This window comes from Pseudomonas hunanensis, from assembly GCF_013393325.1.
Lineage (GTDB): Bacteria > Pseudomonadota > Gammaproteobacteria > Pseudomonadales > Pseudomonadaceae > Aquipseudomonas > Aquipseudomonas putida_P.
In genome coordinates, this window is sequence record NZ_QJRC01000088.1 from 57,672 (window position 1) to 169,813 (window position 112,142).

General features: G+C 63.1%; 105 protein-coding genes and 2 pseudogenes (2 of these 107 cut by a window edge). 53 read left to right on the top strand and 54 right to left on the bottom strand.

Annotation, left to right across the window (positions count from 1 at the left end; genetic code table 11):
- From DM807_RS13475 to DM807_RS13500, 6 genes are all read left to right on the top strand, one after another.
- On the top strand, window positions 1-1,520 hold the 3' portion of the coding sequence (locus tag DM807_RS13475; protein ID WP_179027458.1) for an ABC transporter permease subunit. Its footprint begins 769 nt before the window's first position; only the last 1,520 of its 2,289 coding nucleotides appear in the window; its start codon lies beyond the left edge, outside the window; its stop codon occupies window positions 1,518-1,520.
- Window positions 1,521-1,591: 71 nt separating this feature from the next.
- Window positions 1,592-3,208, top strand: coding sequence for a phosphate ABC transporter permease PstA (gene pstA / locus DM807_RS13480; protein ID WP_179027473.1), 1,617 nt, complete (start codon window positions 1,592-1,594; stop codon window positions 3,206-3,208).
- Between the two features lie 72 nt (window positions 3,209-3,280).
- Window positions 3,281-4,114: a phosphate ABC transporter ATP-binding protein PstB gene (gene pstB, locus DM807_RS13485; protein ID WP_012274853.1), complete on the top strand. Its 834-nt coding sequence runs from the start codon at window positions 3,281-3,283 to the stop codon at window positions 4,112-4,114.
- A gap of 63 nt (window positions 4,115-4,177) precedes the next feature.
- The gene (gene phoU / locus DM807_RS13490; RefSeq protein WP_012274852.1) at window positions 4,178-4,948 is read left to right on the top strand and encodes a phosphate signaling complex protein PhoU; all 771 of its coding nucleotides are present in this window, start codon (window positions 4,178-4,180) and stop codon (window positions 4,946-4,948) included.
- 153 nt (window positions 4,949-5,101) lie between these two features.
- Window positions 5,102-5,992, top strand: a complete 891-nt coding sequence (locus DM807_RS13495) for a response regulator (protein ID WP_012274851.1) — start codon at window positions 5,102-5,104, stop codon at window positions 5,990-5,992.
- Between the two features lie 114 nt (window positions 5,993-6,106).
- On the top strand, window positions 6,107-7,003 hold the full coding sequence (locus DM807_RS13500; protein WP_012274850.1) for a peptidoglycan DD-metalloendopeptidase family protein: 897 nt from the start codon (window positions 6,107-6,109) through the stop codon (window positions 7,001-7,003).
- A 33-nt stretch (window positions 7,004-7,036) separates the two neighbouring features.
- Here DM807_RS13500 and DM807_RS13505 read toward each other — a convergent pair whose 3' ends face one another.
- The 3 genes from DM807_RS13505 to phoB all read right to left on the bottom strand — a co-directional run bounded on the left by DM807_RS13505 (window position 7,037) and on the right by phoB (window position 10,650).
- Window positions 7,037-8,377: a hemolysin family protein gene (locus tag DM807_RS13505; protein ID WP_012274849.1), complete on the bottom strand. Its 1,341-nt coding sequence runs from the start codon at window positions 8,375-8,377 to the stop codon at window positions 7,037-7,039.
- A 227-nt stretch (window positions 8,378-8,604) separates the two neighbouring features.
- Complete coding sequence (gene phoR, locus DM807_RS13510) at window positions 8,605-9,912, bottom strand: phosphate regulon sensor histidine kinase PhoR (RefSeq protein ID WP_012274848.1); 1,308 nt, start codon at window positions 9,910-9,912, stop codon at window positions 8,605-8,607.
- Between the two features lie 48 nt (window positions 9,913-9,960).
- Window positions 9,961-10,650: a phosphate regulon transcriptional regulator PhoB gene (phoB, locus tag DM807_RS13515; RefSeq protein WP_003253341.1), complete on the bottom strand. Its 690-nt coding sequence runs from the start codon at window positions 10,648-10,650 to the stop codon at window positions 9,961-9,963.
- A gap of 172 nt (window positions 10,651-10,822) precedes the next feature.
- Between phoB and DM807_RS13520 the strand changes: the two genes are divergently transcribed.
- Window positions 10,823-11,191 carry a COG4315 family predicted lipoprotein gene (locus DM807_RS13520; RefSeq protein WP_060493970.1) on the top strand — a complete coding sequence of 123 codons (369 nt, stop codon included), beginning with the start codon at window positions 10,823-10,825 and terminating at the stop codon, window positions 11,189-11,191.
- Window positions 11,192-11,224: 33 nt separating this feature from the next.
- On the opposite strand, the gene ubiA is transcribed toward DM807_RS13520, so the two are convergent.
- Window positions 11,225-12,115 carry a 4-hydroxybenzoate octaprenyltransferase gene (gene ubiA / locus DM807_RS13525; protein ID WP_012274846.1) on the bottom strand — a complete coding sequence of 297 codons (891 nt, stop codon included), beginning with the start codon at window positions 12,113-12,115 and terminating at the stop codon, window positions 11,225-11,227.
- A complete protein-coding gene (locus tag DM807_RS13530) occupies window positions 12,115-12,672 on the bottom strand; it encodes a chorismate--pyruvate lyase family protein (RefSeq protein ID WP_012274845.1) in 558 nt (185 codons plus the stop codon). Before DM807_RS13530 ends, ubiA begins: the two co-directional genes overlap by 1 nt.
- 173 nt (window positions 12,673-12,845) lie before the next feature.
- Here DM807_RS13530 and DM807_RS13535 point away from each other — a divergent pair, with 173 nt between their 5' ends.
- From DM807_RS13535 to DM807_RS13550, 4 genes are all read left to right on the top strand, one after another.
- Window positions 12,846-13,013, top strand: coding sequence for a rubredoxin (locus DM807_RS13535; RefSeq protein ID WP_003253349.1), 168 nt, complete (start codon window positions 12,846-12,848; stop codon window positions 13,011-13,013).
- A 16-nt stretch (window positions 13,014-13,029) separates the two neighbouring features.
- The gene (locus tag DM807_RS13540; RefSeq protein ID WP_179027459.1) at window positions 13,030-14,178 is read left to right on the top strand and encodes an NAD(P)/FAD-dependent oxidoreductase; all 1,149 of its coding nucleotides are present in this window, start codon (window positions 13,030-13,032) and stop codon (window positions 14,176-14,178) included.
- 187 nt (window positions 14,179-14,365) lie between these two features.
- Window positions 14,366-14,671 (top strand): HU family DNA-binding protein, encoded by a 306-nt coding sequence (locus DM807_RS13545; RefSeq protein ID WP_012274843.1) that lies wholly within the window; start codon window positions 14,366-14,368, stop codon window positions 14,669-14,671.
- A gap of 147 nt (window positions 14,672-14,818) precedes the next feature.
- Window positions 14,819-15,193 (top strand): SCP2 sterol-binding domain-containing protein, encoded by a 375-nt coding sequence (locus DM807_RS13550; protein WP_012274842.1) that lies wholly within the window; start codon window positions 14,819-14,821, stop codon window positions 15,191-15,193.
- A 33-nt stretch (window positions 15,194-15,226) separates the two neighbouring features.
- Here the strand turns inward: DM807_RS13550 and DM807_RS13555 are convergent, their stop codons facing one another.
- From DM807_RS13555 to exbB, 6 genes are all read right to left on the bottom strand, one after another.
- Window positions 15,227-16,630, bottom strand: coding sequence for an aminoacyl-tRNA deacylase and HDOD domain-containing protein (locus tag DM807_RS13555; RefSeq protein ID WP_179027460.1), 1,404 nt, complete (start codon window positions 16,628-16,630; stop codon window positions 15,227-15,229).
- A 78-nt stretch (window positions 16,631-16,708) separates the two neighbouring features.
- Window positions 16,709-18,787, bottom strand: a complete 2,079-nt coding sequence (recG, locus tag DM807_RS13560; protein WP_012274840.1) for an ATP-dependent DNA helicase RecG — start codon at window positions 18,785-18,787, stop codon at window positions 16,709-16,711.
- 3 nt (window positions 18,788-18,790) lie between these two features.
- On the bottom strand, window positions 18,791-19,717 hold the full coding sequence (locus tag DM807_RS13565; RefSeq protein ID WP_012274839.1) for a hydrogen peroxide-inducible genes activator: 927 nt from the start codon (window positions 19,715-19,717) through the stop codon (window positions 18,791-18,793).
- 94 nt (window positions 19,718-19,811) lie between these two features.
- Complete coding sequence (locus tag DM807_RS13570; RefSeq protein ID WP_012274838.1) at window positions 19,812-20,543, bottom strand: energy transducer TonB; 732 nt, start codon at window positions 20,541-20,543, stop codon at window positions 19,812-19,814.
- A complete protein-coding gene (gene exbD / locus DM807_RS13575) occupies window positions 20,540-20,968 on the bottom strand; it encodes a TonB system transport protein ExbD (protein ID WP_012274837.1) in 429 nt (142 codons plus the stop codon). Before exbD ends, DM807_RS13570 begins: the two co-directional genes overlap by 4 nt.
- A 3-nt stretch (window positions 20,969-20,971) precedes the next feature.
- Window positions 20,972-21,952: a tonB-system energizer ExbB gene (exbB, locus tag DM807_RS13580; RefSeq protein WP_012274836.1), complete on the bottom strand. Its 981-nt coding sequence runs from the start codon at window positions 21,950-21,952 to the stop codon at window positions 20,972-20,974.
- Window positions 21,953-22,142: 190 nt separating this feature from the next.
- On the opposite strand from exbB, the gene DM807_RS13585 reads away from it, so the two are divergent.
- Complete coding sequence (locus tag DM807_RS13585; protein WP_012274835.1) at window positions 22,143-23,012, top strand: SDR family oxidoreductase; 870 nt, start codon at window positions 22,143-22,145, stop codon at window positions 23,010-23,012.
- A gap of 141 nt (window positions 23,013-23,153) precedes the next feature.
- Here the strand turns inward: DM807_RS13585 and DM807_RS13590 are convergent, their stop codons facing one another.
- From DM807_RS13590 to DM807_RS13610, 5 genes are all read right to left on the bottom strand, one after another.
- A complete protein-coding gene (locus DM807_RS13590; RefSeq protein WP_041166619.1) occupies window positions 23,154-23,885 on the bottom strand; it encodes a hypothetical protein in 732 nt (243 codons plus the stop codon).
- A 59-nt stretch (window positions 23,886-23,944) separates the two neighbouring features.
- The gene (locus DM807_RS13595; RefSeq protein WP_012274833.1) at window positions 23,945-24,325 is read right to left on the bottom strand and encodes a RidA family protein; all 381 of its coding nucleotides are present in this window, start codon (window positions 24,323-24,325) and stop codon (window positions 23,945-23,947) included.
- 23 nt (window positions 24,326-24,348) lie between these two features.
- Window positions 24,349-26,457: a bifunctional GTP diphosphokinase/guanosine-3',5'-bis pyrophosphate 3'-pyrophosphohydrolase gene (gene spoT / locus DM807_RS13600; protein ID WP_019471052.1), complete on the bottom strand. Its 2,109-nt coding sequence runs from the start codon at window positions 26,455-26,457 to the stop codon at window positions 24,349-24,351.
- Window positions 26,458-26,516: 59 nt separating this feature from the next.
- The gene (gene rpoZ, locus DM807_RS13605) at window positions 26,517-26,780 is read right to left on the bottom strand and encodes a DNA-directed RNA polymerase subunit omega (RefSeq protein ID WP_003253383.1); all 264 of its coding nucleotides are present in this window, start codon (window positions 26,778-26,780) and stop codon (window positions 26,517-26,519) included.
- A gap of 240 nt (window positions 26,781-27,020) precedes the next feature.
- A complete protein-coding gene (locus DM807_RS13610) occupies window positions 27,021-27,893 on the bottom strand; it encodes a LysR family transcriptional regulator (protein WP_012274831.1) in 873 nt (290 codons plus the stop codon).
- A gap of 205 nt (window positions 27,894-28,098) precedes the next feature.
- Here DM807_RS13610 and DM807_RS13615 point away from each other — a divergent pair, with 205 nt between their 5' ends.
- The 3 genes from DM807_RS13615 (at window position 28,099) to DM807_RS13625 (ending at window position 31,914) form a co-directional block, all read left to right on the top strand.
- Entirely contained in the window at window positions 28,099-29,481 is a 1,383-nt protein-coding gene (locus DM807_RS13615; RefSeq protein WP_012274830.1) for a glutamine synthetase family protein, read from the top strand.
- A 4-nt stretch (window positions 29,482-29,485) separates the two neighbouring features.
- On the top strand, window positions 29,486-30,253 hold the full coding sequence (locus DM807_RS13620; protein WP_012274829.1) for a gamma-glutamyl-gamma-aminobutyrate hydrolase family protein: 768 nt from the start codon (window positions 29,486-29,488) through the stop codon (window positions 30,251-30,253).
- Window positions 30,254-30,372: 119 nt separating this feature from the next.
- Window positions 30,373-31,914, top strand: a complete 1,542-nt coding sequence (locus DM807_RS13625) for an APC family permease (RefSeq protein WP_012274828.1) — start codon at window positions 30,373-30,375, stop codon at window positions 31,912-31,914.
- Window positions 31,915-32,029: 115 nt separating this feature from the next.
- On the opposite strand, the gene gmk is transcribed toward DM807_RS13625, so the two are convergent.
- Both gmk and DM807_RS13635 read right to left on the bottom strand, forming a co-directional pair.
- Window positions 32,030-32,650, bottom strand: a complete 621-nt coding sequence (gmk, locus tag DM807_RS13630) for a guanylate kinase (RefSeq protein WP_012274827.1) — start codon at window positions 32,648-32,650, stop codon at window positions 32,030-32,032.
- 13 nt (window positions 32,651-32,663) lie between these two features.
- Window positions 32,664-33,527, bottom strand: a complete 864-nt coding sequence (locus DM807_RS13635; RefSeq protein WP_012274826.1) for a YicC/YloC family endoribonuclease — start codon at window positions 33,525-33,527, stop codon at window positions 32,664-32,666.
- Window positions 33,528-33,755: 228 nt separating this feature from the next.
- Here DM807_RS13635 and rph point away from each other — a divergent pair, with 228 nt between their 5' ends.
- Window positions 33,756-34,478: a ribonuclease PH gene (rph, locus tag DM807_RS13640; RefSeq protein WP_012274825.1), complete on the top strand. Its 723-nt coding sequence runs from the start codon at window positions 33,756-33,758 to the stop codon at window positions 34,476-34,478.
- A gap of 61 nt (window positions 34,479-34,539) precedes the next feature.
- Here rph and DM807_RS13645 read toward each other — a convergent pair whose 3' ends face one another.
- On the bottom strand, window positions 34,540-35,319 hold the full coding sequence (locus DM807_RS13645; protein ID WP_003253401.1) for an exodeoxyribonuclease III: 780 nt from the start codon (window positions 35,317-35,319) through the stop codon (window positions 34,540-34,542).
- A gap of 80 nt (window positions 35,320-35,399) precedes the next feature.
- On the opposite strand from DM807_RS13645, the gene pyrE reads away from it, so the two are divergent.
- Complete coding sequence (gene pyrE, locus DM807_RS13650) at window positions 35,400-36,041, top strand: orotate phosphoribosyltransferase (RefSeq protein WP_003253405.1); 642 nt, start codon at window positions 35,400-35,402, stop codon at window positions 36,039-36,041.
- A gap of 79 nt (window positions 36,042-36,120) precedes the next feature.
- Here pyrE and argB read toward each other — a convergent pair whose 3' ends face one another.
- From argB to coaBC, 4 genes and pseudogenes are all read right to left on the bottom strand, one after another.
- A complete protein-coding gene (gene argB / locus DM807_RS13655) occupies window positions 36,121-37,026 on the bottom strand; it encodes an acetylglutamate kinase (protein WP_004575216.1) in 906 nt (301 codons plus the stop codon).
- Window positions 37,027-37,056: 30 nt separating this feature from the next.
- Window positions 37,057-38,424 (bottom strand): annotated as a pseudogene (locus DM807_RS13660) (phosphomannomutase/phosphoglucomutase); the annotation flags it as partial.
- A gap of 144 nt (window positions 38,425-38,568) precedes the next feature.
- Window positions 38,569-39,024 carry a dUTP diphosphatase gene (gene dut, locus DM807_RS13665; RefSeq protein ID WP_016712700.1) on the bottom strand — a complete coding sequence of 152 codons (456 nt, stop codon included), beginning with the start codon at window positions 39,022-39,024 and terminating at the stop codon, window positions 38,569-38,571.
- Between the two features lie 5 nt (window positions 39,025-39,029).
- Window positions 39,030-40,241: a bifunctional phosphopantothenoylcysteine decarboxylase/phosphopantothenate--cysteine ligase CoaBC gene (gene coaBC / locus DM807_RS13670; RefSeq protein WP_012274821.1), complete on the bottom strand. Its 1,212-nt coding sequence runs from the start codon at window positions 40,239-40,241 to the stop codon at window positions 39,030-39,032.
- Between the two features lie 128 nt (window positions 40,242-40,369).
- On the opposite strand from coaBC, the gene radC reads away from it, so the two are divergent.
- Window positions 40,370-41,050, top strand: a complete 681-nt coding sequence (gene radC, locus DM807_RS13675; protein ID WP_179027461.1) for a RadC family protein — start codon at window positions 40,370-40,372, stop codon at window positions 41,048-41,050.
- A gap of 61 nt (window positions 41,051-41,111) precedes the next feature.
- Here radC and DM807_RS13680 read toward each other — a convergent pair whose 3' ends face one another.
- A complete protein-coding gene (locus DM807_RS13680) occupies window positions 41,112-42,719 on the bottom strand; it encodes an ABC transporter substrate-binding protein (RefSeq protein ID WP_012274819.1) in 1,608 nt (535 codons plus the stop codon).
- 361 nt (window positions 42,720-43,080) lie between these two features.
- Here DM807_RS13680 and rpmB point away from each other — a divergent pair, with 361 nt between their 5' ends.
- Together rpmB and rpmG are read left to right on the top strand one after the other, a co-directional pair.
- Window positions 43,081-43,317 (top strand): 50S ribosomal protein L28, encoded by a 237-nt coding sequence (gene rpmB, locus DM807_RS13685; RefSeq protein ID WP_003253504.1) that lies wholly within the window; start codon window positions 43,081-43,083, stop codon window positions 43,315-43,317.
- 11 nt (window positions 43,318-43,328) lie between these two features.
- Window positions 43,329-43,484, top strand: a complete 156-nt coding sequence (gene rpmG, locus DM807_RS13690; protein ID WP_003253507.1) for a 50S ribosomal protein L33 — start codon at window positions 43,329-43,331, stop codon at window positions 43,482-43,484.
- 70 nt (window positions 43,485-43,554) lie between these two features.
- Here the strand turns inward: rpmG and DM807_RS13695 are convergent, their stop codons facing one another.
- Entirely contained in the window at window positions 43,555-43,914 is a 360-nt protein-coding gene (locus DM807_RS13695; RefSeq protein WP_060494039.1) for a cupin domain-containing protein, read from the bottom strand.
- A 196-nt stretch (window positions 43,915-44,110) separates the two neighbouring features.
- Here DM807_RS13695 and DM807_RS13700 point away from each other — a divergent pair, with 196 nt between their 5' ends.
- Window positions 44,111-45,604: an aldehyde dehydrogenase gene (locus tag DM807_RS13700; protein ID WP_012274817.1), complete on the top strand. Its 1,494-nt coding sequence runs from the start codon at window positions 44,111-44,113 to the stop codon at window positions 45,602-45,604.
- Between the two features lie 104 nt (window positions 45,605-45,708).
- Complete coding sequence (locus tag DM807_RS13705; RefSeq protein ID WP_012274816.1) at window positions 45,709-46,848, top strand: MFS transporter; 1,140 nt, start codon at window positions 45,709-45,711, stop codon at window positions 46,846-46,848.
- Between the two features lie 39 nt (window positions 46,849-46,887).
- Here DM807_RS13705 and DM807_RS13710 read toward each other — a convergent pair whose 3' ends face one another.
- Both DM807_RS13710 and DM807_RS13715 read right to left on the bottom strand, forming a co-directional pair.
- Window positions 46,888-48,441 (bottom strand): phospholipase D family protein, encoded by a 1,554-nt coding sequence (locus DM807_RS13710; protein ID WP_179027462.1) that lies wholly within the window; start codon window positions 48,439-48,441, stop codon window positions 46,888-46,890.
- A gap of 60 nt (window positions 48,442-48,501) precedes the next feature.
- Window positions 48,502-49,932 (bottom strand): aminotransferase class I/II-fold pyridoxal phosphate-dependent enzyme, encoded by a 1,431-nt coding sequence (locus tag DM807_RS13715; protein WP_179027463.1) that lies wholly within the window; start codon window positions 49,930-49,932, stop codon window positions 48,502-48,504.
- 178 nt (window positions 49,933-50,110) lie between these two features.
- Between DM807_RS13715 and DM807_RS13720 the strand changes: the two genes are divergently transcribed.
- Window positions 50,111-50,341: a DUF1127 domain-containing protein gene (locus DM807_RS13720; protein WP_012274813.1), complete on the top strand. Its 231-nt coding sequence runs from the start codon at window positions 50,111-50,113 to the stop codon at window positions 50,339-50,341.
- Window positions 50,342-50,497: 156 nt separating this feature from the next.
- Here the strand turns inward: DM807_RS13720 and DM807_RS13725 are convergent, their stop codons facing one another.
- Window positions 50,498-51,790 carry an NAD(P)/FAD-dependent oxidoreductase gene (locus tag DM807_RS13725; RefSeq protein WP_069942998.1) on the bottom strand — a complete coding sequence of 431 codons (1,293 nt, stop codon included), beginning with the start codon at window positions 51,788-51,790 and terminating at the stop codon, window positions 50,498-50,500.
- A gap of 130 nt (window positions 51,791-51,920) precedes the next feature.
- Between DM807_RS13725 and DM807_RS13730 the strand changes: the two genes are divergently transcribed.
- Window positions 51,921-52,274 (top strand): YkgJ family cysteine cluster protein, encoded by a 354-nt coding sequence (locus tag DM807_RS13730; protein ID WP_060494042.1) that lies wholly within the window; start codon window positions 51,921-51,923, stop codon window positions 52,272-52,274.
- 2 nt (window positions 52,275-52,276) lie between these two features.
- Here DM807_RS13730 and dadR read toward each other — a convergent pair whose 3' ends face one another.
- Complete coding sequence (gene dadR / locus DM807_RS13735) at window positions 52,277-52,765, bottom strand: transcriptional regulator DadR (RefSeq protein ID WP_003258963.1); 489 nt, start codon at window positions 52,763-52,765, stop codon at window positions 52,277-52,279.
- Window positions 52,766-52,921: 156 nt separating this feature from the next.
- Between dadR and dadA the strand changes: the two genes are divergently transcribed.
- From dadA to DM807_RS13760, 5 genes are all read left to right on the top strand, one after another.
- Window positions 52,922-54,226, top strand: a complete 1,305-nt coding sequence (dadA, locus tag DM807_RS13740; RefSeq protein WP_016712682.1) for a D-amino acid dehydrogenase — start codon at window positions 52,922-52,924, stop codon at window positions 54,224-54,226.
- Window positions 54,227-54,372: 146 nt separating this feature from the next.
- A complete protein-coding gene (gene alr / locus DM807_RS13745) occupies window positions 54,373-55,446 on the top strand; it encodes an alanine racemase (protein WP_012274809.1) in 1,074 nt (357 codons plus the stop codon).
- Between the two features lie 109 nt (window positions 55,447-55,555).
- Window positions 55,556-56,104, top strand: a complete 549-nt coding sequence (locus DM807_RS13750) for a cupin domain-containing protein (RefSeq protein WP_012274808.1) — start codon at window positions 55,556-55,558, stop codon at window positions 56,102-56,104.
- 154 nt (window positions 56,105-56,258) lie between these two features.
- Window positions 56,259-56,663 (top strand): c-type cytochrome, encoded by a 405-nt coding sequence (locus DM807_RS13755; protein WP_033693936.1) that lies wholly within the window; start codon window positions 56,259-56,261, stop codon window positions 56,661-56,663.
- Window positions 56,664-56,828: 165 nt separating this feature from the next.
- Window positions 56,829-58,685 (top strand): acetyl-CoA hydrolase/transferase family protein, encoded by a 1,857-nt coding sequence (locus DM807_RS13760; protein WP_179027464.1) that lies wholly within the window; start codon window positions 56,829-56,831, stop codon window positions 58,683-58,685.
- A gap of 122 nt (window positions 58,686-58,807) precedes the next feature.
- Here DM807_RS13760 and DM807_RS13765 read toward each other — a convergent pair whose 3' ends face one another.
- Together DM807_RS13765 and rep are read right to left on the bottom strand one after the other, a co-directional pair.
- A complete protein-coding gene (locus tag DM807_RS13765) occupies window positions 58,808-59,380 on the bottom strand; it encodes a xanthine phosphoribosyltransferase (RefSeq protein ID WP_003253535.1) in 573 nt (190 codons plus the stop codon).
- 64 nt (window positions 59,381-59,444) lie between these two features.
- Entirely contained in the window at window positions 59,445-61,454 is a 2,010-nt protein-coding gene (gene rep / locus DM807_RS13770) for a DNA helicase Rep (RefSeq protein WP_110741832.1), read from the bottom strand.
- A gap of 293 nt (window positions 61,455-61,747) precedes the next feature.
- Here rep and DM807_RS13775 point away from each other — a divergent pair, with 293 nt between their 5' ends.
- On the top strand, window positions 61,748-63,412 hold the full coding sequence (locus DM807_RS13775) for a putative bifunctional diguanylate cyclase/phosphodiesterase (protein ID WP_012274804.1): 1,665 nt from the start codon (window positions 61,748-61,750) through the stop codon (window positions 63,410-63,412).
- Window positions 63,413-63,483: 71 nt separating this feature from the next.
- On the opposite strand, the gene DM807_RS13780 is transcribed toward DM807_RS13775, so the two are convergent.
- A complete protein-coding gene (locus DM807_RS13780; RefSeq protein ID WP_012274803.1) occupies window positions 63,484-64,872 on the bottom strand; it encodes a NorM family multidrug efflux MATE transporter in 1,389 nt (462 codons plus the stop codon).
- A 157-nt stretch (window positions 64,873-65,029) separates the two neighbouring features.
- Between DM807_RS13780 and DM807_RS13785 the strand changes: the two genes are divergently transcribed.
- Window positions 65,030-65,956 carry a LysR substrate-binding domain-containing protein gene (locus DM807_RS13785; protein ID WP_012274802.1) on the top strand — a complete coding sequence of 309 codons (927 nt, stop codon included), beginning with the start codon at window positions 65,030-65,032 and terminating at the stop codon, window positions 65,954-65,956.
- A 51-nt stretch (window positions 65,957-66,007) separates the two neighbouring features.
- Here the strand turns inward: DM807_RS13785 and hglS are convergent, their stop codons facing one another.
- Window positions 66,008-67,402: a 2-oxoadipate dioxygenase/decarboxylase HglS gene (hglS, locus tag DM807_RS13790; RefSeq protein WP_179027465.1), complete on the bottom strand. Its 1,395-nt coding sequence runs from the start codon at window positions 67,400-67,402 to the stop codon at window positions 66,008-66,010.
- Window positions 67,403-67,588: 186 nt separating this feature from the next.
- Complete coding sequence (locus tag DM807_RS13795; RefSeq protein WP_179027466.1) at window positions 67,589-68,479, bottom strand: LysR family transcriptional regulator; 891 nt, start codon at window positions 68,477-68,479, stop codon at window positions 67,589-67,591.
- Between the two features lie 136 nt (window positions 68,480-68,615).
- On the opposite strand from DM807_RS13795, the gene amaB reads away from it, so the two are divergent.
- Window positions 68,616-70,106, top strand: coding sequence for an L-piperidine-6-carboxylate dehydrogenase (gene amaB / locus DM807_RS13800; RefSeq protein WP_012274799.1), 1,491 nt, complete (start codon window positions 68,616-68,618; stop codon window positions 70,104-70,106).
- Window positions 70,107-70,293: 187 nt separating this feature from the next.
- The gene (amaA, locus tag DM807_RS13805) at window positions 70,294-71,580 is read left to right on the top strand and encodes an L-pipecolate oxidase (protein ID WP_012274798.1); all 1,287 of its coding nucleotides are present in this window, start codon (window positions 70,294-70,296) and stop codon (window positions 71,578-71,580) included.
- 46 nt (window positions 71,581-71,626) lie between these two features.
- Here the strand turns inward: amaA and DM807_RS13810 are convergent, their stop codons facing one another.
- Window positions 71,627-73,054, bottom strand: coding sequence for a mechanosensitive ion channel family protein (locus DM807_RS13810; RefSeq protein WP_041166807.1), 1,428 nt, complete (start codon window positions 73,052-73,054; stop codon window positions 71,627-71,629).
- Window positions 73,055-73,286: 232 nt separating this feature from the next.
- Here DM807_RS13810 and ycaC (DM807_RS13815) point away from each other — a divergent pair, with 232 nt between their 5' ends.
- From ycaC (DM807_RS13815) to DM807_RS13825, 3 genes are all read left to right on the top strand, one after another.
- The gene (ycaC, locus tag DM807_RS13815) at window positions 73,287-73,916 is read left to right on the top strand and encodes an isochorismate family cysteine hydrolase YcaC (protein ID WP_060515117.1); all 630 of its coding nucleotides are present in this window, start codon (window positions 73,287-73,289) and stop codon (window positions 73,914-73,916) included.
- Window positions 73,917-74,032: 116 nt separating this feature from the next.
- Window positions 74,033-74,341, top strand: a complete 309-nt coding sequence (locus tag DM807_RS13820) for a putative antibiotic biosynthesis monooxygenase (RefSeq protein ID WP_012274795.1) — start codon at window positions 74,033-74,035, stop codon at window positions 74,339-74,341.
- Between the two features lie 166 nt (window positions 74,342-74,507).
- Window positions 74,508-76,490: an amidohydrolase gene (locus tag DM807_RS13825; protein ID WP_012274794.1), complete on the top strand. Its 1,983-nt coding sequence runs from the start codon at window positions 74,508-74,510 to the stop codon at window positions 76,488-76,490.
- 76 nt (window positions 76,491-76,566) lie between these two features.
- Here the strand turns inward: DM807_RS13825 and DM807_RS13830 are convergent, their stop codons facing one another.
- Window positions 76,567-77,478, bottom strand: coding sequence for a LysR substrate-binding domain-containing protein (locus DM807_RS13830; RefSeq protein ID WP_012274793.1), 912 nt, complete (start codon window positions 77,476-77,478; stop codon window positions 76,567-76,569).
- A 135-nt stretch (window positions 77,479-77,613) separates the two neighbouring features.
- Here DM807_RS13830 and ycaC (DM807_RS13835) point away from each other — a divergent pair, with 135 nt between their 5' ends.
- Window positions 77,614-78,243: an isochorismate family cysteine hydrolase YcaC gene (gene ycaC / locus DM807_RS13835; protein WP_012274792.1), complete on the top strand. Its 630-nt coding sequence runs from the start codon at window positions 77,614-77,616 to the stop codon at window positions 78,241-78,243.
- A 115-nt stretch (window positions 78,244-78,358) separates the two neighbouring features.
- Here ycaC (DM807_RS13835) and DM807_RS13840 read toward each other — a convergent pair whose 3' ends face one another.
- The 3 genes from DM807_RS13840 to DM807_RS13850 all read right to left on the bottom strand — a co-directional run bounded on the left by DM807_RS13840 (window position 78,359) and on the right by DM807_RS13850 (window position 82,539).
- On the bottom strand, window positions 78,359-78,652 hold the full coding sequence (locus DM807_RS13840; RefSeq protein WP_012274791.1) for a hypothetical protein: 294 nt from the start codon (window positions 78,650-78,652) through the stop codon (window positions 78,359-78,361).
- A gap of 391 nt (window positions 78,653-79,043) precedes the next feature.
- Window positions 79,044-80,831: a monovalent cation:proton antiporter-2 (CPA2) family protein gene (locus tag DM807_RS13845; protein ID WP_179027467.1), complete on the bottom strand. Its 1,788-nt coding sequence runs from the start codon at window positions 80,829-80,831 to the stop codon at window positions 79,044-79,046.
- 175 nt (window positions 80,832-81,006) lie between these two features.
- Entirely contained in the window at window positions 81,007-82,539 is a 1,533-nt protein-coding gene (locus tag DM807_RS13850; protein ID WP_256098736.1) for a YifB family Mg chelatase-like AAA ATPase, read from the bottom strand.
- A gap of 215 nt (window positions 82,540-82,754) precedes the next feature.
- Here DM807_RS13850 and DM807_RS13855 point away from each other — a divergent pair, with 215 nt between their 5' ends.
- Window positions 82,755-84,749, top strand: a complete 1,995-nt coding sequence (locus DM807_RS13855; protein WP_179027468.1) for a DUF4034 domain-containing protein — start codon at window positions 82,755-82,757, stop codon at window positions 84,747-84,749.
- A 29-nt stretch (window positions 84,750-84,778) separates the two neighbouring features.
- Here the strand turns inward: DM807_RS13855 and DM807_RS13860 are convergent, their stop codons facing one another.
- From DM807_RS13860 to DM807_RS13870, 3 genes are read right to left on the bottom strand one after another with little or no spacing between them, the layout of a single operon-like run.
- Complete coding sequence (locus DM807_RS13860; RefSeq protein ID WP_012274787.1) at window positions 84,779-85,207, bottom strand: TOBE domain-containing protein; 429 nt, start codon at window positions 85,205-85,207, stop codon at window positions 84,779-84,781.
- A 38-nt stretch (window positions 85,208-85,245) separates the two neighbouring features.
- On the bottom strand, window positions 85,246-85,599 hold the full coding sequence (locus tag DM807_RS13865) for a gamma-glutamylcyclotransferase family protein (RefSeq protein ID WP_060493196.1): 354 nt from the start codon (window positions 85,597-85,599) through the stop codon (window positions 85,246-85,248).
- On the bottom strand, window positions 85,600-85,860 hold the full coding sequence (locus DM807_RS13870) for an accessory factor UbiK family protein (RefSeq protein ID WP_041166618.1): 261 nt from the start codon (window positions 85,858-85,860) through the stop codon (window positions 85,600-85,602). It lies immediately after the preceding gene.
- A gap of 372 nt (window positions 85,861-86,232) precedes the next feature.
- Between DM807_RS13870 and glnK the strand changes: the two genes are divergently transcribed.
- The 3 genes from glnK to sutA all read left to right on the top strand — a co-directional run bounded on the left by glnK (window position 86,233) and on the right by sutA (window position 88,708).
- A complete protein-coding gene (glnK, locus tag DM807_RS13875; RefSeq protein ID WP_002555808.1) occupies window positions 86,233-86,571 on the top strand; it encodes a P-II family nitrogen regulator in 339 nt (112 codons plus the stop codon).
- 46 nt (window positions 86,572-86,617) lie between these two features.
- On the top strand, window positions 86,618-87,949 hold the full coding sequence (locus DM807_RS13880) for an ammonium transporter (protein WP_016712640.1): 1,332 nt from the start codon (window positions 86,618-86,620) through the stop codon (window positions 87,947-87,949).
- A gap of 429 nt (window positions 87,950-88,378) precedes the next feature.
- Window positions 88,379-88,708: a transcriptional regulator SutA gene (gene sutA / locus DM807_RS13885; protein WP_011536349.1), complete on the top strand. Its 330-nt coding sequence runs from the start codon at window positions 88,379-88,381 to the stop codon at window positions 88,706-88,708.
- Between the two features lie 84 nt (window positions 88,709-88,792).
- On the opposite strand, the gene DM807_RS13890 is transcribed toward sutA, so the two are convergent.
- The 6 genes from DM807_RS13890 to lptM are packed head-to-tail and all read right to left on the bottom strand — an operon-like array spanning window position 88,793 to window position 93,412.
- Window positions 88,793-89,488: an HAD family hydrolase gene (locus DM807_RS13890; protein WP_012274783.1), complete on the bottom strand. Its 696-nt coding sequence runs from the start codon at window positions 89,486-89,488 to the stop codon at window positions 88,793-88,795.
- On the bottom strand, window positions 89,485-90,384 hold the full coding sequence (gene xerC, locus DM807_RS13895) for a tyrosine recombinase XerC (RefSeq protein ID WP_012274782.1): 900 nt from the start codon (window positions 90,382-90,384) through the stop codon (window positions 89,485-89,487). Before xerC ends, DM807_RS13890 begins: the two co-directional genes overlap by 4 nt.
- Window positions 90,384-91,094 (bottom strand): DUF484 family protein, encoded by a 711-nt coding sequence (locus DM807_RS13900; RefSeq protein ID WP_012274781.1) that lies wholly within the window; start codon window positions 91,092-91,094, stop codon window positions 90,384-90,386. The genes xerC and DM807_RS13900 overlap by 1 nt, the downstream gene beginning before the upstream one ends.
- 13 nt (window positions 91,095-91,107) lie before the next feature.
- Window positions 91,108-91,938, bottom strand: coding sequence for a diaminopimelate epimerase (dapF, locus tag DM807_RS13905; RefSeq protein ID WP_012274780.1), 831 nt, complete (start codon window positions 91,936-91,938; stop codon window positions 91,108-91,110).
- Window positions 91,939-91,942: 4 nt separating this feature from the next.
- Window positions 91,943-93,190: a diaminopimelate decarboxylase gene (gene lysA / locus DM807_RS13910; RefSeq protein WP_012274779.1), complete on the bottom strand. Its 1,248-nt coding sequence runs from the start codon at window positions 93,188-93,190 to the stop codon at window positions 91,943-91,945.
- Window positions 93,191-93,199: 9 nt separating this feature from the next.
- Window positions 93,200-93,412, bottom strand: a complete 213-nt coding sequence (gene lptM, locus DM807_RS13915) for an LPS translocon maturation chaperone LptM (RefSeq protein WP_012274778.1) — start codon at window positions 93,410-93,412, stop codon at window positions 93,200-93,202.
- Window positions 93,413-93,602: 190 nt separating this feature from the next.
- Between lptM and cyaY the strand changes: the two genes are divergently transcribed.
- From cyaY to rnk, 3 genes are all read left to right on the top strand, one after another.
- Entirely contained in the window at window positions 93,603-93,935 is a 333-nt protein-coding gene (gene cyaY, locus DM807_RS13920) for an iron donor protein CyaY (protein WP_012274777.1), read from the top strand.
- Between the two features lies 1 nt (window position 93,936).
- Window positions 93,937-94,161, top strand: a complete 225-nt coding sequence (locus DM807_RS13925) for a DUF1289 domain-containing protein (RefSeq protein WP_012274776.1) — start codon at window positions 93,937-93,939, stop codon at window positions 94,159-94,161.
- 146 nt (window positions 94,162-94,307) lie between these two features.
- A complete protein-coding gene (gene rnk / locus DM807_RS13930; RefSeq protein WP_012274775.1) occupies window positions 94,308-94,718 on the top strand; it encodes a nucleoside diphosphate kinase regulator in 411 nt (136 codons plus the stop codon).
- Window positions 94,719-94,834: 116 nt separating this feature from the next.
- Here rnk and DM807_RS13935 read toward each other — a convergent pair whose 3' ends face one another.
- Window positions 94,835-97,690, bottom strand: a complete 2,856-nt coding sequence (locus DM807_RS13935; RefSeq protein ID WP_060493198.1) for a class I adenylate cyclase — start codon at window positions 97,688-97,690, stop codon at window positions 94,835-94,837.
- A 166-nt stretch (window positions 97,691-97,856) separates the two neighbouring features.
- Between DM807_RS13935 and DM807_RS13940 the strand changes: the two genes are divergently transcribed.
- A complete protein-coding gene (locus DM807_RS13940) occupies window positions 97,857-98,309 on the top strand; it encodes a YaiI/YqxD family protein (protein WP_012274773.1) in 453 nt (150 codons plus the stop codon).
- A 96-nt stretch (window positions 98,310-98,405) separates the two neighbouring features.
- Here the strand turns inward: DM807_RS13940 and elbB are convergent, their stop codons facing one another.
- Window positions 98,406-99,065, bottom strand: a complete 660-nt coding sequence (gene elbB, locus DM807_RS13945; protein ID WP_012274772.1) for an isoprenoid biosynthesis glyoxalase ElbB — start codon at window positions 99,063-99,065, stop codon at window positions 98,406-98,408.
- 112 nt (window positions 99,066-99,177) lie between these two features.
- On the opposite strand from elbB, the pseudogene DM807_RS27710 reads away from it, so the two are divergent.
- Window positions 99,178-99,804, top strand: a pseudogene (locus DM807_RS27710) (sterol desaturase family protein); the annotation flags it as partial.
- Window positions 99,805-100,305: 501 nt separating this feature from the next.
- Here the strand turns inward: DM807_RS27710 and DM807_RS13955 are convergent.
- A complete protein-coding gene (locus DM807_RS13955) occupies window positions 100,306-100,950 on the bottom strand; it encodes a DedA family protein (protein WP_151884243.1) in 645 nt (214 codons plus the stop codon).
- 213 nt (window positions 100,951-101,163) lie between these two features.
- Between DM807_RS13955 and ppk1 the strand changes: the two genes are divergently transcribed.
- Entirely contained in the window at window positions 101,164-103,407 is a 2,244-nt protein-coding gene (ppk1, locus tag DM807_RS13960; protein WP_012274770.1) for a polyphosphate kinase 1, read from the top strand.
- Here ppk1 and ppx read toward each other — a convergent pair.
- On the bottom strand, window positions 103,394-104,896 hold the full coding sequence (gene ppx, locus DM807_RS13965) for an exopolyphosphatase (RefSeq protein WP_012274769.1): 1,503 nt from the start codon (window positions 104,894-104,896) through the stop codon (window positions 103,394-103,396). The genes ppk1 and ppx overlap by 14 nt on opposite strands.
- 256 nt (window positions 104,897-105,152) lie before the next feature.
- On the opposite strand from ppx, the gene trxA reads away from it, so the two are divergent.
- The 5 genes from trxA (at window position 105,153) to DM807_RS13990 (ending at window position 110,421) form a co-directional block, all read left to right on the top strand.
- Window positions 105,153-105,479, top strand: coding sequence for a thioredoxin TrxA (gene trxA, locus DM807_RS13970; protein WP_012274768.1), 327 nt, complete (start codon window positions 105,153-105,155; stop codon window positions 105,477-105,479).
- Window positions 105,480-105,706: 227 nt separating this feature from the next.
- Complete coding sequence (gene rho / locus DM807_RS13975; RefSeq protein ID WP_003253661.1) at window positions 105,707-106,966, top strand: transcription termination factor Rho; 1,260 nt, start codon at window positions 105,707-105,709, stop codon at window positions 106,964-106,966.
- Between the two features lie 123 nt (window positions 106,967-107,089).
- Window positions 107,090-108,556 (top strand): 4-hydroxy-3-polyprenylbenzoate decarboxylase, encoded by a 1,467-nt coding sequence (ubiD, locus tag DM807_RS13980; RefSeq protein ID WP_016489755.1) that lies wholly within the window; start codon window positions 107,090-107,092, stop codon window positions 108,554-108,556.
- Window positions 108,556-109,524, top strand: a complete 969-nt coding sequence (locus DM807_RS13985; RefSeq protein WP_071984750.1) for a CDP-6-deoxy-delta-3,4-glucoseen reductase — start codon at window positions 108,556-108,558, stop codon at window positions 109,522-109,524. Before ubiD ends, DM807_RS13985 begins: the two co-directional genes overlap by 1 nt.
- A gap of 246 nt (window positions 109,525-109,770) precedes the next feature.
- Window positions 109,771-110,421, top strand: a complete 651-nt coding sequence (locus DM807_RS13990; RefSeq protein WP_012274765.1) for a gamma-glutamylcyclotransferase — start codon at window positions 109,771-109,773, stop codon at window positions 110,419-110,421.
- 53 nt (window positions 110,422-110,474) lie between these two features.
- Here the strand turns inward: DM807_RS13990 and DM807_RS13995 are convergent, their stop codons facing one another.
- Window positions 110,475-111,452 (bottom strand): NADPH:quinone oxidoreductase family protein, encoded by a 978-nt coding sequence (locus tag DM807_RS13995; protein ID WP_012274764.1) that lies wholly within the window; start codon window positions 111,450-111,452, stop codon window positions 110,475-110,477.
- A 157-nt stretch (window positions 111,453-111,609) separates the two neighbouring features.
- On the opposite strand from DM807_RS13995, the gene DM807_RS14000 reads away from it, so the two are divergent.
- Window positions 111,610-112,014 carry a flagellar basal body-associated protein FliL gene (locus DM807_RS14000; protein ID WP_012274763.1) on the top strand — a complete coding sequence of 135 codons (405 nt, stop codon included), beginning with the start codon at window positions 111,610-111,612 and terminating at the stop codon, window positions 112,012-112,014.
- A 93-nt stretch (window positions 112,015-112,107) separates the two neighbouring features.
- Here DM807_RS14000 and DM807_RS14005 read toward each other — a convergent pair whose 3' ends face one another.
- A protein-coding gene (locus DM807_RS14005) for an ABC transporter permease (RefSeq protein ID WP_012274762.1) crosses the window boundary here: on the bottom strand, window positions 112,108-112,142 show its 3' portion. Its footprint extends 1,078 nt past the window's final position; 35 of the gene's 1,113 nt are visible here — the last part of the coding sequence; its start codon lies off the right edge, out of view; the stop codon is at window positions 112,108-112,110.

The following is a 112,142-nucleotide window of genomic DNA, read 5'->3' on the forward strand; positions in this document are numbered from 1 at the left end:
TCATCGACCCGCGCCAGCAGTGGTTGTACGTGATCAACGGTCGCGCCACGGCTGACGTGTTCAGCCTGCGCGACAAGAGCCTCAACGGCCGTTACAAGTTGTCTGAAAGCGCCGACACTGAAATTACCGCCACGGCCCAGCTGGTCGGTGGCATTTCGCTGATCATCGGTGACTCCAAGGGCGGCCTGGCCCAGTGGTTCATGGCCCGCGACCCGGATGGCGAATCGCGCTTCAAGCAGATTCGTACCTTCCAGATGGGCAAGGCGCCTATCGTGCAGATCGACGCCGAAGAGCGCCGCAAGGGCTTCATCGCCCTCGACGCCGACGGCAAGCTGGGCGTGTTCCACAGCACCGCGCACCGTACCTTGCTGGTCGAGCCGGCTGCCGAAGGCCCTGGCATCCTGGCCCTGTCGCCACGCGCCAACCGCATCATCATCGAAGAAGGCGGCAAGCTGCTGCCGCTGAGCCTGCGCAACCCGCACCCGGAGGTTTCCTTCAGCGCGCTGTGGGGCAAGGTGTGGTACGAGAACTACGACGAACCCAAGTACGTCTGGCAATCGACCGCTTCGAACACCGACTTCGAGCCCAAGCTCAGCCTGTCGCCGCTGACCTTCGGTACCCTCAAGGCCGCGTTCTACGCGATGATCCTGGCCGCCCCGCTGGCCATTGCCGCTGCCATCTACACCGCCTACTTCATGGCCCCTGGCATGCGCCGCAAGGTCAAGCCGGTGATCGAGCTGATGGAAGCGATGCCGACGGTGATCCTCGGCTTCTTCGCCGGCCTGTTCCTGGCCCCATACCTGGAAGGCCACTTGCCGGGTGTGTTCAGCCTGTTCCTGCTGATGCCGTTTGGCATCCTGCTGGCCGGCTTCGTCTGGAGCCGCCTGCCGGAGTCGATCCGCCTGCGTGTGCCGGATGGCTGGGAAGCGGCGATCCTGATCCCGGTCATCCTGTTCACCGGCTGGTTCGCCCTGACCATGAGCCCGCACCTGGAAAGCTGGTTCTTCGGCGGTGACATGCGCCTGTGGATCACCAACGACCTAGGTATCACCTACGACCAGCGCAACGCCCTGGTAGTGGGCATCGCCATGGGCTTCGCGGTCATCCCGAACATCTATTCCATTGCCGAAGATGCGGTGTTCAGCGTGCCACGCAGCCTGACCCTCGGCTCGCTGGCACTGGGCGCGACGCCCTGGCAGACCCTGACCCGCGTGGTCATCCTCACCGCCAGCCCAGGCATCTTCTCGGCGTTGATGATCGGCATGGGCCGGGCAGTGGGCGAGACCATGATCGTGCTGATGGCCACCGGCAACACCCCGGTGATGGAAATGAACCTGTTCGAAGGCATGCGCACCCTGGCCGCCAACGTGGCCGTGGAAATGCCGGAATCGGAAGTCGGTGGCAGCCACTATCGCGTGCTGTTCCTGGCCGCCCTGGTGCTGCTGATGTTCACCTTCATCATGAACACCTTGGCCGAGCTGATTCGCCAGCGTCTGCGCAAGAAATACTCGTCGCTTTGATAGAAAGGTAGCGATCCGTGAAAAAGGATTCCCTCAAAGGCTGGTTCAAGAGCGGCGCCCCAGGCGTCTGGATGAGCGGCGGCGCGGTGGCCATGGCGGTGATCATGACCGTCGGCCTGCTGGCGGTGATCGCCGTGCGCGGCCTGGGCCACTTCTGGCCGGCCGATCTTGTCCAGGCCACCTACAAGGTGCCGGGCCAGGCTGATCACATCGTTATCGGCGAAGTGGTGCAAAAGGAAGAGGTGCCGCGTGCCCGCCTCAAGGGCGCCGGCCTGCCGGTACCGGACCAAGGCCCGGAGTTCATGACCCGCGAGCTGATCAAGGTGGGTAACCGCGACCTCAACGGCAGCGACTTCACCTGGGTGGTTGGCGATTGGTTGGTCGACGAACAGCGCCCGGCCGACCTGATCGCCCTGGAGCGCCGCGAGTGGGGTAACTTCTACGGCTACCTGGTCAGCGTCAAGGAACAAGGCCGCGTGGTTGCCGAAGGCCCTGCAGCCTGGACCGAGTTGCAAGCCCGTCTCAAGCGTGCCAACCAGCTTAATGGCGAGCTGCAGCAACTGGAAAAGAAGGACATCGGTGCCATCAACCATGGCCTCGAGCGCCTACGCCTGCAGGCCCGCAAGCTGGAACTGGACGGCAAGCTGGACGCTGCCGCCCAGGCCGACATGGACGCCGACCGCGCCGAGCTGAACAGCCGCTACAAGGCCATCGAAGACCGCCTGACCGGCCTGCACCAGGCCTTCGCCCGCGACAGCCTGGTGGCGCGCGATGGCAATGGCCGTGAAGTGGAAATCAACCTGAGCAAGGTGGTGCACGCCATCCAGCCGAACGGCATGTCCGGTTTCACCAAGCTGGGCACCTACTTTGCCAAGGTCTGGGAGTTCCTCAGCGACGACCCGCGTGAAGCCAACACCGAGGGCGGTATCTTCCCGGCCATCTTCGGTACGGTGATGATGACCCTGATCATGGCCGTGATCGTCACCCCGTTCGGCGTGCTGGCCGCTGTCTACCTGCGTGAATACGCAAGGCAAGGCCCGGTGACCCGTTTGATCCGCATTGCGGTGAACAACCTGGCCGGTGTGCCGGCGATCGTCTACGGCGTGTTCGGCCTGGGCTTCTTCGTCTACGTGCTGGGTGGCTCGATCGACCGCCTGTTCTTCCCCGAAGCACTGCCGGCGCCGACCCTGGGCACCCCTGGCCTGCTGTGGGCATCGCTGACCCTGGCACTGCTGGCGGTGCCGGTGGTGATCGTGGCGACCGAAGAAGGCCTGGCGCGTATCCCACGCACCGTGCGTGAAGGTTCGCTGGCGCTGGGTGCGACCAAGGCGGAAACGCTGTGGAAGATCGTCCTGCCAATGGCCAGCCCGGCCATGATGACCGGCATGATCCTCGCCGTGGCCCGCGCTGCCGGTGAAGTGGCGCCGCTGATGCTGGTGGGTGTGGTGAAGCTGGCGCCGTCGCTGCCGGTGGACGGGAACTACCCGTACCTGCACCTGGACCAGAAGATCATGCACCTGGGCTTCCATATCTATGACGTCGGCTTCCAAAGCCCGAACGTCGAAGCCGCGCGGCCGCTGGTATATGCCACGGCGCTGCTGCTGGTGCTGGTGATCGCCACCCTCAACCTGTCGGCCGTGTGGATCCGCAACCACCTGCGCGAGAAGTACAAGGCGCTGGACAGCTGACCCTGATTGCAAGCGTGCCGCCCGAACGCCGGGCGGCCCTTTGAAACGAATTGATAGCGTATGGAGTTGACCATGCAGCAAGATTCCCATACCCACGGCATCGACATGTCTGCCCTGGGCCGCAACAAGCAGAGCCTGCGCCTGGCCGAAGAAACCGTGGCCATCGAAGTGCCGGGCCTGAGCCTGTTCTACGGTGACAAGCAGGCGTTGTTCGACGTCAGCATGAACATCCCCAAGCAGCGCGTGACCGCCTTCATCGGGCCGTCCGGCTGCGGCAAGTCGACCCTGCTGCGCACCTTCAACCGCATGAACGACCTGGTTGACGGTTGCCGCGTGGAAGGCGCCATCAACCTGTACGGCAACAACATCTACCGCAAGGGCGAAGACGTGGCCGAGCTGCGCCGCCGTGTGGGCATGGTGTTCCAGAAGCCCAACCCGTTCCCTAAGACCATCTACGAGAACGTCGTCTACGGCCTGCGCATCCAGGGCATCAACAAGAAGCGCGTGCTGGATGAAGCCGTCGAATGGGCGTTGAAGGGCGCGGCCTTGTGGGACGAGGTGAAAGATCGCCTGCACGAGTCGGCGCTGGGCCTGTCCGGTGGCCAGCAGCAGCGCCTGGTCATCGCCCGCACCATCGCGGTGGAGCCGGAGGTGCTGTTGCTCGATGAACCCTGCTCCGCGCTGGACCCGATCTCGACGTTGAAGGTCGAAGAGCTGATCTACGAATTGAAATCCAAGTACACCATCGTCATCGTGACCCACAACATGCAACAGGCGGCCCGTGTTTCGGATTACACCGCGTTCATGTACATGGGCAAACTGGTCGAATTCGGCGATACCGATACCCTGTTCACCAACCCGGCGAAGAAGCAGACCGAAGACTACATCACCGGGCGCTACGGCTAAGCCCGACCCGCCAGGGAACGAGACGAACTACTTGAAGCTTGCAGCTTCTTCGCGGAGCGAATGATGATCAACAAAGAAAGCCTTACCCATCACATTTCCCAGCAGTTCAACGCCGAGCTCGAAGAGGTGCGCAGCCACCTGCTGGCCATGGGCGGGCTGGTGGAAAAGCAGGTCAACGACGCGGTGACCGCGCTGATCGAAGCCGACTCTGGCCTGGCCCAGCAAGTGCGTGAGGTCGACGAGCAGATCAACCAGATGGAGCGCAACATCGACGAGGAGTGCCTGCGCATCCTCGCCCGCCGCCAGCCGGCGGCCTCCGACCTGCGCCTGATCATCAGCATTTCAAAGTCGGTGATCGACCTGGAGCGCATTGGTGACGAGTCGACCAAAATCGCCCGCCGCGCTATCCAGCTGTGCGAAGAAGGCGAGTCGCCACGCGGCTACGTCGAGGTGCGCCACATCGGCGACCAGGTGCGCAACATGGTCCGCGATGCGCTGGACGCCTTTGCTCGCTTCGATGCCGACCTGGCGTTGTCGGTGGCCCAGTACGACAAGACCATCGACCGCGAATACAAGACCGCGCTGCGTGAGCTGGTGACCTACATGATGGAAGACCCGCGTTCTATCTCGCGGGTGTTGAGCGTGATCTGGGTGCTGCGCTCGCTGGAGCGTATTGGCGACCATGCGCGCAACATCTCCGAATTGGTTATCTACCTGGTGCGCGGCACCGACGTGCGGCACATGGGCCTCAAGCGCATGACTGCAGAAGTACAGGGCACTGCTGTCGTCGACGGCGAAAAGGCTAATGTTCCAGGTGAATCTGACGATAAATAAGGTTGCTCCCGAGCATCGACGCCCGGCCTTGGCCGGGCGTTTTCGTTTGCGGTCGAGAGCCGGCAGGCACCCGCGAACGATCCCGGCGTGACCAGGTTGTAGCAAATGGCCAGTACTTGGCAGTAGGCTAGTCGGGATTCAGAAGGAGTATCGATGAGTAAAGTGAATGTGCTGGTCGTGGATGACGCCCCGTTTATCCGTGACCTGGTCCGCAAGTGCCTGCGCAATGCCTTCCCGGGCATGGCCATCGACGACGCGGTCAATGGTCGCAAGGCCATGGCCATGCTCGGCAAGGAAGCGTTCGACCTGGTCCTGTGCGACTGGGAAATGCCGGAAATGTCCGGCCTGGAGCTGCTCACCTGGTGCCGCCAGCAGCCTGCGCTGAAGCACCTTCAGTTCATCATGGTGACCAGCCGTGGCGACAAGGAAAATGTCATTCAGGCGATCCAGGCGGGCGTTTCCGACTTTGTCGGCAAGCCGTTCACCAACGAACAACTGCTGACCAAGGTGAAAAAAGCCCTGACCAAGATCGGCAAGCTCGACAGCCTGATGGCTATTGGCCCGGCGCGTACCAATTCGGCGTTCGCGAACGACTCGTTGAACGCGCTGACCGCCGGCAAGCCGGAAGCGGTCAAGGTTTCGGCGCCTGCGCCAGCACCGGCTAAGCCTCTGGTCACGGCGCCCGCACCTGCTGCCTCCGCGCCGAGCGGCCGTGGTCAGGGCCAGCTGCGCCTGGCCAGTGGCATGCAGCCGTGCGTGATCAAGGCGCTTAGCCTGAAAGAAGCGCTGCTGGTGGTACGCCGCAGCGAAGCGCTGCCACAGGTGCTCGAAGGTGCGGTGCTGGACCTGGAGCAGGGCGAAAGCGCCGAAGTCGCTCGCCTGAACGGTTACCTGCATGCTGTCGCGGCGCTGGAGCCCAAGCCTGACAGTGACTGGCTGCAGTTGACGTTCAAGTTCGTCGACCAGGATGCCCAGAAGCTCGACTACCTGTCGCGGCTGATTGCCCGAGGGACTGCGCAGAAGCACTTCACCCCCGGCGCCTGAGGCAGGGGCAGGGGCAGCACAGGGCTGCTCCTGCGCCATCCGACCAACTGCAATACCCGCCACAAAACCCGCTGCTAGGCTTCGACAGATCATAACTGTCAAAAAGCCACTATCATGCCCGCGCGCCTGCTGCTGTTCTGTGCATTGCTCATGGCCTCGGCGTCGAGCCTGGGTGTGACGCTCTACAAGATCACCGACGAATCCGGTGTGATCTCCTACTCCGACCGGCCCGGCCCCGGCGCCAAGCCCCTGGTGTTGCTCGAACCCATGGTCGAAACGCTCGAAGGCCAGGTGCTGCTTAACGCAAAAACCTTCGACGGTGGTGTGAGCTTCTCGGCACGCAACGAGCTGCATGTGCCGGTAGAGGTCGAGTTACGGCTGGACAACCTGGTGAACGCACAAGGCGGCGATGCCCCGCGTATCGTGCGCCGGCTGCTACCGCCGCGCACCACGCAGATGCTCAGCGTGCTCAGGGGGCGGCCAGGGCTGCTGCTGAACTACCGTTCGACCCTGCTACAGGCCATGGGTGACCCAGGCAAACGGCCCCAGGGCTTTCGCTATGCGTTCCCGTGGATCGGCGGGCCGTTCCGCGTCACCCAGGGGCCCAATGGCCGTGTCAGTCATTTTGGACCCAAGGGGCGCTATGCCATGGATATCGCCATGCCCGAAGGCACGCCCATCATCGCGGCGCGGGAAGGGGTGGTGGTGAAGATGCAGAACAGCCAGAGCGGGCGCGAGCCCAACCCGTCGGGCAATTTTGTCAGGATCCTGCACCCGGATGGCACCATGGGCGTTTATCTGCACCTGATGCGTGGCTCGGTGGTGGTGGCGGAGGGGCAGCGGGTACGGCAGGGGCAGATGCTGGCCAAGTCGGGTAATACCGGCAACAGCACAGGGCCGCACCTGCATTTCGTGGTGCAGCGCAATGTGGGGTTGGCGCTGGAGTCGATACCTTACCGGTTCGACAGGCCAATCAGCGGGTTGCCCGACTTTACTGCGGGTAACCCCTGAGATGTTTGGGGCTGCAAAGCAGCCCCATGGCCCTCAATCCAGCTTCAGTACCTTGGCCAGCACGATCTTGGGCCCTTTCATCTTCTTGATGATGATGCGCAGCCCTTCGACCTCCAGCACTTCCTCTTCTTCAGGCACTCGCTTGAGGGTTTCGTAGATCAACCCGGCCAGGGTTTCTGCCTCGATGTGGTCGAGGTCGATGCCCAGCAGACGCTCGACCTTGAACAGCGGTGTGTCGCCGCGTACCAGTAGCTTGCCCGGCTGGTAGGCGAGGATGCCGCGTTCGGTCTTGCGGTGTTCGTCCTGGATATCGCCTACCAGCACTTCCAGCACGTCTTCCATGGTCAGGTAGCCGATTACCTTGCCGTCGGCTTCCTCCACCAGGACGAAATGCGCGCCGCCCTTGCGGAACTGCTCCAGCAGTTGCGACAGCGGCATGTGCCGCGATACGCGCTCCAGTGGCCGGGCTAGGTCTTCCAGGTCGATGGTCTCGGGCAAATGCTCAAGCTCAGCTAGCTCTAGCAGCAGGTCCTTGATGTGCAGCAGGCCGGTGAATTCTTCGCGCTCGGCGTCATACACCGGGTAGCGGCTGAATTTGTGGCGGCGCACCAGGGCCAGGATCTGCTTCAGCGGCGCATGCGCGTCGATGCTGATCATGTCCTCACGCGAGTTGGCCCAGTCGACCACTTCCAGCTCGCCCATTTCCACGGCCGAGGCCAGCACGCGCATGCCTTGGTCGCTTGGGTCCTGACCGCGGCTGGAGTGCAGGATCAGCTTCAGTTCTTCGCGGCTGTAGTGGTGCTCGTGGTGCGGGCCGGGCTCGCCCTGGCCGGCAATGCGCAGGATGGTGTTGGCGCTGGCATTGAGCAGGTAGATGGCCGGGTACATTGCCCAGTAGAACAGGTACAGCGGCACGGCCGTCCACAACGACAGCAGTTCTGGCTTGCGAATGGCCCAGGACTTGGGGGCCAACTCGCCAACCACGATGTGCAGGTACGAGATGACGAAGAAGGCGACGAAGAACGAGATCGCCTTGACCAGCTCGGCGCTGTCCACGCCAAAGTAGGCCAGCAGCGGCTCCAGCAGGTGGGCGAAGGCGGGCTCACCCACCCAGCCAAGGCCCAGCGAGGCGAGGGTGATGCCCAACTGGCAGGCCGACAGGTAGGCGTCGAGCTGGTTGTGTACCTTGCGCAGGATGTTGCCGCGCCAGCCGTGCTGCTCGGCGATGGCCTCTACGCGGGTGGCGCGCAGCTTGACCATGGCGAACTCGGCGGCAACGAAGAAGCCGTTGAGCAGCACCAGCAGGAAGGCAAAGATGATCATGCCGAAGTCGGCGAATAACGAGGTTAGGCTGATACCAGGGGAAGGGTCCATGATGGAGTTTTTACGGGGTCCGTCTTTGAGATAGAGAAAAAAAGTGCCAGCTTTTGCTGGCACAGGGGATCCAATGTAGCGGCTGGGGCCGCAAAAGCAAAGGGCGATGGATTCTTTGGGGGCGCTTTGCGCCCCATCGCGACACAAGACCGCTCCTACAGGAGACCGCGATCCCGTGTAGGAGCGGCCTTGTGTCGCGATGGGCTGCAAAGCAGCCCCCGAGGCCCTCAAGCCTTGCCGTTGGCCAATTGTGCCGGCGCAAAGTGACAGGTAAAGGTGCTGCCATGCCCCGGCACGCTGCTGATTTCCAACTTGCCGCGGTGGCGCATCAGCACATGCTTGACGATTGCCAGCCCCAGCCCGGTACCGCCGGTGTTCGACGCACGGCTGGAATCTACACGGTAGAAACGCTCGGTCAGGCGTGGCAGGTGCTTGGCATCGATGCCCACCCCCGAATCCTGCACCGACAGATGCGCACCCTGGGCATCGGCCCACCAGCGGATGCGGATGTTGCCTTCGTCCTGAGTGTATTTGACCGCGTTGAATACCAGGTTGGAAAAGGCGCTGCGCAGCTCCGACTCGCTGCCCTTGAGCTTCAAACCAGGCGCAGCTTCCAGGCTGATGCGCTGGTTGCGCGGCCCGGACAGGGCCTGGGCGTCGCCCTTGATGGCAGTGAGCAGGGCATCGACCGCCACCGGCTGGTTGTCCGAGGGGTAATCGGTGGCTTCCAGCTTGGCCAGCAGCAACAGGTCGTTGAGCAGGGTCTGCATGCGCGAACCTTGCTGGCTCATCTGCTGCAGTGCGCGGCTCCAGCGTGGGTTCACGTCTTCGACGTTGTCCAGCAGGGTTTCCAGGTAGCCGGTGATCACCGTCAGCGGCGTGCGCAGCTCGTGCGACACGTTGGCGACGAAGTCCTTGCGCATCTGTTCCAGCTGGTGAATGCGGGTGACATCGCGCACCAGCATCAGGTGTTCGTTGTTGCCGTAACGGGTGATGTGCAACTGCACACGCATGCGGTCATTGATTGGCGAAGGGATTTCCAGCGGCTCGAGGTAGTTTTCTGCCTCGAAGTATTCCTTGAAGCGCGGGTGGCGTACCAGGTTGGTCACTTGCTGGCCGCCGTCCTGCGGGGTCTTGAAGCCCAGCAGGGTCTCGGCAGCGCGGTTCCACCATTCCAGGTTACCGTCGCTGTCGAGCATGATCACTGCGTCACGTAGCGCGGCGGTGGACTCCTGCACCCGGTCGATCACGGCCTGTAGGCGGCCCCGAACACGTTGGTCGCGGCGTTGCAGGTGGTAGATGCTGTCGAACACCTCGCCCCACAGGCCGTAACCATCGGGCGGTGCTTCGTCGGGCTGGTGATTGCGCAGCCAGTCATGCAGGCGCAGCAGTTGCTTGAGGGTCCAGCCCAGGTAGAGCGCCAGGCCAATGGCCAGGCTCCAGCCATAGTAGCCGCTGACCAGCCCGCCGATCAGGCAGACGGTAATCAGCAACAGCAGATGGCGAATCAGGGTTGCATGCCAGTTCTGGTTCAATTGACGGTCCTTGTACAACGACGTGCAGCTTGGCGCTTTTGAACTCGATCAGCTCTTGGTCGAGAAGCGGTAGCCAGTGCCCCGGACGGTTTGTACCAGATTTTCGTAGGCTTCACCCAGCGCCTTGCGCAGGCGACGGATGTGCACGTCAACGGTGCGCTCCTCGACGTAGACGTTGCCGCCCCACACCTGGTCCAGCAGTTGGCCACGGGTGTAGGCGCGCTCCTGGTGGGTCATGAAGAATTGCAGCAGGCGGTATTCGGTCGGGCCCATCTCGGCCGGCTTGCCGTCGATGGTCACGCGGTGGCTGATCGGGTCGAGCAGCAGGCCGCCGACTTCGATCGGTGCTTCGCTGTCGCTCGGGCCGGTACGGCGCAGCACGGCTTTCAGTCGTGCAACCAGCTCACGCGGCGAGAACGGCTTGGTGATGTAGTCGTCGGCACCCACTTCCAGGCCCTGGATCTTGTTGTCCTCTTCGCCCTTGGCGGTGAGCATGATGATCGGGATGTCGCCCGTCAGCTCATCGCGCTTCAGGCGGCGGGCCAGCTCGATGCCGGAGGTGCCCGGCAGCATCCAGTCGAGCAGGATCAGGTCCGGCTTGCGGTCGACGATGATCGCGTGGGCCTGTTGGGAGTTTTCCGCTTCCAGGCAGTCATAGCCGGCCATTTCCAGGGCAACGGCGATCATCTCGCGAATGGGCGCTTCGTCGTCGACGATCAGAATGTTCCTGCCAACCATGCTCAAAACCTCTCCTGGATTCGGTGTCTTGGCCCGCATTAGATAACGGAATTATTGCAGCTGTGTGACAGGGTGTTGGCCGTTCTGGCGACATTCCATGACTGAACTAGGCTTGAAAGGGCCGCAATCGCGGCAACCCGAACTCAATTCCCCCGAAACAATGGTGAATCCAATGACACGACAAACGCTGAGCTGGATGGCCCTTTTCGCTGCGCTGGCGCTTCCGGGGGTGGCGTCCGCCCACCATGCCATGGAGAAGGACGGCATGTGGGTCGATCATGCCGGCATGACCCTTTACACCTTCGACAAGGATGCGGGTGGAAAGTCGATGTGCAATGGCGATTGCGCCACCAACTGGCCGCCGCTGAAAGTGATGGATGGCGAAAAAGCCGAGGGCAAGTGGACGCAGATAAAGCGTGATGACGGCTCGATGCAATGGGCCTATGACGGCAAGCCGCTGTATACCTTCGTCAAGGACAAGAAGGCTGGGGACATGACGGGTGATGGCGTCAAAGACGTGTGGCACGTCGCCAAGCCTTGAAACTGCCGGGGCCGCACAGCGGCCCCAACCTATTCAGCGAAACGCGTAATCCAGCACTACCCCAATGAACACCAGCAACCCCGCCCAGTGATTGTGCAGAAACGCCTTGAAGCACGACTCCCGGTCCAGCTTGCGTGTCGACCAGTATTCCCAGGCAAAGCACGCCGCAGCGCCCAGCAGCCCCAGGTGGAACCAGCCCCCCAGGTCAAAGCGGCTACCCGCCAACAACAAGCACCCCAGCGACAGCAACTGCAAGGTCAGGATGATGTTGCGGTCCGCGTCACCGAACAGAATCGCCGTGGACTTCACGCCAATCTTCAGGTCGTCATCGCGGTCGACCATGGCGTAGTAGGTGTCGTAACCCACCGTCCATAACAGGTTGGCGATGTACAGCAGCCAGGCGCTGGCCGGCAATTCGCCACCTGCGGCGGTGAAAGCCATGGGAATACCCCAGGAGTACGCCGCCCCCAGCACCACCTGTGGGTAGTAGGTGTAGCGCTTCATGAACGGGTAGCAGAACGCCAACGCCACCGCGCCGAACGACAGCCAGACCGTGCGGCTGTTGGTGCACAGCACCAGCAGGAAACTCACCCCGACCAGCATCGCAAACAGTGCCAGCGCCTCGCGTGGCCGCACGCGGCCACTGGCCAGGGGGCGGTCGGCGGTGCGCTTGACGTGGCCATCCACCTTGCGGTCAGCGAAGTCGTTGATGCAGCAGCCGGCCGCGCGCATCAGCACCACGCCAAGGCCGAAGATCAGCACATTGGCCAGGGTCGGTGAACCGTTGCCGGCAATCCACACTGCCGACAGCGTCGGCCACAGCAGCAGGTAGATGCCGATCGGGCGGTCCATGCGGCTGAGCTGGACAAAGTCCCAGGCCCGCGGGTGCAGGCGGTTGAGCGACTTGAGCAGTTGCAGGTACATCAGCGGTTTTCCTCCTTGGCCGCTTGCCACAATGCCGGCAGGAACACTTCTGCCACCAGCAGGTCCAGGCCGTCACGCTCGAAGCGCGAGCGGCGGCCCCAAAGCGCCGCATGGGCGGCTTCGGGCGGCAGCCAGGCCTGTGGATAACTGCACACTTCGAGCGGGTGGCGGATGAATGCCTGGTCGCAGAACAGCAACTCGCCCAGCGAGCGGCTGCCCAGGGTTTCCAGGTCCAGGCCACCACGCTCCAGGGCGCTGCGACTGGCCACGCTGCGGGCGAACACCCAAGGTTGGCCATGGCCGCGCAAGTACACCTCGCGCACCCAGCCTTCGGCGCCGGCGGCGATACCCAGCGCCTGGCATTCGTCATCGCGCAGCGGCTGCCAGCCCTCGAACAGCGGGGTGACGGAGAAGTGATCGAAGGACAGGCGGGTCAGGCGGCGAGTCAGCGAGCCCTCGTCGAACAGCCAGTCAAGAGTAGGCTGGTCGATGTCGGTCGCCAGCTGTGAATACGGCAGCCACGCGACAGCGGCTGCTAGCGGGGATTCGTACGACACGTCGGTCTGCTTGTTACAACCAGAGAGGCGGCGAGCTTAGCATGATTGCCCCGAGTGCTTGCATACTGCGGGCAGGGCCGATAAAAAGCCCCCCATGAATTGCGCGTCGGCACCTGCGAGAGGGCCCTCAGCAGCAACACGAAACCAAGCCTGAACCGAGGAAATCCACCCCCATGAAAAAGTGGCAATGTATTGTCTGTGGCCTGATCTACGACGAAGCCGAAGGCTGGCCCGACGACGGTATCGCCCCTGGCACCCGTTGGGAAGATGTGCCTGAAGACTGGCTGTGCCCCGACTGCGGCGTCGGCAAAAGCGATTTTGAAATGATCTCCATCGGCTAATCGAGGAAAGCACGACATGACGTCCCCTGTGGTAATCATTGGTACCGGCCTTGCGGGCTACAACCTGGCCCGTGAATTTCGCAAGCTCGATGCGCAGACGCCGCTGCTGCTGATCACCGCCGACGACGGTCGTTCGTACTCCAAGCCCATGCTGTCCATGGGCTTTGCCAAGCAGAAGGACGCCGACGGCCTGTGCATGGCCGAGCCGGGCGTCATGGCCGCACAGCTGAACGCCGAAATCCGCACCCACACCCGCATCAGCGGCATCGACCCGGGCCACAAGCGGCTGTGGATCGGCGAAGAGGCCGTGGAATACCGCGACCTGGTGCTGGCCTGGGGCGCACAGACCGTGCAGGTGCCGATCGAGGGTGATGGCAGCCACCTGGTGTTCCCGATCAACGACCTGGAAGATTACGCGCGCTTCCGTGCCGCCGCCGTCGGCAAGCAGCGTGTGCTGATTCTCGGAGCCGGCCTGATCGGCTGCGAATTCGCCAACGACATGAGCCTGGGCGGCTTCAAGGTCGATGTAGTGGCGCCATGCGAACAAGTCATGCCGACGCTGCTGCACCCGGCTGCCGCAGCGGCGGTGCAGGCTGGGCTGCAGGGCCTGGGCGTAAGCTTCCACCTGGGGCCGGTGCTGACCCGCCTGCAACAGGTAGCTCAAGGCCTGGAGGCGCACCTGTCGGATGGCAGCGTGATCGCGTGCGACCTGGTGGTATCGGCCATCGGCCTGCGCCCGCGTACCGACCTGGCCGCCGCAGCCGGCTTGCGGACCAATCGTGGTGTCAGCGTAGACCGCGAGTTGCGCACGTCCCACGCCAACATCTTTGCCCTGGGTGACTGTGCCGAAGTGGATGGCATCAACCTGCTCTATGTGATGCCGCTGATGAGTTGTGCGCGGGCACTGGCCCAAACCCTGGCAGGCAAGCCGACCGCGGTTGCCTACGGGCCGATGCCGATTACCGTGAAAACCCCGGCCTGCCCGCTGGTGGTTTCGCCACCGCCTCTGGGCAACGAAGGGACTTGGCAGGTGGAGGGGCAGGGCAGTGACCTCAAGGTGCTCTGCCATGGCGCTGACGGCAAATTGATGGGCTATGCCCTGACCGGGGCAGCCGTGATGGACAAGCTGTCACTGAATCGCCAGTTGCCACCGGTAATGGCGTAAATAGAGGGCGTTCTGTCGGATTTATCCTGTTGTTGCCCGCACAATGGCCGGCCTGATACTGGCGCGGCCTCTGAGCACGTGCCATTCTCACTCCCGTCTGCCGCAGATTAGAGCCTGCGGTGCCTTGAGCGCTGCTCCTAAAGGCAGCACGGCATAACAACAAGAATTCCGTCAAAGAGGCTTCACTATGCGCAAACCAGAACTCGCCGCCGTCATCGCCGAAAAGGCCGATCTGACCAAGGAAAAGGCCAATCAGGTTTTGAACGCGATTCTCGACAGCATCACCGGTGCCCTGGACAAGGACACCGTGACCCTGGTCGGTTTCGGCACCTTCGAAAAACGCCATCGCGGTGCACGTACCGGCAAGAACCCTCAAACCGGCGAGCCGGTCAAGATCAAGGCCAGCAACACCGTGGCCTTCAAGCCAGGCAAGAACCTCAAGGACAGCGTCAATCCCCCGGCCGCGCCTAGCAAGGCCGCCAAGAAAAAGTAAGCTTGCGCTGACGACGCGTTGATCCCGAACGGGCGCCTTCATGGCGCCCGTTGTGCTTTACACGCAGTAACTGCTGCGAACTTGCATAATCAGGTCGTTAAGAGGATAAACTGCGCAACTTAGTCACTTTTCAATCGAGGCGCGTCGATGAAGTTCCGCTTTCTTCTCTGGGCCATGGGGCTGCTGATGGCCAGGGCCAGCCGTAACAATCCGGCATTCCAGCAGCAGCTCAAGGGCAAGGACCTGGTGTTCCAGATGCAGACGCTGGATGGCAAGGTTGCCAGGCACTTCGTCGTCAACAACGAGCGCATCAGCAGCAAGGGCGGGGCCCATCCGCAGCCTGCCTTTGCCATTGCCTTCAAGGACGCGGCCTATGGCTTTGCCACGATGCAGGCGGGCAACAAGCAGTTGGCGTTCATGCAGGGGATTCAGGACAAGAACATCCAGATCAAGGGCAATCCGGCGCTGGTGATGTGGTTCCAGGGGCTGATGAAGTACCTGAAACCCAAGAAGAAAGGCTGAAATTGCCGGGGCCGCAATGCGGCCCCAGAAGTCTCAATGCGGTGCGTGGAACTGCGAAGCCAGTTCTCGCAACAGGTTCTCGGCCTCGAGCACCTTGTTCACCACATCCTCGGCCTTGTTCCGGGTAATCCCCAAACGCTCCAGTAGCTCGTCAGGGATCTCTTCCTGCGGCCCAGTGCCGATCCCCCGTGAGCGCAGCAGGCGAGTGGCCAGGCACACCAGGTTGGGGAACGCCGAGTACTCGCCGTCATAGGCCGGGTCGTGCTGGAAGCGCAGGGCGGTCGACAGCTCTTCGGGCATGTCCCACAGCTTCATCAGCCAGGCCCCGATCTGCTCGCGGCTGATGCCCAGCAGGTGCTGCTCCACGTAGGTGTGGTTCAGGTGCGGGTTGACCTCCAGGTGGCGGCAGATCAGCGAGAAGTGCGGCGGGAACACATGCGCCAGCAGCAAGTAGCCAAAGTTGTGCAGCAGCCCGGCCAGGTAGGTGAGCCCGGCTTCGGGGCGCTCTGCCCGAGGCATGGCGCGGGTCAGGCCTTCGATGATTGCAGCGGTGTAGATCGACTGCTGCCAATAGGGCGTTGCCTGCTGTGGGTGGTCTTTTGGCAGGCTCAAGGTTTTGCCCAGTGCCAGGCCAAGGGCCAGATTGATCACCAAGTCGAAGCCCAGCACGCGGACAATGGCGTCTTCCACCGAGCGGATCTTGCCCGGCGAGGCGTAATAGGGCGACGCGGCCCAGCTCACCACTTGCGCTGCCAGCGCCGGGTCTGTTTCGACCACGCCCGTGATGTCATCGATACTGGCGTTGGGGTCTACCCGTAGCTTGATGATTTTTTGCGCGGTGTCGGCCAGCGGTGGGATTTCGATGGTTTCTTCCAGGCGCTTCTGAATGCGTCGGGCAGTGAAGGCCTGGACGGCATTGGTGATTTCCCGGGTGTCGTCATCGGGGCGGTCGAGGTTGGGGCTGATGGCCTCGACTTCCTGACCGAAGTTGCTGGCGCTGGCTTTGGCCAGCATACGCTTGAAGTTCGCGCGTTCGATTTCCAGCAGCAGGCCGGCTTCGCCCGACTGGATATAGACGGTCTCGGCGTCGAGCAGGCTCTTTTCGTACTGGCACGGCGAGCTGGTCAGCGCCGGGATACCCGGCAAGGCCTTGAGCTGGTGCTTGTCGAGCATCTGCTTCAGTCGCGGCACCGACACAGCGGTGAGCTTGCGCCCGGTCAGCTCGGCCAGGCGGTTGAGGTCCAGCAGTTGGCTCTGCGGGAACAGCACCATGAGGGCGCCGACCTCGTCGTCGAGAAGCACCGCCTGCACCCGCGAAGCCGCAGGCAGCTGCGGGTGTTCGACCACCTCGCGGTAGGCCACGCCGAGTTTGTCGAGCAGCAGCCTGATGACAGAGGGGGCGTGTGGGGTTGCGGTGTCCAGGGCAACTTCAGTCATGGTCCGTATCCACTGTTTCTTTTAAACGCGAAGTATAACCAGCCTGCGAGCAAATCTGGATCCATTCTGGGACTAGCGTCACACTTGGCCATATTGCTGGCCATGGCGCAGCCAGCGGTCGAGTAGCGGGCTGACATGATCCGGCCAGCGCGCGACCAGGGCTTGAGCGGCGTCTCGCACAGCCGGCAGCAGGTCGGCGTCGCGCATCAGGTCGGCGACCTTGAACTGAAGCAGGCCGGTTTGGCGGGTGCCCAGCATCTCGCCCGGACCACGCAGCTCAAGGTCCTTTTCGGCGATGATGAAGCCATCGTTGGTTTCGCGCATGATCCCCAAGCGCTCGCGACCGATCTGCGACAGCGGTGGGTGGTACAGCAGCACGCAATGGCTGACGGCGCTGCCCCGGCCAACCCGGCCGCGCAGCTGATGCAGTTGGGCAAGGCCCAGGCGTTCGGGGTTTTCGATGATCATCAGGCTGGCGTTGGGTACGTCCACGCCGACTTCGATGACAGTGGTCGCGACCAGCAACTGCAACTCACCGGCCTTGAACTGCGCCATGATCTCGGCTTTTTCCGCAGGTTTCATGCGGCCGTGAATCAGGCCCACACGCAGTTCGCCCAAGGCGCTGCCGAGTTCTTCATAAGTGCTTTCGGCTGCCTGACAGGTCAGCTCTTCAGACTCTTCGATCAGGGTGCACACCCAATAGGCCTGGCGCCCCTCGGCGCAAGCGGCGCGAACCCGCTCCACCACCTCGAAGCGGCGGCTGTCGGCCACCAGCACCGTGTTCACCGGGGTACGCCCAGGCGGCAGTTCGTCGAGCACCGAGGTGTCCAGGTCGGCATAGGCGCTCATGGCCAGGGTGCGCGGAATAGGCGTGGCAGTCATGATCAGCTGGTGTGGGCACAGCTCGCCGGCCACGCCTTTTTTGCGCAGGGCCAGGCGTTGCTGTACGCCGAACCGGTGCTGTTCGTCGATGATCGCCAGGGCCAGGTGCTTGAACTTGACCTCTTCCTGGAACAGCGCGTGGGTGCCGACCACCATGGGTGCACCGTTGGCGATCTGCTCCAACGAGGCTGCCCGGGCCTTGCCCTTGAGCTTGCCAGCCAGCCACGCCACTTCGATGCCAAGCGGTTCGAGCCAGCGTTTGAAGGTGATGTAGTGCTGTTCGGCGAGAATCTCGGTGGGTGCCATCAGCGCCACCTGGTAGCCCGCTTCCAGGCCCTGCAACGCAGCCAGGGCGGCAACCACGGTCTTGCCCGCCCCCACATCGCCTTGTACCAGGCGCATCATTGGCGCGTGCTGGCTGAGGTCGTAGGCAATTTCGTTGGCTACCCGCTGCTGCGCGCCGGTCGGCTGGAAGCCCAGGTTGGCCAGGTATTGCGCCTGCAGGCGCGTGGCCTTGGGCAATACCGGTGCACGCAGGCTGCGCAGGCTTTCGCGCAGGCGTTGTTGCGACAGCTGATGGGTCAGCAGCTCTTCGAAGGCCAGGCGGTGCTGGGCCCAGTGCTGGCCTTCGGCAAGCTCGTCGAGGTCGGCGTCGGCCGGTGGGTTGTGCAGGTAGCGAATGGCTTCGTCCAGCGGCGCCAGCTGGTAGTCCCGCGCCAGTTCGTCCGGCAACCAGTCGGGCAGGCTGCGTGGGCCGAGCAGGCCAAGGCTCTGTTGGCACAACAGGCGCAGGCGTTGCTGGGTAAGGCCTTCGGTGGAGGGGTAGATCGGCGTCAGGGTCTGCTCGACCGGTGGCGGCGGCTCGTCGCCGTTCAGTGCGCGGTACTCTGGGTGGTAGATTTCCAGGCCCGAAGCGCCGGGGCGGGCTTCGCCGTAGCAGCGCAGGTGAGTGCCGCGCTTCAGGCCCTCCTTCTGCGCGTTGCTGAAGTGGTAGAAGCGCAGTGTCAGCACGCCGCTGCCATCACCCAGGCGCACCACCAGGCTGCGGCGCTTGCCCATGGTCACGTCGCTACCACTGACCACCCCCTCGATCACCGCATCCTGGCCGGGGCGCAGTTGGCCAATCGGTACCACTCGGGTGCGGTCCTGGTAGCGCAGGGGCAGGTGGAACAGCACGTCCTGCAGGTTTTCCAGGCCGACCTTGGCGAGCTTTTCTGCCATGGCCTCACCAACACCTTTCAGTACCGTGACCGGGACTTTCGACAGCTCACTCATGACTCAGGCCGGCTGTTCCGCAGGGTTTTTTGCGACCGAGCACAGGCGGATCGAGTCAGCGAGGATCTCGATGGCCTTGGGCCGAGGGAAGCTGGCGCGCCAGGCGATGGCCACGGTACGGAACGGTGCCGGTGCCGTCAGCGGGCGCACTTCGATGACGCCGGGGGCGTAGTGATGGCTGTGCACGGCCGACAGCGGCAGGATCGACACGCCAAGGCCCGAGGCCACCATGTGGCGGATGGTTTCCAGCGAACTGGACTCGACCGTGGTGTGCCTGGAGCCTTCTCCCCCCTTGTTCAAGGTTGGGCAGGCTTCCAGTACCTGGTCACGGAAGCAGTGGCCTTCACCGAGCAGCAACAGGCTCTTGTCGTTGAGCATGGCGGTGTCGATGGTCTTCTTCGCCGTCCACGGGTGGTCGGCAGGCATCAAGGCGCAGAACGGTTCGTCGTACAGCGGCAAGGTCAGCACGTCGGCTTCGTTGAACGGCAGGGCGATGATCACCGCGTCCAGTTCGCCGTTGCGCAGCTTTTCGCGCAGTACGTGGGTGAAGTTTTCTTCGATGTACAGCGGCATCTGCGGCGCCACGCGGTGCAGTTGCGGGATCAGATGCGGGAACAGGTAGGGGCCGACGGTGTAGATGGCACCGACCTTGAGCGGGGCGGTCAGCTGGTTCTTGCCGGCCTGCGCCAGTTCGCGAATGCCTTGGGCCTGCTCCAGTACCTTCTGCGCCTGGGCAACGATGCTTTCACCGACCGGGGTCAGGCGTACCGCGCTTTTGCTGCGCTCGAAGATCAGAACGCCAAGCTCATCCTCGAGCTTCTTCACACCGACCGACAGGGTCGGCTGGCTCACGTGGCAGCGCTCGGCGGCGTGGCCGAAGTGCTGTTCCTGGGCGAGTGTGACGATGTAGCGTAATTCTGTGAGGGTCATAACGTGCGTCCATGAAGTTGCGGGCCCAGCATAGCGGCTGCAATCGATAGACGCACGTTATCAGACTTGCCGATTTGTGACAGAAACAAAAGTCTCAGCGGCGGTCCAGTGAGTAGACGAACGGTGCCACGACTTCGATCGTGCCATTGTTCAGCAACTCGGGTGGCGGCTTGGGTACCGTGCCGGCCCGACGGATCATTTCCAGGGTCGCCCGGTCCAGTGCGGCGCTGCCCGAACCACCGGCCATGGAGTACGACACCACCTTGCCTTCGGCGTCGACCACGAAGCGCAGGCGGTTGATGCCTTGCAGGCCGCGACGGCGCGCGTCTTCCGGGTAACGCTTGTATTTGGCCAGGTGGCGCAGCAGGTCGCTCTGCCAGGTGGGCAGGGCGTTGCTGTTGGACGCAATGCTCGGTGCCGGTGCCGCGGACTTCTGCGGTGGCGTGTTGCTGGGCGGTGCGTCTACCGTTTGCTCGGTTGGCGGCGCTTCCTTCGGCGGCTCAGGCTTTTTCTCGGGCTTGGGCGGCTGTGGCTTGGCCTTCGGCTTGGGCGGCTTGTGGACGGCGATCTTGGGCTTGGGCGCTTCCACCAGCTTCGGCAATGGCAGTTCTTCGACCGGTGCCGGTGGCTGTGGAGCCGCTTTCGGTGGTGGTGGTGGCGCAGGCTCCGGTAGCGGTGCCAGTTCGACCATCATCGCTGCCGGGGGCAGTTCGATGGCCTGGGGCACCGACCAGTTGAGCGTCAGCAGCACGGCGACCACGTGCACGCCCAGCACGATCGCCAGGCTGCCACCGTAGCGCGCCATGTTCGAGCGCGTTTTCGTCATTTCTTGGCTGCCGTCTCGAGACCTACCAGACCGACCTTGAGGTAGCCGGCCGCGCGCATGTTGTTCATCACTTCCATCAGGTCACCGTAATCCACGCCTTTGTCGGCCTGGAAGAAGATGGTGGTTTCCTTGTCACCCTTGGTCTTGGCGTCGAGCATCGGGCCAAGCTGTTCGGGCGCAGCAACCTGATCGTCGCCGACGTACAGCTTCTGGTCGGCCTTGACGCTGACGAACACCGGCTTCTCGGGCCTCGGCGCCGGTTTGGCGGTCGAGGCCGGCAGGTCGACCTTGATGTCGACCGTGGCCAAGGGGGCTGCGACCATGAAGATGATCAGCAGCACCAGCATTACGTCGATGAACGGCGTAACGTTGATTTCGTGGTTTTCGGCGAGGTCGTCGCCACCTTCGTTGAGATGCAGGCCCATGGTTTACCCCACTTTCACCATGTGCGGGGCAGCGCGCTCGCTGCCCTGGTGGTCCAGGTCACGGCTGACCAGCAGCAGTACCTGTGCGGAGGCGTCGGACACCTGGGCCTTGTAGCCGGCAATGGAGCGGGCGAAGACGTTGTAGATGACCACAGCCGGGATTGCCGCGACCAGACCCAGGGCGGTGGCCAGCAGGGCTTCGGCGATACCTGGGGCAACCACGGCCAGGTTGGTGGTCTGGGTCTTGGCGATGCCGATGAAGCTGTTCATGATGCCCCATACGGTACCGAACAGACCGACGAACGGCGCGGTGGAGCCGATGGTGGCCAGGACGCCGGTGCCGCTGCTCATGGTGCGGCCGCTGGCATGCACCAGGCGCTCCAGGCGGAAGCTGACGCGTTCCTTGATACCCTCTTTTTCACGGGCGTTGGCCGACAGACGCATTTCTTCGAGGGCATCGTGGACCAGCGTGTGGGCCAGGGTGCCTTCCTTGTTGGAGACTTCGCTGGCTTCTTTAAGGGTGGTGGATTTCTTCAGCTGGGCAATTTCACCCCGCAGGCGACGTTTGGCGCCCATCAGCTCGAAGCCTTTGGCGATCCAGATGGTCCAGGTGATGATGGAGGCTATGGCCAGGCCGATCATGACGATCTTCACCACGATGTCGGCGTTCTTGTACATGCCCCATGGGGACAGGTCGTGCGCCATGCCCAGCGAGGTGTCTTCAACCAGTGTATCGGTGGCGGGGTCGACCAGTACCTGCGAATCTGCCGGGGCGGCAGCTTGCGCTTGGCCTGCAGGTGCCTGGCCTTCCACGGCAGGTGCTGCCGGAGCGGCCGGAGCAGAAGCAGCGGCAGGCGTGGCGGCATTGGCAGTTGGCTCATCGGCCATGGCCACCGGGGCCAGCACCAGGCTGAGCGTCAGCGCGGCGATGGCGCGCCAGGCGCGCGACGGGGTTGGCGAAGCGGAAGGTTGAGTACGTGTCATGCTGGCCGGACCTGATGAAGAAAAAAGTGAGCGTTCTCCAAGGCCTCGAGGTAGGCCGAGAACAAATTGGCCGCCATTATTGCAAGTAATTCTTGTTAACAAAAGTAATCTTGTTGCTTTTTTCGCCTATGGTCTAGCCGCCCATCGTGTAGCGTGGCCGGGATGATCAATTGGTCTAGGGAGTTTAAAGATGTCAGACCTTTCCGTGATGGTGGTGGGTTGTGGTGATGTGGGTGGGCGTCTTGCCCTGCAGATGCTGGCTAAAGGTTGGCAGGTGAGTGGCCTGCGCCGTTCGGTCGAGCAGCTGCCAGCGGGCGTTCAACCAGTCGCCGCGGACCTGGCCGAGCCTTCGATCCCGCAAGCCTGGCCACAAGGCCCACTGGACTACCTGGTTTACTGCGTGGCGGCCAGCCAGCACGACGAGGCGGGTTACCAGGCGGCCTATGTTGATGGCTTGCGTCATGTGTTGGCCTGGCTGGTCGAGCGTGGCCAGCGCCCGCGTCGGCTGCTGTTCGTCTCCAGCAGCAGCGTGTATGCGCAGAAGGATGGCGAGTGGATCGAGGAAGGCGCGGCCACCGAACCGGAGGGCTATTCCGGGCGGGTGATGCTGGAGGCGGAACAGCTGGCGCGGGCCAGTGGCATCCCGGCGAGCGTGGTGCGCCTGACCGGTATCTATGGCCCAGGCCGCGAGTGGCTGTTGAGCCAGGTTCGCCAGGGCTACCGTGTGGCCGAGGAGCCGCCGCTGTATGGCAACCGCATTCATGCCGAGGATGCTGCCAGCCTGCTGGCGTTTCTGCTGCAGGCTGATGCCGATGGCATGGCGCTGGACGAATGCTACATCGGTGTCGACGACGACCCTGCGCCGCTGGCCGATGTGGTGGCCTGGCTGCGGGCGTACATGGGCGTTACCGAGTGGTCCGATGAGCAGCGGGTACGGCGCACCGGCAGCAAGCGCTGCAGCAATGCCCGGGCGCGCGCGTTGGGCTGGGCGCCGGTGTACCCAAGTTACAAGGAAGGCTATGCCGCGATCCTTCAAGGAAAAAATCAGTCTCAGGCCTGATGCGGTCCCTGTAGGAGCCGCCTTGTGTCGCGATGGGGCGCGCAGCGGCCCCAGGATTTCAGCGTCGCCGCATAGAATGCGGGGGCTGCTTCGCAGCCCTATCGCGACACAAGGCCGCGCCTACAGGAACCGCGCTCGATTTCAGCTGCGCTCCAGCACCCACTGACGCTTGCCTGCTGCCAGTTCCGGCATGTCGTCCGGCTGAGCACGGTTAACCGCCTGGAAAATCTCCAGCTTGTCGCCATCACGCTTGATGATGAACGGTGCACCACGCTGGTTGCGCTCCAGCCACAGGCTGTCATTGCTGCCGCCCATGGTTGCGCAATCGCCCGCCAGGCATAGGGCAAAGCGGTCCGGACCGGGCAGGCCGGTGACGCTACCGGTGTCGCTGAAACGTACATTGGCACCTTTGCCCTGGCCTTCGACGATCTTCCAGTCGCCGCCCAGGTAAGCCTGGTACAGCGCCTTTTCGAAGCTGCTGCCCAGTGGCGCATTGGCTGCAGCTGGCGCCTTGGCACGCACGAAGGTCTGCTTGGCGCCGCGCTGGTCGACAGCCAGCAACGCGTCACCATCAAGCGACAACTGCTCGGTCTGGCCGCCCTCGAAGCTGGCCTGCCATTGCTTGTCATTGGCGCTCAACTGGCCGTCAGCGGCCTCGAAACCATTGCTGTAGCTGGCTTGCTGGCTGGCAACGTCGAGTTTCCACTCGAATACCGGGCCGTGCTCGTTCAGTGCTTGGCGCAGGCTGCCGCCTTTGACCGCCGCAGTGATGGCGTCCTGGTTGATCCAGGTGCCGTTGAAATCTTCGGGTTTGTGGCTGGCGCAGCCGCCCAGTAGCAGGGCTGCCAGCGCGAGGGGCAGTGCTTGACGCATGACGGGTTGACCTTGCAGAGGAGAGAGGGTGACGGGCAGGGCGCCCGTCACCAGGGGCATCATTCGATGACCAGGATGGCGTCCATTTCGACCTGGGAGCCTTTCGGCAGCGCGGCTACGCCAATGGCGGCGCGGGCTGGGTAGGGCTGTTCGAAGTAGCGGCCCATCACCTCGTTGACCTTGGCGAAGTGGCTCAGGTCGGTGAGGAAGATGTTCAGCTTGACGATGTCCTTGAACGAACCACCAGCGGCTTCAGCCACGGCCTTGAGGTTCTCGAACACTTGCACGGTCTGGGCTTCGAAGCCTTCGACCAGTTCCATGGTCTTCGGGTCCAGCGGGATCTGGCCCGACATGTACACGGTGTTGCCGGCCTTGATCGCTTGCGAGTAGGTACCGATGGCGGCTGGGGCCTTGTCGCTGGTGATGACGGTCTTGCTCATGATGACTCCTTGCGGTTGGCGGACTACGTACGCATGCGGGTGATGCGGACCACACCGGTCAGGGTACGCAGCTTCTTGATCACACGCGCCAGGTGCACGCGGTCGTGCACGCTGACCACCAGTTGGACCACGCTGATACGGCCGTCGCGTTCGTCCATGCTGATTTTCTCGATGTTGCCGTCGGCGGCGTTGACGCTGCTGGCCAGCAGGGCGATCAGGCCGCGCTGGTGTTCCAGTTCGACACGCAGTTCGACATTGAACTCGCCGGTGATGTCCTTGGCCCAGGAGAGCTGTACGCACTTTTCCGGGTTATGGCGGATTTCACTGATGTTGCGGCAGTTTTCCAGGTGCACGACCATGCCCTTGCCTGCCGACAGGTGGCCGACGATCGGGTCACCTGGGATCGGTGTGCAGCACTTGGCGTAGCTCAGCACCAGGCCTTCGGTACCGCGGATCGCCAGCGGGCCTTCCGGCGCCGGCAGCTGTTCGCCTTCGGCCGACAGCAGGCGACGGGCGACCACGTAGGCCATGCGGTTGCCCAGGCCGATGTCCTCGAGCAGGTCTTCGATCAGCTCCAGGCGGTACTCGGCCAGAATCGCTTGAATGCGCTCCTGGGGGATTTTTTCCAGGCTGCTGTCGAAGCCGGTGAGGACCTTGTTCAGCAGGCGCTCGCCCAGGCTGATGGACTCGGAGCGGCGCTGCTGCTTGAGCGCGTGGCGGATGTGCGTGCGCGCCTTGCCGGTGACCACGAAGTTGAGCCAGGCCGGGTTCGGTCGGGCGCCCGGGGCACTGACGATTTCCACTGTCGAGCCGCTTTGCAGCGGTTCGGACAGCGGCGCCAGGCGACGGTTGATGCGGCAGGCGATGCAGCTGTTGCCGACGTCGGTGTGCACCGCGTAGGCGAAGTCGACGGCCGTGGAGCCTTTGGGCAGCTCCATGATGCGGCCCTTGGGCGTGAACACGTAGACCTCGTCCGGGAACAGGTCGATCTTCACGCTCTCGATGAATTCCAGCGAGTTGCCGGCACGTTGTTGCAGCTCGAGGATGCCTTTGACCCACTGACGCGCGCGGGCGTGGCTGCCCTTGGGCTGTTCGTCGTCGTTGGACTTGTACAGCCAGTGCGCGGCGATGCCGTTGTTGGCCATCTCTTCCATCTCGCGGGTGCGGATCTGGATTTCGATGGGCACGCCGTGCATGCCGAACAGCGTGGTGTGCAACGACTGGTAGCCGTTGGCCTTGGGGATCGCGATGTAATCCTTGAAGCGACCGGGCAGCGGCTTGTACAAGTTGTGCACGGCGCCAAGCACGCGGTAGCAGGTATCGACCTTGTCGACGATGATGCGGAAGGCATACACGTCCATGATCTCGTTGAAGGCACGGCGCTTGCCGCGCATCTTCTTGTAGATGCCATAGAGGTGTTTCTGCCGGCCGCTGACCTCGCCCTCGATACCATCGGCGGCCAGGCAGTTGGCCAGCGAGTGCTCGATCTTGGCGACGATCTCTTTACGGTTGCCGCGTGCGCTTTTCACCGCTCGGTGAATCAGCGACGAGCGCATCGGGTGCATGGCCTTGAAACCGAGGTCTTCGAACTCCACGCGCACGGTGTGCATCCCCAGGCGATTGGCGATGGGGGCGTAGATTTCGAGGGTTTCCTTGGCGATGCGCCGACGCTTTTCGCCGGACAGCACTTCCAGGGTGCGCATGTTATGCAGGCGGTCGGCCAGCTTGACCAGGATCACGCGGATATCGCGAGCCATGGCCATGGCCATCTTCTGGAAGTTCTCGGCCTGCGCCTCGGCCTTGGTCTCGAAGTTCATCTGGGTCAGCTTGCTGACCCCATCGACCAGCTCGGCCACGGTCTCGCCAAACTGCTGGCTGAGGGCTTCCTTGGCGATGCCGGTGTCTTCGATCACATCGTGCAGCATGGCCGCCATCAGGCTCTGATGGTCCATGTGCATGTCGGCGAGGATGCTGGCCACGGCCAGCGGATGCGTCACGTAGGGCTCGCCACTGCGGCGGCGCTGCCCATCGTGGGCCTGTTCGGCATAGAAATAGGCGCGCCGGACCAGGTTGACCTGTTCGGGGCCAAGATAGGTCGACAGCCGTTCGGCCAAGGCTTCTATACCCGGCATGGGTTCACCTCCTGCCGAGGAAGAGGGCCTTGCGCCGTGCGACGTCGACCTGGCATCAATCAGACAGCCTCGTTGTTCTCGTCCTCGAACGCGGCGAACACCGGATCCTCGGTGACGATCTCTTCAGCGGCGATGAATTCGTTGGTGACGATGCCTTCGGCGATTTCGCGCAGGGCAACAACGGTCGGCTTGTCGTTTTCCCACGCAACGCGTGGCTCTTTGCCGCCGGTCGCCAGCTGGCGAGCGCGCTTGGTCGAGAGCATGACCAGCTCGAAGCGGTTATCCACGTGTTCCAGGCAGTCTTCAACAGTTACGCGGGCCATGGTCTTCCTCAGTAGCAATTGCGGTGGGCGTGCAGCCCAATAATGGGCAGGCGGACTCGATAGTATAAAAATTCACCAGCCAATAGGGAAGCGCTGTTTTGCCGGGCGGTCACCTAGAAGCCCTGTGTTTGCTTCTTTGTGGCCAACCCGCTCGCTCAGGCATCGCCTGCCCCGTGGAAGTGGGTTGGCCCGCGAAAGAGCCGGAACAGACAGCCGCGATACTTGAGCCTGACGATAACCTCAGAGCATCGCGTCACGCAACCGCGGGGTCAGTTCCTCGAACAGGGTCTGAACCGAGCGCAATGCACGGCAATCCGGCCGGGTCAGCAGCCACAGCTGGGTGTCGCAGCCGGGCAGCGGGCCGCTCAGTGCATCCACCCCAGGCAGCGCGTGCACCATGTAGTCCGGCAATGCCGCCACGCCCAGGCCTGCGGTGACCAACTGGGCGATGGTCGACATGCTGCTGCACTGGTAGCGTGGGCTCAGCCCTGGGTGCTGCTGGTTGCGCCAGACCACCGTGGGGTGGTCCTGCATCGAGTCGTCAGGGGCGATCCACGGCACGCTGCCGGGCGACTCGGTCAGGCGTTCGCGCCACTGCGGCTGGCCGCAGACGACATAAGAAGTAGAGCCCAGGTTGCGGCCCACCAGGTGCTCTGGTGGCGTGTTGGTCAGGCGCAAGGCGATGTCGGCGTCGCGCCGGCTGAGGTTGGCGAAGGTGTTGGAGGTGCCCATCTCCAGCGACAAGGCCGGGTAGTTGGGCATGAACTCGGCCAGTGCCGGCAGCAGCAGGCTGTGCATCACCGCCTCGGTACAGGTCACGCGCACCGTGCCGCTGACCACTTGCTCGCCACTGGTCATGGCAATGCGCGCCGCCTCCAGCGCCTGCTCGGCGCGCTCGGCCTGCTCGGCCAGGGCCTGGGCGGTGTCGGTCGGCAAGTAGCCCTTGCGGCTCTTGACGAACAAGGCTGTGCCCAGCGCCGACTCCAGCCGGCGGATCGAGCGGAACACCGTCGAAACGTCGACTTTGAGTAGCTCGGCGGCTTTGGCCAGCGAGCGGCCACGTTCCAGTGCCAGGACCAGAGAGAGGTCGGCGTGGGTAATCTGATATTGCATTGGTGCACGCTCTGCTTGCCGAATTGCCAATGTCTGTTGCGTCGGAGCCATTTTATAGTGAAACGGCCCCCCGGAATCAATGCGCCCGGTCGGGTAACCAATCCCCACGATGGGAAAGTGAAAAGAACAACAGCTGCAACCATCGTCGCCCGTGAGGCGCCAGCCGTATCCCCACATCGCCGCAGCACATCAAAGGATGTACACCATGACGTCGGTAACCCCGTGCGCCAGTTCTTCCAGCGAGATGAATGACTTCCTCCAGGCCCATCCGGACACGCAGTATGTAGACCTGCTGATCTCCGACATGAATGGCGTGGTACGTGGCAAGCGCATCGAGCGGGCCAGCCTGCACAAGGTGTACGAGAAGGGCATCAACCTGCCGGCTTCGCTGTTCGCCCTGGACATCAACGGCTCCACGGTCGAGAGCACCGGCCTTGGCCTGGACATCGGCGATGCCGACCGCATCTGCTTCCCGATCCCCGGCACGCTGTCGGACGAGCCCTGGCAGAAGCGCCCCACCGCGCAGTTGCTGATGACCATGCACGAACTGGATGGCCAGCCGTTCTTCGCCGACCCGCGTGAAGTGCTGCGCCAGGTGGTGAGCAAGTTCGACGACCTGGGCCTGGATATCTGCGCGGCGTTCGAGCTGGAGTTCTACCTGATCGACCAGGACAACCTCAACGGTCGCCCACAGCCGCCGCGCTCACCGATTTCCGGCAAGCGCCCGCAGTCAACCCAGGTGTACCTGATCGACGACCTCGACGAATACGCCGACTGCCTGCAGGACATGCTCGAAGCAGCCAAGGAACAAGGCCTGCCCGCCGACGCCATCGTCAAGGAAAGCGCCCCGGCGCAGTTCGAGGTCAACCTGCACCATGTGGCTGATCCGCTGAAGGCGTGCGACTACGCGATTCTGCTCAAGCGCCTGATCAAGAACGTGGCCTACGACCATGAAATGGACACGACCTTCATGGCCAAGCCCTACCCAGGTCAGGCAGGCAATGGTCTGCACGTGCACATTTCGCTGCTGGACAAGAAAACCGGCAAGAACATCTTCGCCAGTGACGACCCGCTGCAAAGCGACACGCTGCGCCACGCCATTGGCGGCGTGCTGGAAACCATGCCGGCGTCGATGGCCTTCCTGTGCCCGAACATCAACTCCTACCGCCGCTTCGGTGCGCAGTTCTACGTGCCCAATGCGCCTAGCTGGGGCCTGGACAACCGCACCGTGGCAGTACGCGTGCCCACCGACAGCAGCGACAACGTGCGCCTGGAGCACCGTGTGGCTGGCGCCGACGCCAACCCGTACCTGATGCTCGCCGCGATCCTTGCCGGTGTTCACCACGGCCTGACCAACAAGGTCGAGCCCCAGGCGCCGATCGAAGGCAACTCCTACGAACAGCTGGAGCAAAGCCTGCCGAACAACCTGCGCGACGCCCTGCGCGCGCTGGATGACAGCGAAGTTCTCAACCAATACATCAGCCCGGACTACATCGATATCTTCGTGGCCTGCAAGGAAAGCGAACTGGCCGAGTTCGAAGTGTCGATTTCCGACCTCGAGTACAACTGGTACCTGCACACGGTGTAAGCCCATGAGCGCAACTGCGGTCCCCTTGATCGGTGTCAGCGCCTGCCGTCAGCAGGTGGGGAAGAACTCGTCGCACACGGTGGGCGACAAGTATGTCGAGGCGGCCGGCTTTGCCGGCTTACCGCTGATCTTGCCGGCCCGTGATGGCGGCAGCGACACGCATGCGCTGCTGGCTCGCCTGCACGGCATTGTTTTTACCGGCTCGCCTTCAAATATCGAACCGCATCATTACAATGGCGCCCCCAGTGTGGCAGGTACCCGGCATGACCTGGCGCGTGATCGCCTGACCCTGCCGCTGCTGCAGGCGGCCATTGCCGCCGGTGTGCCGGTGTTCTGCATTTGCCGTGGCTACCAGGAACTGAACGTGGCCCTTGGCGGCAGCCTGCACCAGCGCGTGCAGGAACTGCCTGGATACCTGGATCACCGCGAACCTGAGGATGCCCCCCTGGAGGTGCAGTACGGCCCTCGTCACCCGGTCGGCATCGAGCCTGGCGGGTTGTTCGAGCGCTTGGGCCTGGCGGCGCAGTTCGAGGTCAACTCGCTGCACAGTCAGGGCATCGACCGCCTGGCCCCAGGCCTGCGTGTCGAGGCACGGGCCCCGGATGGCCTGATCGAAGCAGTGTCCATGCCCGACGCGCCGGGCTTTGTGCTTGGCGTGCAGTGGCACCCGGAGTGGCGCTTCAACGAAAACCCGGTCTCGCTGCGCCTGTTTCAGGCGTTTCGCGAGGCCTGCATTGCCTATGCAGCACGGGAGGGTGCACGGCAGGAATGATTCTGACGTCAGCCGAAGGTCTCGGATGACTTGTCCCCGGCAGCAAGCTTTCAATGAGTGAAAGCGGGCCTTGTACGCAAGGCCTGTGAAAACAATTCCAAAATTTACGGCAAATACTCATGAGCAATTATACAGAAGCCGGCCGCCCACCCGACGTGGCGGCCGACGCGGGCAACACTCAACGCAGCAAAGGCCTGGCCAAAGGCCGTTTGGGCTTGTTGGCCAGCGTGGTGCTGGGCATTTCCACCATCGCCCCGGTCTACACCCTGACCGGCGCCCTTGGCCCGACCGTGCGTGAGGTCGGTGCCCACCTGCCTGCCGTGTTCATCGTCGGCTTCCTGCCGATGTTGCTAGTGGCCCTGGGCTACCGCGAACTGAACTCGGCAGAGCCGGACAGCGGCACTTCGTTTACCTGGTCGGCGCGAGCATTCGGCCCGATGATCGGCTGGATCGGCGGCTGGGGACTGGTGGTTGCCACGACTATCGTGCTGTCGAACCTGGCGGGGGTGGCAGTCGACTTCTTCTACCTGTTCCTGGGCCAGATCACTGGCAAGCATGAGCTGGCGGCCTTGGCTGACAACCTGCTGATCAACATCACCACCTGTTGCGTGTTCATCGCCCTGGCGGTGTGGATCTGCTGCCGCGGTATAGCCACCACCATGACCGTGCAATACGGCCTGGTGGCCTTGCAGTTGGTGGTGTTGATCGGCTTTGCCGTTGCCGCCTTCGGCGGTACCACGGCGCCGCCACCGCTGGAGTTCGACTTCGCCTGGTTCAACCCGTTCGGCGTCGAGTCGTTCTCGGCCTTTGCCGCCGGGCTGTCGTTGTCGATCTTCATCTTCTGGGGCTGGGACACCTGCCTGACCGTCAGTGAAGAATCGGTGGGCAGCGAAGAGGTGCCGGGCAAGGCCGCCACCTGGACCGTGATGCTGATTCTTGGCCTGTATCTGTTCACCGCCATCGCCACCCTGCAGTTCGCGGGTATCAGCGAAACGGGCCTGGGCCTGAACAACCCGCGTATCCAGGAGAACGTGTTCGCTCACCTGGCCGGCCCGGTCATGGGGCCGCTGGCGATCCTGATGTCCATCGCAGTGCTGGCCAGCACCGCGGCGTCGCTGCAGTCCACTTTCGTGGCACCGGCGCGCACCCTGTTGGCCATGGGTTACTACGGTGCGGTACCGCCGAAGTTCGCCAGCGTCTGCCCGCGTTCGCAAACCCCGCGCTACGCCACCATCTGCGCTGGCCTGGCGGCAGGGCTGTTCTACGTGACCATGCGTACCCTCAGCGAGAACGTGCTGGCGGATACCATCACCGCGCTGGGCATGATGATCTGCTTCTACTATTCGCTGACCGCGTTCGCCTGCGTCTGGTATTTCCGCGACAGCCTGTTCGACAGCCTGCGCCACTTCATCATGCGCGGCCTGTGCCCGCTGGTGGGTGGGGTGATCTTGTCGGTGATCTTCGCGCGTACCGCCATCGACAGCGCCTCGCCGGACTTCGGCAGTGGCTCGCATGTGGGCGGGCTGGGGCTGGTGTTCGTGATTGCCGCGATCATCTCGGTGCTGGGCATCGGGCTGATGATGCTGTCGCGCATGCGCGCGCCGGCATACTTCCTGGGGGCTACCCTGCGTCAGCAGGCTACCCTGCCGCTGCAGGAATAAAGCGGGGGGCGCTTTGCGCCCCTGGCGCGACACAAGGCCGCTCTCACAAGGAACTCAATCTCCTGTGGGAGCGGCCTTGTGTCGCGAAAGGGCCTCGAAGAGGCCCCATCAATCTTCAGCCGATCATTTGCTTCAGCAGCGCCGCATGACGCTGTTGCTGTTTCTTCAACAGCAGGCGATTGGAGCGGAACACCGCTTTCAAGTCTTCCAGCGCCACGTCGAAATCATCATTGATGATCACGTAGTCATACTCGTCGTAGTGCACCATCTCGCTGACCGCTTCCTTCATACGCCCGGCGATGATTTCTTCGCTGTCCTGCCCGCGGCCGTCCAGGCGCTGACGAAGCGCTTCCTGGCTTGGCGGCAAAATGAACACCGACAATGCCTGTGGCATCAGCTTGCGCACCTGCTGGGCGCCTTGCCAGTCGATTTCCAGGATCAGGTCATAGCCCTGGTCCAGGGTCTGCTGCAGCGCACTGCGCGAGGTGCCGTAGAAGTTGCCGAACACTTCGGCATGCTCCAGGAAGTCGCCTTGCTGGATCAGCGCCTTGAATTCTTCGTGGACCACGAAGTGGTAGTTCACCCCGTGTTCCTCGCCCGGGCGCATGGCGCGGGTGGTGTGCGAGACCGAGACGCGGATTTGCTGGTCGTCCTTGGTCAGGGCCGTTACCAGGCTGGTCTTGCCGGCGCCCGAAGGGGCCGAAACGATGTAGAGGGTGCCGCTGCTGTGGTTCATGGTCGGGGTGGCCTTACTCGATGTTCTGTACTTGTTCACGCATCTGTTCGATCAATACCTTCAGGTTGACCGCCGCTTGCGTGCTGCGTGGGTCGAAGGCCTTGGAGCCGAGGGTGTTGGCTTCGCGGTTGAGTTCCTGCATCAGGAAATCCAGGCGTCGGCCGGCGGCGCCGCCACCCTTGAGTACCCGGCGCACTTCGGTAACGTGAGTGCTGAGGCGGTCGAGTTCTTCGGCCACGTCGCTCTTCTGGGCCAGCAGCACCATCTCCTGCTCCAGGCGCTGCGGGTCCAGCTCGGCCTGCATATCGCCGAAGCGGTCGAGAATCTTTTGCCGCTGTGCTGCCAGCATCTGCGGGACCAAGGCGCGCAGGGTGGTGACTTCGCTGGCCATGTTGTCCAGGCGCTCGTTGATCAGCCGGGCCAGTTCCTGGCCTTCGCGCTGGCGCCCGGCCTTGAGCTCGGCCAGTGCTTCGTCGAACAGCGCCATGGCTTCAGCGTTCAGGGCCTGCGGGTCGCTGGTGTCAGCCACCAGCACGCCCGGCCACGACAGCACTTCCAGGGGGTTCAAGGGCGCTGGCTGCTTGATCAGGCTGGCGACTTCCTCGGCCGCGGCAACCAGTTGCGCGGCGCGCGCGTGGTCCACCTTCAGCGGTTTGCCGTTGCTGTCTTCGTTGAGGCGCAAGGTGCACTCCACCTTGCCTCGCGAAAGGCCCTGGCGCAGGCCTTCACGTACACCGCCTTCGAGGTCGCGCAGGGCCTCGGGCAGACGCAGGTGCGGCTCCAGGTAGCGGTGGTTGACCGAGCGCAGCTCCCAGACCAGGGTGCCTTGGCTGCCGGCGCGCTCGACACGAGCAAAAGCGGTCATGCTGTGCACCATGGGGAGTACCTCGCGTAGATGAATGAACGGTGGCAGCCTCTTGGCTGCAAGGCGCAGGATTGTAGCGCAGTGGGGCCGTGGCGCCCAATCCACCTATGTTACCGACGGGTGGCCGCGCAAGTAGGAAAAGGCGACGGGCTGTGCCGGGCGCGACAATAGGCATGTCTTCCCCAGGCTGCGGGCTCTATAATGCTCGGCAGATTCAAAGTCCCAGTACAGGTATCCCAGATGAAACGTCCAAGTGGTCGCGCCGCCGATCAGCTTCGCTCGATCCGCATCACCCGCAACTACACCAAGCACGCCGAAGGGTCGGTACTGGTTGAGTTCGGTGACACCAAGGTCATTTGCACGGTCAGCGTGGAAAACGGTGTACCGCGCTTCCTCAAAGGCCAGGGCCAAGGCTGGCTGACCGCCGAATATGGCATGCTGCCGCGCTCCACCGGCGAACGTAACCAGCGCGAAGCCAGCCGTGGCAAGCAGGGTGGCCGCACCCTGGAAATCCAGCGCCTGATCGGCCGTTCGCTGCGTGCGGCGCTCGACATGAGCAAGCTCGGTGACATCACCCTGTACGTTGACTGCGACGTGATCCAGGCCGATGGCGGTACCCGTACCGCGTCCATCACTGGCGCCATGGTCGCACTGTGCGATGCCCTGGCGGTGATCAAGAAGCGCGGTGGCCTCAAGGCCGGCAACCCGCTCAAGCACATGATCGCTGCCGTGTCGGTGGGCATGTACCAGGGCGAAGCCGTACTCGACCTGGACTACCCGGAAGACTCCGCTGCCGAAACCGACCTGAACGTGGTCATGACCAGTGCCGGCGGCTTCATCGAAGTGCAGGGTACTGCCGAAGGCGCACCGTTCCAGCCGGAAGACTTCAACGCCATGCTCGCCCTGGCGCAGAAGGGCATGAACGAGATCTTCGAACTGCAGCAGGCCGCACTGGCTGACTGACTGTTCCTGTAGATACGAAAAAGCCGACATCAATGTCGGCTTTTTCGTATCTGAACAGCACTCAGATGGTCAACGTCCAGTCATAGTCCACGATCAGCGGCGCATGCTGGGAGAAGCGCGGCTGACGCGGCAGGCGAGCATTGCGCACGAAGCGGCGCAGGCCCGGCGTGAGGATCTGGTAGTCGAACCGGTAGCCCAGGTTAAGCATCTCGGCCTGCTCGTTGTCTGGCCACCAGCTGTACTGGTCGCCTTCACGGCTGACTTCGCGCAGGGCATCGACGTAGCCCATCTCGCCAGTGATCGCATCCATCCAGGCGCGTTCCGGCGCCAGGAAACCCGGCGACTGCTGGCTGTCACGCCAGTTCTTGATGTCGAGCTTCTGCTGCGCCACGTAGAACGAGCCGCAGTAGATGTATTCGCGACGCTTGCGACGCTGCTTGTCCAGGTACTTGGCGAAGTCGTCCATCAACTTGAACTTCTGGTTCAAGTCTTCGTCGCCGTTCATGCCCGAAGGCAACAGCAGGCTGGCAATACTGACTTTGTCGAAATCTGCTTGCAGGTAACGCCCGTAGCGGTCGGCTGTCTCGAAGCCCAGGCCGGTGATGACTGCCTTGGGCTGCATGCGCGAATAAAGGGCCACACCACCTTGGGCGGGCACCTCCGCGTCGCAGGCATAAAGGAAATAGCCATCGAGCTGGAAAGCTGGGTCGTCGAGTTCAAAGGCCGAGGCGCGGGTATCCTGAAGGCAGATGACGTCGGCATTCTGGGCTTGCAACCAGCTGAGCAATCCACGCTCGGCTGCAGCCTGAATGCCATTAACGTTCACACTGATGATCCGCATAAATGGCCCCAAAAATCTCGTGCGTGTATGATACCCGAGCTCAACCCATTTAGCTAAATCCGTGGTATCCGGGACTATCCATGCAGCCGTATCAGCGCGACTTTATCCGTTTTGCCATCGATCGCGGGGTACTGCGTTTCGGTGAATTCACCCTGAAATCGGGGCGTACCAGCCCGTATTTCTTCAATGCCGGCCTGTTCAACACCGGTTCCGCATTGGCGGAGCTGGGGCGTTGCTATGCCGCCGCCATCGTCGACAGCAAGATCCCGTTCGACGTGCTGTTCGGCCCGGCCTACAAGGGTATCCCTTTGGCGGCGACCACCGCCGTGGCCCTTGCCGACCAGCATCAGCTCGACGTGCCTTGGTGCTTCAACCGCAAGGAAGCCAAGGACCATGGCGAAGGCGGCAGCCTGGTCGGCGCGCCGCTGGCCGGTGACGTGCTGATCATCGACGACGTGATCACTGCCGGTACCGCTATCCGTGAGGTCATGCAGATCATCAACGCCCAGCAGGCCAAGGCCGCTGGCGTGCTGATCGCGCTGAACCGCGAAGAGCGTGGCAATGGCGAACTGTCGGCGATCCAGGAAGTGGAGCGTGACTTCGGTATCCCGGTGGTCAGCATCGTTTCGCTGACCCAGGTGCTGGAATTCCTGGCGGACGATCCGCAGCTCAAGCAGCATCTGCCGGCTGTAGAGGCGTACCGGGCGCAGTACGGGATCTGATCCCGGCCTGGTAACGAAAAAGGCGACCTTCGCAAGAGGGTCGCCTTTTTTGTATCACCTGTACCGGCTAATCGATCACTCAGCGCGGCTTGCGGTTGGTGATCAGGGTACCCACGCCGCTGTCGGTGAAGATTTCCAGCAGCACAGCGTTCGGCACGCGGCCATCGATGATGTGCGAGCTGTTCACGCCGCCCTGCACCGCATCCAGCGCACACTTGATCTTCGGCAGCATGCCGCCATAGATGGTGCCGTCGGCGATCAGTTCGTTGACCTGCTCGGTGGTCAGGCCGGTCAGTACCTGGCCCTGCTTGTCCATCAGGCCGGCGATGTTGGTCAGCAGCATCAGCTTCTCGGCCTTCAGCGCCTCGGCTACCTTGCCTGCCACCAGGTCGGCGTTGATGTTGTACGACTCACCGTTGGCGCCCACGCCGATTGGCGCGATCACCGGGATGAAGTCGCCTTTCACCAGCATGTTCAGCAGGTCGGTGTTCACGCTCACCACTTCGCCCACGTGGCCGATGTCGATGATTTCCGGGGTGGTCATCTCGGGCGTCTGGCGGCTGACGGTCAGCTTGCGGGCGCGGATCAGCTCCGCATCCTTGCCGGTCAGGCCGATCGCGCTGCCGCCGTGGCGGTTGATCAGGTTGACGATGTCCTTGTTCACCTGGCCACCCAGCACCATCTCCACCACATCCATGGTCGCCGAGTCGGTGACGCGCATGCCATCGATGAAGTGGCTTTCGATCGACAGACGCTTGAGCAGGTCGCCGATCTGCGGGCCGCCACCGTGGACTACCACGGGGTTGATGCCCACAGCCTTCATCAGCACGATGTCGCGGGCGAAGCCGGTCTTGAGCTCCTCGCTTTCCATCGCGTTGCCGCCGTACTTGATCACCAGGGTCTTGCCGACAAAGCGGCGGATGTAAGGCAGTGCTTCGGACAAAACCTCGGCTACATGGGAAGCGGCATCGCGATCGAGGGTCATGCAGGGCTCCTGTAAGGAACAGATAGTCGGTCAGAACGGCAGTTGCAGCTCAGGCTCAACCCGCAGCAACTGGGTACGGAATACATCCTTGATACGTTGCAATTCGGCGTCGCTGTCGGCCTCGAAGCGCAGCACCAGCACCGGGGTGGTGTTGGAGGCGCGAACCAGGCCCCAGCCGTGGGCGTAGTCCACCCGCACACCGTCGATGGTGGTCAGGCTGGCTTCGCCCCAGTCGGCGTCGCGTTGCAGTGCATCAATGATGCTGAATTTACCCTCGTCGGTCACATCAATATTGATTTCCGGCGTGGAAATATCGTTCGGGAAGGCGGCAAACAGGTTTTCGGCGCTCTGCCCGGCCTTGCTGAGGATCTCCAGCAGGCGTGCGGCGCTGTAGATGCCGTCGTCGAAACCGTACCAGCGTTCCTTGATGAAGATGTGACCACTCATCTCGCCGGCCAGCAGCGAACCGGTCTGTTTCATCTTCTTCTTGATCAACGAATGGCCGGTCTTCCACATCAGCGCGCGGCCGCCATGCTGCTCGATCAACGGGGTCAGGCGACGGGTGCATTTGACGTCGAAGATGATCTCGGCGCCGGGGTTGCGTGCCAGCACATCCTGGGCAAACAGCATCAGCAAGCGGTCGGGGTAGACGATGCTGCCGGTGTTGGTCACCACGCCGACGCGGTCGCCGTCACCGTCGAAGGCCAGGCCGATGTCAGCGCCGGTTTCCTTGACCTTGGCGATCAGGTCTTCGAGGTTTTCCGGCTTGCCCGGGTCTGGGTGGTGGTTGGGGAAGTTGCCGTCGACCTCACAGAACAGCGGTATCACTTCGCAGCCCAGGGCTTCGATCAGCTGCGGTGCGATCACGCCGGCGGCGCCGTTGCCGCAGTCCACTACCACCTTGAGCTTTTTTGCCAGCTTTACGTCGCCGACGATCTGCTGGAAGTAGCGGTCAAGGATTTCGACCTTTTCCACGCGGCCTTGGGCCAGGGTCAGGTCGTTGGTTTTCAGGCGGGTCAGCAGGGCCTGGATCTGCTCGTTGGCCAGGGTGTCGCCGGCAATGACGATCTTGAAACCGTTGTAGTCCGACGGGTTGTGGCTGCCGGTCAGCATCACACCGGATTTGCCTGCCAGCACATTGGCCGCGTAGTACAGCGCCGGGGTGGGTACCAGGCCAACGTCGCTGACCTGGCAACCGGCATCGACCAGGCCTTTGATCAGCTGTTCGACCAGCATCGGGCCCGACAGGCGGCCATCGCGCCCTACCGAAACCTGCGGTTCGCCCTGGGCCAGGCTCTGTGCACCGATGGCGCGGCCGATCCAGTAGGCGGTATCGGCATGAAGGGTTTTGCCGACCACGCCGCGAATGTCATACGCGCGGAAAATGCTGTCTGGTAGTGCGGCGGGGACCAGGTGGGCCATGTCGTTCATCTCTGGAAGCTCCAATAATCAAAGGCTTTCTGGGCAGGCGCAAACTAAACGCTTGGACGGTGCTTTCGCCAGAGAGTTCGCCATCCTTGGCCTGAACGGTCATTTGCCGGCTCAGTGGCTGCCGGAATGACCAAAGCCGCCAGCGCCACGCTGGCTTTCATCGAATGCTTCGACGATGTCGAAATGGGCCTGCACCACCGGTACCAGCACCAGCTGGGCGATACGTTCGCCAACTGCGATGGTGAACGGCGTGTTGCCGCGGTTCCAGCACGAAACCATCAGCTCGCCCTGGTAGTCCGAGTCGATCAGGCCGACCAGGTTGCCCAGCACGATGCCGTGCTTATGGCCCAGGCCCGAGCGCGGCAGGATGACTGCCGCCAGGCCTGGGTCGCCGATGTAGATCGACAGGCCGGTCGGAATCAGCAGGGTCTGGCCTGGCTCGAGGACGGTGTCTTCCTTGAGCAGGGCGCGCAGGTCCAGGCCGGCGGAGCCGGGGGTTGCGTAAGTCGGCAGCGGGAATTCGCTGCCCAGGCGTGGGTCGAGGATCTTGGCTTGAAGAGCGTGCATGTAACTTATTGAACCTGGTTGAGCCGTTCGGCGATGAAGGCGACCAGTTGCCGGGCGATCTTGCCCTTGCTGGTCTGCGCGAAGAGAGTCTGGTGCTGCTGGCGGTCGATCACGGTCAAGGCGTTTTCTTCGCTGTTGAAGCCGATGCTGGGGTTGGCCACATCATTGGCTACGATCAGGTCGAGGTTCTTGTCCTTGAGCTTGCGCGTGGCGTAATCGAGCAAGTGCTCGGTTTCGGCGGCGAAGCCGACGCTGAACGGGCGGTCGGCGCGGCCAGCAAGGGTGGCAAGGATATCGGGATTGCGCACCATCTGCAGCAGCATGCCGTCGCCGGTCGTAGGATCTTTCTTGAGTTTCTGTGTGGCAACCACTTCAGGACGGTAGTCCGCAACCGCCGCCGAGGCGATGAACAGGTCGCACGGCATGGCCGCTTCACAGGCCGCGAGCATGTCCCGCGCGCTGACCACGTCGATGCGGCTGACCCGGTCGGGGGTTGGCAGGTGCACAGGGCCGGTGACGAGGGTCACCCGAGCCCCGGCTTCGGCAGCCGCTTCGGCCAGGGCGAAGCCCATCTTGCCGGAGCTATGATTGGTGATGTAGCGCACCGGGTCGATGTTTTCCTGGGTCGGGCCGGCGGTGATCAGCACGTGCTTGCCCGTCAGTGCCTGGCGCTTGAAGCTTTCTGCGGCGCACCAGGCAAGGTCGGTGGCTTCGAGCATGCGGCCAAGCCCCACGTCACCACAGGCCTGGCTGCCGGAGGCAGGGCCGAACACCTGGATGCCACGGCTCTTGAGCAGCTCAAGGTTGGCTTGTGTAGCCGGGTCGCGCCACATGGCCTGGTTCATGGCCGGGGCGACGGCGACGGTGGCGTCGGTGGCCAGTACCAGGGTGGTCAGCAGGTCGTCGGCCATGCCTTGGGCCATGCGTGCCATGAGGTCGGCCGTGGCCGGGGCGATCAGCACCAGGTCGGCCCACTTGGCCAGTTCGATATGGCCCATGGCCGCTTCGGCGGCCGGGTCCAGCAGGTCCATGTGCACCGGGTGGCCCGACAGCGCCTGCAGGGTCAGCGGGGTGATGAACTCGGCCCCACCACGGGTCATGACGACGCGCACTTGCGCGCCGTGCTCCAGGAGACGGCGAATCAGCTCGGCGCTTTTGTAGGCGGCAATGCCGCCACCCACGCCGAGAACGATGCGCTTGCGATACAGCCGCTGCATAGGCTTGCCTTTTTCCAGTGAGAGCGGGCGGCGACGTTTGAAATTGCCTGCGGCAGTACGTCGCATGTACGAGGCGAAATAGATTAACACAGGGTCGAAATGGGCCGCAGCAAGGGCAGGGGGCGGGGATGAATATCAGGGAGTGGCCGGCGGAAGAACGGCCTAGGGAGAAGTTGTTGCAGCGAGGGGCGGTGGTGTTGATGGACGCCGAATTGCTTGCCGTGTTGCTGGGCTCTGGCGTTGCCGGGCGCAATGTGTTGGACCTTGCGAGGGGGCTGTTGGTGCGTTTCGGCGGGCTCAGGCAGTTTCTTGAAGCTGAGCGCGAAGCGGTGTTACGTGAGCCAGGCATTGGGATGGTGAAGTACGCACAGTTGCAGGCGCTGTTGGAGATTGGTCGGCGATATCTGGACGAGAACATCAAGCGCGCAGCGGCTCTTGACGGCCCGGCGGCGGTGCGGCGGTACCTCAAGGCCATGTTGCGCCATGAGGTCAGTGAAGTTTTCGGTTGCCTGTTTCTCGACAGCAAGCACAGGCCGTTGGCTTTCGAAATCCTGTTCAGGGGCACGATAGACCGGGCAAGTGTCTACCCTCGGGAGGTGGTGCGGCGGGCGTTGCTGCATAACGCAGCGGCTTTGATCCTGTGCCACAACCACCCTTCGGGTAGCAGTGAGCCGAGCCAGGACGATGTGCATTTGACCCTGTCGCTGAAGAGGGGGCTGGCATTGATCGATGTGCGGGTGCTGGACCACATTATCATCGGCGACGGGGAGCCGTTGTCGATGGTCGAGCATGGGTGGATTGTGGCTTAGGCCTTTGTGCTGCCTGTTAGGGCCTCTTCGCGGGCGAGCCCGCGAAGAGGCCGGTGCAGGTTTACTTGGTCACCGACACCTTGCTGAAATCCAGTCGCCCGAACGGGCTCACCTGATACCCCTCGACCTCCTGGCGCAGCAAGGTCGCCGCCGTCGGGTGCGCAAGTGGCACCCACAGCGCCTGCTGCTGAATCAGCGTCTGCGCCTGCTGGTAAAGCCGGCTGCGCACACTTTGGTCGTTGGTGGTGCGCCCGGCGCTGATCAGCTGGTCCAGGCGGTTGTCGCAGAAGCGGGCAAAGTTGGTGCCCGACTCGACCGCCGCGCAGGAAAACTGCGGGCTGAGGAAGTTGTCCGGGTCACCGTTGTCGCCTGCCCAGCCCATGAACAGCAAGTCATGCTCGCCGGCCTTGGCGCGGCGGATCAGCTCGCCCCATTCGATCACGCGAATCTCGGCCTTGATGCCGATCTTGGTCAGGTCGGCTTGCAGCATCTGGGCGCCAAGGCTGGGGTTGGGGTTGAGCAGGCTGCCCGACGGGCGGGTCCAGATGGTGGTGCTGAAGCCTTCGGCCAAGCCGGCTTTGGCCAGCAGCGCCTTGGCTTTCTTCAGGTCCAGCGGGTAGCCGGGCAGGTCCTTGGCGTAGCTCCAGGTATTGGGCGGGTAGGGGCCGTTGGCGGCCACTGCGGAGTCTTCGAACACGGCCTTGAGGTAAGCCTGCTTGTCGAAGGCCAGGTTGATGGCCTGGCGCACTTCCGGCTTGTCCAGCGGCGGGTGCTGGCTGTTGATGGCGACGAAGGCGGTCATGAACGCCGGCGTCGTGGCTACCTTGAGGTTGCTGTCCTTGCCTGCTTCGGCAATGTCCAGCGGCTTGGGCGACAAGGCAACCTGGCACTCGCCCCGCTTGAGCTTCTGCAGGCGCACATTGGCATCGGTGGTAATGGCGAAGATCAGCGGGTCGACCGCCGGCTTGCCGGCGAAGTAGTCCGGGTTGGCGCGGTAGCGCACCACGGCGTCCTTCTGGAAGCGCTGGAATACGAACGGCCCGGTGCCGATCGGCTGGCTGTTGAGCTTCTCGGGCGTGCCGGCCTTGAGCAGCTTGTCGGCATACTCGGCGGAGTAGATCGAGGCGAAGCCCATGCTCAGGGTGGCCAGGAAGGTAGCGTCCGGGTGGCTGAGGGTGAAGCGCACGGCGTTCGGTGCAGGTGCCTCGATCGCCTTGATCAGGCTGCCCAACTGCAGCGACTGAGCATGCGGGTAGCCGCCCGGTGCCGTCTTGTGCCACGCGTGTGCCGGGTAGAGCATGCGCTGGAAGCTGAACAACACATCGTCGGCGTTCAGCTCGCGGCTTGGCTTGAAGTAGGCGGTGCTGTGGAACTTCACGCCGTCGCGCAGGGTGAAGTCATATACCAGGCCGTCGGCCGATACTGTCCAACTGGCCGCCAGGCTTGGCACCACCTTGCCTTGCGCCGCGTCGAACTCCACCAGGCGGTTCATCAGCACGTCAGCCGTGGCGTTGGTCGTGGTCAGCGAGTTGTACTGCACCACGTCGAAGCCTTCGGGGCTGGCTTCGCTGCAAACGCTCAGCGGCGCGGCCTGAGCTGCGCCGGCAGCGAACAGAGCGCCGGCGGCGAACAGAGAGTTGAACAATAAGGAAAGGGCGGCAGCACGCATGGTGGCTCCTTGGCTGTCGGTGGCCCATCTGCCAGTGCAGTCTGGAAAAGGCTTACCCTAGTGCGCCTGCCGGCAAATGACCACACCCTTTTTTACAAATCTGGCGACGAGTGGTCGACGGCTGGCGGGGCCTGCCGCTATGCTGGCCCGGCGCGTTCTGGCGTGCGGCAATGTGCATCTCCTGTTGTTGCAGCCAAGTCTTTCTGGTATAAAGCAGCGCTCTTTTCTAGGGGCTCGGCCTGTCGCATAAGCGGATCCGGTCGATAAGACCTCCAGAATCACGGCGCCCAGGCGCCAAAGACTGAGAGATTAAGCGGCCAACCCATGCCGGGTTGGGCATGTGGTTTTAGAGGGCTGAGTCATGTCGAGAGTCTGTCAAGTTACTGGTAAGGGTCCAGTAACCGGGAACAACATTTCCCACGCAAACAACAAAACCCGTCGTCGTTTCCTGCCGAACCTGCAGCACCACCGTTTCTGGGTTGAATCCGAGAAGCGTTTCGTGCGTCTGCGCGTTTCCGCCAAGGGCATGCGTATCATCGACAAGCGCGGCATCGACGCCGTTCTGGTTGACATCCGTAAAGCTGGCGCCAAGGTTTAAGGGAGAACATCATGCGTGAATTGATCCGTCTGGTTTCGAGTGCCGGTACCGGCCACTTCTACACCACCGACAAGAACAAGCGCACCACTCCGGACAAAATCGAGATCAAGAAATATGATCCGGTTGTTCGCAAGCACGTGGTGTACAAGGAAGCCAAGATCAAGTAATTGATCGGCAACCTGAAAAAACCCGCATCCGAAAGGACGCGGGTTTTTTTATGCCTGCGTTGGCCTCAGGTCATTTCTGCTCGAACATCACATAGATCTTGCGGCACGGCTCAAGCACCTCCCAGGTGCCCTTGAACCCGGCGGGGATGACAAACCGATCGCCGGCACGCAGGGTTTTCGCTCCGCCTTCCTGGTCGCGCAGCACCGAAACGCCCTGAACGATCTCGCAGTATTCATGCTCGGTGTAGTTCACCGTCCACTGGCCCACCTCACCCTCCCACACGCCAGCGGCAAATTGCCCGCACGGGCTGGAATAGTGGTTGTAGACCGCCTGGTCTGGCTCACCCTTGAGGATTTTTTCCGCCGCTGGGCGGTAGCGTTCGGCCTCTGTGATGACCTGGGCGAAGTCGATGATGCTGTCTATGCGCATGGTGCGGCTCCTGTTGTTGTTTAATAAAATGAACATCAGTAGGCATTTGGGCCTTCCGTGTCAAATATATTGATAGTTTACACCGGCTGGTTTAGGGTATCGCTAGCCAGTGTGCGCTCGTCGCCCGGCCAGAATTCTGACAACGCCTGTGAGTCCTCAGTGCGGCGTTGCACCTAAACAAGAGGAGGAGTTTCGTATGACCACCCTGACCCGTGCGGACTGGGAACAACGTGCCCAGCAACTGAAGATCGAAGGCCGCGCCTTCATCAACGGCGAATACACCGATGCCGCATCCGGTGAAACCTTCGAGTGCCTGAGCCCGGTCGACGGACGCTTCCTGGCCAAGGTTGCCAGCTGCGACCTGGCCGATGCCAATCGCGCTGTGGAAAACGCCCGTGCCACCTTCAACTCCGGCGTCTGGTCGCAACTGGCTCCGGCCAAGCGCAAGGCCAAGCTGATTCGCTTCGCCGACCTGCTGCGCAAGAACGTCGAAGAGCTGGCGCTGCTGGAAACCCTGGACATGGGCAAGCCGATCGGCGACTCCTCCAGCATCGACATCCCAGGTGCGGCCCAAGCCATCCACTGGACTGCCGAAGCCATCGACAAGGTCTACGACGAAGTCGCCCCGACCCCGCACGACCAGCTTGGCCTGGTTACCCGCGAACCGGTGGGCGTGGTGGGTGCCATCGTGCCGTGGAACTTCCCGCTGCTGATGGCTTGCTGGAAACTCGGCCCTGCGCTGGCCACCGGTAACTCGGTGGTGCTCAAGCCGTCCGAAAAATCGCCGCTGACGGCCATTCGCATCGCCCAGCTGGCCATCGAAGCCGGCATCCCGGCTGGTGTGCTGAACGTGCTGCCAGGTTACGGCCACACCGTGGGCAAGGCTTTGGCCCTGCACATGGACGTCGACACCCTGGTGTTCACCGGTTCCACCAAGATCGCCAAGCAGTTGATGGTTTACGCGGGTGAATCGAACATGAAGCGCATCTGGCTGGAAGCCGGCGGCAAGAGCCCGAACATCGTCTTCGCCGATGCGCCGGACCTGCAAGCTGCCGCTGAGGCCGCTGCCAGCGCCATCGCCTTCAACCAGGGCGAAGTGTGCACCGCAGGCTCGCGTCTGCTGGTCGAGCGTTCGATCAAGGACAAATTCCTGCCGATGGTGGTCGAGGCCCTCAAAGGCTGGAAGCCAGGCAACCCGCTGGACCCACAGACCACGGTCGGTGCCCTGGTCGACACCCAGCAGATGAACACCGTGCTGTCGTACATCGAGGCTGGCCACCAGGACGGCGCCAAGCTGCTGGCCGGCGGCAAGCGCACCCTGGAAGAGACTGGCGGCACCTACGTCGAGCCGACCATCTTCGACGGCGTGACCAACGCCATGCGCATTGCCCAGGAAGAAATCTTTGGCCCTGTGCTGTCGGTGATCGCCTTCGACACCGCCGAAGAAGCCATCGCCATTGCCAACGACACGCCGTATGGCCTGGCGGCTGGTATCTGGACCTCGGACATTTCCAAGGCCCACAAGACCGCCCGTGCCGTGCGCGCTGGCAGCGTCTGGGTGAACCAGTACGACGGCGGCGACATGACCGCGCCGTTTGGTGGCTTCAAGCAGTCGGGCAACGGCCGTGACAAGTCGCTGCATGCGCTGGAGAAATACACCGAGCTGAAGGCGACCTGGATCAAGCTGTAATCCAGTAAAGGGGGCTGCACAGCAGCCCCAACCATAGCCGGGTCGGCTTACGCTGCCCCGGCTTCGTCGTTTTTGCTGTTCAAGAATTCTGCTGGGAGGCTGCAATGCGTTGGGGTACCTATTTCGCCGTACTGGCATCGGTGCTCAGCGTCGGGCTGGCGCTCGGCGTGAGCATGCCGCTAGTGTCCCTTCGCCTGGAGGCTTGGGGCTACGGCAGCTTCGCCATCGGCGTGATGGCGGCGATGCCGGCGCTGGGGGTATTGGCAGGTGCCAGCCTGGCCAGCCGCCTGGCCGGCTGGGTAGGCGTGCCTTCGGCGATGCGCCTGTGCCTGTGGGGTGGGGCGCTGTCGATCGGCCTGCTCGCACTGTTGCCCAGCTACCCGCTGTGGCTGCTGCTGCGGCTGATGATCGGCATGTCCCTGACCGTGGTGTTCATCCTCGGCGAAAGCTGGATCAACCAATTGGTGGTCGAACAGTGGCGTGGCCGGTTGGTGGCGCTGTATGGCAGCAGCTACGCCCTGAGCCAGCTGGCCGGGCCGTTGGTGCTGGGCTTTCTCGGCTCTGATGACGACTTCGGTTTCTGGGCTGCGACCGGCCTGTTGCTGGCTGCGCCGCTGGTGCTGCTGGGGCGTGGCGGGGCGCCGAGCACCGAAGCCTGCAGTGTCACCTTCCGCGACCTGTTCGCCTTCTGCCGGCGTTTGCCGGTGATCGCTTGGGCCATTGCCCTGTTCGCTTCGTTCGAGGCGATGATCCTCACCTTGCTGCCGGTGTATTGCCTGCAGCAGGGCTTCAGCACCGAAATCGCCCTGTTCATGGTCAGTACCGTGGTGGTGGGTGATGCAGTGTTGCAGTTGCCTATCGGCGCGCTGGCTGACCATATGTCGCGCCGTACGCTGTTTACAGGCTGTGCAGTGACGTTGCTGGTTTCCAGCCTGGCGATTCCGCTGCTGTTGCATACGCCGGTGATCTGGCCGTTGTGGGTGTTGTTCGGCGCCAGTGCTGGTGGCCTGTTCACCTTGTCGCTGGTGCTGATTGGCGAGCGCTACCGGGATGATGAACTGGTGCGGGCGAATGCCCATGTTGCGCAGTTGTGGGGTATTGGCTGCTTGCTCGGGCCTTTGCTGGCGGGGGCGGGGAGCCAGTGGGTCAGCGGGCATGCGTTGTTGTTCCTGATGGCTGCAGGGGCTGCCGGGCTGGTGGTGTTGACCCAGCGGCGCGGGGCATTCGAGGCAGTGTCTGCCTGATGGATTTTGGGGGCGCACGGCGGCCCCCCGCATTTGCGGCTACAGCATCTTCTCCAAGCCAACCGCCTTGCTGACCCAGGCATTGAACCGCCGCCAGATCCCCCCCGGCTCAGAGGTCAGCATATGCCGTTTGCCATGGTCCTCGGTCGCCCACACCAGCTTGTCGCCCACCAGCTTCACCTGGTAGCTCAACGCAGGCGCCATACCCTGTTGGGCCAGCTCGCGGGTGTATTCGGCCAGCTCCGGGCTGTCCACCAGCACCCCGACTTCAGTGTTCCACAGCACTGAACGTGGGTCGAAGTTGAACGACCCGATGAACGTCTTGCGCCGGTCGAACACGATTGCCTTGGTGTGCAAGCTCGAATCCGAACTGCCACGGAAGCTCAGTCGCCTCGCGCTGGGGTCGCCCGGCTGGCGCCGCAGTTCGAACAGCTGTACGCCATGCTCAAGCAAGGCACGGCGATAGGGCGCATAACCGCCATGCACCGCCGGCACATCGGTTGCCTCCAGCGAATTGGTCAGCAGCTTCACCGAGGCGCCGGCGTCGGCGCGGCCGGTCAGGTACAGCAGGCCCGGTTCGCCCGGTACGAAGTAGGCCGACATCAGGATCAGCTCGCGGTGCACGCTGGCCAGGTCCGGCGCCAGTTGCTGGCTCAGCAGCAGTTGCGGGTCTGGTTCGTCGTCGGCCAGCACCTTGCTTGGCGCATCCCATAGCGCCTGGGCGTGGGCCCAGATGAGCTCATTGCGCCAGACGTCCAGGCGCGGCTGCGACTGGTAGGCCATCAAGCGATCGTACAGGGCCTTGCGCCGGGTTCTGGCTTCGGCCAGCGACACTTCCAAGCGGTGGCGGCTGGCACGCAGGTCGTTGGCATCCGGGTCATACCAGAGGAAGTCGGTGATCGGCCGGCTAAGGGCGCTGTTCCAGTACTGGTCGAAGCTGTGCCCCAGCTGCTCGGCTACCGGGCCCACACCTAGCAAGTCGATGTCGGTGAAGTTGAGGTTGGGCTCGGCATCGAAATACTCGTCGCCCAGGTTGCGCCCGCCGACGATGGCCATGCTGTTGTCCACCAGGAACAGCTTGTTGTGCATGCGCCGGTGCTGGCGCGACAGGTTGAACAGCCGGCCGGCAGCGCGCGTAAAACCGGTGCTGCGGCCCAGGTGCAGCGGGTTGAACACACGAATCTGGATGTTCGGGTGGGCATCGAGGGTGCCCATGATGGTGTCCAGGCCATCGCTGGTGGTGTCGTCCAGCAGGATGCGCACGCGCACGCCACGGTCGGCGGCGCGCAGCAGCTCATGCACCAGGGCGCGGGTGCTGAGGCCGTCGTGGACAATGTAGTACTGCAGGTCGATGCTCGCCTGGGCGTTGCGGATCAGCTCGGCACGGGCGCGGAATGCCTCGTTGCTGTTGGGCAGCAGGCGAAAGCCCGAGCGGCCGCCGTATGGCGCGGCCTGGCGCAGCACCGAACGGCCGAATGCCGAGTCGTTGGCGGGCAGCGCCTGGCTGGTTTCGCGGGGCGCACTGACGCTGGCGCAGCCGGCAAGGCCGAGCGACAGCACCAGCAGCAGAGGCAAGGCTCGCTGGAGTGTCAAGGGTGGATCGTCCTGTGCAGCAAGGGCTTTAGGGGTTGGACCGTGGCGGGCGGCGCAAAGTTACGCGTCGGCGCTTTCTTCATCCAGTAGACGAAGGGCGGTTTCACCTACCTTGCGCACGGCGGCTTCGATCTGCGGCGTCGGCCGCGCGGCGAAGTTCATGCGCAGGCAGTGGCGGAACTTGCCCGAGGCCGAGAAGATGCTGCCTACGGCAACCTGCACGCCCTGCTCCAGTAAAGCGCGGTTTAGCCGCAGCGTATCGAAATGTTCGGGTAATTCCACCCACAGCATGAAGCCGCCCTGGGGCCGGCTGACCCGGGTGCCTGGCGGGAAGTAACGGGTTACCCAGTCGCTCATCAGGTCGCGGCCACGCTGGTACTGGCTACGCATGCGCCGCACGTGGGGCTGGTAGTGCCCGCCGGCGATGAAGTCGGCGATGGCCAGTTGCGGCTGGCTGGCGCTGCTGCCAGTGCTGATGTACTTCATGTGCAGCACGCGCTCCAGGTAGCGCCCGGGCGCCACCCAGCCGACCCGCAGGCCGGGGGCGAGGGTCTTGGAGAACGAGCTGCAGAGCAGCACGCGGCCATCGTCGTCGAACGACTTGAGGGTGCGCGGGCGCGGGTAGGTGTAGGCCAGGTCGCCGTACACATCGTCTTCCAGAATCGCCACGTCATAGCGTTGAGCCAGGCTCAGCAGGGCCTTCTTGCGCGCCTCGGGCATGATGTAACCCAGCGGGTTGTTGCAGCTGGGGGTGATCTGGATGAGTTTGATCGGCCACTGCTCCAGAGCCAGCTCCAGCGCTTCCAGGCTGATGCCAGTGATCGGGTCAGTGGGGATTTCCAGCGCTTTCATGCCCAGGCCCTTGAGGGTTTGCATGGCGCCGTGGAAGCTCGGCGAGTCGACCGCAACGATGTCGCCAGGCTCGCAAACCGCTCGGATGCTGCAGGACAACGCCTCATGGCAGCCGGTGGTGATCACCAGGTCGGCAGCACCCAGGCGGCAGCCGGAGTCGAGCACCAGCCGGGCCACCTGTTCGCGCAGGGCCAGGTTGCCATGGATGTTGTCGTAGTACAGGCCAGGCATGTCCTGGCGCCGGCTCAGCTGGGCGAGGCTGCGCAGCAGCGGCTTCAGGGTGGGGCTGTCGATGTCGGGCATGCCACGACCAAGCTGGATCACGTCCTTGCGCGGGGTGCTGCGTATCAGCTCCAGCACCTGCTCCCACTGTGAAATATCCACCGGGCGCTGGGCCGGGCGGCTGACGGCAGGCAGGGCCGGCAGGTGGCGGTGGTCACTGACGAAGTAACCGGACTTGGGCCGTGGCGAGACCATGCCGCTGTCTTCGAGCATGCGATAGGCCTGCTGCACGGTGCTTAGGCTGACCCCATGCTCCACGCTCAGGGCTCGTACCGACGGCAGGCGCTGGCCGGGGCGGTACAGGCCCTGCTCGATGCGGGCGCCGAGTAGTTCGGCGAGGTTCAGGTAAAGGGTCACGGCATACTCCTGCGCTGCATTGGCATAGCGACCGGTACAGTTGGGGTGAAAATACAGCATTCAGTCGGCCAATGACCAATTCTGTATGGGAATAATAAGGCTGTATTGGATCTGTATTGTCGATGGTGCCGACGCGCATGCTTTCTCCACGGTATCAACTGAACGGGAGGGTGCAGTGATGGGTGGCATGAGCGATGTGCGCTTGCAACTGTTGGCCAAGGAGCTGGAAGCCGGGCAGCAGGCCAAGGTGTTCAACGCGCCGCAAGGACTCGGGCGTTTGGGGCTGATGCTGCATCGCTGGCATACCCGCAGGGCGCTGCTGCAACTGACCGATGACGAGTTGCGCGATGTCGGGCTGAGCTGGGAGCAGGCCCGTACAGAAGGGCGCAAACCCTTCTGGAAGGACTGACCAATGTGACGCTGCGCGGTCCCTGTAGGAGCGGCCTTGCGTCGCGAAAGGGCCGCAAAGCGGCCCCAGCGATATCTGTGGCGAAGCTGGAAACCTGGGGGCGCTTCGCACCCCTTTCGCGACGCAAGGCCGCTCCTATACTGACCGCGCCAGCTGTCAGGCCAGCTCTTTGAGCCTGTGCCACAGCATCCCCAACGCCAGCAGCGGCGAGCGCAGGTGCTTGCCGCCGGGGAAGGTGATATGCGGCACCTTGGCGAACAGGTCGAAGCGCCCGCTTTGCTGGCCACTGATGGCCTCGCCCAACAGGCGCGCGGCCAGGTGGGTGGCGTTGAGGCCATGGCCCGAGTAGGCCTGGGCGTAATACACGTTCGGCTGGCTGGCCAGGCGGCCGACCTGCGGCAGGCGGTTGGCGCCAATGCCGATCATGCCGCCCCACTGGTAGTCGATGCGCACGTCGGCCAACTGTGGGAATACCTTTAGCATCTTCGGCCGCATGTAGGCGGCGATGTCTTTCGGGTCGCGCCCTGAATAGTGGCAGGCACCGCCGAACAGCAGGCGTTGGTCGGCGGACAGGCGGTAGTAGTCCAGCGCCACGCGCTGGTCACACACCGCCATGTTCTGCGGCAGCAATGCGCGGGCGCGTTCTTCGCCCAGTGGCTCGGTGGCGATGATGTAGCTGCCGGCCGGCAGCACCTTGCCGCCCAGCTCGCGGTTGAGGCCGTTGAGGTAGGCGTTGCAGCACAGTACCAATGTCTTGGCGCGTACCCGGCCCTGGGCGGTATGCACCTGCACTTCGGGGCCGTAGTCGATGCGGGTGACCTCGGACTGCTCGAACAGCTTCACGCCCAGGCGGCTGGCCACGGCCGCTTCGCCCAGGGCCAGGTTCAGCGGGTGCAGATGGCCGGAACCCATGTCGATCAGCCCGCCCACATAGCAGTCGGCACCGACCACGCTGTGGATATCGTCCTTGCCGACCAGCCGTAGGTCATGCGCATAGCCCAGGCTGCGCAGCTCCTCGGCGTCTTCGGCAAAGCCCAGCAGTTCGGCGGGTTTGTTGGCCAGGTCGCAGTAGCCCCACGTCAGGTCGCAGGCGATGGCATGCTTCTCGACGCGCTCGCGGACGATCTGCACGGCCTCCAGGCCCATCAGCTTCATGCTGCGCACGCCGTCCTCGCCAATCACCGGGAGGAACTGCTCCAGGCCGTGACCGACGCCACGGATCAGTTGCCCGCCATTTCGCCCGCTGGCACCCCAGCCAAGTTTGCGTGCCTCCAGCAGGATCACCGATAAGCCGCGTTCGGCCAGCTCGATGGCGGTGTTCAGGCCCGAGTAGCCGCCGCCGATGATGCACACGTCAGCGCTGTGTTCACCTTGCAGAAAGGCGTGGTCAGGGTGTGGCGCGCTGCTGGCGGCGTAATAGGATGCGGCGTGCTGCGCGCTGTGGATCATTGGGCTCGGTCCTGGGGCTGGTGGGCTAGGGGAGGAGGATAAGCCGGGGTAGGGTGGCGGGCAACAAGACGAGGGCTGCGCCCGCGAATGGGCCTATAATCCGGTCAAGATCCTTGCTTTGTATTCCGCCATGTCCTGCAACCGCCACAAGATCCACTTCCTGCGCGAACTCATCCCCTCATTCGAGTGCGAGCCCGGCTGCCACGACTGCTGCGGCCCGGTCACTACGTCGGCGGAAGAAATGGCCCGCCTGCCGCGCAAGTCCCAGGAAGAGCAGAGCGCCGCGCTGGAGCGTCTGGACTGCGTGCACCTGGGCCCCAATGGCTGCACGGTGTATGAAGAGCGGCCGATGATCTGCCGCCTGTTCGGCACAACCCCGCGCATGGCCTGCCCGCGTGGCCGTGGCCCTGAGCCGATGATCGACCCCGCCGCCGAGCAGCTGGTCCACCAGTTCATAGCCACCACCCGCCAGGTGCTGGTCTAGCCTCAGTCCGGGATCGGTAGGCAGAGGCTCTCCTTAACCTCTTCCATCACGATGTAGCTCTTCGATTCGCGCACGTGCGGCAGCTTCAGCAGGATGTCGCCGAGCAGCTTGCGGTACGAGGCCATCTCCGAAATGCGCGCTTTCACCAGGTAGTCGAAGTCACCGGAAACCAGGTGGCACTCCAGTACGTGCGGCAGCTTCAGCACCGCACGGCGGAACTCTTCGAAGGTGTCGCCCGACTTGTAGTCCAGGCTGATTTCCACGAACACCAGCAGGCTGCCCTTGAGGTGCTGCGGGTTCAGGCGGGCGTTGTAGCCCATGATGATGCCCTCGCGCTCCAGGCGGCGAACCCGCTCGGTGCAAGGGGTGGTGGACAGCCCAACTTTCTCGCCCAGTTCGGTGAAGGAAATACGGCCGTCATTCTGCAGGATCCGCAGGATGTTGCGGTCGATCTTGTCCAGTTCACGCTTGCTCTGGTGCTGGGTTCTCATAGGGGATGCCCCTCCGTGAAAGGCGATTTTGCCGAGAATTCTCGCCAATAATAGGCTTTTATATAGTGAATTGCACTGGTCTCAAATTCCTATACTGCGCGCATTCATGCCATTTCAATAAAAGTCTGCGGCGTGCCGCGTGTGAGGGATAGAACGATGCGAGTTTTGGTACTTGGTAGCGGTGTAATCGGAACCGCCAGTGCCTATTACCTGGCCCGGCAAGGTTTTGAAGTGACGGTGGTCGACCGCCAGCCGGCGGTGGCCATGGAAACCAGCTTTGCCAACGCCGGCCAGATCTCGCCCGGCTACGCCTCGCCCTGGGCCGCCCCTGGTGTACCACTGAAGGCCATCAAGTGGCTGCTCGAACGCCACGCGCCCCTGGCCATCAAGCTCACCGGCGACGTCGATCAGTACCTGTGGATGGCGCAGATGCTGCGCAACTGCACCGCCAGCCGTTACGCGGTGAACAAGGAGCGCATGGTGCGTCTGTCCGAGTACAGCCGTGACTGCCTCGATGAACTGCGCGCCGAAACCGGCATCAACTACGAAAACCGCAGCCTGGGTACCACCCAGCTGTTCCGCACCCAGGCCCAGGTGGATGCCGCGGCCAAGGACATTGCCGTGCTCGAGCAGTCCGGCGTGCCTTACGAGCTGCTCGACCGCGACGGCATTGCCCGCGTCGAACCTGCCCTGGCCGGCGTCAAAGACATCCTGGCCGGTGCCCTGCGCCTGCCAAATGATCAGACGGGCGACTGCCAGCTGTTCACCACCAAACTGGCCGACATGGCGCTGAAACTGGGCGTGGAGTTCCGCTTCGGCCAGGACATCCAGCGCCTGGACTTCGCAGGCGACCGCATCAATGGTGTGTGGATCGACGGCAAGCTGGAAACTGCCGACCGCTATGTGCTGGCGCTGGGCAGCTACTCGCCGCAGATGCTCAAGCCGCTGGGCATCAAAGCCCCGGTGTACCCGCTGAAAGGCTACTCGCTGACCGTGCCGATCACCAACGGCGACATGGCGCCGACGTCGACCATCCTCGACGAAACCTACAAAGTCGCCATCACCCGTTTCGACAACCGCATCCGTGTCGGCGGCATGGCTGAAATCGCCGGTTTTGACCTGTCGCTGAACCCGCGTCGGCGCGAAACGCTGGAGATGATCGTCAACGACCTTTATCCTCGCGGCGGTGACCTGAGCCAGGCCAGCTTCTGGACCGGCCTGCGCCCGGCGACCCCGGACGGCACGCCGATCGTTGGCGCCACAGCGTTCCGCAACCTGTTCCTGAACACCGGTCACGGTACCTTGGGCTGGACTATGGCGTGCGGCTCCGGTCGCCTGCTGGCCGACCTGATCGCGCGCAAGAAGCCGCAGATCAGTGCCGAAGGCCTGGACATTTCCCGTTATGGCAACAGCCCGGAAGTGGCCAAGCACGGGCAGACCGCGCCGGCTCACCAGCAGTAATAGCCTGCACCGGCCTCTTCGCGGCTAAAGCCGCTCCCACACGGACCGCATGTTCATGGACATTGAGGGGTCCTCTGTGGGAGCGGCTTTAGCCGCGAAGAACCCAACACCGTTTTCAACCTGTGAACCACCATAAGGCAGCCGCCATGCGTCCCGCCCGCGCCCTGATCGACCTCCAGGCCCTGCGCCACAACTACCGTCTGGCCCGTGAACTGACCGGTGCCAAAGCCCTCGCCGTGATCAAGGCCGATGCCTATGGCCACGGTGCCGTGCGCTGCGCCCTGGCCCTGGAGGCCGAAGCCGACGGCTTCGCCGTGGCCTGCATCGAAGAGGCGCTGGAGCTGCGCGCCGCCGGTATCAAGGCCCCGGTGCTGTTGCTGGAAGGTTTTTTCGAAGCCAGCGAGCTGGCGCTGATTGCCGAGCACGACCTGTGGTGCGTGGTGCACTCGCTGTGGCAGCTCGAAGCCATCGAGAAAACCCAGCTGCACAAGCCGCTCACCGTTTGGCTGAAGCTAGACAGCGGCATGCACCGTGTTGGCCTGCACCCCAAGGACTACCACGACGCCTATCAGCGTCTGCTGGCCAGCGGCAAGGTTTCGCGCATCGTATTGATGAGCCACTTCGCCCGTGCCGACGAGCTGGACGCTGATGCTACCGCCCAGCAGATCGCCGTGTTCGAGGCCGCCCGCCAGGGCCTGGCGGCCGAATGCAGCCTGCGCAACTCGCCCGGCGTGCTGGGTTGGCCGCAGGCGCCCAGTGACTGGGTACGCCCGGGCCTGATGCTGTACGGCGCCACGCCGTTCGAAGTGCCCCAGGCAGAAGCCGCGCGGTTGCAGCCGGTGATGACCCTGCAATCTCGGGTGATCAGCGTGCGTGAGTTGCCTGCCGGCGAGCCGGTAGGCTATGGCGCCAAGTTCGTCAGCCCACGGCCAACCCGCGTTGGTGTGGTCGCCATGGGCTACGCCGATGGTTACCCACGCCAGGCGCCCAACGGCACCCCAGTGCTGGTCGCCGGCCAGCGCACCCAGCTGATTGGCCGGGTGTCGATGGACATGCTCAACATCGACCTGACCGACGTGCCTCAAGCCACCGTCGGCAGCCCGGTCGAACTGTGGGGCAAGCAGGTGCTGGCCAGCGAAGTGGCCGCACAGGCGGGCACCATTCCGTACCAGATCTTCTGCAACTTGAAGCGGGTGCCGCGGGACTACATCGGCGAATGACACGCTGAAGCGGACAGGTTGAAGGGCGGTGTGTTGTAAATACTGAACGGCATTGCCATGATATCGTTCACATTCACCCCCCTTCCCACCGTTTCAGGAGGCTCCAGCTTTGGACGTCGGCGAACGACTGCAAGCCATCCGCAAGCTCAAGGGCTTGTCCCAGCGCGAACTCGCCAAGCGTGCCGGCGTGACCAACAGCACCATCTCGATGATCGAGAAGAACAGCGTAAGCCCCTCCATCAGCTCGCTGCGCAAGGTGTTGAGCGGCATTCCCATGTCCATGGTCGAGTTCTTTTCGGTCGAGCTGGAACCTGAAAGCCCCACGCAGATCGTCTACAAGGCCCATGAGCTGATCGATATCTCGGACGGTGCGGTGACCATGAAGCTGGTCGGCAAGTCGCACCCCAATCGTGCCATCGCCTTTCTCACCGAGGTGTACCCGCCAGGTGCCGACACCGGTGCCGAAATGCTCACCCACGATGGCGAGGAAACCGGCATCCTGCTTGAAGGGCGCCTGGAACTGGTGGTCGGCAACGAGATCTTCATTCTCGAAGAAGGCGACAGCTACTACTTTGAAAGCACTCGCCCGCATCGCTTTCGCAACCCGTTCGACCAGCCGGCGCGGTTGATCAGTGCGGCGACGCCTTCAAACTTTTGATCCAGCGCAGTGCATTGATTCGGCAATACCCCTTTCCCGTGTGGGGTCGTTTCACGGCCTCTGGGTTCCCGCTATACTTTTCAACGCTCGCCGATCCGTGGCCGCGAGCGTGATTAGCCACCATGAGGGTGTTCGCGTGAACCAAATCAAGAAGATGCTGGCCGTACCAGCAGCCGTATTCGCCCTCTGGGCAATGAGCGCAACCGCTGCGACCAATGACGACATCGCCAAACGCCTGGAGCCGGTTGGCCAGGTGTGCGTCCAGGGCCAGGAATGCAAGGGCATGGAAGTGGCTGCAGCAGCGGGGGGCGGGGGCGCCAAGACGCCAGATGACATCATCGCCAAGCACTGCAATGCCTGTCATGGCACTGGCCTGCTGGGGGCACCGAAAATTGGCGATACCGCCGCGTGGAAAGAGCGCGCCGATCACCAGGGCGGCCTCGACGGCATCCTGGCCAAGGCCATTACCGGTATCAACGCCATGCCGCCCAAAGGCACCTGCGCGGACTGCTCGGATGACGACCTGAAAGGGGCGATCAAGAAAATGTCCGGCCTGTAAGACACAGCTGAATCGCACGAGGCCCGCCATTGATGGCGGGCTTTGTTTTTGGGGTGCCGGCACTCTCCCTGTCGCGGGTTCGCCCGTGAAGGGGCCGGTACAGGCAACCAATCACGCCCGGACTGTGTCCAACCCCTGAACCCATGGATGTCTCAGGAGGCCCCGATGCACCTCTGCTCCATCGACCTGGCTGTCGAGCAAGTCCTGTCGCGCCTGCCTGCTCATATCCACATGGGCCTGCCGTTGGGCTTGGGGAAACCCAATGCATTCGTCAACGCGCTCTACGCCCGAGTGCGCGAGTTGCCCGAGCGACGGCTGACCATCTACACCGCGTTGTCCCTCGGCCGCCCGCCATTGGGTGACGGCCTGCAACGGCGCTTTCTCGAACCCTTCGTCGAGCGCGTCTTCGCCGACTACGAAGAGCTCACCTACCTCGCCGACTTGCGCAACGACAGCCTGCCACCAAACATTCGCGTAGAGCAGTTCTTCATGCAGCCCGGCAGCCTGCTGCACAGCGAATCGGCCCAGCAGGACTACATCAGCAGCAATTACAGCCACGCCGCCCGCGACATCAACGCCAAAGGTTTGAACCTGATTGCGCAAATGGTGGCCGCCACACCTGAAAAGCCTGTTCACTTGAGCCTGGCCTGCAACCCCGACATCACCCTCGACCTGCTGCCGATGATCGCCAAGCGCCGTGCGGCCGGCGAAACCATCCTCATGCTCGGCCAGGTGCACGCCGAGCTGCCTTACATGCCGGGCGATGCGGAACTGCCCATCGATGCCTTCGACCTGTTGATCGACGAAGCCGAGCAGCGCCGGCTGTTCTCCACGCCGAACATGCCGGTCGGCACCCAGGACCACTGCATCGGCTTGCACGCCAGCAGCCTGGTGCGTGACGGCGGCACTTTGCAAATCGGCATCGGTGCCATGGGTGATGCAGTCGCCGCCGCGCTGCTGGCGCGCCAGGGTGACAACGCAGGCTACCGTGCCTTGCTGGAAGAATTGGATGTTGGCCCTTGGCAGTCACTGATCGAGCGGGAAGGGGGTCTGGATACGTTTGCCCAAGGCCTGTACGGCTGCAGCGAAATGTTCGTCAACGGCCTGCTGGTGCTGGCCGAAGCAGGCCTGCTGCGGCGCCCGGCGGATGAGCAGGGGCCCGTGGTGCATGGCGGTTTTTTCCTTGGCCCGCAGGCGTTCTACCAACGGTTGAGGGAAATGCCACTGGAACAGCGCGCGCGGTTTGCCATGACCCGTATCAGCTTCATCAACGAGCTGTACGGGCAGGAGGAACTGAAGCGCCGTCAGCGCCGCGATGCGCGTTTTATCAACACGGCGTTCGGTATGACCCTGCTCGGCGCCGGGGTGGCCGACCAACTGGAGGACGGCCGCGTGCTCAGCGGCGTGGGCGGGCAGTACAACTTCGTCGCCCAAGGCCATGCGCTGGAGGGCGGACGTTCGATCCTGTTGCTGCGCAGTTGGCGTGAGTCGGGCGGGGAGGTGACCTCGAACCTGTTCTGGACCTATGGCCACTGCACCATCCCCCGGCACCTGCGCGATATCGTGGTGACCGAATATGGCATTGCCGATTTGCGTGGGCAGACCGACAGCGAAGTGATTGCGCGGTTGCTGGCGGTGTGTGATTCGCGGTTCCAGCAGGGGCTGATCGAGCAGGCGAAAGAGGCCGGCAAGCTGCCCAGGGATTTTCAGCTGGATGCGCGGTTTACCGACAATACGCCACAGCGGCTGGAGGCGATCAAGGCGCGGCATGCGCGGTTGTTCCCGGAGTACCCGATGGGGACGGACTTTACGGCTGAAGAGCGGGACTTGTTGCGGGCGCTGGACTGGTTGAAGAGCAAGTTCAAGCTGAGCGAGGTGCTGGAGCTGGGCAAGGCAGCGTTGGATGCGCCGGGGCCGGAGGGGTATGAGGGGCACCTGAAGCGGATGCAGCTTGATAGGCCGCATGGGCTGAAGGAAGAGCTTTATCAGCGGTTGCTACTGGCGGGGTTGGCGGCGTCCTGATGAATAGCTGGGGCTGCTTTGCAGCCCATCGCGACACAAGGCCGCTCCTACAAGGGTTATGCGTATTCCTGTAGGAGCGGCCTTGTGCCGCGAAAGGGCCGCAAAGCGGCCCCCAATGGTGCTTATTCGATGAAGCTGACCACACCACCTTCCAGCGACTTCACCCGGGCCAGCGATTCAACGCGGTAGCCCTGGCTGTCCAGCTCGGCACGGCCGCCCTGGAACGACTTCTCGATCACGATGCCCAGGCCTGCCACGGTGGCGCCGGCTTGCTTGATGATCGAGATCAGCGCCTGCGAAGCCTTGCCGTTGGCCAGGAAGTCGTCGATCACCAGCACGCGGTCGCTGCTGTTGAGGTGGCGTGGCGAGATGGCCACGGTGTTCTCGGTCTGCTTGGTGAAGGAATACACCGAGGCAGTCAGCAGGTTTTCGGTCAAGGTCAGCGACTGATGCTTGCGCGCGAAGATCACCGGCACGCCCAGCTTCAGGCCAGTCATCACCGCCGGGGCAATGCCCGAGGCTTCGATGGTGACGATCTTGGTCACGCCGGCGTCGGCGAACAGGCGGGCGAACTCGTCACCGATCAGCTGCATCAGCGCCGGATCGATCTGGTGGTTGAGAAACGCGTCGACTTTGAGAACCTGATCGGAAAGCACGATGCCTTCTTCGCGAATCTTCTGATGCAGTGCTTCCACTTTGTTTTCCTCGATGTAGCAAAGGTGGCCGCAAATAGCGGCAAAGTTAAAGAGTAATGGTTGATCAGCGTTTGAGCATTGCCCGGATATCGGCCAGGGCGTTGTTGCCGCGTGCGGCCTTCACCTCGACCGGTGCATCGTCCAGGCCCTCCCAGGCCAGGTCGTCCGGAGGCAGTTCGTCGAGGAACCGGCTTGGCGTGCAGTCGATGATTTCACCGTACTGCTTGCGCTTGGCAGCGAAGGTGAAGGCCAGAGTCTGGCGCGCGCGGGTAATGCCCACGTAGGCCAGGCGGCGTTCCTCTTCGATGGTGTCGGCCTCGATGCTGGAGCGGTGCGGGAGGATTTCCTCTTCCATGCCCATGATGAACACGTAAGGGAACTCCAGGCCTTTGGAGGCGTGCAGGGTCATCATCTGCACACCCTCGGCGTTTTCTTCCTCTTCCTGCTGGCGCTCGAGCATGTCGCGCAGCACCAGCTTGCCGATGGCGTCCTCGATGGTCATGTCACCCTCTTCATCCTTCTCGAGGGTGTTTTTCAGCGCTTCGACCAGGAACCAGACGTTGCTGATGCGGAACTCGGCAGCCTTGTCGCTGGCGGTCTGCTGGCGGATCCAGTTCTCGTAGTCGATGTCGCGGATCATCTCGTGCAGCGCGGCAATCGGGTCTTCCAGGGCAACCTTTTGGCGCACCCCGTCCAGCCAATGCTTGAAGCGCTGCAAACGCTCGGTGTAGCGGGCATCCAGGTGCTCACCCAGGCCCAGCTCCTCGCTGGCGGCGTACATCGAAATGCCGCGTTCGGTGGAATAGTTGCCGAGCTTTTCTAGGGTGGTGGAGCCGATTTCCCGGCGAGGTACGTTGATGACGCGCAGGTAGGCGTTGTCATCGTCCGGGTTCACCAGCAGGCGCAGGTACGCCATCAGGTCCTTGACCTCCTGGCGACCGAAGAAGCTGTTGCCGCCCGACAGGCGATACGGCACCTGGTGGTGCTGCAGCTTCAGCTCGATCAGCTTGGCCTGGTAGTTGCCACGGTAAAGGATGGCAAAGTCGCTGTACGGGCGGTTGGTGCGCAGGTGCAAGGTGAGGATTTCCATGGCCACGCGTTCGGCCTCGGCTTCCTCGTTTTTGCAGCGGATCACGCGGATCTCGTCGCCTACGCCCATCTCGCTCCACAGCTGCTTTTCGAACGCGTGCGGGTTGTTGGCAATCAGCACGTTGGCGCAGCGCAGGATGCGACTGGTGGAGCGGTAGTTCTGTTCGAGCATGACGATCTTCAGGGAGGGGTAGTCCTCCTTGAGCAGCATCAGGTTTTCCGGGCGGGCACCTCGCCAGGCGTAGATCGACTGGTCGTCGTCGCCCACCACGGTGAACTGGTTGCGCATGCCGATCAGCATCTTCACCAGCAGGTACTGGCTGGCGTTGGTGTCCTGGTATTCGTCCACCAGCAGGTAGCGCACGCGGTTCTGCCAGCGCTCCAGCACTTCGGGGTGTTCCTGGAACAACTTGACCGGTTGCAGGATCAGGTCGTCGAAGTCCACCGCGTTGAACGCCTTGAGCGTGCGCTGGTAGTGGGTGTAGACGATGGCGGCGGTCTGCTCGCGCGGGTTGCGCGCTTTTTCCAGGGCCTCTGGCGGCAGGATAAGGTCGTTCTTCCAGGCACCGATCATGTTCTTGATCTCGTCGATGCCGTCGTCGCCGGAGTATTCCTTCTGCATGATGTCCGACAGCAACGCCTTGATGTCGGACTCGTCGAAGATCGAGAAGCCCGGCTTGTAGCCGAGGCGCTCGTGCTCCTTGCGAATGATGTTCAGGCCCAGGTTGTGGAACGTACACACCGTAAGCCCTCGGCCTTCCCCCGGGCGCAACAAGGTGCCGACACGCTCCTTCATCTCGCGCGCGGCCTTGTTGGTAAAGGTCATCGCCACGATGTACTGGGCACGGATGCCGCAGTTCTGGATGAGGTGGGCAATCTTGCGCGTGATCACGCTGGTCTTGCCCGAGCCTGCACCGGCGAGCACCAAAAGAGGGCCGCCGACATAGTCACGGGCTTCCTGCTGCCGGGGATTGAGTCGGGACATGCTAGAAACCGGGGGTCGCCAGAAAATAGCCGCGCATTCTAACAGGCATGGAGCGGTTGTGGCGCGACCGTCTGACGTCTGAGTCAGACTTTTGTCCGCCTAACTATTAGTGCCACTAATGCTAGTAGCTGAAAAAATCATATTTGCCGGTTTGTTTCGTTTCGCGCAGGATGCACGACAAAATACGTCGGGCTGCTACACCAGAAACATGTATAAAAGTGAAAATCATTTTCATTAAATACAGTAGCATACCCGCCAGATCTCGTTGCACCGTCAAGCCCTAAGGAGCCCGCTTGTCCACGCCTGTCGAACCTTTGCGTTTGCTGCTGTTGGCCGATGAGCCGGAATGGGCCGCCGTGTTGCGCGCGTGCATGCCTGCACTGGGCGGCAGCGCCGTACTGTTGACCGCGCCGAACTGGGAGGCGATCGACAGCCTGTTCAGCCATGATCGCCATGCCGTCGTGTTGGCGACGCCAGCCTTGCAGCCCGCTCCCGGGCGTTGCGAGCTGCCGACCATCCTGCTGCTCGACCATGAGCCCGAGGCACCGCCCAGCGCCGTCAGCGACTGGCTGGTGCGCGACCAGCTCAATGCCGATGGCCTGCGCCGCTCACTGCGCCATGTGCGTGAGCGCAGCGTGCTGGTGGCCACCTTGCAGCGCCTGGCTGAGCAGGACCCGCTGACCGGCATCGCCAACCGCCAGGGCTTCCAGGCTTTGCTCAACGCACGCCTGGCCGAAAACGAAGGCCGTGGCGTTGCGCTTGGCCACCTGGACCTGGACAACTTCCGCCACGTCAATGACGCCCTTGGTCACCAGAGTGGTGACCGCCTGATCCTGCAGGTAGTGGCACGGCTGAAACATCAGCTGGAGGCGGGTGACCAGCTGGCACGTCTGGGTAGCGACGAGTTCGCCTTGTTGATCGACACACGCCGCGACGCCAATCGCGCCGAATGGATTGCCGAACGCATCGTCGAGGCCTTGGCCGAACCCTACTGGATCGACGGCGAAAGCCTGCTGCTGGGCTGCAGCCTGGGCCTGGCCCATGCTCGCGCGCAGAGCGGCGCCGATCCGCTGATGTGGCACGCGCATATCGCCATGCGTCAGGCCAAGGGCAGCCAGGGCTGCACCTTCCATGTGTTCAACGAACGTATCAACCGCAACGCCCGCAGCCTTGCCGACCTGGAAAGCGAACTGCGCCGTGCCCTGCGCCGCGACGAGCTGGAGCTGCACTATCAGCCGCGGATGAACCTGGCAGACGGGCGCATCGTCGGCCTGGAAGCGCTGGTGCGCTGGCGCCATGCCGAGCGCGGGCTGCTGCCACCCAGCGAGTTCGTGCCACTGGCCGAGCAGAGCGGCCTGATCGTGCCCTTGGGTTACTGGGTGATTTCCCGCGCCCTGCGCGATATGCAGGCCCTGTGCGAGCGCGGCCTGGAGCCGTTGCACATGGCGGTAAACCTGAGTTTCCGCCAGTTCCAGGACAGCCAGTTGTTGGCCACCTTGAGCCGGTTGATCCTTGAGCACGGTGTGGATGCCCGCTGGCTGGAGTTCGAACTGACCGAAACGGCGGTGATGCGTCGTAACGAGCTGGTGCGCCAGACCATGGACGCGCTGGGGCGCCTGGGTGTGCGCTTTTCGCTCGATGATTTCGGCACCGGGTTTTCTTCGTTCGTGCACCTCAACAGCCTGCCGATTACCTTGCTCAAGGTGGACCGCAGCTTCGTTGCGGAAATGGAAATGCGTGAAGAGAACCGCAAGCTGGTGCACGCCATGATCAACCTGGCGCACAACCTCAACCTCGAGGTGGTGGCCGAGGGGGTGGAGCGTGAAGAGCAGTTGGCGCTGTTGCGCGGGTTTGGGTGTGACCAGGTGCAGGGCTTCTTGGTCAGCAAGCCATTGCCGGTCGGGGAGTTGATCGAGTTCTTGCTGGATTGCAGCAGGCCGAAGCTGGTTAGCCTGTGAGGTCGTAGGGGAGGGCTTTGCCCTCCATCGCGGCCTTGTGTCGCGATAGGGCTGCAAGGCAGCCCCTGCAATCAAACAGACACCGCAGTCCCACCAGACAAATCAGCCTTTCTCAACAGCCGCTTCATCCGCCACTCAAAGCCAAAGGTCAGCGCCACCGCCGCACACGCCAACCCCAGCGCCAGCCCCCACCAGATACCCACTGCTCCCCCGCCCAGGGTGAAGGTGAACAACCAGGCGCTCGGCGCCCCCACCAGCCAGTAGCACACCAGACCGATCAAGAAGGTGGTCTTGGCGTCCTTGAGCCCACGGATCGAGCCCATGGCAATTGTCTGCATGCCGTCGAACAGCTCGAACCACGCTGCCACCATCAACAACTGCACGGCCACTTGGAAAATCGCGGCGAAGGCTGGGTCATTGCGGTCGATGAACAGCCCCACCAGCGCCTCGGGCAGCAGCAGGAACAACGCGGCAAAGGCAAACATGATCATTGCCCCGAAGCCAATGCCCACACGCCCGGCGCTGCGTGCTGCCAGCAGGTTGCCAGCGCCGTAGTACAGGCCCACGCGCATGGTGACCGCATACGACAAGCCAGTCGGTACCATGAACGCCGTGGACACGATCTGCAGGGCGATCTGGTGCGCCGCCAGTTCGGTGCTGCCCAGCACGCCCATGCACAGCGCGGCGAAGGCGAACAGGCCCACTTCCACCATATAAGTGCCGCCAATCGGCAGGCCCAGCCGCCACAGCTCGCGCAGTGCCGGCAGCGATGGGCGCGACAGGCCCTTGCGCAGCGGGTAGGCGGCGTAGGCCGAGTGCCAGCGGATATACAATGCCAACGCAATGGCCATGCCCATCGACACCACGGCGGTGACCAGGCCGATGCCCATCAGGCCCAGCTTGGGTAGGCCGAACATGCCTTCGATCAACGCCACGTTGAACAGGTAGTTGAGCACGGTGCCGACCAGGCTGATGACCATCACCGGGGTCGAGCGGCCCAGTGCGCTGGTGAAGCCGCGCAAGGCCATGAAGGTCAGGTAGCCGGGTAGGGCCAGCGGCAGCAGGGTGAGGAATTCTGCGGCCGAGGCCACATTTTCGGGCTGTTGCCCGAACAGCAGCAGAACCGGCTGAAGGTTCCACAGCACCAGCGCGGCGAACAGCGCCAGGCCCCAGGCCAGCCACAAACCGTTCTGCGCCAGGCGTGTGGCACCCTCGATGTCATTGGCGCCCTTGCGAATCGCAACCAGGGTGCCGACTGCGGCGATCACGCCCAGGCAGAAAATCGACACGAACGAGTAGCTGGCCGCCCCCAGGCCACCACCGGCCAAGGCCTGGGGGCTGATGCGGGCCATCATCAGGGTGTCGGTCAGCACCATCAGCATGTGCGCCAACTGCGAGGCAATCAGCGGCCCGGCCAGGCGCAGCAAAGCCTTGAGTTCTGTGGTGGGCGCGACGTGCATGGGGGCGATCCTTCATTCTGGGGTGATCAACGAACGGCGATTCTGAGGCTTCGGTCAACTTTGCACAAAAGGATAAATCCGATAGTTGGCATGAGTTGAACTCATGCATATATGCTCCTCGGTGATTCACGTCATACGCCCATATTGCAGGTACCACATGTCACGCCAGCTACCACCGCTGTATGCCTTGCGCGCATTCGAAGCTGCCGCGCGGCTAAGCTCCTTCACCCGTGCTGGCGAGGAGCTTTCGATCACCCAAAGCGCCATCAGCCGGCATATCCGCACACTCGAGGAGCATTTTGCCTGCCGCCTGTTCGTGCGCAGTGGCCGCAGCCTGCAACTGACCGAAGCGGGGCGGGTGTTGCTGCCGGGTGTACGTGAAGGTTTCGCGGCGTTTGAGCGGGCTTGCGAAACCTTGTGTGGCGAAGACGATATTCTGCGCATGAAAGCCCCATCGACCCTGACCATGCGCTGGTTGCTGGCGTGCCTGAGCCGTTTTCGCCACCTGCAACCGGGTAACGAGGTGCAACTGACCAGCGCGTGGATGGACGTCGACCATGTGGACTTCAACCAGGAGCCGTTCGATTGCGCGGTGTTGCTCAGTGATGGGGTGTTCCCCGCAGACTGGGAGGTGCGCAAGCTGTTCCCGGAGCTGCTGATCCCGGTCGGTGCGCCTGACCTGCTCGACGAACAACCCTGGGACGTGTGCCGGCTGGCTAGCATCGAGTTGCTGCACCCCACGGTGGACAAGCGCGATTGGCGGGAGTGGCTGGAGCGCATGGGGCTTGGCGACAAGGTGTCGCTCAAGGGTGGCCAGGTGTTCGACACACTGGAGCTGGGCATGATTGCCGCCGCGCGGGGCTACGGGATTTCAATGGGCGATTTACTGATGGTGGCCGAGGACGTGGCGCAAAAGCGCTTGAGCCTGCCTTGGCCGACGGCCGTGCCCAGCGGGATGGATTACTACCTTGTGTGGCCGCGAACCCGGCGAGGCGGCGAGCGGTTGCGGCGCTTGAGTGTGTTTCTGGAGCAGGAGGTGGCGGCGATGGATTTGCCCGATGTGGAAATCCTGCCGCCTCTCTGATCGCCTGTGCCGTCCCTTTCGCGGGCGAGCCCGCGAAAGGGACGGAAGCCCTTACATCGAACCCAGGTTCAATGCTTGTGCGCAGGCTTGCAGCGAGCGGCGTTCGCTTTGTGCATACAACGCCAGCTCATCCTGCACCTGCAGCCCCAACGCCGCTTCGAAGGCATCGCGGTTGGCGTTGCTGCCGTACTCGGCCTGCGCGTCGTCGCCCAGGTTGGACTGGAAGATCCCCGCCGCGCTCACCGGCAGGAAGTCCTCGTACACCAGCGCTTCGAAGTGCACATGGCCAGCGTCGATCAGCCCTTGCAGGGTAGTCGGGCGGCCTTCCTGGTCACGCGCGGCCAGGCCTTTCTCCGTCGCGAAATAGCGGAAATACGCCAGGCCTTGCTCGCGCATCTGCGCCAGGTCGTCCGGGAATTCGGCAAAGGTTGCCGTCAGCAGCGCCATGTAGCGCTCGGCATTGGCCTCGGCCGGTGCGCCACCCAACGCGGCGCGGGTAGCGTCGAGCAGTTTGTCGTACAGCTGGCGGCCTTTCGGCGTCAGCGCCGCGCCGCGTTGCTCGATCTCGCCAAAGCGCGCGGTGTGGCTGCCTTCGCTACCTTGCTGGTCGCTGAACGCGACCCTTTCCTGCAGGGCCTTGAAGCTGGTCTGGCGCAGCAGGATCGGGTGGCGACGAGTGGGCGGGCCTTCGACCACGGCCTTTGGCGGGATGCCCTTGGCCGGCATGCCGACCTGGATTGCATCGATGTCCAGGGTACGCGGCGTGAGGTGGTTGATGTGCGGGCCCTTGAAGGCCACCACATCGGCGATCAGGCGATGCTGGTCGTGCAACTGCTGGTATTGCTCGGCTGTGACGGTGGCGTCATGGTGCCAGCGGAAAGTGTGCAGGGCTTCTTGCACGAAGGCTTCGGCATCCGCTGCGTTAAGGCCGCCATCACGTTCGCACTGGGCGATCAGCTCGAGGGCACGGGCGGTGAAGATCTGGCGTTTGGCCAGAATGCTCTGGGCCAACTCGCGCAGCTGCGGGTTGTCGATCAGCTCCAGGCGCAGCAGCGAGGTGAATACACGGAACGGGCTGACGTGCAGCGCCTGCTCGTGCACCGCACGGAAGGCAGTGGAGTGCACCGGCACGCCGGCAGAGCTGAGGTCGTAGTAGCCGACCGGCTGCATGCCCATGACCGCGAACAGGCGCGCGATGGTGGCCAGTTCTTCAGCGGTGCCCACACGGATGGCGCCGTGGCGCTCCTGGTCCAGGCGTTCGATTTCGCCGGTCCAGCGCAGGGCCTCGGCAACCTCGGGTTGCTGGGCCATGACCTGCTGGTTGATTTCGCTCACCAGCTCCAGCAGCGTGCCGTACAGCGGCACTTCCTGTTTGTACATGAGCGACATGGCGGCAGAGAACTGCGCGCGGATGCTGTCTGGGCTGACGAAATCGTGGGCGGGCATCGCTAGCTTCCTGGTTGGGTTCGGACGCTTACATGAAAGCTGGGAATGCACTTGGCTCACAAGCGAAAAAAAGTGAGTGTGTCATTCCTTTTTTGATCGACCTTCAGGGCCCTTTCGCGGGTAAACCCGCTCCCGCAGTGGCTGCGCAACGCCCTTGTGGGAGCGGATTTACCCGCGAAGAGGCCCTCAAGCCTGAAGCTGCTCGTGAATCCATTCCACCAACGCCCGCACCTTGGGCACCTCCGCCGCATGCTCGGCATACGCCAGGTAATGCGCCCCGGCACTGCGCATCGCATGGTTCCACGGCACCACCAGGCTCCCGTCCGCCAGTTCCTTCGCCGCCAGGTAACGCGGCACCAGCGCCACGCCGCACCCGGCCTGTGCCGCGCTCAACGCCATATAGAACGTATCGAAGCGCGGCCCGTGATAGGCGCTGACGCTCTGCAAGCCCAGCTCCTGGAACCACTCATGCCACGCTTCCGGCCGCGACGTGCTTTGCAGCAGCACCAGGTCGGCAAGCTCTGCGGCATCGCCCAGCGTGCGCCCGGCCAGCAGCTCCGGCGCGCACACCGGTACCACCTCTTCGCGGAACAGCTCCACGCAGGTGGCCCCCGGCCACGTGCCCTGGCCATAGAAGAACACCACGTCAGCCGAACCCTGCAGCAAGGCGAACGGCTCCATCTCGTTGCGGATGTCCAGGTGGATATTGCTGTGCCGTTTGCCAAAGCCCTTCAGGTGCGGGATCAACCAGCGCACGCCAAAACTCGGTTGCGTGGCTACCTTCAATATCTCGGTCTGCTCGCCATAAGTGAGCACGTAGCGGCTGGACATATCCACCTGGGTGAGGATCTTGTTGACCTCGGCCAGGTACAGGCTTCCGGCCGGGGTCAGCTGCAGGCGCCGGCGGATGCGCAGGAACAGGTGGTGGCGCAGCATGTCTTCAAGCTGCGCCACCTGCTTGCTGACCGCGCTCTGGGTCAGGTGCAGCTCTTCGGCGGCACGGGTAAAGCTCAAGTGGCGGGCTGCAGCTTCAAAGCACTGCAGGGCGGTCATGGAAGGCACCAGGCGTTTGGACATAGCGGTCTCTGCGGCTCGAATCATTACCTGGTGGAATGATATGCGGAATAAAGGTCGTTTGTTGTACCTATGTGATCGGATTAATACTGATCCCCATCAATTTTCCACCCCATCACCCGATGTAGGAGAAGCACTAATGGTTGCTGGATTGCTCGAGCGCCTTGGCGTTGCCGCCGAGGCTTACACCCAGGGCGACTACCCTGTTCACACGCCGATCGACGGCAGCCAGATCGCCTCGGTGAAACTGCTCGGCAAGGCCGAGACCATCGCCCGCATCGATCAGGCCCAAAGCGCCTTCGACGCCTGGCGCACTGTGCCGGCCCCGCGCCGTGGCGAATTGGTACGCCTGTTCGGCGAAGTGCTGCGCGAGCACAAGGCCGACCTGGGCGAGCTGGTTTCGATCGAAGCCGGCAAGATCACTCAGGAAGGCCTGGGTGAAGTGCAGGAAATGATCGACATCTGCGACTTCGCCGTGGGCCTGTCGCGCCAGCTGTACGGCCTGACCATCGCCTCCGAGCGCCCAGGCCACCACATGCGCGAAACCTGGCACCCGCTGGGCGTGGTTGGCGTCATCAGCGCCTTCAACTTCCCGGTCGCGGTATGGGCCTGGAACACCGCGCTGGCCCTGGTGGCCGGTAACTCGGTAGTGTGGAAGCCGTCCGAGAAGACCCCGCTGACCGCCCTGGCCTGCCAGGCGCTGTTCGAAAAAGCCCTGAAAGCCTTTGGCGACGCCCCGGCTGGCCTGGCGCAACTGGTGATCGGCGGCCGTGAAGCCGGCGAAGCCATGGTCGATGACCCGCGTGTCCCGCTGGTCAGCGCCACCGGCAGCACCCGCATGGGGCGCGAAGTCGGCCCACGTGTGGCCGCCCGCTTTGGCCGCAGCATCCTGGAACTGGGTGGCAACAACGCCATGATCCTGGCCCCGAGCGCGGACCTGGACCTGGCCGTGCGCGGCATCCTGTTCTCCGCTGTCGGCACCGCCGGCCAGCGTTGCACCACGCTGCGTCGCCTGATCGTGCACCGCTCGATCAAGGACGAAGTGGTTGCCCGCGTCAAAGCCGCCTACGGCAAAGTGCGCATTGGTGACCCGCGCAAGGACAACCTGGTAGGCCCGCTGATCGACAAACTGTCGTTCGACGCCATGCAAGGCGCGCTGGCCAAGGCCCGCGACGAAGGTGGCCAGGTGTTTGGTGGCGAGCGTCAGCTGGCCGACCAGTACCCGAACGCCTACTACGTCTCGCCAGCCATTGCCGAAATGCCGGCGCAAAGCGATGTGGTGCGCCACGAAACCTTCGCCCCGATCCTGTACGTGCTGGCTTATGACGACTTCGAAGAGGCCCTGCGCCTGAACAACGAAGTGCCACAAGGCCTGTCGTCGTGCATCTTCACCACCGACATTCGCGAAGCCGAGCGCTTCCAGAGTGCTTCGGGCAGCGACTGCGGCATCGCCAACGTCAACATCGGCACCAGCGGCGCCGAGATCGGCGGTGCGTTCGGTGGCGAGAAGGAAACCGGTGGTGGCCGTGAGTCGGGTTCGGATGCCTGGAAGGGCTACATGCGTCGTCAGACCAACACCGTGAACTATTCGCGTGAGCTGCCGCTGGCACAGGGTATCGTGTTCGACTGATGGTTTGATGCTGCATGGCCGGGGGCTATGCCCCCGGTTCGCGGGTGAACCCGCTCCCACAGGGACAACACAGCTTTCGGAACCTGTGATGTCCCTGTGGGAGCGGGTTCACCCGCGAATGGGCCGCAAAACGGCCCCAATAAACCAGATGCACCTGCAATAAGAACAACACTGCTGGAGCCGGGCCATGTCCGAACTGCGTCAAGAATGCTTGTGGGAATTCGTCAGCAAACCGAGCGTTGCCGCCCAGGCCCTGGCCGGTGAGCACAAGGCCGATGTCTGCGTGATCGGCGGCGGTATCACCGGTCTGTCGGCAGCCATCCATCTGCTCGAACAGGGCAAGTCGGTGATCTTGCTGGAGGCGTGGAAGATCGGCCACGGTGGTTCCGGGCGCAACGTCGGCCTGGTCAACGCTGGCACCTGGATCCGCCCCGACGACGTCGAGGCCACCCTCGGCCAGAAGCAAGGCAGCCGCCTGAACAAGGTGCTTGGCGAAGCCCCGGCTGAAGTGTTCGCCATGATCGAACGCCTTGGCATCGACTGCCAGGCCCAGCACAAAGGCACGCTGCACATGGCGCATAACGCCACGGGCATCGCCGACCTCGAAGCCCGCCACGAACAATGGCGCCGCCGTGGTGCCGACGTCGAGCTGCTGACCGGCGCCCAATGCCAGGAATACTGCGGCACCAACAAGATCTCTGCCGCGCTGCTCGACCGCCGCGCCGGCACCATCAACCCGATGGGCTACACTCAGGGCCTGGCCGCCGCCGTGGCCCGCCTGGGCGGCAAGCTGTTCCAGCAGTCTTCGGTCGAAGGCCTGGAGCGTGACGGCGATGCTTGGCGGGTGAAGACTGCGCGGGGTTCGGTGCGCGCCGACAAGGTGGTGATTTCCACTGGTGCCTACACCGAAGGCGACTGGAGCAACCTGCAGAAGCAGTTTTTCCGCGGTTACTACTACCAGGTGGCTTCCAAGCCTTTGCAAGGCGCAGCCGCCGACAAGGTGCTGCCGCATGGCCAGGGCTCGTGGGACACCCGCACCGTGCTCAGCAGCATCCGCCGCGACGACCAGGGCCGCCTGTTGCTCGGCAGCCTGGGCCGGGTCGACAACAAGCCAGCGTGGTTCGTGCGCAGCTGGGCGGACCGGATCCAGAGCCACTACTACCCGGAACTGGGCAAGGTCGAGTGGGAAATGCACTGGACCGGTTGCATCGACTTCACCCCCGACCACCTGATGCGCCTGTTCGAGCCGGCGCCGGGGCTGGTGGCGGTGACGGGGTACAACGGGCGGGGCAATACCACGGGCACCGTGATCGGTCGGGCATTTGCCGAGTTTTTGCTGAAAGGGGAAGCGGACAGCCTGCCGATTCCGTTTTCGCCCATGAGCGGGGTGAGTGCGCCTTCATTGCGCACCGCGTTCTATGAGTCCGGCTTCTCGCTGTACCACGCGGGGCAATGCTTGAGAGTTGTGCTGTAAGCATTGGCCTCTTCGCGGGTGAACCCGCGAAGAGGCCAGTTCCGGCTTACTTGTGTAACCAGCTGAGGAAGCCGCCTTTCTTGATCAGGGCCGGCTTCTGCAGCAACAACGACTCGCGGTTCTGCCGCCGAAACCGCTGCAACTTGCTCAACGCCGTCTGCACTTCGCCACGCTGCTGCAGGCAGCTCTTCACCTGTTCCTTGTCGATGCGGTACAGCACGCAGCTGGTCAGCGTGCGGAACTCGGCCAGCGAATCGTCTTCGTCGATGATGCCCTCGATCCCCAGCACTTCACCCGGCCCCATGCGCCCGGCTTCCAGCAGTTTGTCGCCATCGCGCACCGACGCCGATACCACCCCGCTGCCAATCACCAGCAAATGATCTGAATGCTCGCCAACCCCCAGGATCACCTGGTCCGGCAGGTACTCCACTGCGGTCATGCGCTGGCTCAAGGCGTCTCGCTCTTCATCGCTCAGCGAGCGGAACACGCGGACCTCGTCCAGCACTTCGCGCTGGCGGCTGCGCGGCGGCACGGCCAGGTCGACGTTCCACATCACTCCGCTGGCTTCCAGATGCCGGTGCGCCAGGTCGAACAGCTGGTTGCGCGCGTCACCCTTGGCGCCCATATCGGCCACGAAGCCACTGGCCTCGTACTCCACTGACTCCAGCGTCGAGGCCTTCACCGTTACTTTCGGTTTTGGGGTGGCAAGAATGGCACTGACGCCTTGCAAGGCCTTTTCCAGCGCGTCGAACACCCGCTTGGGGCGCACCTTGGCCGGCACCACCACGCTGATCGTGACCCCATGCACATCGGCCGGGCGGCTGTGGTTGAGCAGCCGTGCCTTGGCCGCCACCGAGTTGGGGATTACCGCCAAACTGCCGCTGCCGGTGAGCAAGCGGGTGGCGCGCCAGTCGATGTCCAGCACCTTGCCTTCGGTGCCGTCGATAGAGATGGAATCGCCGATCTGGTAGGGCCGCGTGGTGTTCAGCACGATGCCGCTGAACACGTCAGCCAGGGTGCTCTGCAACGCCAGGCCAATGACGATGGCCATCACCCCGGAGGTGGCCAGCAGGCCCTTCACCGGCAGCTGCATCACATAGCCTGCGGCAGCCACCACGGCGGCCAGGAAGATCAACGCCCCCAGCACATCCTGCAGCAACCGCCCGCCATGGCTGCCACGGGCTACCAGCAACAGGCCGAACACCACGGTCACCGTGCGTGCGCCAAACAGCCACCAGCCGATCGCCAGTACCGTGGCCATCAGGTTGCGCGAGACATCGTCGGGCCAGGGTGGCGGCTGCAGCGGGCTCATGCCGGCGGCCACCAGTACCGAACTGAACAGCAGGAATATCACCAGCCGCGTGCCGATGCGCCAGGCTCGGCGCTGCATGGGGATGGCTTGCCAGAGCACGAGGTCGAGCAGGATCAGGGCGGTACCGAGCAACAACGGGGATGACTGGATGAACGCCAGCATGGTGGTCTCGGGGTGAGGGGAGGGCTGTGGGTAGTAATAGAGCAGGTTTGCAGGGCAGGCAATGGCAGCCCGCGAAGAGGCCAGCAAAATCAACGCCAATCTATCGTTCCTAAAACAGAACGTTAAAGCCAAAAACCACCATCTACCGCTCCAAAGGTCCTGGTTTTAATCTTCAACCATCAACGCGAAACACCCTACTTACTGAAAATCAAAACCATCAGGAGCTGCCACCATGACCCACTTCAAATACAACCGCCTGAACAAAGACGACGCCGCCGTACTGCTGGTCGACCACCAGGCAGGCCTGCTGTCCCTGGTCCGCGATATCGAACCCGACGCATTCAAGAACAACGTGCTGGCCCTGGCTGACCTGGCCAAGTTCTTCAACCTGCCGACCATCCTCACCACCAGCTTCGAGCAAGGCCCCAACGGCCCGCTGGTGCCAGAACTGAAAGCCCTGTTCCCGGACGCCCCGTACATCGCCCGCCCAGGCCAGATCAACGCCTGGGACAACGAAGACTTCGTCAAGGCCGTGAAGGCCACCGGCAAGAAGCAGCTGATCATCGCCGGCGTCGTGACCGAAGTGTGTGTTGCCTTCCCGGCCCTGGCGGCACTGGAGGAAGAGTTCGAAGTGTTCGTGGTGACCGATGCCTCCGGGACCTTCAACGCCATGACCCGTGACGCCGCCCATGACCGCATGAGCCGGGCCGGTGCGCAGCTGATGACCTGGTTCGGCGTGGCCTGTGAGCTGCACCGCGACTGGCGCAACGACATCGAAGGCCTGGCCGCGCTGTGCTCCAACCACATCCCGGACTACCGCAACCTGATGACTAGCTACAACGCCTTCAACGCCGGCAAGTAAGCCAACCTTTCCGGGCACCCCCAGGCGGTGCCCGGCCAGGGCTGCATACCCATCCAATCCACCGCCCGTCCGCCGTTGCACAGTGGATGCGGGCAAGCTCATCCCAAGGAACGCCGATGAACACCGCACTCCAAGACAACCGCGAAGTGGTGACCGTATGCCTTCAACACAAGGTGCTCGGTAGCCCAACGGGCGCCACGGTAGCGCAACCGCCGCGCTGGAAGCAGGCGCTGCTGACCTACCTGGTGATCTGCCCGATGACCATGGTCATTCCGCAACTGCTGGCGCCGCTGTTCGCACGCTTCCCGCAGTTGGGCGGCCCGATCACCGGCAACCTGGTCGTGAACCTGTTCGTCATCCTGCCCGTGGTGTTCTACATCATGCCTTGGGTAACCCGCCGCTGCGCCAATTGGCTGCGTGGGTGAGCCGCGCCGTCTCGGGCTTGACCTCGAATGGGCAGCCTTGGCGGCACAAAATTTGATCAGGGCTAACCTTCTACAACCCATCGCACAGCCATCCAGGCCCTGACCCAGCACCAACCGGCATGCTCCACAGTTGCGCCTGCCACCGCACCCAGAGACGGAGAACATCATGTCCCAGGACCGCAACGACAAGACCCGTCGCCAGTTCCTCGCCACCAGCACCGTGCTCGGTGCCGCCGGCGCGCTCTGGTCCGCATTGCCCTTCACCGGCCAAGCCGGTTCAGCTCACGCATCCAGCCAAGGAGGTTCCATGTCCGCCGACCTGATTCTGTTCAACGGCAAACTACACACCGTTGACCGTGAAAAACCTACCGCGACTGCTGTCGCCATCAAGGATGGCCGCTTCGTCGCCGTGGGCAACGATGCCGAGGCCATGGCCCACAAGGGGGCAGCCACGCAAATCATCGACCTCAAACAGCGCACGGTGATCCCAGGCCTGAACGACTCGCACCTGCACTTGATCCGCGGCGGCCTGAACTACAACCTGGAGTTGCGCTGGGAAGGCGTGCCGTCGGTGGCTGATGCCTTGCGCATGCTCAAGGACCAGGCCGCACGCACGCCTACGCCGCAGTGGGTGCGTGTGGTCGGTGGCTGGAACGAATTCCAGTTCGCCGAGAAACGCATGCCGACCCTGGAAGAGATCAACCAGGCCGCGCCCGACACCCCGGTGTTCCTGCTGCACCTTTACGACCGCGCACTGCTCAACCGCGCGGCACTCAAGGCTGTCGGCTACTCCAAGGACACGCCGAACCCGCCGGGTGGTGAAATCCAGCGGGACAAGTTCGGCAACCCGACCGGCATGCTGATCGCCCGCCCCAATGCAATGATCCTCTACGCTACGCTGGCCAAGGGGCCGAAGCTGCCACTGGAGTACCAGGTCAACTCCACCCGCCAGTTCATGCGCGAACTCAACCGCCTGGGCCTGACCAGTGCCATCGACGCCGGTGGCGGCTACCAGAACTTCCCCGACGACTACTCGGTGATCCAGGAGCTGGCCGACAACAACCAGCTGACCGTGCGCATTGCCTACAACCTGTTCACCCAGAAGCCCAAGGAAGAACTGGACGACTTCAAGAAGTGGACCGCCAGCGTCAAGCTGCACAGCGGCACCGACTTCCTGCGCCATAACGGCGCCGGTGAAATGCTGGTGTTCTCGGCCGCCGACTTCGAAGACTTCCTCGAGCCGCGCCCGGACCTGCCACAGACCATGGAGGAAGAGCTGGAGCCGGTGGTGCGCCACCTGGTCGAGCAACGCTGGCCATTCCGCTTGCACGCCACCTACAACGAATCGATCACGCGGATGCTCGACGTGTTCGAGAAGGTCAACCGCGACATCCCGTTCAACGGCCTGCCGTGGTTCTTCGACCACGCCGAAACCATCACCCCGCAGAACATCGAGCGCGTGCGCGCCTTGGGCGGTGGTATCGCCGTCCAGGACCGCATGGCCTTCCAGGGTGAATACTTCGTCGACCGCTACGGCGCCAAGGCGGCCGAGCAGACCCCGCCAATCAAGCGCATGCTCGACATGGGCGTACCGGTGGGCGCCGGTACCGACGCCACCCGTGTGTCCAGCTACAACCCGTGGACCTCGCTGTACTGGCTGGTCAGCGGCAAGACCGTTGGCGGCATGGCGCTGTACCCGGAAGGCCTGAGCCGCGATACCGCGCTGCAGCTGTTTACCCAGGGCAGTGCCTGGTTCTCCAGCGAACAGGGCAAGAAGGGCCAGATCAAAGTGGGCCAGTTGGCCGACCTGGCGGCGTTGTCGCTGGACTTCTTCAGCGTCGATGAAGAGGCGATCAAGGGCATCGAGTCGGTGCTGACGATCGTCGATGGCAAGGTGGTGTACGGCGCAGGTGAGTTCGACAAACTGGGCCCGCCGCAGGTGCCTGTGTTGCCGGAATGGTCGCCGGTGGTCAAGGTGCCGGGGCACTGGCGCGTCGGTACGCCATCGTTGGCCGCCGCCGTGCACCAGTGCAGCGGGCCATGCGGGGTGCATGCGCACAGCCATGAGAAAGCGCGGCATTCGAGCGTACCGGTGAATGACTTCCAGGGCTTCTGGGGTGCGCTGGGTTGTTCATGCTTTGCTTTCTAAGCTGAACTGATGTGAAAAAGGGGGCCAGTTTTGGCCCCCTTTTCTGTTCTTTCACTGCTGGCGCTTTCGCCGGTGCTCAAGCCATGTCGCTGATGGCAAATTCCTCAGCCAGATGATCGATCAACGCTCGCACCGACGGCAGCAACCCGCGCCGCGACGGGAAGATCGCATGGACGATCCCGCAACGCGGGTGCCACTCAGGCAGCAGCTCTACCAGCCGCCCTGCCGCCAGGTCTTCACGCACCGCCACTCGCGGCAAGTGGGCAATCCCCACGCCTGCCACCACGAAGTGGCGCAACGCGAACAGATCGTCAGTCACCATGCGCGGCTTATGCGGGATGACGATGCTGCGGCTGTTGCCCTCACCCTGAAACAGCTCCCACTGGTACTCACGCTGGGCACTGCCCCAGTGCACGCTCGGTAGCGTGCCGAGCAGCTGTGGGTCGAAACCTTTGGGCAATTGCTCCAGGTATTGCGGCTGGCCGACCAGGCACTGGGTGCTGTTGCTCAGCACCTTCATCACCATGTCGGTGTTCTCCAGCGGCGGAAAGCGCACCCGCAGGGCAATGTCGAAGCCCTCGTGCAACAGGTCGACACGGCGGTTGGTACTTTCGATGAACAACTCCACCTGCGGGTACTTGAGCATGTAGCGGGTCAGCATCGGCCCAACCCAGGAATTGAGCAGGGTAGTCGGGCAACTGATGCGCACCAGCCCGCGTGGTTCGCTGCGGTTGCGCTCGATGATCTCTGCCGCGCCCTCTGCCTCTACGCGCATGGCCAGGCAGCGGTTGTAGTAGGCCTGGCCGATCTCGGTCAGTGAGCAGTGCCGGCTGGTGCGGTGCAGCAAGCGCACGCCCAGGCGGTCTTCAAGGTCGGCGATGCGCCGGCTGAGCTTTGACTTGGGCATGTCCAGCGCCCGGCCGGCTGGGGCGAAGCCACCGTGCTCAACGACTTGGGTGAAGTAGTAGAGGGAGTTGAGGTCTTCCAATGATCGTTCTCCAAATGGAACGCTAAAGGCATTTTTCGCAGTCTACCGCCGTGAAGGTGATGATTTTAATCTGTGCCCATCAACGCGAAACACCCCGAATTGCTGAAAAATTCATAACCCTTAGGAGCACAGACCATGAGCAAATTCACCTACAACCGCCTGAACAAAGACGACGCCGCCGTGCTGCTGGTGGACCACCAGGCTGGCCTGCTGTCCCTGGTGCGCGACATCGAGCCGGACAAGTTCAAGAACAACGTGCTGGCCCTGGCTGACCTGGCCAAGTTCTTCAACCTGCCGACCATCCTCACCACCAGCTTCGAGCAAGGCCCCAACGGCCCGCTGGTGCCAGAACTGAAAGCCCTGTTCCCGGACGCCCCGTACATCGCCCGCCCAGGCCAGATCAACGCCTGGGACAACGAAGACTTCGTCAAGGCGGTGAAGGCCACCGGCAAGAAGCAGCTGATCATTGCCGGTGTGGTGACTGAGGTCTGCGTAGCCTTCCCGGCGCTGTCGGCGCTGGAAGAAGAGTTCGATGTGTTTGTGGTGACTGATGCTTCCGGTACTTTCAACGAAATGACCCGCGATGCCGCCCATGACCGCATGAGCCAGGCGGGCGCCCAGCTGATGACCTGGTTCGGCGTGGCCTGTGAGCTGCACCGCGACTGGCGCAACGATGTGGAAGGGCTGGCTGCGCTGTGCTCCAACCACATTCCGGACTATCGGAATTTGATGACCAGCTACAACGCGTTGACTGCGGGGAAGTAATCAACCGATAGCAGCACGCACAAAGGCCGGCTCTCTCTATAGGGGGCCGGCCTTTTTTGTTTGCTGTGCTGGCCTCTTCGCGGGTTCACCCGCGAAAGGGCCGGTACAGGCGGCATCAATTCATTGGCTGTGACTCAATCCCATCCAGCAGTGCCTCAACCAGCCCTTCTGCCATTTCGAGTGAGTTTAGGTTGCTCCAGAACAGGCTTTTGCCTGTCTCATCCAGATGCTCCAGGGCTTTGTAGCCACAGTCGTAGGCACCGCGCAGGTACTGGGCGACATGTACCAGGGCGTCGTGGGCTGAGACGCCGGGGTTTACGGTGAACAATGGGGGATGGCCGGCATCGCAGCGGCTGAAAGGGCGTTGTGTGGTGTTGGGGAGGGGTGGATCGGGAACAATCTTTTTCATAGCCAAACTCCGATAGAGGTTGGCCGGCACCATCCGTTTCCACGCGAAGGGTGGCGGCTGCACGCGGGGTGGAAAGCCGGGCTATCGGAACCCCGGCAGGCCATACGGCCTCCCGCGTGCAACTGCCATGACGACAGCTGTTCCGATTACCTGCCGGGTTTCCACACCCGATCGCTGAACCGACAGCGACCCGGTCAGCCTAGAGAGCAGGCCTTCCCCGGACAATCAGACGGGCGTCGACACGGGGTGTAGGATAAATCCTCGGGATCGGCGGTAACGTAGGAAATGGTTGGTCGGGAAGTAGGATCTTGCTGAGAATCGGACGATTCCGTGATGGTTTCTTGGGTGCGCGTAATGGCGCCACAACCCTCAAGGCGTACGACAAAGGCCCTCAATCCCCATCCGAATCAAACAACCGCGCCAGCTCCACCCGCGCCTCCTTGGCCGTCTGCATCACCTTGGCCCGGTCATCGCGCACATGCCCCTGGGCCACCAGCACTTCTTCGTCATGTTGGGTAAACCGCGCAATACGGTCCGCCGCCTGTTCATCGCTCAAGCCCAACCCCACCAGCGCCCGGCGGGTCATTTCCAGGCTGGAGTAGAACGTCTCGCGAATCGGCTCGGCGCCTGCATCCACCAACTTGTGCACATGCTGGCGGTTACGTGCCCGGGCGAGCACTTTAAGGTGTGGGTACAGGCGTTTCACCCGTTCGGCGGTATGAATGGCAGCTTCAGGGTCATCGATGGTGATGATGAAGTACTCCGCTTCACCCACCTTGGCGGCGTGCAGCACCTCGGGGCGCAGGGGGTCGCCGTAGAACACCGGCACCTGTTCGAACATGCGGGTCATCTCGATGGTGTCCACCGAGGTTTCCAGGGCAATGAACGGGATCTTCTGCGCACGCAGGATGCGCGCGACGATCTGGCCCATGCGGCCCATGCCGACGATCACCACCCGCGGCGTATCCGTCTGGATCTGCTTGTACTGCTCGGGCACTTCACGCGCCGGTTGCGGGCGTTTGAGGGCGCGGGTGCAGCCCAGCATCAGCAGCGGGGTAATGGCCATCGACAGGGTGATGGTCATCAGCAGCAGGTCGTAGGTCTGGGTGTCGAACAGGCCCTGGTCCTTGCCCAGCTTGAACACCACGAAGGCGAACTCGCCACCCGCCGCCAGCACCATGCCCAGGCGCAGGGCGCTGGCGCTGTTCAGGCCACCAACCAGGCGGCCGACGCCTATCAGCAGCACCAGCTTTACCGCCACCAGCAGCAGGGTCAGGCCCAGCACCACCAGCGGCATGTCCAGCAGCAGGCGAAGGTTGGCGCCCATGCCCACGCTGATGAAGAACAGCCCCAGCAGCAGGCCCTTGAACGGCTCGATCTGCGATTCCAGCTCGTGGCGATATTCCGAATCGGCCAGCAGCAGGCCGGCGAGGAAGGCGCCAAGGGCCATGGAAATGCCGGCTTCTTCCATCAGCCAGGCCGTGCCGATCACCACCAGCAGCGCGGTGGCGGTGGACACTTCCGGCAGGCCGGTGCGGGCCACGGTGCGGAACACCGGGCGCAGCAGGTAGCGGCCGCCGATGATCACCACGGCGATGCTGGCGAACACCTTGAGGCCGTGTTGCAGGCTGTCGCCGTGACTGGTGTCCGGGCCACTGGCGGCCAGCAGCGGCACCAGGGCGATAAGCGGTATGGCGGCGATGTCCTGGAACAACAGGATGGCGAATGCCAGGCGGCCGTGCGGGGCGTTGAGCTGCTTGCTCTCAGCCAGGCTCTGCAGGCCAAGGGCGGTGGACGATAGCGCCAGGCCCAGGCCGAGCACGATGGCAGCCGGCAGTGTCTGGCTGAAGCCGAACAGGGCGATGGCACCGATCAGCGCGCCGGTCAGCAGCACCTGGGCAGTACCGACACCGAACACCGACTTGCGCATCAGCCACAAGCGCTTGGGCGACAGTTCCAGGCCGATGATGAACAGCAGCAGCACCACCCCCAGCTCGGAAATGTGCGCCACGCTTTCGGTGTCGCGGATCAAACCCAGCGCTTGCGGGCCGATGACCACGCCGGCCAGCAGGTAACCGAGCACGGCACCCAGTTGCAGGCGCTTGGCCAGCGGGACAGCGAGGACGGCGGCAAGCAGGAAAATCACCGCGGTTTGCAGAAGGCTGCCTTCGTGTGGCATTGGCTCGTACTCCATGAGCTGCCGGGGCAGCGTTTGAACAGTTTGGCCGACGATTCTGGGGCTTGGAGTGGGGGCAGACAATCTGCTACCAGGGAGAAACATTGTCCTGATAAAAGAGACGATAGCGGTGGCCAGCGATCAATTGGCGAGCAGCCATGGGCCGCACAAGGCGAATCTAACCGCTCCCTGGTCGGTATTGCAGGGCCTCGGCCAGATGCGGCCGGCCAATCGTCTCACAACACTCCAGGTCCGCCAGTGTCCGCGCCACTTTCAACAACCGGTGTGCCGATCGCAACGACAAGGTCAGCCGCTCGCAGGCCCCTTCCAGCCAGGCCTGGTCCGCCGGCGCCAACCCGCAGTGGCGGCGCAAGCCCTCGAGATCGAGAAAAGCATTCGCACACCCTTGCCGCTTGTGCTGCACCGCGCGCGCCTGGGCCACTTTGGCCGCCACATCGGCACTGGGCTCACCGCAGGGTTGGTTGTTCAGCGTGGTGCTCTCGCGGGCCACGGTCAGGTGCAGGTCGATGCGGTCCAGCAGTGGCCCGGACAGCTTGTTGCGATACCGTGCGATCTGCTCGGTGCTGCAGCGGCAGCGGCCGGTGGGGTCGCCCAGGTAGCCGCAAGGGCACGGGTTCATCGCCGCCACCAGTTGGAAGCGCGCTGGGAAGCGCACCTTGTCGCGGGCCCGGGCAATCACGATTTCGCCCGACTCGAGCGGCTCGCGCAGCACCTCCAGCACGCGCCGCTCGAACTCTGGCAGCTCATCCAGAAACAGTACGCCGTGATGGGCCAGGGTTATTTCGCCTGGTTGCGGTCGGCTGCTGCCCCCGACCAGCGCCGGGCCGGAGGCGGAGTGATGAGGGTGGCGGAACGGCCGCTGCGGCCAGCTGTTCAGCGGTGCATGCCCGCTGATTGACTGGATTGCCGCCACTTCGAGCGCCTCGTGCTCGTCCAGCGGCGGCAGCAGCCCCGGCAAGCGGCTGGCAAGCAACGTTTTACCGGTGCCGGGAGGCCCGGTGAACAGCAGGTTGTGTGCCCCGGCGGCCGCCAGCAACAGGGCACGCTTGGCCGCCAGCTGCCCCTGCACTTCACTCAGGTCCGGGTAAGGCCGTTGCTGCAGGATCAGGCCGTTGGCAGCATACGGCGGCAGCGGCACCTGGCCATTCAGGTGGGCGACCAGCTCCAACAGGTGCCCCACCGCATACACCACCAGCCCGCCTGCCAGGCTGGCTTCCTCGGCATTCTCCCGTGGTACTACCAGTGCCCGGCCTGCCTCGCGCGCCGCCAGTGCCGCCGGCAGCACACCCTGCACCGGGCGCAGTTTGCCAGACAGCGCCAGTTCGCCCAGGCACTCGACCTCGGTAAGGGCGGCAACCGGCACCTGGCCGTCGGCGGCGAGGATGCCCAAGGCAATGGCCAGGTCGTAACGCCCGCCATCCTTGGGCAGGTCGGCGGGCGCGAGGTTTTGGGTAATGCGACGCTGCGGGTAGTTCAGCCCGGAATTGACGATGGCACTGCGCACCCGGTCCTTGCTTTCCTTGACCGTGGTTTCCGGCAGGCCGACTAGGGTGAGATGGGGCAAGCCATTGGCCAGGTGGGTTTCGACACTGACTGCTGGAGCCTGCACGCCCACTTGGGCGCGGCTGTGGACGAGTGCTAGGGACATGGACACTCCGTTGTCACTGGAAAGGGCCGCTTCCTGCGGCAGGTGCAAAGGATAGCCAGCACTGCCACGGCAGGCGCAACAACTATGCGTCCTGGTATTTCAGGGCAGTGTTTTTCCCTGTGTTTCGATGCCGTCCGGCAAAAGTGGATCCAATAGACTTTGCGCAGTCGCCAGGTATGGCTTAGTGTTGTTGGGCAATTGCAGTTGCCATGGGATGGCACCGCGTCTTTTTTCAAATGGACTTGAGGTATTGCGCCGTGCAAACGCTTACCCGCACGCGCCAGGTAATCCGCGAACTGGTACAGGCCAGTGCATTCGTTGAACTCAACCGCTTTTTCGACAGCCTTGAGGCACGGTGGCGCCAAGCCCCGTTCGGCGAGTTCCCGGCCTACCTGGCTGCCATCGAAGGGCACATGCTGGTCGACCTGGAAAACCAGGGTGACAGGGCCCTGAGCCAAGCGCTCAAAGCCTGGATTGACGCCTGCCCCAAGGCGTACCACCCACAAGTGGTCATGGGCATGCATTGCTTCCACCGAGCCTGCCAGGTGCAGGGGGGCGGCCAACGCAACGCTGCCCGCGTGCTGGCCGTCGAGCAAATGTGTGAAACCGCAACCGCGCACCTGTTGCGTGCAATGGACCGGTCTGCACAACCCGTGGCCGCGGCCATTGGCATGCTGCGTATCAGTGCGCAGCTGCGCGAGCCTGGCTGGTTGATCGAACTGTTTCAGGGGCATCCAGCGCGTTACAGGCCCAGTGCCCATGCTGATGTGGAAGTGCAGGAAGCCGCAGCGCCCTTGCTGGTGAAGCATGGGGTATTCCCCCTGGCTGAGCTGCCACAGGCGTTGCCGCCTTGCCTGGGCAGGCGGGTCGATCATGAAAACGAAGACCCCCGCTATTACTGGCTGCGCCATGCACTGGTCGCTCGCCCTGGATGCTTCGAAGCGATTCAGGCCATTGCCGTTTACCTGCAGCCCCGCTGGGGTGGCAGTTTCGATGCGCTTGAGCTTTTGGCCAATGGCCCGTTGTGTTCAACCTGGGACGAAAGCTTGCGCAATGCGCTGCGCTGGATGGCCGTCGAATGCAGGCTGATGCTGCCGCATGCCAACCCGTTGCAGGCCGTCGCCGAATGGCAGCCGGTGTTCGAAAGCTGGTCACAACGCCCGAAAAGGCCCCGAGAAAGCGCGGTCGTGCTGGCCTGGCGGGGGGCGCTGCGCAGCCGTGCAGTGCAAGACCATGCCGGCGCAATGCGCGATTTTGCCGCAAGCTTTGCGTGCAATACCGACCACGGCGCCGTCCGTGCCATGGGCGAGCCATTTCGCTGCCTGGTCGAACTGATACTGCGCAAAGGCATGACGGATGAGAAACACCTGTTGCGCAGCGCCATCGAGCGGCTGTGTGAAGGCCGCTCCCATGCGGGCGCCTGTGCATTGCGCGCTGCCGGGCACCGGTTCGGGCTGTGGGGGCTGCCACGCTCGGTCGAGCAGGCAAGGCTTTGGTCGCAGCGGGCGGTGAAACGCCAGTGCGCGGGTCAGGCACCGGGGCTCGAGGTGCTCGAGGTGGCGAAGTTGCTGTGGGCAGCCAACCGGCATGAAGTGGCCTGCTACCTGTATGAACGCTGCGCCGAACTGAACCTGCCTGGGGCCGCCCTGGGCCTGTACGAGCTGCACAATGGCGGCTTGGCCAACACACCGGCGCATTACCTGGATGATGAGGCAGCCGAGTACTGGCTGCAGCGCGCGGTGGAAGCGGGCAGCCGGCAGGCCAAGTACAACCTGGCCTGCCTGCGCATGGATGGCGATGAGGACCTGAGTGAGCGCAGTGCCATGCTGGCCGTCAGGCAGCTGCTGGTCGACGCGCTGGGCAATGCGCAGACCAATGCCCGTGCACGTTTGCACCTGGGGATTTTGTTGCGTCAGTTTGGTGAAGCACAGGAGCGAGCCGAGGCAGTTACCTACCTGCTGAGCCTGGTGGAGTACCCGGACCCTTGGATTGCCGGGCGTGCCAGCGCCGAACTGGGGCTGGCGTGGATGCAGGGCCGCGGCACCCGCAAGCAGAGCCGCTTTGCCGCCATCGAATGGGCCAACCGGGCGGCCAGATTACAGCCGGGGGATACGGCCATCGAGGATATCCAGGCCGAGATCCTCAATTCGCACAACCGGGTGAAGACGTTGTTTACCCAGTGTGGCGCGGCATTGTTCCGCGGCACCTTGCATGCCAGCGAGTTGCCACCGAAACAGGCCTGTATGAATTAGACCGGGGCTGCAAAGCAGCCCCCTCTCATTCAGGGCTTGGCGCCAAGGATGATGTGCGAGGCCTTGATCAGCGCGGTGGCCTTCACGCCTGGCGCCAGCCCCAGCTCCTGCACGGCTTCGCGGGTGACGATGGCATACACCTCGGTGCCACCGGCCAGCTTCAGCACTACCTCGGCGTTCACAGCACCATCGCCAACCCGTACCACTTCACCTTCCAGGGCATTACGGGCCGACAGCTTGTAACCGGCAGCGTCAGTCAGCAGCACCACCCAAGGCGCCTTGACCAGCGCCACGGCGTCTTTACCGACATTGATGTTGAGGTTATGCAGGCTGGCCATGGTGACCACTGCCACCAGTTTTTCACCACCACCGAGGGTCAGCTCGACTTCGGCATTGACCGCACCGGGCTGAACTTGGGTGACTTTGCCTTCGAAAACATTGCGTGCGCTGACTTTCATGGGGAAACGCTCCGTGTAACAACCCGCGCCCGAGGGATTCAGGCGCGCACATAAACCCAGGCAGTCAGGCCCGAGGCGAGGGTGACGGCGACGCGCTTGTAGTCGGCGACTTCATAGCGGTCCGCCGCCGCCAGCTCTTCTTCGCTGATCTGGAAGACCATCCCGGCCACGCTGTCGTCGGCCTGGCTGCTGGGGGAAACGATGGGGTGATGGGGCTTGCCGCTGGCGGCCAGTACGCCCGGGTCGGTGATCTCGACCCAGTCCTGGCGGTAGCCAAGCATACGGTCGGCCTGGCCGCTCAGCTCACGGCCGAAGTTGGCCAGTTGCACGGCTTTGTCCTGCAATGTGCCGTAGGAAAACAGCAGTACCGGGTATGCGCTGGAGGGCTGCATTCACTCACCTTGTGGGTTCAGCCGTGCTTCCAGCTCGGCTACTTGTTTTTCCAGTGCTTCCAGGCGCGCGCGGGTGCGCGCCAGCACGACCATCTGGCTGTCGAATTCGTCGCGGCTGACCAAGTCCAGCTTGCTGAAGGCACCTTGCATCAGCACCTTGAACTGGCTTTCCAGTTCTGCACGGGGCTGGGCGGTATCGTTGCTGAACAGGCGCGAGGCTTGATCGCTCAGGGCATCGAGAAGGGCTTTTGGCGCGAGCATGAGGCGGTCCACTGAAACTGAAAGTGGTCGGCAGTGTAGCACGGGCCATTCAGCCACTCAGGCTCGCTCCCCCTGCACATTTTTCGCGCAGTACGCCCTGCCAGCGCGCACCGATATTGTGCATGTTTTCCATACTGGCGACTGGCCAATCCCGACTGTTTCACATAACCCACTGTTTTCCGGTGCTTTGCCGGAACTGGCAAGGTTTCTGCAAAGACCTGAACGAGCCATGCACTGATGCAGTTCCTTGTGACCGGGCAGTGCGCACGCGGAGCCGGATACCGACGACGCGTTACAAAGCCAAGCGCTGCGCTTAGACTTGAGACGGGTTTGTTTTCCTGGGGCAAGTCCACCAAATCGGGAGAGAGTTTCATGAAGCTAGTCACAGCCATCATCAAGCCGTTCAAGCTGGACGACGTGCGCGAGTCGCTGTCGGAAATCGGCGTGCAGGGCATCACCGTCACCGAAGTCAAAGGCTTCGGTCGGCAGAAGGGCCACACCGAGCTGTATCGCGGTGCTGAATATGTGGTCGATTTCCTGCCCAAGGTGAAGATCGATGTCGCCATCGATGACAAGGACCTTGATCGGGTAATCGAAGCCATCACCAAGGCAGCCAACACCGGCAAGATCGGTGACGGCAAGATTTTCGTGGTGAATCTGGAGCAGGCAATCCGTATCCGTACCGGCGAAACCGATACCGACGCGATCTAAGCAGCAAAAAAGCCTCACCAAACCCAACGCCCCAGGAGAAAACAACATGACTCTGCGTAAGATCGCAGGGCTAGGAGCCCTATTGTCCCTCGTAATGCCCGGGCTTGCCCTGGCAGAGGAAGCTGCCCCAGCGCTGAACTCCGGCGATACCGCCTGGATGCTGACCGCAACGGCGCTGGTGCTGTTCATGACCATTCCGGGCCTGGCCCTGTTCTATGGCGGCATGGTGCGTTCCAAGAACGTGCTGTCGGTGATGATGCAGTGCTTTGCAATCACCGGCCTGATGAGCATTCTCTGGGTCGTTTACGGCTACAGCATGGCCTTCGATACCACCGGTATGGAAAAGGGCGTGCTCAACTTCAACTCCTTCGTTGGCGGTTTCTCCAAAGCCTTTCTCAGCGGCGTAACGCCCGAGAACTTGACCTCGGCCACCGCGCTGTTCCCTGAAGCGGTATTCATCACCTTCCAGATGACCTTCGCCATCATCACCCCGGCGCTGATCGTCGGTGCCTTCGCCGAGCGCATGAAGTTCTCCGCGATGCTGGTGTTCATGGGTATCTGGTTCACCCTGGTGTATGCGCCTATCGCGCACATGGTGTGGAGTGGTGACGGCGCACTGATGTGGGACTGGGGCGTGCTGGACTTCGCTGGCGGCACCGTGGTGCACATCAACGCCGGTATCGCAGGCCTGGTCTGCTGCCTGGTGTTGGGCAAGCGCAAAGGCTACCCGACCACGCCGATGGCCCCGCACAACCTGGGCTATACCCTGATGGGCGCGGCCATGCTGTGGATCGGCTGGTTCGGCTTCAACGCAGGCTCCGCCGCTGCGGCCAACGGCACCGCCGGCATGGCCATGCTGGTCACCCAGATCGCCACTGCCGCTGCGGCACTGGGCTGGATGTTCGCCGAGTGGATCGGCCACGGTAAACCCAGTGCCCTGGGCATCGCCTCGGGTGTGGTTGCCGGCCTGGTCGCCATTACCCCGGCTGCAGGCACCGTGGGCCCGATGGGCGCTCTGGTGATTGGCCTGGCGTCGGGTGTGATCTGCTACTTCTGCGCCACCACCCTCAAGCGCAAGCTGGGCTATGACGACTCGCTGGACGCTTTCGGCGTGCACGGAATCGGCGGCATCATCGGTGCCATCCTCACCGGCGTGTTCGCAGCCCCTGCACTGGGCGGCTTCGGTACCGTCACCGACATCGGCATGCAGGTCTGGATCCAGGCCAAGGGCGTGATCTTCACCGTGGTGTACACCGCCATCGTCACCTACGTGATCCTCAAGGTGCTGGATGTGGTGATGGGCCTGCGGGTCAACGAAGAAGAAGAGTCGGTCGGCCTCGACCTGGCTCAGCACAACGAACGCGGCTACAACCTGTAACTGCGACGCGGTAAAAATTTGCCCGGCTTGCCGGGCATTTTTTTGTCAGATTTTCAGCATTTCGCGCTCGGCAAACGGTTTATTCGACACGTTCGCGACGTAGGTAAAAAACTTACAAGTCGTAGGGCGTTTATGGAGCTTTGCTTTTTCCACGGGCGCGCTAGAATGCGCGCCGAAGGGTGTTTGACGTGTAGTCCACACACTTCGCCAGCCTTTGCTAGGCTTGCCAATAGCGTGTGGCCAGCAGGGGTTAATGGATTTGTCAGGTCCTGCCAGGAGCAGGGCCTGCTGGGTGCCGCCTCCCATCAGGAGTGCCGACCCAAGGGCAGTGGCCTAACCCACGGCCAGTTGAATTTTCACTGGTGGTTGCCGGTCTACGGCTGCACTGGTCTATAACTAACCTGCTTTTCGCAAGTCATGAGGTAGAACATGAGCGACGACGATCTGGAAAATGATGACCTCGAAGTAGGCGACGAAGACGAGGCTGATGAAGGCCTCGAAGCGGCGGCTGACGACGGCGCCGAAGATGCTGGCGATGACGACAGCAGCCCGGCACCCGCTGCCAAGGGCAAATCCAAGGCGGCGGTCTCGGTAGACGAGATGCCGAGCATGGAAGCCAAGCAGAAAGAGCGTGATGCCCTGGCCAAGGCGATGGAAGAGTTCCTTTCGCGCGGTGGCAAGGTGCAGGAAGTCGAGGCCAACGTGGTCGCCGACCCGCCCAAGAAGCCGGACAACAAGTACGGCAGCCGCCCTATCTGAGTGGCTGATCGCAAAAAAGCCCGCCGTCGCTGCGGGCTTTTTTGTGCCTGTTGTTCAGAACAGGTTGCTGTGCAGGCCGGGCCTTCAACGCCAGCGCGAAAGGATGTCGGGCAGCTGCGACAGGCGCTGGATCTCGGCATCCGGTGCCTGTTCGCCCGCCCATGCCTTACCCTGTGGGTTGAACCATACCGCACGCAGACCGGCGCGCTGGGCGCCAGCGATGTCATCGCCGGGGTGATCGCCAATGTGCACCGCCGCGCTGGCTTCCGATTCTCCACGGCGTAGGGCTTCCAGAAACGGCGCCGGGTCCGGCTTGCCGATACCGAGGTCCTCAGCGCACAGGGCAAAGCGGAAGTAGTCCGCCAGCCCCAGCCGGCTCACATCGGCGTTGCCGTTGGTGACCACGCCCAGGGTGTAGTGGTGGCGCAGAATCTCCAGCACCGGTTGCACTTCGGGGAAGATCTCCACCTGATGGCGGGCATGCAGGAATACTTCGAAACCTTCGTTGGCCAGTTCCTGCGCATGTTTCTCGCTGTAGCCGACCTCTTCCAAGGCATGGAACAGCACGCGCCGGCGCAGGGCGCTGATGCGGTGCTTGAGGCCGGGCTCGGCTTGTACCAGGCGCTCGCGGATGGCGAACAGGTGCTCCACCGGCACGCCGCCAAGGATCGGGGCGTTGGCTTCGAGCCAGTCGCGCAGCACGACTTCGGCAGTGGCAATCACTGGCGCGGTGTCCCACAGGGTATCGTCCAGGTCGAAGGTGATCAGCTTGATGCTCATGAGTCATTGCCCTTGCTGCGTTTGGCCCGAGGGTGGGCGCTGTCATACACCGCGGCCAGGTGCTGGAAGTCCAGGTGGGTGTAGATCTGCGTGGTGCTGATGTCGGCATGGCCGAGCAGCTCTTGCACCGCACGCAGGTCCTGGGACGATTCCAGCACATGGCTGGCGAAGGAATGGCGAAGCATGTGCGGGTGCAGGTGCTGGCCCAGCTCGCGCTCACCGGCGGCCTTTACCCGCAGCCGGACGGCCTGGGGGCTGATGCGGTTGCCCTGGCGGGTAATGAACACCGCGCGGTCGCGCGGGTTGCCAATGCCGCGCAGGCGGTACCACGCCTGCAGCGCCTCGCGCGCCTTGCGGCCAACAGGCAGTACGCGGGCCTTGCCGCCCTTGCCCAGTACCTGTACCAGGCCGGCGGCGAGGTCGAGGTGATCGAGGTCGAGGTTGGTCAGCTCGGACAGGCGCAGGCCCGACGAATAGAACAGCTCAAGGATCGCCTGGTCGCGTCGGGCGATGAAGTCGTCGTCGACGCCGCCATCGAGCAATTGCAGAGCGCGGTCGGTGTCCAGCACCTTGGGCAAGCGGCGCTCACCCTTGGGCGCGCTCAGGCCGGTGGCTGGGTCGTGCTGGCACAGGCCTTCGCGGTTGAGGTAGCGGTACAGGCCGCGCACGGCCGACAGTAGCCGCGCCAGGCTGCGCGAAGACTGGCCATGGTGGTGCAGGCGGGCGATCAGCTGGCGCAGTTGCTGGATCTGCAGCGCCTGCCAGTCGGCAATCCCGTGTTCCTTGCAGTAGGCGATGACCTTGTCCAGGTCACGGCGGTAGCCCAGCAAGGTGTGCTCCGATACCTGGCGCTCGTTGCGCAGGTGTGCGCAATAAGCCTCCAGCTGGCGTTCCATCAGCGTACCGAGCGCAGGGTCTGGGTAACGCGTGGCACAACGCGGCCGAGTACTTCGGCGATGTAGCCGAGGAACAGGGTGCCGACGCTGCTCTTGTAGTGTTGCGGGTCGCGGCTGCCGATGGCCAGCACCCCATGCAGCCCCTGGTACTCAAGGGTGGCCACGGCACTGGAGCCTACTTCCCGGCGCTGTTCCTCGCCGAACAGGAAGGCCAGCTCGTGCTCGCGCAGGTTGCCGCTGACCGTCTTGCCGCCGCCCAGCAGGGCGCCGATGGCCTGCTGGGCCTCGGCGTTGCTGACCCAGCGCCCGACCGGCGCGACGTTGTCGCCGAACAGGATCAAGCTGACGAAGGGCACCTGGAACTCCTGGCGCAGGCTGTCTTCGACCGCCATGACCACGTCTTCCAGGCTGCCGGCATCCAGCAGGTCAAGGATCAGCCGGCGGGTCTTGTCGAACAGCCGGTCGTTGTCGCGGGCCACGTCCATCAGTTGCGACAGACGATGGCGCATTTCGATGTTGCGGTCACGCAGCAGCTTGAGCTGGCGCTCCACCAGCGACACGCTGTCACCACGCTGGTGCGGGATGTGCTGTTCGATCAGCAGCTCGTCGTGCTCGGCGAAGAAGGTGGGGTGGGCGCGCAGGTAGGCGACCACCGCTTCGGCATCGAGTTCGGTGGACTGCTTGGGTACAACCTTGGGCTGATCGGTCATGGCGGTTACTCGCTTAGAGACGAACCTGTCCTTCGTAGACGCGTACGGCCGGGCCGGTCATCAGTACGGGCTTGCCGGGGCCGGCCCATTCGATGTGCAGGCGCCCGCCGGGCAGGTCGAGGGACACCGGAGAGTCCATCCAGCCCTGACTGATGGCTGCCACGGCTGCGGCGCAGGCGCCGGTGCCGCAGGCCTGGGTTTCGCCCGCGCCGCGTTCCCACACGCGCAGGTTGGCGCGGTGGCGGTCGATGACCTGGATGAAGCCGGCATTCACCCGCTGCGGGAAGCGTGGGTGGTTTTCGATCTTCGGGCCCAGCTCATGCACGGGGGCAGTACGCACGTCGTCGACACGCAGCACGGCGTGCGGGTTACCCATGGACACGGCGGCAATCGAATGCAGCTGGCCGTCGACTTCCAGTGGGTAGCTCAGCGCCTGTGCGTCGGCGACGAAGGGGATTTCGGCAGGGATGAAGCGCGGCGGGCCCATGTCGACACTCACCTGGCCGTCGTTCTGCACGTCCAGCACGATGATGCCGCTCTTGGTTTCCACACGAATGCGCTTTTTCGCAGTCAGGCGCTTGTCCAGCACGAAGCGGGCGAAACAACGGGCACCGTTGCCACATTGCTCGACCTCGGAGCCGTCGGCATTGAAGATGCGGTAGCGGAAGTCCACTTCCGGGTTGTTCGGCGCCTCGACGATCAGCAATTGGTCGAAGCCGATGCCGGTATGGCGATCACCCCATTGCTTGGCGTGCTTGGGCTGGATATGCGCGTGCTGGCTGACCAGGTCGAGGACCATGAAGTCATTGCCCAGCCCATGCATCTTGGTAAAACGCAGCAGCATGGGCTTACTCCGGCAGCAGGCTTTCGCCAGCGTACAGTTCGGCGATGGTCTCGCGGCGGCGTACTTCGAACGCCTGGTCGCCGTCGACCAGGATTTCAGCGCAACGGCCACGGGTGTTGTAGTTGGAACTCATGACAAAACCATAGGCGCCCGCAGAGGCTACGGCCAGCAAGTCACCTTCGGCCAGGTTCAGCACGCGGTCCTTGCCAAGGAAGTCGCCGGTCTCGCAGATAGGGCCGACCAGGTCGTAGGCACGGCCTTCGCCCGCACGAGGCTTGACTGCGCTGACACCCATCCAGGCTTGATACAGGGCCGGCCGAATCAGGTCGTTCATCGCCGCATCGATGATGGCGAAGTCCTTGTGTTCGGTGTGCTTGAGGTATTCCACACGGGTCAGCAGCACGCCAGCGTTGGCCACGATGTAGCGGCCCGGCTCGAACACCAGGGCCAGGTCGCGCTCGCCCACGCGCTCGCGGATGGCTTTGATGTAGTCGGCCACCAGCGGCGGCTGTTCGTCGCGGTAGCGAACGCCAACACCGCCGCCCAAGTCCAGGTGGCGCAGGTGGATACCGCATTCGGCCAGGCGGTCGACCAGTACCAGCAGGCGGTCGAGTGCGTCGAGGAACGGCTCCACGGTGGTCAGCTGCGAGCCAATGTGGCAGTCGACACCGACCACTTCCAGGTTCGGCAGCTGCGCGGCACGCACGTAGATGGCCTCGGCGTCGGCGATGGCGATGCCGAACTTGTTTTCTTTGAGGCCTGTGGAGATGTAAGGGTGGGTACCGGCATCGACGTCCGGGTTGACGCGCAGCGACACCGGGGCAACCTTGCCCATTTCAGCGGCCACTACTTGCAGGCGCTCCAGTTCGTCGGTGGATTCGACGTTGAAGCAGTGCACGCCAACTTCCAGGGCGCGGCGCATGTCTTCACGGGTTTTACCGACGCCGGAGAAGACCACGCGGTCTGCGCGCCCGCCAGCGGCCAGCACGCGCTCCAGCTCACCGCCGGAGACAATGTCGAAACCTGCGCCCAGGCGCGCCAGTACATTCAGTACGCCCAGGTTGGAGTTGGCCTTTACCGCGAAGCACACCAAGTGTTCAGTGCCTTGCAGGGCATCGGCGTAGCTACGGTACTGGGCCTCGATGTGGGCGCGCGAATACACGTAGGTGGGGGTGCCGTAGCGCTCGGCGATGGCCGACAGGGCCACGCCTTCCGCGAACAGCTCACCGTCGCGGTAGTTGAAAGCGTTCATCTGGTTTCCTTACTGCGCTGGCGACTGCTCGGGCTCGGGCTGCAGTTCGGGCTGCTGCTCTTGTACCGGGGCCGGCTTGGCTTTGGGCTGGTGCTGGTGCGCCTTGTGCGCTTTGCCGTTATCGCCGTCTTCAGGCAGATACAACGGGCCTTTCTGGCCGCAGGCAGAAACGAGGCAGGCAACAGCGACCAGCGCCGCGAAGGAGGAAATCAGGCGCTTCATGGGTGAAATCCTTAGAAAAATGCAGTATTGCGCCCGAGTATACCGAGCGACCGGCGGCTTGCCTATGCAAGGACCGGTCCGCCGGGCGGGCTATTCTTACCCCCTTCAGTGGCTAATCTTTGCATTCGGCGGCAAGCGCCCGTATCTTGCCCGGCTTGCCTGTAACGCAGCCAATTTCGAGGTTCCTGCAATGAGTTTGAGTGAAGCGCGTTTCCATGATCTGGTCGACGCGACCCAACAGGCCCTGGAAGACCTGTTCGACGAGAGCGGCATGGACCTGGACATGGAGAACTCCGCCGGCGTCCTTACCGTCAAGTTCGAGGGCGGCGCCCAACTGATCTTCAGCCGCCAGGAGCCGCTGCGCCAGCTGTGGCTGGCCGACCGTTCCGGTGGTTTCCACTTCGACTACGACGAAGAGAGCAAGAAGTGGGTGTGCGAAAAGAGCGAAGAACTGCTGGGCGAAATGCTCGAGCGCATCGTCTGGGAGCGGGCCGGCGAGAAGCTGGACTTCGACGAGATCTGACATGAGCAGCGCCCAGGCTCGGCCGCCCAAGCCGCTTTACAGCAACGTCAGCCCCGCCGTGCCATCGCCGTGCATCAGCGTATGCCGGTTGGACGAACAGCGGGTGTGCACAGGTTGCCACCGGCATGTCGAGCACATCCGCGAATGGCGCTCGGCTGACGACGAACGGCGTCGGCAGATCTGCCGCGAGGCCCAGGCCTTGCGCGATCAGGCTAAGGCACACTGAGCGCAGGGGCTTGAGTATTTACCCGGCTGTGGTAGTGTCGGGTTCTGCGTCGGTGACGCCAAAGCCTTCTCAAACCCCGCCCTTGGGCGGGGTTTTGCTTTATTTGCACATTGAAAACTGCCTGTTCAAAGGAGTCTGACTGGATCATGAGCACCAAGCCTTCCCTCATCCTCACCCGATTGGACGTACAACGTCTGGAGCGTCTGATCGACAGCCTCGACGAGAGTACGCCGGGTGTGCTCGCCTTGCAGGACGAGCTGGACCGCGCCGGGCAGGTGGTCGGTCACGAGGAAGTGCCAGCGGGCGTGGTGACCATGAACTCGCGCGTGCACTGCCGTGAGGAAGCCAGCGGCAAGGATTACCACCTGACGTTGGTTTACCCGAAGGATGCCGGGCCGGAAGGCAAGGTTTCGATCCTGGCGCCCATTGGCTGCGCCTTGCTGGGGTTGTCGGTGGGCGAGCAGATCGACTGGCCGGCACCGGGTGGCAAGACCCTCAAGCTGAAGCTGCTGGAAGTGGAATACCAACCGGAAGCGGCGGGCGATTTCGACCTGTAAGGGCCAAGGGGGCCGCTTTGCGGCCCATCGCGACACAAGGCCGCTCCTACAAGGAATCGCATTCCCCTGTAGGAGCGGCCTTGTGTCGCGATGGGGTGCAAAGCACCCCCGGCAATTCAGGCGCTTTGCGCCAAAACCTGCTCCAGCCCCTCATTCAAAGCCTGCTCCAGCACCCGCTTGTAGCTCAGGTACACCTGCGTCGCCCCCAGCCGGTCATCCAGCAACTCGGATAAATCCAGGTCGGTGATATAGCACTGGTACTGCCCTGCGCCGTGGCGCTGGCCAATGATCTGCCGGGCCACCACCGCATACAGCTGCTCGCCATGCTCCAGCTCGGAAAACTCCTGTTGGTCGCAATACAGCGTCACATGCGCCGCGCCCGCGACCCCGGCCTGGATGATCGCCTGCACCTCATAGTAAGGCTGGTCGCTGCCCTCGATCGGGGCCAGGCGCGGCTCGATGCTGCGTGCCTTGCCTGCGCCAGAGGGCAGAAGCTGCGCATAGTGGATATCCAGCGAGGCCGGCCGCAGGCCGTCGAGCGGCAAGCGGGCATCGCGGCGCATCACCACCGAGCGCAGAAAGCGTTGCAGCGGCAGTAGCAAGTGCGTTTCGTCATGCAATGGCAGGCGTTGTTGCCACAGCGCGTTGTACTCATCCAACACATACAGCTCGGCCCAACCGTCCTGCAGGCGATAGAACACCTGGATACAGGCCGGCCTGCCGTGCTCCAGTACCAGGCGCAGGTCGTGGTCTTGCAGGGCGTTGGCGTCCAGGTACAGCGGGCTGTAGGCGCCGCGCTCTTCGCCCAGGTAGGCTAGCAGCGCCTCATGCTCGTCCAGGGTGGTCAGGCTGACATGCTGGGGTAGCAGCTCCAGTACATGGGTGTGCTGGGCTACCTGCAGCAGGTAGCGATGGTGCAGCCCCTGGTCCAGCAGCAGTTGCACGGTGTCGAAAATCTCCTCTACACGCTGGCCGATGGCCTGGGCGCGGCTCTGGCAGAAGCAGCGCACCCGCACCCGCGGCCGGTGGCCGTGCAGTACCGGGCTGTTGAGGAAATCGCGCAGGCAGCGCACCAGTGCGTGCTCGCCGTCATAGCGCTGGACCAGCACCTCGTTCCAGCTGTTGATGGTGACCTGGTCCAGGGTCAGCACCAGGTTTTCGCGCACACCGGCGTAGCTCAGCGAGTCGGTGCGCTCGGTGGTCATCAGAATGTTCAGGTCGCGGTGATGGCGCAGCGGGTCGATGGCGACATTGACCAGCAACAGCACCTCGTCGGCAACGCTGGGCTGCAGCAGGCGCACTTCACTGACGGTCGGCAAGGGCAGGGGAATGCTCTGCTGCAGGCAGCCCAGCAGGTTGAACAGCTCGTACTCGCCAAGGTCGCTACTGCCTGGGTGCAGCGCCAGGCGGGTGCTGCTGTCGATCACGCCGTTGCGATGGGCCCAGGCGAGCAGCTCGAGCAGCTCGCGGCAGCGCTTGATCGGGCTGAAGTGCTCCACCTCGTGGGTGCTCAAGTTGCCGCTGTAAAGCTCCCAGTGGTGGTTGCCCGGCTCCTTGCGGTTGGGTGCCTGGACCAAGGTCAAGGTGCCTTCGGCGAGGTCTGGGGCGATACCGGGGTTGATCACTTCGACCTTGCCGGCGCGGCGCTCGAACGCCGCATACAGGCGCCGGCCCAGTACATTGAGGTCGCGCTGGTCGGCGCGGCTGCTGGCGTTCTGGGTGAGCGCGAACTGGCTGAGGAAGCGGTAACTGTGGTTCAGCTCGGCCACCAGTTCGCGGCGCTCGACAGCAACCTGTTGCACTTTCCATTGACGGCGGCTGTCCAGCAAGGCCAGCTGTTGCTGGCTCCAGCCCCACTCGTCGGTCAGGCGCTGCAGCAGCCGGCGTTGCCAGCCCATGCTGCGACCCTGGTCGCTGAGCTTCTTGTTCACCTTGAGGTACAGGCTGCGGCGTACCAGCTCCAGGCGCGCGTGTTCGCCACGTTGCAGCAGGTAGCGTTCGATGCGCCGGTAAACCATCACGTAGGGGTCGAGCTCGTCGAGGTCTAGCTGGTTGGCGAACACGGCCTGCTTGTAGTCCAGGCTCAGGCAGCGCACGGCAGGGTGTTCGCTGGCGTAGGCTTCGGTCAGCAGCAGTTTGAGCAGCGATTTGTAGGGCGAGTCGATACCTTTGAACAACTGCCACAGGCCGGCGCCGACGAACTCGCCGGGCGGAATGTGCGCCAGGTTGCCGAGGTCGAGGGCGTCATGGCTGCGGATGAACCGTTTGGACAGCAGGGTCTGGGTATAACTGTGGTAGTTGTGTTCCTGATACACCGGCACCAGCCACCATAGCGGTGTGCGCCCGGCCAGCCACAGGGTGGTGCGGTAGAACTCGTCCAGCAGCAAGTAGTGCTGGGTGGTGCCACAGTCGTCGGAGCCGAGCTGGCCATCGCGCTCGCCATGGGCGAAGCCCTGCGTGTCGATCAGGAAAAAGTGTGCTTCGGCTCCCAGGCTTGCCGCCCAGGCCTCCAGTTGCTGGCACTTGCGGCGCAGTTCATCCAACTGGTGTTCGGGCAAGCCGGGTGCGTGGCACACCCACAGGTCCATGTCGCTGTGCTCGGCCTGGGCCAGCGAGCCCAGGCTGCCCATCAGGAACAGGCCGTGAATCGGACGTGGCGGGTTGCCATGCGCGGCCTTGTAGGTGAACGAGCGCGCCAGGCGCTGGGCCTCCGCCACCAGCTCGGCACCTGGCGCATAGCCCGATACGCCGGCAGGCGTACTGCCCGAGACGTAGCCTGGCAACAGCGGGTGGTTTACGTGAAACAGCAGCGGTAGCAGCGTCAGTACCTGTTGCTGACGTGTCGACAGGCCTTCCATTGCCCGCTGCAGCCGCCCTTGGTTTAACTGCAGGAAGCGCGCACGCAATGTCGCCAGGACCTTGCGGTCGATGCCTTCGTCCAGGTCGGGGCGGATTTCGTGAGGGTGGTTCATTGCGCGCTCGGGCAGGCCAGTGAAGCTGTGGCGAGTTTAGCCTGAGTGGCGGGGTCGGATAAGCAGTAATTGTAATTCTGGCGCCATTTTTCCAGCGTTCTCGCGCTCCAGCTTTCGCTGTGCTTCAGGCATGATGGGCGCATTGAGTCCAAGTCGAGAATTTCCGATGCGTGTATGGATCGATGCCGATGCCTGCCCCAAAGCGGCCAGGGATCTGATCGTCAAGTTCGCCCTCAAGCGCAAGTTCGAGGTGGTGATGGTGGCGGGGCAGGCCGTGGCCAAGCCGGCGTTCGCGATCGTGCGCCTGATTGTGGTGCCCAGCGGCATGGACGCGGCCGACGATTACCTGGTCGAGCACGCCGTGCCTGGCGAGTTGGTGATCTGCAGTGACGTACCGCTGGCCGACCGCCTGGTGAAAAAGGGCGTGGCGGCACTGGACCCGCGTGGGCGAGAGTTCGACGAACGCAACATGGGCGACCGCCTGGCGGCGCGCAACCTGTTCACCGAGCTGCGCGAGCAGGGCCAGGTGGGGGGCGGGCAGGGCGCTTACGGCGAGCGGGAGAAGCAGGCATTTGCCAATGCGCTGGACCGGATCATTGCCCGGCTGTCCAAGTCCTGAAGAGCTTGCGGTTCTCTGTGGGAACGGCCTTGTGTCGCGAAAGGGGCGCGTTGCGGCCCTTTCGCGAGGCACAGAAGGCCGCGCCGCTTTCGGTGCTTACTCGTGTGTCAGTTCCAGCACCCGGTCCACCAGCTTGTAGATGCCCCCCGCCGCTTCGCTGATCGACTTGGCTTCCATGTAAGCCGGCGTAGTCACCAGTTTGCGCTGGGAGTCTTCGACAATATCGTGCACATCGCACTCCTCATGGGTGCCGCCCATCTTCTCGACCGCCGCCGCCGTGCCGGCGTCGCTGCCGATGGTGCAGACCACGCCCGGCCCGTAGATCTTCGCGGCCAGTGCCGGCGAGATGCAGATCAGCCCAACCGGCTTGCAGGCGTCGGCAAAGGCTTCGGCCAGGGTCAGTACGTCCGGGTTGATGCTGCAGTTGGCACCTTCCACGGCAAAATTGGAGAGGTTCTTTGCCGCCCCAAAACCGCCTGGCACGATCAACGCATCGAAGTCCTCGGCCTTGGCCTCGCGGATGTCCTTGACCTCGCCGCGGGCTATGCGCGCCGATTCCACCAGCACATTACGCGACTCGGGCATTTCCTCGCCGGTCAGGTGGTTGATGACGTGCATCTGTGCAATGTTCGGCGCGAAGCACTGCACCTGCGCACCGCGCTGGTCGAGGCGCAGCAGGGTGATCACGCTTTCGTGGATTTCGGCGCCGTCGTACACGCCACAGCCGGAAAGAATCACCGCTACTTTTTTTGTCATGTTCACTACTCCAGTGTCGAGGCGCTAAATGTCCTCTAGTTTGGCAGATGTCGCCATAGGGATTCCCGCGAGTGCGGCCTAATCTTGGTGGATAACGCCTGAGGTCGTGCCCATGGACCTGATACTGCTGGCTGTGCCGTTCTTCTTTGTGCTGATTGCCGTCGAGCTGGTAGCTGACCGCGTGCGTGGCCAGCGCAATTTCACCCTGGCCGACTCGATCAACAGCCTTAGCACCGGCGCACTGTCGACCAGTACCGGGCTGCTGACCAAAGGGGTAGGGCTGGTCACCTATGCACTGGCCTTTGAACACCTGGCGGTTTTGCGGTTGCCGGCAGAGGCGTGGTGGGTATGGCTGCTGGCCTTTGTCCTGTACGACTTCTGTTACTACTGGCTGCATCGCCTGGGGCATGAGCGCAACGTGCTGTGGGCCGCACACTCGGTGCATCACCAGAGCGAGGAGTACAACCTCACCACGGCGCTGCGCCAGACCAGTAGCGGGTTCATCTTCTCGTGGCTGTTCTACCTGCCGCTGGCGCTGGTGGGCGTACCGCCACTGGTGTTCATCACCGTGGCCTCGCTCAACCTGCTGTATCAGTTCTGGGTGCATACCCGACACATCCCCAAGCTTGGCTGGCTCGAGTGGGTGTTGATCACACCATCCAACCATCGCGTCCACCATGCGCAAAACCCTGCTTACTTGGATCGCAATTACGGCGGTGTGTTCATTCTCTGGGACCGTCTGTTCGGCACCTTCAAAGAGGAGGACCCGGCCGAGCCGGTGGTGTTCGGGGTGACGACACCGTTGGCCAGCTGGAACCCGCTGTGGGCCAACCTGCAGTTCTATGCCCAGCTCTGGCATGACGCCCGGCACACCACCAGCCTGCGGGACAAGCTGCGCATCTGGTTCATGCCCACCGGTTGGCGCCCGGCCGACGTGGCTGCGCGCTTCCCGCAGGCCAAGCAGGACCTGGCGCTGTTTCGCAAGTTCGAGATTGCCCTGGGTCGCGCGCAACAAGCCTACGTGGCGGCGCAGTTCGTGGTGTATGTGGCTTTGGGCAGCTACCTGATGGATGTGGCCGACCGCGTGCCGATCGCCGCGCTGGTGCTCGGCTGGTCGCTGATGGCGTTTGGTCTGTTCGTGCTGGGCGCTTTGCTGGAGAACCGGCGCTGGGCTGCGCGCCTGGAGCTAGCGCGGCTGCTGCTGAATGCGCCGGCGTTGTACCTGGCCGGCGCCTTGGGCTTAGCGGTGGTCGCGCCGCTGGCCTGGTTCCTGCTCGTGGCTTACAGCTTGCTCAGCCTCTGGGGCCTGGGCCAGGCCCGCCGCCTTGCGCTCCGCGCGCAGGGTGCGGAAGCGCCGACGCAGCCACAGCAGGCCGCCCAGCGCCACCAGGCCGCCGAGCACCCATAGCTCGTAACGTTTCACGTTGCCCAGCAGGCCTTCGAGAATGGCGCCGAAGTGGTACGCGGCCGCGCCCAGGGCGATTGCCCAGATAGCCGCGCCAATGCCGTTCAGCAGCAGATAGCGGCGGGGTGGATAGCCCGACAGGCCAATGGCCACCGGCATGACCGTGCGCAGGCCATAGACGAAGCGAAAACTCAGCACCCAGATATCAGGATGGCGGCGGATGTGGTCCAGCGCCCGGTCACCCATTGCCTGCCAGCGCGGCTTGCGCGCCAGGATCCTGCGCCCGTGGCGGCGGCCCATGAAGTACCACAGCTGATCGCCCGCGTAGCTGCCGAAGAAGGCCACCAGGCACACCAGCTTGATGTCCATGTAACCACGGAACGCAAGGAAACCCGCAAGCACCAGGATGGTCTCGCCTTCGAAGAAGGTGCCTAGAAAAAGGGCAAAGTAGCCGAAATCCTGCAGGAATTGTTGAAGCATTTTCTGAGGTGCTGGCGAAATGAACGCGAAGCCTACCCCTTCGCGCGCAATCGTGAAAGTGTCCAAATGTGTCTCGACGTGAACAATTCCTACACAGACAATGCCAGAGGCCACGCGCCATGGCTTGCCCTGGTGTGTAACACAGGCGTCATAATGGGCGCTTATCTTGCCGCTCAATTGATGATAGGGCGTTAACGTCCTCAGGAACGCCAGATGAATAATGAAGTGCTCACCCCTGTCGCGATCAAGGATGCCCAGGAGCTCCCAGAAGAGATGGTGCAGACCCCGCCTGACCTGCCGCCGGCGCCTGAGCCCGTAGCGGAGCAGGTGGCCGAGCCTGTGGCCCCGGTGCCCGCACCGGCCCCGGCAATCACCGTCCCTGGCCTGGACGACAGCAGCCTGTACATTCATCGCGAACTCTCGCAGTTGCAGTTCAACATCCGCGTGCTGGAACAGGCACTGGACGAGAACTACCCGTTGCTTGAACGGCTCAAGTTCCTGCTGATCTTCTCCAGCAACCTCGATGAGTTCTTCGAGATCCGCGTGGCCGGGTTGAAGAAGCAGATCAATTTTGCCCGTGAACAGGCCGGTGCCGATGGCTTGCAGCCGCACCAGGCGTTGGCGCGTATCAGCGAACTGGTGCACATCGAGGTAGAGCGCCAGTACGCGATCCTCAATGACGTGCTGCTGCCGGAGCTGGAAAAGCATCAGATTCGCTTCATTCGCCGTCGTTACTGGACGCCCAAACTCAAGACCTGGGTGCGCCGCTATTTCCGCGACGAAATCGCCCCGATCATCACCCCGATCGGCCTCGACCCGACCCACCCGTTCCCGTTGCTGGTGAACAAGAGCCTCAACTTCATCGTCGAGCTTGAGGGTGTGGACGCCTTCGGTCGCGATTCGGGCTTGGCGATCATCCCTGCCCCACGCCTGCTGCCACGGGTCATCCGCGTGCCTGAAGAGGTGGGTGGCCCGGGTGCCAACTACGTGTTCCTGTCGTCGATGATCCACGCGCACGCCGACGACCTGTTCCAGGGCATGAAGGTGAAGGGCTGCTACCAGTTCCGCCTCACCCGTAACGCCGACCTGGCGCTGGACTCCGAAGAAGTCGACGACCTGGCCCGTGCTCTGCGTGGTGAGCTGTTCTCGCGCCGTTACGGCGATGCCGTGCGCCTGGAAGTGGCCGACACCTGCCCGAAACACCTGTCGGACTACCTGCTCAAGCAGTTCAGCCTCAGCGAAAGCGAGCTGTACCAGGTCAATGGCCCGGTCAACCTCACCCGCCTGTTCAGCATTACCGGCCTGGACAGCCACCCGGAGCTTCAGTACACGCCGTTCACCCCGGCAATCCCCAAGCTGCTGGTGAACGCCGACAACATTTTCAGCGTGATCAGCAAGCAGGACATCCTGCTGATGCACCCGTTCGAGTCCTTCACCCCGGTGGTCGACCTGCTGCGCCAGGCCGCCAAGGACCCACATGTGCTCGCCGTGCGCCAGACCCTGTACCGCTCCGGGGCCAACTCGGAAATCGTCGACGCCCTGGTGGACGCGGCGCGTAACGGCAAGGAGGTCACTGCGGTGATCGAGTTGCGTGCGCGCTTCGACGAAGAGTCCAACCTGCAGATGGCCAGCCGCCTGCAAGCGGCCGGTGCGGTGGTGATCTACGGCGTGGTCGGGTTCAAGACCCACGCCAAGATGATGCTGATCCTGCGCCGCGAACAGGGCGAGATCGTGCGTTATGCGCACCTGGGTACCGGCAACTACCACGCCGGCAACGCCCGCCTGTACACCGACTACAGCCTGCTGACCTCTGACGACGCCCTCACCGAGGACGTTGGCAAGCTGTTCAGCCAGCTGATCGGCATGGGCAAGACCCTGCGCATGAAGAAGCTGCTGCACGCGCCGTTCACCCTGAAAAAGGGCATGCTCGACATGATCGCGCGGGAAACCCAGTTCGCCCTCGAAGGCAAGCCGGCGCACATCATCGCCAAGTTCAACTCGCTGACCGACGCCAAGGTCATCAAGGCGCTGTACAAGGCCAGCCAGTCGGGTGTGAAAATCGACCTGGTGGTGCGCGGCATGTGCTGCTTGCGCCCAGGTATTCCGGGGGTTTCGCACAACATTCAGGTGCGCTCGATCATCGGCCGCTTCCTCGAGCACACGCGGGTGTTCTACTTCCTCAATGGCGGCGAAGAGCAGATCTACCTGTCCAGCGCCGACTGGATGGAGCGCAACCTCGACAAGCGCGTCGAGACCTGCTTCCCGGTGGAAGGCAAGAAGCTGTTGCTGCGGGTGAAGAAGGAGCTGGAAGGCTACCTGACCGACAACACCCACGCCTGGACGTTGCAGCCAGACGGGCGCTACGTGCGTAGCACCCCGACCGGCAATCAGAACCCGCGCAGTGCCCAGGCGACCCTGCTGGAGCGCCTGAGCAACCCGGTCCTCAACGTACGCTGAGGACGAAGCCGACCCGGGCCAGCCACTCCGCCTCGTTGGCGAAGTCGGCCTGGGTCAGCTGGTTCTGCTCCAGCCAACCTTCAGGGAAGGCTACATCCAGGCTGTTGTCGCCGCCCTTGAGCTCTACCTTTGGCATCTGCTGGGTGCCGCGAATGTGGTGGAACAGAATGGCAAAGCGCAGCAGCACGCACAGGCGCAGCAGCTTGACCCCTTCATCACCCAGCTCAGCGTAACGGTCCTTGGGGATGTTGCGACGGTGGCCGCGCACCAGCAGGGCCATCATCTGCTGATCTTCGCGAGAAAAGCCCGACAGGTCGGAGTGCTCGATCAGGTAGGCGCCATGCTTGTGGTAGTGATAGTGGGCAATGTCTAGCCCTATTTCGTGTATTTTCGCGGCCCAGCCAAGCAGATCGCGCCAATTTCCGTCTTTAAGGTCCCAGGCGTCGGCCACTTGGTCGAAGGCGTGCAATGCCTTGCGTTCCACACGCGCAGCCTGGCCCTGGTCCACGTGGTAGCGCTCCATCAGCGAGTTCAAGGTGCGTTCGCGCACATCCTCGTGGTGGTGACGGCCGAGCAGGTCGAACAGCACACCTTCGCGCAGGGCACCGTCACAGTGGTCCATGCGCTGCAGCTCCAGGGCATCGAAGATCGCTTCGAGAATCGCAAGGCCTGCGGGGAAGATGGTCCGGCGGTCCGGCTTGACGCCGTCGAAGTCGATCTTGTCGACCTCGCCCAGTTTGAACAGCTTGCGCTTGACCCAGGCCAGGCCTTCGGCGTTGACCTCGCCATTGCCCAGGCCGCCGGCCTTGATGGCGGCGCCGATGGCGCGAATGGTACCGGACGAGCCAATGGCCTCGTCCCAGGTCAGGCGGTGCAGGGCATTTTCGATACTCATCAGCTCCAGGCGCGCGGCGGTGTACGCCTGGGCATAGCGGGCCGGGGTGATCTTGCCATCGCGGAAGTAGCGCTGGGTAAAGCTTACGCAACCCATCTGCAGGCTTTCGCGCAGCAGCGGCTCGAAACGCTGGCCGATGATGAACTCGGTACTGCCGCCACCGATGTCTGCCACCAGGCGCTTGCCGGGGGTATCGGCCAGGGTGTGCGATACGCCCAGGTAGATCAGGCGCGCTTCTTCACGGCCGGAGATGACCTCGACCGGGTGGCCGAGGATGGCCTCGGCGCGCTGGATGAATTCGTTGCGGTTGCGCGCTTCGCGCAAGGCGTTGGTACCGACGATGCGTACGGAGCCTGCCGGCATGCCGTTGATCAGTTGAGAAAAGCGCTTGAGGCAATCCAGGCCTCTTTCCATAGACTCTTCACTGAGCTTGCGCTCTTCGTCGATGCCGGCGGCTAGCTGAACCTTCTCGCCGAGCCGCTCGAGAATGCGGATTTCGGTATGGTGGGCCTTGGCCACGACCATATGAAAACTGTTGGAGCCAAGGTCGATGGCGGCGATCAGGGACAGGTTCTTCGCGATGGTATGCGGCATGATCTGGTTGTTCTCGGTCGTTAACCTGGCAATCGTGCCACGATAGCAGGCTGTCGCCAACGCGTGACACTCAGCCGGTGTGCTGGCCTTGATGCAAGGCAATGTGCCATTCGATTCTATGACGGCGACATGACAGTTTCGATTCGCGGCTTCTTGCACAACTATAGTTACACTCAATCGTCCGCGGCTTCCTGTAGGCGGCGGGGGCGGCTATGATGGGCAACGTTTTTTATTGCTTACGACCTTGGAGATTTCCATGAGCGACAAAATCAAACACGTCACCGACGCCAGCTTCGAAGCCGACGTACTGCAGGCTCAAGGCCCGGTGCTGGTCGACTACTGGGCTGAATGGTGCGGCCCATGCAAGATGATCGCTCCGGTTCTGGACGACATCGCTGCCACCTACGAGGGCAAACTGACCGTCGCCAAGCTGAACATCGACGAGAACCAGGAAACCCCGGCCAAGCACGGCGTGCGCGGTATCCCGACGCTGATGCTGTTCAAGAACGGCAACGTCGAAGCCACCAAGGTTGGCGCTTTGTCCAAATCGCAGCTGGCCGCGTTCCTCGACGCCCACCTGTGATGTGAAAAGGCCCCGCAAATGCGGGGCTTTTCTTTTTCAGAGCACTAGACGCAGAAAAAAGCAAGTGTTACATTCGGCCTCGCACTGCTTTTCCAGTGCCCTCTACACGCCGTCGCCGAAGCATCCCTAATTCGAATCAGTACGCGATCCTGTCGCCATCTAGCGGCGCGGCCTCATTAAGCCAGAAGCTTAATTCTCCCTTCTTACATGATTACGTCACTCCCCTTATGAACCTGACTGAACTCAAGCAAAAGCCGATTACCGATCTTTTGGAAATGGCCGAACAGATGGGCATCGAAAACATGGCCCGTTCGCGCAAACAGGACGTGATTTTCGCCCTGCTGAAGAAGCATGCGAAAAGCGGCGAAGAGATCTCGGGTGACGGCGTGCTGGAGATTCTCCAGGATGGTTTCGGTTTCCTGCGTTCGGCTGATGCGTCCTACCTGGCCGGCCCAGACGATATCTACGTCTCGCCCAGCCAGATCCGCCGTTTCAACCTGCGTACCGGCGACACCATCGTCGGCAAGATCCGCCCACCGAAGGAAGGGGAGCGTTACTTCGCCCTGCTGAAGGTCGATACCATCAACTTCGACCGCCCGGAAAACGCGAAGAACAAGATCCTGTTCGAGAACCTGACGCCGCTGTTCCCGAACAAGCGCCTGAAGATGGAGGCCGGCAACGGCTCCACCGAAGACTTGACCGGCCGTGTCATCGACCTGTGCGCCCCGATCGGCAAAGGCCAGCGCGGCCTGATCGTTGCCCCGCCAAAAGCGGGCAAGACGATCATGCTGCAGAACATCGCGGCCAACATCACCCGTAACAATCCCGAGTGCCACCTGATCGTCCTGCTGATCGACGAGCGCCCGGAAGAAGTGACCGAAATGCAGCGCACCGTGCGCGGCGAAGTGGTTGCTTCCACCTTCGACGAGCCGCCAACCCGCCACGTGCAGGTTGCCGAAATGGTGATCGAGAAGGCCAAGCGCCTGGTCGAGCACAAGAAGGACGTGGTCATTCTGCTGGACTCCATCACCCGTCTGGCGCGTGCCTACAACACCGTGATCCCGAGCTCCGGCAAGGTGCTGACCGGTGGTGTCGATGCCCACGCCCTGGAGAAGCCGAAGCGTTTCTTCGGTGCTGCGCGTAACATCGAGGAAGGCGGCTCGCTGACCATCATCGCCACCGCGCTGGTCGAAACCGGCTCGAAGATGGACGAAGTGATCTACGAAGAGTTCAAGGGCACCGGCAACATGGAGCTGCCGCTGGACCGCCGCATCGCCGAGAAGCGTGTGTTCCCGGCCATCAACATCAACCGCTCCGGTACCCGCCGCGAAGAGTTGCTGACTGCCGACGACGAACTGCAGCGCATGTGGATCCTGCGCAAGCTGCTGCACCCGATGGACGAAATCGCCGCCATCGAGTTCTTGGTCGACAAGCTCAAGCAGACCAAGACCAACGACGAGTTCTTCCTGTCGATGAAGCGCAAGTAAGATCGTCGTACCACGCAAAGGCCGGGGAAACCCGGCTTTTTGCTATCTGTATTTTGGCTATTGCGGCCCTATCGGCGCTACACTCTGCACCCCCGACCGATACGGCCAACACGAGGCTCCTGCATGCAGTATCGCGACTTGCGCGACTTCATCCGTGGCCTGGAACAGCGCGGCGAGCTCAAGCGCATCCAGGTTCCGATCTCCCCCGTCCTGGAAATGACCGAGGTCTGCGACCGCACCCTGCGTGCCAAAGGCCCGGCGTTGCTGTTCGAAAAGCCCACCGGTTTCGACATCCCGGTGCTGGGCAACCTGTTCGGCACCCCGGAGCGGGTGGCCATGGGCATGGGCGCCGAGTCGGTCGATGAGCTGCGGGAAATCGGCAAGCTGCTGGCCTTCCTCAAGGAGCCCGAGCCGCCCAAGGGCCTGAAGGACGCCTGGTCGAAGCTGCCGATCTTCAAGAAGGTCGTGTCGATGGCGCCGAAAGTGGTCAAGGACGCGGTGTGCCAGGAAGTGGTGGTCGAGGGTGACGATGTCGACCTCGGCGCTCTGCCGATTCAGCACTGCTGGCCAGGCGACGTGGCGCCGCTGATCACCTGGGGCCTTACCGTGACCCGTGGCCCGAACAAGGACCGCCAGAACCTGGGCATCTACCGCCAGCAGGTGATCGGCCGCAACAAGGTCATCATGCGCTGGCTGAGCCACCGTGGCGGTGCCTTGGATTACCGTGAGTGGTGCGAGAAGAATCCCGGCCAGCCGTTCCCGGTCGCCGTGGCCCTGGGCGCTGACCCCGCGACCATCCTCGGTGCCGTGACCCCGGTGCCGGACACCCTCTCCGAGTACGCCTTTGCCGGCCTGCTGCGCGGCAATCGCACCGAGCTGGTCAAGTGCCGCGGCAGCAACCTGCAGGTACCGGCCACCGCCGAAATCATTCTGGAAGGCGTGATCCACCCAGGCGAAATGGCCCCGGAAGGCCCCTATGGCGACCACACCGGCTACTACAACGAAGTGGACAGCTTCCCGGTGTTCACTGTCGAGCGCATCACCCACCGGCAGAAACCGATCTACCACAGCACCTACACCGGTCGGCCGCCAGATGAGCCGGCGATTCTCGGTGTGGCACTGAACGAAGTGTTCGTGCCGATCCTGCAAAAGCAGTTCCCGGAAATCACCGATTTCTACCTGCCGCCGGAAGGCTGCTCGTACCGCATGGCGGTGGTGACCATGAAAAAGCAGTATCCGGGCCATGCCAAGCGCGTAATGCTGGGTGTGTGGTCGTTCCTGCGACAGTTCATGTACACCAAGTTCGTTATTGTCACCGATGACGATATCAACGCCCGCGACTGGAACGATGTGATCTGGGCCATTACCACGCGCATGGACCCCAAGCGTGATACGGTGATGATCGACAACACGCCGATCGACTACCTGGACTTTGCGTCGCCGGTATCGGGCCTGGGGTCGAAGATGGGCCTGGACGCCACGCACAAGTGGCCGGGCGAGACTACACGCGAATGGGGACGGGTTATCGTCAAGGACGAAGCCGTCACCCGCCGTATCGATGAGCTGTGGGATCAGTTGGGAATAGATTGATGCAGGTAACGTTGCAGCCGTCCGGGGCGGTGCTGGCGCTCGAACCCGGGGAACGGATCCTGGATGGAGCGCGGCGGCTGGGCTATGACTGCCCGAACAGCTGCCGCAATGGCAATTGCCATGTCTGCGCCGCGTTATTGGTCGAAGGCCGGGTACGCCAGGAAGGCGAAGTCCGCGACCATGGCGAGTTGTTCACCTGCATTGCCGAACCGCTGGAGGATTGCGTGTTGCTCTGGGATGGTGTGCTCGCCTTGGGCGAGCTGCCGGTGCGCAAGCTGGCGTGCAACGTCAGCGAATGCGTCGACGTTGGTGGCGACGTCTGGCGGGTGCGTTTGCGCGCGCCGGCCGGTAAGCCACCGCGCTACCACGCCGGGCAGTACCTGATGATCGAGCGTGAGGGTGGCAAGCAGGCCGCTTTTTCGCTGGCCTCCGCCCCCCACGCCGGGCGTGAGCTGGAGCTGCACGTGCTGGCGCGAGAGCCCAGCGCACAGCAACTGATCGAGCAACTCAAGCGTGACGGTCTGGCACGTATCGAAATGCCGTTTGGCGACACCCACCTGGCCGAGTTGCCCGACGGGCCGTTGGTGCTGATTGCCGCCGGTACCGGCATGGGCCAGATGCACAGCCTGCTCGAGCATTGCCGAGCCAATGGCTTCAAGCACCCGGTACACCTGTACTGGGGCGTGCGCCGGCCCGAAGACTTCTATCAGATCGAGCACTGGGACGAATGGCAGCGCCTGCCTAACCTGTTCCTGCACCAGGTGGTCAGCGACCTGTGCGGCTGGGAAGGCCGTTGCGGCATGTTGCATGAAGCGGTTTGCGAAGACATTGACGACCTCAACAGCGTGCATGTGTATGCCAGCGGTTCGCCGAACATGATCTACGCCACCCTCGACGCCCTGGTCGAGGCCGGTATGGATGCGCACCGCATGCGTGCCGATGTGTTTGCCTACGCGCCACGTGGTTAATAACCAAAGTTTGCAAGTATGGGTATAAGGCGGTAATTGTTACCGCCTTGGCCATTAACTTTCACAGTGGCTGAAACAGTATTTCCCAGTCGTCGGAACCGCGCATGAAACACTGACGCGAGGGCTTGAGTATTCCTGCAATTCTGGCCTATGGTTACTGCAAGCGCCCCGGGTAAAGCGGCCTGGGGCTGCAGCGTAATCGAATTTCGCTACATCCGTAGTTCACAGGGATAATGGCGGCAGCTTATGTCGGCACTTGAAAGTATGTCCTGGGAAGTTTCATATCCTCCGGCACTCGACTTCGGTCAGCAACATACTCACGATCAGTTGTTCAACTCCATGAAGACGACCATGTCTCGGCATCAGGGCGGGCCTGTGTGGCTGTTCGCTTATGGTTCGTTGATTTGGCGCCCCGAGTGCAATTCGGTGGAACGTCAGCGCGCGCGGGTGCATGGTTATCACCGGGGCTTGTACCTGTGGTCGCACGAACACCGTGGCACCCCGGAAACCCCTGGGCTGGTGTTTGGCCTGGACCGTGGTGGCTCCTGCAGCGGCTTTGCCTATCGGCTGGATGAAAGCAGCCTGGATGACTCGCTGATGGCCCTATGGCAACGGGAGATGCCGTACCCGGCCTACCGGCCGCACTGGCTTAGCTGCCGGTTGGGCGATGGCAGCAAGGTGCAGGCATTGGGCTTTGTGCTGGAGCGGCATTTACCCTGTTATGCGGGGAATCTGCCGGATACCTTGCTCAGCCAGATTCTGGCCAGTGCCAAGGGGCGTTATGGCACCACGCGCGACTATGTGGAGCAGACGTTGAATGCCTTGCGCAGCCACCAGATGCCCGATCGCAACCTGGAGGCGCGGTTCCGGCGTTGCCATAACCTGCGCGAAGTGTGAACAACCTCTACCGGCCTCTTCGCGGGGTTTTCTGCGAAGAGGCCTGAACTGCCTTACTTGGCCAACACCACCAACTTACCCACAGCCTGGCGCTGCCCCAGCTTCTCGATGGCGGCCCCAGCCTCGGCCAGTGGATAAGTCTGCGACACCAATGGCTTCAACTTGCCCTCGGCATGCCAGGCAAACAGCTGCTTGAAGTTGGCTGCATTATCCTGCGGCTGGCGCTGGGCAAACGCGCCCCAGAACACCCCCAGTACCGCCGCACCCTTGAGCAGCACCAGGTTGGCCGCCAGCTGGGGAATGCTGCCGCTGGCAAAACCCACCACCAGCAGCCGGCCATTCCAGGCCAACCCGCGTACCGCTTGCTCGAATAGCTCGCCACCGACCGGGTCGTAGATCACGTCGACCCCCTGGCCGCCGGTCAGGCGCTTGATTTCTTCGCGCAGGCTGGCCTGGCTGTAGTCGATCAGCTCATCCGCCCCGGCCGCTTTGGCCACGGCCAGTTTCTCGGCACTGCTGGCTGCCGCGATCACTCGCGCGCCCATGGCCTTGCCGATTTCCACCGCCGCCAGCCCGACCCCACCGGAAGCGCCCAGCACCAGCAAGGTCTCGCCTGCTTGTAACTGACCGCGCTGACGCAGGGCGTGCATCGAGGTGCCGTAGGTCATGCCGAACGCCGCAGCGGTGGTGAAGTCCATGCTCGCCGGGATCGGCAGCACGTTGTAGAAAGGCACCGCCACCTGCTCGGCGAACGCACCCCAGCCGGTCAGCGCCATGACCCGGTCGCCCACCTTGAACGTGCCAGCCTTTTCCCCGACTGCAGCCACCACCCCCGCCGCTTCGCCGCCAGGGGAGAACGGTAGTGGAGGTTGGAACTGGTACTTGCCTTCGATGATCAGCGTGTCGGGGAAGTTGACCCCGGCAGCCTGCACGTCCAGCAGGATCTCGTTTTTCTTCGGCTGCGGGCTGGCCACGTCTTCCAGTACCAGATCGCGCGCCGGACCCAGGGTTTTGCACAACACGGCTTTCATCGGGGCTATTCCTTTGCGGGTAATGGCCGATAAGTGTAGGAGGGCCGCTTGCCGGGTCAACGAGCATGGCCTGCCCTGATGGGCCGGCATAAGCCCGGGCTTGGGTTTGAGCGGTGTGCTGGGTAAGCTGGCGCCAACTGTATTGAGGAGCGAATTCGTGAAAGCGTTGATCTTGATGGTGCTGGCGTTGCTGCTGCCGGCTGCGGCCATGGCCGAAGAAGCCAAGGAAGGGGCGCCCAAGGTCGCCTACATCAGCCTGAGCCCGCCCTTTGTCGGCAACTATGCCCTCGACGGCGGCCCGCGGCTGCGGGTGTACAAGGCCGACGTGGCCCTGCGCGTGACCGGCGACGAAGCAGCCAAGGCGGTGCAGCACCACGAGCCATTGATCCGTAATCAGCTGGTGGCGCTGTTCACTCAGCAGACGGTGGACAGCATGAGCAATGTCGAGGCCAAGGAACACCTGCGCCAAGAGGCACTGAAGCAGGTGCAGCAAGTGCTGGAGGCGGAAGAGGGCAAGCCGATTGTTGAAGACTTGCTGTTCAACAACCTGATCGTGCAGTGATCAACTGTGGGAGCGGGCGAGCCCGCGAACACCGGCGAAGCCGGTGCCATTCACCGCACTGCCTGCTTCGCGGGCTCGCCCGCTCCCACAGGGTCAGGACGCCAGGCTGCGACGGAACCGCGAAAGCG

Bases quoted from the DNA above. Each gene is read 5' to 3' on its own strand.
- pstA (WP_179027473.1), top strand. From the start codon at position 1,592: ATGAGCGGCGGCGCGGTGGCCATGGCGGTGATCATGACCGTCGGCCTG.
- pstB (WP_012274853.1), top strand. From the start codon at position 3,281: ATGCAGCAAGATTCCCATACCCACGGCATCGACATGTCTGCCCTGGGC.
- phoU (WP_012274852.1), top strand. From the start codon at position 4,178: ATGATCAACAAAGAAAGCCTTACCCATCACATTTCCCAGCAGTTCAAC.
- DM807_RS13495 (WP_012274851.1), top strand. From the start codon at position 5,102: ATGAGTAAAGTGAATGTGCTGGTCGTGGATGACGCCCCGTTTATCCGT.
- DM807_RS13500 (WP_012274850.1), top strand. From the start codon at position 6,107: ATGCCCGCGCGCCTGCTGCTGTTCTGTGCATTGCTCATGGCCTCGGCG.
- DM807_RS13505 (WP_012274849.1), bottom strand. From the start codon at position 8,377: ATGGACCCTTCCCCTGGTATCAGCCTAACCTCGTTATTCGCCGACTTC.
- phoB (WP_003253341.1), bottom strand. From the start codon at position 10,650: ATGGTTGGCAGGAACATTCTGATCGTCGACGACGAAGCGCCCATTCGC.
- DM807_RS13520 (WP_060493970.1), top strand. From the start codon at position 10,823: ATGACACGACAAACGCTGAGCTGGATGGCCCTTTTCGCTGCGCTGGCG.
- ubiA (WP_012274846.1), bottom strand. From the start codon at position 12,115: ATGTACCTGCAACTGCTCAAGTCGCTCAACCGCCTGCACCCGCGGGCC.
- DM807_RS13535 (WP_003253349.1), top strand. From the start codon at position 12,846: ATGAAAAAGTGGCAATGTATTGTCTGTGGCCTGATCTACGACGAAGCC.
- DM807_RS13540 (WP_179027459.1), top strand. From the start codon at position 13,030: ATGACGTCCCCTGTGGTAATCATTGGTACCGGCCTTGCGGGCTACAAC.
- DM807_RS13545 (WP_012274843.1), top strand. From the start codon at position 14,366: ATGCGCAAACCAGAACTCGCCGCCGTCATCGCCGAAAAGGCCGATCTG.
- DM807_RS13550 (WP_012274842.1), top strand. From the start codon at position 14,819: ATGAAGTTCCGCTTTCTTCTCTGGGCCATGGGGCTGCTGATGGCCAGG.
- DM807_RS13555 (WP_179027460.1), bottom strand. From the start codon at position 16,630: ATGACTGAAGTTGCCCTGGACACCGCAACCCCACACGCCCCCTCTGTC.
- recG (WP_012274840.1), bottom strand. From the start codon at position 18,787: ATGAGTGAGCTGTCGAAAGTCCCGGTCACGGTACTGAAAGGTGTTGGT.
- DM807_RS13565 (WP_012274839.1), bottom strand. From the start codon at position 19,717: ATGACCCTCACAGAATTACGCTACATCGTCACACTCGCCCAGGAACAG.
- DM807_RS13570 (WP_012274838.1), bottom strand. From the start codon at position 20,543: ATGACGAAAACGCGCTCGAACATGGCGCGCTACGGTGGCAGCCTGGCG.
- exbD (WP_012274837.1), bottom strand. From the start codon at position 20,968: ATGGGCCTGCATCTCAACGAAGGTGGCGACGACCTCGCCGAAAACCAC.
- exbB (WP_012274836.1), bottom strand. From the start codon at position 21,952: ATGACACGTACTCAACCTTCCGCTTCGCCAACCCCGTCGCGCGCCTGG.
- DM807_RS13585 (WP_012274835.1), top strand. From the start codon at position 22,143: ATGTCAGACCTTTCCGTGATGGTGGTGGGTTGTGGTGATGTGGGTGGG.
- DM807_RS13590 (WP_041166619.1), bottom strand. From the start codon at position 23,885: ATGCGTCAAGCACTGCCCCTCGCGCTGGCAGCCCTGCTACTGGGCGGC.
- DM807_RS13595 (WP_012274833.1), bottom strand. From the start codon at position 24,325: ATGAGCAAGACCGTCATCACCAGCGACAAGGCCCCAGCCGCCATCGGT.
- spoT (WP_019471052.1), bottom strand. From the start codon at position 26,457: ATGCCGGGTATAGAAGCCTTGGCCGAACGGCTGTCGACCTATCTTGGC.
- rpoZ (WP_003253383.1), bottom strand. From the start codon at position 26,780: ATGGCCCGCGTAACTGTTGAAGACTGCCTGGAACACGTGGATAACCGC.
- DM807_RS13610 (WP_012274831.1), bottom strand. From the start codon at position 27,893: ATGCAATATCAGATTACCCACGCCGACCTCTCTCTGGTCCTGGCACTG.
- DM807_RS13615 (WP_012274830.1), top strand. From the start codon at position 28,099: ATGACGTCGGTAACCCCGTGCGCCAGTTCTTCCAGCGAGATGAATGAC.
- DM807_RS13620 (WP_012274829.1), top strand. From the start codon at position 29,486: ATGAGCGCAACTGCGGTCCCCTTGATCGGTGTCAGCGCCTGCCGTCAG.
- DM807_RS13625 (WP_012274828.1), top strand. From the start codon at position 30,373: ATGAGCAATTATACAGAAGCCGGCCGCCCACCCGACGTGGCGGCCGAC.
- gmk (WP_012274827.1), bottom strand. From the start codon at position 32,650: ATGAACCACAGCAGCGGCACCCTCTACATCGTTTCGGCCCCTTCGGGC.
- DM807_RS13635 (WP_012274826.1), bottom strand. From the start codon at position 33,527: ATGGTGCACAGCATGACCGCTTTTGCTCGTGTCGAGCGCGCCGGCAGC.
- rph (WP_012274825.1), top strand. From the start codon at position 33,756: ATGAAACGTCCAAGTGGTCGCGCCGCCGATCAGCTTCGCTCGATCCGC.
- DM807_RS13645 (WP_003253401.1), bottom strand. From the start codon at position 35,319: ATGCGGATCATCAGTGTGAACGTTAATGGCATTCAGGCTGCAGCCGAG.
- pyrE (WP_003253405.1), top strand. From the start codon at position 35,400: ATGCAGCCGTATCAGCGCGACTTTATCCGTTTTGCCATCGATCGCGGG.
- argB (WP_004575216.1), bottom strand. From the start codon at position 37,026: ATGACCCTCGATCGCGATGCCGCTTCCCATGTAGCCGAGGTTTTGTCC.
- dut (WP_016712700.1), bottom strand. From the start codon at position 39,024: ATGCACGCTCTTCAAGCCAAGATCCTCGACCCACGCCTGGGCAGCGAA.
- coaBC (WP_012274821.1), bottom strand. From the start codon at position 40,241: ATGCAGCGGCTGTATCGCAAGCGCATCGTTCTCGGCGTGGGTGGCGGC.
- radC (WP_179027461.1), top strand. From the start codon at position 40,370: ATGAATATCAGGGAGTGGCCGGCGGAAGAACGGCCTAGGGAGAAGTTG.
- DM807_RS13680 (WP_012274819.1), bottom strand. From the start codon at position 42,719: ATGCGTGCTGCCGCCCTTTCCTTATTGTTCAACTCTCTGTTCGCCGCC.
- rpmB (WP_003253504.1), top strand. From the start codon at position 43,081: ATGTCGAGAGTCTGTCAAGTTACTGGTAAGGGTCCAGTAACCGGGAAC.
- rpmG (WP_003253507.1), top strand. From the start codon at position 43,329: ATGCGTGAATTGATCCGTCTGGTTTCGAGTGCCGGTACCGGCCACTTC.
- DM807_RS13695 (WP_060494039.1), bottom strand. From the start codon at position 43,914: ATGCGCATAGACAGCATCATCGACTTCGCCCAGGTCATCACAGAGGCC.
- DM807_RS13700 (WP_012274817.1), top strand. From the start codon at position 44,111: ATGACCACCCTGACCCGTGCGGACTGGGAACAACGTGCCCAGCAACTG.
- DM807_RS13705 (WP_012274816.1), top strand. From the start codon at position 45,709: ATGCGTTGGGGTACCTATTTCGCCGTACTGGCATCGGTGCTCAGCGTC.
- DM807_RS13720 (WP_012274813.1), top strand. From the start codon at position 50,111: ATGGGTGGCATGAGCGATGTGCGCTTGCAACTGTTGGCCAAGGAGCTG.
- DM807_RS13725 (WP_069942998.1), bottom strand. From the start codon at position 51,790: ATGATCCACAGCGCGCAGCACGCCGCATCCTATTACGCCGCCAGCAGC.
- DM807_RS13730 (WP_060494042.1), top strand. From the start codon at position 51,921: ATGTCCTGCAACCGCCACAAGATCCACTTCCTGCGCGAACTCATCCCC.
- dadR (WP_003258963.1), bottom strand. From the start codon at position 52,765: ATGAGAACCCAGCACCAGAGCAAGCGTGAACTGGACAAGATCGACCGC.
- dadA (WP_016712682.1), top strand. From the start codon at position 52,922: ATGCGAGTTTTGGTACTTGGTAGCGGTGTAATCGGAACCGCCAGTGCC.
- alr (WP_012274809.1), top strand. From the start codon at position 54,373: ATGCGTCCCGCCCGCGCCCTGATCGACCTCCAGGCCCTGCGCCACAAC.
- DM807_RS13755 (WP_033693936.1), top strand. From the start codon at position 56,259: ATGCTGGCCGTACCAGCAGCCGTATTCGCCCTCTGGGCAATGAGCGCA.
- DM807_RS13760 (WP_179027464.1), top strand. From the start codon at position 56,829: ATGCACCTCTGCTCCATCGACCTGGCTGTCGAGCAAGTCCTGTCGCGC.
- rep (WP_110741832.1), bottom strand. From the start codon at position 61,454: ATGTCCCGACTCAATCCCCGGCAGCAGGAAGCCCGTGACTATGTCGGC.
- DM807_RS13780 (WP_012274803.1), bottom strand. From the start codon at position 64,872: ATGCACGTCGCGCCCACCACAGAACTCAAGGCTTTGCTGCGCCTGGCC.
- DM807_RS13785 (WP_012274802.1), top strand. From the start codon at position 65,030: ATGTCACGCCAGCTACCACCGCTGTATGCCTTGCGCGCATTCGAAGCT.
- hglS (WP_179027465.1), bottom strand. From the start codon at position 67,402: ATGCCCGCCCACGATTTCGTCAGCCCAGACAGCATCCGCGCGCAGTTC.
- DM807_RS13795 (WP_179027466.1), bottom strand. From the start codon at position 68,479: ATGTCCAAACGCCTGGTGCCTTCCATGACCGCCCTGCAGTGCTTTGAA.
- amaB (WP_012274799.1), top strand. From the start codon at position 68,616: ATGGTTGCTGGATTGCTCGAGCGCCTTGGCGTTGCCGCCGAGGCTTAC.
- amaA (WP_012274798.1), top strand. From the start codon at position 70,294: ATGTCCGAACTGCGTCAAGAATGCTTGTGGGAATTCGTCAGCAAACCG.
- DM807_RS13810 (WP_041166807.1), bottom strand. From the start codon at position 73,054: ATGCTGGCGTTCATCCAGTCATCCCCGTTGTTGCTCGGTACCGCCCTG.
- ycaC (WP_060515117.1), top strand. From the start codon at position 73,287: ATGACCCACTTCAAATACAACCGCCTGAACAAAGACGACGCCGCCGTA.
- DM807_RS13820 (WP_012274795.1), top strand. From the start codon at position 74,033: ATGAACACCGCACTCCAAGACAACCGCGAAGTGGTGACCGTATGCCTT.
- DM807_RS13825 (WP_012274794.1), top strand. From the start codon at position 74,508: ATGTCCCAGGACCGCAACGACAAGACCCGTCGCCAGTTCCTCGCCACC.
- ycaC (WP_012274792.1), top strand. From the start codon at position 77,614: ATGAGCAAATTCACCTACAACCGCCTGAACAAAGACGACGCCGCCGTG.
- DM807_RS13840 (WP_012274791.1), bottom strand. From the start codon at position 78,652: ATGAAAAAGATTGTTCCCGATCCACCCCTCCCCAACACCACACAACGC.
- DM807_RS13845 (WP_179027467.1), bottom strand. From the start codon at position 80,831: ATGCCACACGAAGGCAGCCTTCTGCAAACCGCGGTGATTTTCCTGCTT.
- DM807_RS13860 (WP_012274787.1), bottom strand. From the start codon at position 85,207: ATGAAAGTCAGCGCACGCAATGTTTTCGAAGGCAAAGTCACCCAAGTT.
- DM807_RS13865 (WP_060493196.1), bottom strand. From the start codon at position 85,599: ATGCAGCCCTCCAGCGCATACCCGGTACTGCTGTTTTCCTACGGCACA.
- DM807_RS13870 (WP_041166618.1), bottom strand. From the start codon at position 85,860: ATGCTCGCGCCAAAAGCCCTTCTCGATGCCCTGAGCGATCAAGCCTCG.
- glnK (WP_002555808.1), top strand. From the start codon at position 86,233: ATGAAGCTAGTCACAGCCATCATCAAGCCGTTCAAGCTGGACGACGTG.
- DM807_RS13880 (WP_016712640.1), top strand. From the start codon at position 86,618: ATGACTCTGCGTAAGATCGCAGGGCTAGGAGCCCTATTGTCCCTCGTA.
- sutA (WP_011536349.1), top strand. From the start codon at position 88,379: ATGAGCGACGACGATCTGGAAAATGATGACCTCGAAGTAGGCGACGAA.
- DM807_RS13890 (WP_012274783.1), bottom strand. From the start codon at position 89,488: ATGAGCATCAAGCTGATCACCTTCGACCTGGACGATACCCTGTGGGAC.
- xerC (WP_012274782.1), bottom strand. From the start codon at position 90,384: ATGGAACGCCAGCTGGAGGCTTATTGCGCACACCTGCGCAACGAGCGC.
- DM807_RS13900 (WP_012274781.1), bottom strand. From the start codon at position 91,094: ATGACCGATCAGCCCAAGGTTGTACCCAAGCAGTCCACCGAACTCGAT.
- dapF (WP_012274780.1), bottom strand. From the start codon at position 91,938: ATGCTGCTGCGTTTTACCAAGATGCATGGGCTGGGCAATGACTTCATG.
- lysA (WP_012274779.1), bottom strand. From the start codon at position 93,190: ATGAACGCTTTCAACTACCGCGACGGTGAGCTGTTCGCGGAAGGCGTG.
- lptM (WP_012274778.1), bottom strand. From the start codon at position 93,412: ATGAAGCGCCTGATTTCCTCCTTCGCGGCGCTGGTCGCTGTTGCCTGC.
- cyaY (WP_012274777.1), top strand. From the start codon at position 93,603: ATGAGTTTGAGTGAAGCGCGTTTCCATGATCTGGTCGACGCGACCCAA.
- DM807_RS13925 (WP_012274776.1), top strand. From the start codon at position 93,937: ATGAGCAGCGCCCAGGCTCGGCCGCCCAAGCCGCTTTACAGCAACGTC.
- rnk (WP_012274775.1), top strand. From the start codon at position 94,308: ATGAGCACCAAGCCTTCCCTCATCCTCACCCGATTGGACGTACAACGT.
- DM807_RS13935 (WP_060493198.1), bottom strand. From the start codon at position 97,690: ATGAACCACCCTCACGAAATCCGCCCCGACCTGGACGAAGGCATCGAC.
- DM807_RS13940 (WP_012274773.1), top strand. From the start codon at position 97,857: ATGCGTGTATGGATCGATGCCGATGCCTGCCCCAAAGCGGCCAGGGAT.
- elbB (WP_012274772.1), bottom strand. From the start codon at position 99,065: ATGACAAAAAAAGTAGCGGTGATTCTTTCCGGCTGTGGCGTGTACGAC.
- DM807_RS13955 (WP_151884243.1), bottom strand. From the start codon at position 100,950: ATGCTTCAACAATTCCTGCAGGATTTCGGCTACTTTGCCCTTTTTCTA.
- ppk1 (WP_012274770.1), top strand. From the start codon at position 101,164: ATGAATAATGAAGTGCTCACCCCTGTCGCGATCAAGGATGCCCAGGAG.
- ppx (WP_012274769.1), bottom strand. From the start codon at position 104,896: ATGCCGCATACCATCGCGAAGAACCTGTCCCTGATCGCCGCCATCGAC.
- trxA (WP_012274768.1), top strand. From the start codon at position 105,153: ATGAGCGACAAAATCAAACACGTCACCGACGCCAGCTTCGAAGCCGAC.
- rho (WP_003253661.1), top strand. From the start codon at position 105,707: ATGAACCTGACTGAACTCAAGCAAAAGCCGATTACCGATCTTTTGGAA.
- ubiD (WP_016489755.1), top strand. From the start codon at position 107,090: ATGCAGTATCGCGACTTGCGCGACTTCATCCGTGGCCTGGAACAGCGC.
- DM807_RS13985 (WP_071984750.1), top strand. From the start codon at position 108,556: ATGCAGGTAACGTTGCAGCCGTCCGGGGCGGTGCTGGCGCTCGAACCC.
- DM807_RS13990 (WP_012274765.1), top strand. From the start codon at position 109,771: ATGTCGGCACTTGAAAGTATGTCCTGGGAAGTTTCATATCCTCCGGCA.
- DM807_RS13995 (WP_012274764.1), bottom strand. From the start codon at position 111,452: ATGAAAGCCGTGTTGTGCAAAACCCTGGGTCCGGCGCGCGATCTGGTA.